Here is a 115230-nt window from a genome sequence, read left to right on the forward strand (position 1 = left end):
TTAGCGGTCTCTCAGACAGATCTTGTAATAATTTGGGTTGGCTGCGCAGTGATTCTCGCCATAATTTTTTGCCTATGGCGTTCTCTTTTAACACTCACGATAAGTAGAGATATAGCCAAGGCTGAAAAAATGAAACCAGAGCAAACGCGCTTTATATTGATGCTTCTTTTGGCTATTATTATTGCAGTTTCAATCAATATTATTGGCATATTGCTCATTACAGCTTTGCTGATTATTCCAGCTGCGACAGCAAGGCGATTTGCCTCAACACCTGAAAAAATGGCTATATTTGCCATAATTATCGGCATAATAGGCACAGTTCTTGGACTCTATTCCTCGCTTCAATTTGATTCGCGTTCTGGTCCAAGTATCGTCGTAGCGCTTTTTTTGATATTTATGATAAGCCGATTTGTGTATACGCTTAAGGAGAAAACATTCTCATGGTTGAAAAATTAACACATAATCAAGCTTTAGTGTTATCCGTCTTGCAACAAGCACAGGCTCCATTAAGTGCTTACACAATTTTAGACAAGCTGAGAGGCAAAGGATTTCGAGCGCCTTTACAAGTCTATCGTGCATTGGAAAAACTGGTTACAAACCATCATGTCCATCGATTAGAAAGTATCAATGCATTTATGGCTTGCAGCCATTTTGATCATGGTTGCCATGGTCTTGCAGCCTTTGCAATATGTGACGTATGTGGAAATGCAGCCGAGATTGAAGATCAAAATCTTAGTCATCATATTCAAAATATGAGTGAAGAAATTGATTTTACCACACGACAAACAACTATAGAAATACGTGGCTTATGCGTAAACTGCTCTAAAAAAACATAAAATATGAATATTTTTTGAAAATAATGCAGGTCACTCTATATTTCCAACCAAGTATTTAAGAGAAAATCTCAAAAACACTCATTTTAACTGTAATTTTCATATTGAAAACACCATAACACAGACTGATAGGATAAAAAATTTTGATCGCTGACTGGACATTTCCAACGCAGATTATTTTAGGTAATGGTCGTGTATCGGCACTTGAGGGCTGGCTACAAAATAATAATCTTCATTCACTTATGATCATTACGGATCATAAATTAACAACGACGACAATATTTAAAAAATTTTTACACCACATAGATAAAATGTCGATCGCATTTGGTGTCTTTTCTGATTTAAATGGAAGAGCTGATAAAGACGTACTGGCTCGCAGTGTCGGTTTGTTTCAAGATGGAGGATTTGATAGTATCATTGCTTTTGGCGGCGGCTCAGTCATTGACCTTGCAAAATTAACGGCTTTAGTTCTTGTAAAAAAAGAAGCACCGAGTTATGTTTACCATACATCCCATATTTCCCAAAAACCCCCTGTTATTGTTATACCAACGCTTGCTGGCAGTGGTACCGAGATACAAGAAACAGTCTATTTAAAATCAGACATTATTACAAATGAACAAAAAATAAGTGATGAACGGTTAAAACCTTCATTAGTCATTTATGATTCCGCCTTGACTTCAAAAGCCCCATCTTCACTTGCGGCGGGTGCGGGCATGAATGCTTTTGTAAATGCGATAGACAGTTGGTTTACTCCAGAATTTAATCCGCCTGCTGATGCTTTAGCCATCGAAACGATCCAACTTATTTTAAAGTATTTACCCATTACTATTCATGATCCTAACAATATTGAAGCACAAATGCATATACAAACAGCGTCAATTTGTGGTGCAATGGCAGCAACAAAAGGTATCGGTCCAACAGCAGCCCTCGCCTATGCTATCAGCCATTATTATGACACCCAATTTGATGTAACAGCGGCTGTTCTGTTGCCGCACGTACTCGCCTATTATCAATCGTCTAATCAGGAAAGATTAGAACTTCTAAATGAAAAACTGAGCATAAAAAAAGGTTTTAATGGATTAGCAAATATTTTGCTTGAATTGAGACAAAGCATTGGTATTCCATCAAAACTTAACCGTCTCGCTAAGGGACAAAAAATCAAACTTAAAGATAAAGCATTTATGAACAAACGCACACTTCAACTTATGAATAGTCAGGGACCTGGTATTCGTTTAACCAAAAAAGCAGTATCAGAAATTCTTCATGCAGCAATCATCGGCAAAATAAAACGCAACAATAGAACGATCACGCCACTTTCTGAATAGATTTTAGGTTTTTTTCTATCCGTTTTCCATTTGCTTTGAGAATACCGTGACAGTTTTTTAGGTAACCTTGTATAAGCTCAAAAGCTTGAAAGCGCTCTTTTTCAAAAGGACCGGGCATAGAAAATTTATCTGTTAATGATGAACAAAAACCAAAGCGTTGATAATAGGCTGGGTCCCCCACCAAAAAAATAACACCATGATGATTTGCTTTTGCTGTTAAAATGGCATGATGCATTAAAAAACGACCCACGCCTTGCCCATTCAAAGATGGATGAACAGCAAGCGGTCCCAATAAAAGCCCTTTTTCTTGCTCATGCAAACCTTTGTTAAAACGAATATGCCACAAACGTAATGTTGCAATAAGTGTCGTATTGTCATCTTTTACACTAAAGGCTAAATTTTGGGCAGGTAGGCGCCCCCGTCTTAACAATTCTGACGATTTAAGATGACGCGTGGATCCCATTGTCAAATCAAGTAAAGCCTCGCGTTGAGATTCATCATCTTTCACTTCAGGATAAAGATAATAAAATTGCCCTTGCGAATAATGTATAATGCTTTGATCATCAACCATCATAGTCAATCCTCATCACCTTTGCCCATGCATTCTATGCATGAGCAAAGGCTTGCAAATTAAAAATTTAAAAGCAGACTTTTTTAGATGACATAAGAACGTAGAGGTTCAAATCCATTAAAGGCAACAGAAGCATAAGTTGTGGTATAAGCGCCTGTTCCAAGAATAAGAAGTTCATCCCCTACACTTAAAGATATTGGTAATGGATAAGGTGTTTTTTCATACATCACATCAGCGGAGTCACATGTGGGACCAGCAAGTACACAAGGTTCCATAATATCATGATCACGCGTCGTTTCAATCGGATAACGAATAGCCTCATCCATTGTTTCAATCAGACCGTTAAATTTACCCACATCAAGATAAACCCAACGTTTCGTATCAGTGTCTGATTTTTTAGAAATTAAAATAACTTCACTGCGAATGACACCTGCATTTCCAACCATGCCACGACCAGGTTCAATAATGGTTTCAGGAAGACGATTGCCAAAATATTTGCTCAAAGATTCAAAAATCGCAACACCATAAGCCTGCGCTGTAGGCACATCTTTAAGGTATCGCGTTGGAAACCCACCGCCCATATTGACCAATTTTAATATGATACCTTCCTTAGCCAAAGTTTCAAAAACTTTTGATGAGTCACTCAAAGCTCGATCCCATGCATCAAGATTGGTCTGTTGTGAACCAACATGGAAGGAAACCCCATAAGCATGTAAACCAAGATTGTGGGCATGACGCAAAACATCGATGGCCATATCAGGAACACAACCAAACTTGCGTGATAATGGCCATTCGGCACCTTCGCCATCTGTTAAAACACGGCAAAAAACACGTGTTCCAGGAGCCGCACGTGCAACTTTTTCCACTTCTTCAATACAATCAACTGCATAAAGCGAAATCCCTAAAGCATAAGCGCGTGCAATATCACTTTCCTTTTTAATAGTATTACCAAATGAAACACGATCAGGTGTTGCACCTGCTTCAAGTGCCATTTCTATCTCTGCAACGGAAGCTGTATCAAAGGACGCCCCCATTGAAACAAGTAGCCGCAAAATTTCTGGCGCAGGATTTGCTTTTACTGCATAAAAAATACGCGATTGTGGTAGTGCTTTTTGGAAAGCGTCATAATTATCGCGCACAATATCAAGGTCCAAAATCATGCATGGACCTTCAGGACGGCGTGTTGCAAGGAAATCACGAATACGTTGTGTTGCCATTTCGATACTCCTAAGGAAACATATGTTTCCACATTCTATGGCTGCCATATTTTTATATGATCAACCAAAGGACAAAGTGCAAATCCCTATCACGCATTAACCAGTTATTGGAGTGACCGATCAATTCATGCATAAGGTCTGCGGCGAAGGAACAGCGCGATAAACGCATTGTTCGGCTTTGTCTGCCTTTTTGATTGGAAATACGAAAACCGTTTCCGCACGAAAGGCAATGAGGTGTGCCTCTTCAGTAATCTCGGCGGTTGGAAGGCCGAAAGACACCAGAAAGGCCCGCACCGTCGTTGCTTCAGGATGTTCTCACTCTTACGATTGGTCGTAAGAATGACTAGAATCACTACCAGGTACCTTACCGAATCCCTCACCATTAGAGGATCGGCGTACATCCACAGGCACGTGCGACTTTGGGCAAATGGGCATATAAGGCTAACATCGTAAAATTTCAACTTTTTTTTTACTTTTTTTTTATTTTTTTATTTCCTAAATCATTTCTTATGCGCAAAAGTCACATTTGCCATAGTATAACTTAAAATATTAATTGAGATAGGAATGTCATTTTGGGCTTATTGACAAGAATGCACGCATTTGTTGATGTTGTAGAAGCAGAAGGATTTTCAGCTGCTGGGCGAAAAACACATAAATCAAAAGCACTTTTGTCAAAACATGTAAGAGAATTGGAAGACGAACTTGGTGTTTTATTATTAAATAGAACAACGCGACAACTTTCTTTAACAGAAGCTGGACATAGCTATTATTTACGCGCTCTTGAGATTTTAAAAGAACTCGATGATCTTCAAGATAGTATCACACAATATAACGCTGTCGCACATGGTCGCATTAAAATTAGTGCATCGCGCACATTTGCCGATGCACCTATTGGCAAATCGCTTGTTGATTTTCTTGTTGCACATCCAAAAGTTCATCTTGAAATTCATCTTGATGATCGATTTGTCGACCTAGTTGATGAAGGTTTTGATTTAGGAATACGTTTTACAAGAATGGAAGATTCGTCTTTAATTGCCCGCCGATTAACCAATATTACATCAGTTGTGGTCACATCACCTGAACTTTTAAAACGAACAGGTATCCCACTTAAACCACAAGATTTGCGAGGAATGCCCTGTTTGATTGATCGTAATAATCGAAGTTATAACAACTGGACTTTTATGAACAAAGATGGAAGTATTTTTTCAATACCTATTTCTGGTCCCATGGAAGTCAATGGCCCAATCATCACAAGAACTGCCGCCATTGCAGGCATTGGTTTTGCGCGTATGCCTCATTTTGTTGCAGCTGAGGAAATTCAAAAGGGAAGACTGGTATCGGTTCTTGATGATTATACAATTAAAGATACAGGCGTTTATGCCGTTTATCCGCATCGTCGATATTTGCCCGCAAAAGTTAGATTTCTTGTCGACTACCTCGTCCAATGGTTCAAAATATATGATAAAAGGCCGGTTCAAGATCTCGCCATTGAACAATCAAAAAATTACGATTGATAACTTAATTTCAACACTGCTTTATTTCAGAATCATAGCATTTTACATATTTGGATGAATAAACGAGCGTTTAAAAACAGATTATATTAAACAGTATTATGTTTTTAAAACATTCTACTAAAAATCAATAATTTAAATAATTTTATATTTTTTACAAACAAACCAATATATTATTTTTTTCATATCACATCTATCATTACAAAATGATGGCTGAAATGATTTCAATCAACCATCATTATAAAACACTATTTTTTCATTGCTTGTTCAATGTGGTCAAGAAGATCAGCAGGCAAAGACAATTTTTGTGTTAATTGATTTAAATAATCACGCTCTTTTGGCTTATCAGGATCCAGTGCCATTCTTGATGCCACATAAAGTTCAGTCTTTTGTGTATCCGTTTGAACATCATGAACGAGCGCATCAAGATCGACAGGTTTTTCAAGCTCTGTAATAAGAAATTGGCTTGTTTGCTTATCCAAATTCATCTCAGAAATTTTTTCTTGAATGAGTTGTTGCTCACTTTCATCAACACGACCATCCGCTTTGGCCGCTTGTATCATGGCTCGAATAAGCGTTAAAGAAAACGCCTCATTTTGATTATTCCCACTTTTATCTTCGACACATGTATTTGATTGTTGTCCTGATTGTTGTTGATAATTTTTTAAAGCATCAAAAGCGACACTTGCAATCGCAGTTAACCCTCCCCCTTTTATTAAATTTTCAAAAATGTTCCCTTTGTTTTGACTGCCAAAGAAACTACCGATAAAATCACCAACCGAAAACTGGGACATAGTGCTTTGTGCCTCTTTTTTTTGATCTGAGACACCAGAATCTTGCGACTTTAAAAGATCTGAAAAAATTTTTTTTGCGTCCAACATGCCTATTCTCCTCTTTAAATTAATTCATCATTACACTTGAGAATAATAAAAATAGATCAAAAATGATATGAGGCAAATTGTAGTGAGTATTTTTAATATTTATGATGTCACATTCACGCTTACTAAGAAGCAGCATGTATTCATCAATGGCCGATATGTGGTCCTTGCCCTCGACTGCGTGCCAACTTAAGCTGCAAATTACGCTCACGAAAACGCTTGCGATCTTCATCACTGCGTTCATCATAGCATGCTTGACAAGACACACCTTCTTCAAAATGCGCTTTTTGCTTATCATCAGGTGTTAACGGACGGCGACAAGCACGGCAAAGCTCCAATCCACCTTCTTCAAGTCCATGACCGACAGAAACCCTTTCATCAAAAACAAAACATTCCCCTTTCCAAAGACTGTTTTCTTTTGGGATTTCTTCTAAATATTTTAATATACCACCTTTAAGATGATAAACCTCATCATACCCCAGTCCACGCACATAAGCTGTCGATTTTTCACAACGAATACCGCCTGTGCAAAACATAGCGATTTTACGTTTTTTCTTTAATTCACCTTCATGATCACCGATCCATTTTGGAAAATCTCTAAAGGTTTTAATATCAGGATCAACCGCGCCTTCAAATGTACCAAGCGAATACTCATAATCATTGCGCGTATCAATCACAATGGTATCGTCATCACAAATAAGCTCATTCCATTGTTGCGGTGAAACATAGGTTCCAACAACTTTTAAAGGATCAACATCCTCAACACCCATTGTAACGATCTCTTTTTTTAGACGAACTTTCAGGCGTCGAAAGGGCATTTCGGTCGCAGTTGAATATTTAAGCTCAGGATTGCTTAATTCAGGCTGTGCCAAGATAAAATCAACTAATCTAGCGATGCCATCTTTACTACCAGCAACTGTTCCATTGATTCCCTCATGGGCAAGAAGCAAAGTTCCTTTGATTTTTTCACTTATGCATAGTAAACGCAAAGGCTCTTGTAACGCGCGGTAGCGTTCCAAACGGGCAAAACAATAAAGGGCAGCAACTGTAAATTTTTGTTCCATAGCTCCAAATACCGCGCTTTGATCTTTTTTTCAAGAAGATTTCACATGGCTCTTTCATATCTGTTATGAAATGCTTATAATAAGTTACAATGGTGTATGAAGGAGATCAAGCAATGGCACAAAAAACTGAACAGCTACTCCCTATATTGGAAGGTCAAACTGTTATTCCTGTTCTTTTAGTTGATGCAGTTGAAGATGCTGTTCCTTTAGCACGTGCCTTAGCAAAAGGTGGATTAAAAGCTATTGAAGTCACTTTACGAACACCTGTAGCACTTGATGCAATTAGAGATATTGCGGAAAATGTAGAAGAAGCCATTGTTGGAGCTGGAACAGTCTTAAATATTGATCATTTTGAAGCAGCACAAATTGCTGGTGCAAAATTCATTGTAAGTCCTGGTCTCACTGGTGAATTGATTGATATTGCTGAAGACAGTCATATTCCTTTATTACCAGGCGCAATCACACCCAGTGAAATTATGGCCGCTTTAGAAGAAGGGTATAATTATCTTAAATTTTTCCCTGCAGAAGCAGCTGGAGGTATCAATTTTGTTAAATCACTTGCCTCGCCTTTCGGCCAGGTAAAATTTTGCCCTACAGGTGGCATTTCTCAAAATAATGCAAAAGAATGGCTCAATATGGATAATGTTGTTTGTGTTGGTGGGTCTTGGATTGCACCTAAAGAGCTCACTCAAACAAAAAATTGGGAAGCAATAACAAAACTGGCAAAAGAAGCGAATAGTCTTTAAATAAAGACTGAAAATCGTATAAAATCATAAAAATTTCTATCATTGAAATAATGTGAAGTTATATTCAAAATATAGGCTCAGTTGGATAAAAATAAGATAGCTTTTCGTTAAACTATCTTAAAATAATTATTATATTAAAATTATCATGACATAGTCTTATGCACATCTTATATATAAAAAGCACACGATACTTGATTTCTTTAATATTAAGTAAATCTTAAAATATGAGAAAAATTTTTGTGAAATTTACGTGTGATTAGCTTAAACTATTTTGCCCCTCTATTGGTCACACCAAATTAAGATAAAATCACAAAATATTCGCTTATAAGATTAATCGACGAATGCACGTTCTACCACATAGGTTGCTGGTGCATTATTTGCACCTTCAACTAAGCCGAATTCTTCACACATCGATGCACAATCCTTAAGCATCGCCATAGAACCACAAATCATGACCCGATCTGTCTCTGCGTTAATTTTGGGCAAGCCTGTAACTGTAAAAAAAGCACCGCTTAGCATGGCATCTGTAATACGCCCCATATGATCAGAGTGTTCACGTGTGGTCATTGGATAAAATTTTAATTGTTGCGCAAATTCGCCAATAAGTGGATCATCATTTAATGTTTGCACGAGATCTTGCGCATAATTTAACTCGTTCACATCACGTGTTGTTTGAATAAGAACAACCTCTTCAAATTTTTCATATGTTTCAGGATCACGAATAAGACTTGCAAAAGGCGCAATCCCTGTTCCTGTTGAAAGAAGATAAAGTCGTTTACCAGGAATTAAGGCATCTAAAACAAGCGTTCCTGTAGATTTTTTACGCATTAAAATCGTATCACCTGGTTTTATTTTTTGCAAATGTTCCGTTAATGGACCCCCAGGAACTTTAATAGAAAAAAATTCCAGTTCTTCATCCCAGAATGGACTTGCTATGGAATAGGCACGATAAACTGGTTTTTCAGCATTTGGTAAACCAATCATGACAAATTCACCTGAACGGAAACGAAAGCTCTCAGGACGTGTTACACGAAAACGGAAAAGACGATCCGTATAGTGTTTGACCTCAAGCACTGTTAGGGCAAAAACATTGTCAGGGATAGGAAAACTTTGTGTTTGTGTATGCATTTCAGAAGTTTTTGTTGAGTGAGACGCATTCATAAAACTTTTCCTTACCTTTTCACATTCGACTGTTATGCTGATTGAATACCTTTTCTATCTGTCGTCAGATATAAACCCATCCTATCAATCTGCCAATGATTGTTTCTACATTTATTTTATAATGAATAAAGTATCGTATTAGAGTGATATTTATTCATCAATTAATGGAAAATATTTCATAAATATCATGTAAGAAAACTTTAAATGAAGGCTAATCCATAAATATTTGATCATTTATTGATTTTCAATTTATTAATGTAAAGGTAGAAGCTTAGATTTTATTGCAGCGTTTTCAATCTCATATTATTTTCTAACTTAAATTAAAATGACTTTTTTGCATAATCCTTTCAATGATTTTAATATCTTAACAATATAACAAACTGTATTATTTTTTTAAAAAAATTTAATTGTCTTTATGGAAAGCCCTGCTCCCATACCAAAACCGTTCCCTGTTGTTGTTACGGATAGGTTACTTCTAAATTTACCACTTTCAGACGTATAGCCAGCACCCATTGCCACAGCGCTTTCACCTTTCCAATAACCAGAACCAAATGCTACACCAATAGAACCTGGTTCATCAAAGTAACGCAAGTTGGAAGCCGCAAGACCAATTGCTGCTGCTTGACGTGCTTCTTTCTTTGCTTCTTCAACACCATTGGCCAATTGATTAAACCGCATGTCTGTATAGCGATTAGACGATGCAACAGCTTCATCCATACGCTGATCAGCATAGGTTTTCGATTCATCCAATACTGTATTCATCTGCGTTTTAGCATAGCTATATAATTGGCCACCATTGATCGCTTCTTTTGAGCCTTCTTCAATACGGCCATCAGCAACATTGTTAATGGTGACACCTTTATCGCGATCACCACCCTGTAAGGTCATCGTGTTGGTTCTTTTGCCATTTTCATCTTTATCATACATCACAGCATTATCGACAACACCTTGAATACCGGTTTCTATATTATCAATACGCTGATTTGTATCCCAAAGTTGACCACCATTAACAGCATCAGTGGAACCCGCTTCAACCTTACCATTTGCAACATTGGTAATGTTTTGCGGTGAACCTGTTCCATGACTTGCATCATAAGCATTCAGATCATTGTTCCATTTTAATGAATCACCGCTGTCAATATTACCTCCGTTAACAACATCTTCAACTTTGCCAACACGATCATTCACATTTCCAAGACTTTGGTTCAAACCACCCAGGGCATCACCAACATTATTATATCTTCCTGAAGAAACAGAACCATCTGCACTAATACTGCTGACTTCATAAGTTGGACCTCTCCAAGCACCATTAGCAAAGCCGGCACCACCACCTAAAAATGAGGCTATTTGGTTATTCATGGCAAATATCTGTGCACCATTGACCGCATCAGTTGATTGTGCATCAATCGTCCCCGCTGCAAGGTTTGATCGTGTCTATGCCTCTGCAGGCTCTGCTGCACTACCACCTTTTGCTGTCAATACAATGGCATTCTTCGCAGGACTATTTGCTTGTGCAGGCGCAACACGTTGGACAATACCTGTTGTAGAATTTGTGATATTGTTAATGGTATTACCTTGATTGGTTAAGATCGTATTCACATCACCAAAAGCCTATGCAACATCACAATTTCGAAAGATATAGAACATCTTTCAAGCACTTAAAATAAACGTCTATCTTGTCTGATTGACCCACTCTAAATATTATGACCCAATAATTTGAATCGTTAAAAGTGAATAGATTTTTCTTATTAATCAATAACTTAAAAATATTCAATGCTAGACAGATTCAAAATTTATTGAAGCCATTATTTTTTGTTTTGCAATTCATTTGATTGAACACAAAATTGCTCAGCACTGTATTTTAAGAAAGAAAATATAGTGTGAATATAACCTCATTTTTATTATTTTATGAAAATACACTTGTCGAAAATAGGTCATGATCCGTATAAAAAACTTTATAATTACTCTAATACTCTTAGAGAAAATCAGTAATGTTTGATCATATCACTGTAATAAACGTCATGTTGCCTGTTAAGCACGATAATCTGAACTTACGATCAACCACGTACCCCAAAATTACATATCGTTTGCGATCAATAAAATAATCATAATCTCTGTTTTTTAGCAACAATATAGATGAGTAATTATAAAAGTACCCGTTAATAGCCACCACTTCTAACAAATGGCAAATAGCTGCTCATTACATGACACTATGACAGATGCGCCATAGTTTCTGTATTAAAATCTGCACAAGTGTTACTGTTATTTTATTCTCAATTAATACTTACTATATCTTATTTACTCAAATGAACAAAAATAAATTATGAATGTATGCACTTACCGTAAACCATAATGTCACCATCAAAGAATTTTTTTATAAAAGTTTTTTTTGCTCAATAGGTTTACATTGCCTAAACCTATTGAGCAAAGATGTGACGTCAAACGGATAATTGTAAATTAAAATAAACAAAAACTAAAACCAAAAGAAAAAATCGTTAAAATCTTAAAGATTTTATTTCCGATCAAGCCTCATTCTTTTTAAACGAACATAAATCATTCATTTCATAGTGAAAAATAATAATAAAGTGATAAGTTTACAATAGCATAGATAACTGCATAATAAGAAATAAATACACCTTCATTAAAGAATATATCATTTAAAAAGCGATATATATTTGTGGAAAATCATTATGAAAAATGATCTTAAATTTGGTACTAGTGGTTTGCGTGGACTTGTCAGTGCACTAACAGATGATGTTTGTCAAAATTATACGCTAGCCTTTCTCAATCATCTAAAAGCCAGCAAAAAACTTACCCCAGATATGGCGCTCATTGTAGGTCATGATCTGCGCGCGAGCAGTCCCCATATAAGCAAAATTATTATGGATACCGCCTCATCCTATGGTGTTCACGTTATGAATGCGGGTGCTTTACCAACTCCTGCATTAGCTCTTAGTGCGCTGAACAATCATTGTCCTGCAATTATGGTGACAGGAAGTCATATTCCCGAAGACAGAAACGGCTTAAAATTTTATACATCAGAAGGCGAAATTACCAAACAAGATGAATTGAGTATTTTATATCACTTAGAAATCGTCAAACCTATTATAAAAGATAAAAAAGAATATCCACTTAACCCTTCTATTTTAGCAGCTTATCGTAAGCGTTGCCTTGCAATCTTACCAGAAAATAGTCTTCAAAATTTACGTATTGGTGTTTATCAACATAGTTCTGTTGCGCGTGATTTGTTAATCGATATTTTAAAACAATTGGGTGCGCAAACATTCGTTTATGCGCGATCAGATCACTTCATACCTATTGATACAGAAGCTTTAAGTCAAAATGATCGTGATTTTGTTTTAAACACAGTCAAAGAAAACAGTTTGGATGCACTGATATCTACTGATGGCGACGCTGATCGACCGCTCATTGCTGGTTCGGATGGGCATTTTGTAAAGGGTGATCTTATTGGTTTGTTAACAGCACAATATTTAGGAGCTGATGCGGTTGTAACTCCCGTCACATCATCTTCCGCCATTGAATTAAGCCATTTATTTCAACGTATATATCGCTGCCGTGTTGGTTCACCTTATGTTATTGCAGAAATGGAAGAGGCTGTTACTGATGGGTATAATACCATTATTGGCTTTGAAGCCAATGGTGGTGTTTTGCTTGGTAGCGATGTCACAACAGAGCAAGGAATTTTAAAAAAATTGCCAACACGTGATGCTATTTTACCTATTTTATGTCTTCTCGGACTGGCGCATCTTCAAGGCAATAGCGTACAAGCTCTTATGGCGGAATTGCCGCATCGTTTTACTGCAAGCAATAGATTAACCAATATTGATACAGAAAAAGCGTCTCGTATACTTGATACTTTAGACGATGGCACGACACGTGTGCATTTTTTTCACTCCATGGGAAAAATTACCCATTGGGATACTATTGATGGATTACGCGTTATTTTTGATAATGGTGATATTATCCATTATCGCTTATCAGGGAATGCACCTGAAATGCGATGCTATTGTGAAGCTTCAACACAAAAAAAGGCTGATAATAATCTTACTTGGGGCTTAAATAAAATGGCACACGCAATTGATAAACTCTAATTTTATAAAAAGATCGTTGCATTTTCATAAATTACAACGATCCCATATCATTATGTTCAAAACATCAGTCTCATGACAAAGATTGATAATAAATAGTTTACAAGACTTATGATGATTCTATGTCGTCTATTCCTGTACTAAAATAAAAACAGCACCATTCTATTCATCAAGACCATATCTGTTATTCCTCAACAGATTTTTGTGTTTCTGGCAAAACCAAATTAAGCACAATCGCTGTAATGCCACCTGCTGCCAGACCAGATTTCAGAATATCTGCAAGCCATGAAGGCAAATGTGCGACAAAGTCAGGAACTTGTGGTACGCCAACACCTACAGCCAAAGCAATAGCAATGATCAATAATGCACGTCGATCCAACTGAATTGCTGATAAAATATTAATTCCTGATGCTGCTACGGACCCAAACATAATCATCGCTGCACCCCCTAAAACAGGTTCAGGCATGGCCTGTATAAGGGCTGCAATTTTTGGGAAAAGTCCCATAATAATTAAAATAACCGCAATCCACAAACCAATATAGCGACTTGCGAGACCCGTTAATTGAATAATACCGTTATTTTGCGCAAAGACAGAACTGGGAAATGTATTAAAAACACCAGCTAAAAGTGAATTGGCACCATTAACCAATACACCGCCTTTAATACGACGCATCCATAATGGTCCTGAAACAGGTTCACCTGAAATTTTACTTGTTGCTGTAATATCGCCAACGGCTTCAAGAGAGGTTACCAAATAAATAATAATTAAGGGAATAAAAAGTGACCAAGAAAAGGATAGACCAAAATGCATAGGAGATGGGAGGGCAAAAATGGCCGAGTTTTCAAATCCAGAAAAATCAAGCCGTCCCAAAAATCCCGCGATACCGTAACCTATAATCAGTGCTAAAATAATTGCACTTGAACGAACCCAAGCAATATTAACACGATTAAAGAGTATAATAAGAATAAAAACAGAGCACGATAGACTCAAATTTTCTAAACTGGCAAAACTGCCTTGTGGTCCCATGGAGGCGTATCCCCCGCCCATACTGATCAAACCTTCTTTAATGAGCGTTAACCCAATCAGCAAAACAACAATACCTGTCACAAGTGGTGTAATCATTTTTTTAATAAAAGGAAGAATCCTGGAAACTGTCATTTCTATAAAAGAGCCTGCAATGACCACACCAAAAATTGTGGCCATGACCTCATGCGCACTATGGCCGCTTGCAACCATAACAGCTGCACCTGCTGAAAGTGGCCCCACAAAATTAAAACTTGTACCTTGAACAATTAATAGTCCTGCGCCCAAAGGACCTATTTTTTTACATTGAAAAAAAGTCGCAACGCCAGAAATCACTAACGACATAGACAAAACCATTGCTGTGTCTTGTGGCGATAAACCTGCTGCACTGCAAATAATAAAACCCGGTGTAATAATTGGAACAATAATGGCTAAAAGATGCTGTAAAGCTGCCAAAAATGCAATCGGAGCAGATGGACGATCATGAATTTGATAAACCAGTTCATGAGCAAAAGGATTTTTTTTGTCTTGCGTCATAAAATTATCTCCAGCAGAATTTCTCTGCCAACTAAAAAGAAATAAAAGCTTAGTTGATCAACCATGATGAAACGTCAAGCACATTCATATCTCTCTTTTCTCTTTTTCCACTAGCAATCAAAATTTGAGCACTTAAATTTAAAAAAATTAGCTCATCATCGTAAATTTTTGTACATAACGGCCTTTTCTCTTATCCAAGCGTAGGTATAAAATTTAAAAGAATATGAAAATTAAATGGAAAGGTTGTAAAGCATGGATATTAGTGAAGCTGCAAAACAATCAGGTCTTTCAGCCAAAATGATCCGACGTTATGAAGATATTGCACTCATTGCGCCTGCTCAAAGAACACAAAGCGGATATCGTGTTTATTGCCTGCAGGATATTGTCACATTTAAATTTATTCGTCTTTCAAGATTGCTCGGCTTTTCTATTTCTGAAATTCAAAAACTTTTAGAGCTTTGGAACAATCATGATCGCGCATCGAGCAATGTCAAAACACTGACTCTTTTGCATATTGACAAATTTGAAGAAAAACAACGCATTTCCCAAAAAATGATACATACATTAAAAGAACTAGCGGATCATTACCAAGGCATTAAACATTCTGATTGCCCTATTTTAGAAAGTCTTGCAAGCTAGTTATGACACATGACTTTGAGGCATTTTAACGATAAAACTTTAAGACTTCTCGTTGATCGTTTTTGATGCAGTTAGGTTTTACCGCCATATGATGCGTTCATTTTATGCTTTCACGATCTTATACAAACAAAAGTAATATTATTGTTATTCTTCCAATAAAATGCTTTTATATTCAAACGCGCACATTAGACATAATTCCGTGTGCATTTTTGGGAGATCACTATGGCAGAAATTCTCGATATTGAAGATTTAAAAAAATTGGCAAAAAAACGTGTGCCAAAAATGTTTTTTGATTATGCAGATTCTGGTGCATGGACAGAAAGTACTTATCGCGCCAATGAAGACGATTTTCAAAAAATCAAATTGCGCCAACGTGTTCTTGTTGACATGACCAATCGCTCGCTTGCCAGCACCATGATCGGCCAAGATGTTTCCATGCCTGTCGCACTTTCTCCTACTGGTCTAACAGGCATGCAACATGCTAATGGTGAAATGCTTGCTGCCCAAGCAGCAGAAGCTTTTGGGGTGCCATTTACACTTTCTACGATGAGTATATGTTCTATTGAAGATGTTGCTTCTGTTACAAAAAAACCATTTTGGTTTCAGCTTTATGTCATGAAAGATCGAGATTTTATTGCCAATCTTATCGAAAGAGCAAAAGCTGCCAAATGTAGCGCATTGGTCTTAACCTTGGATCTGCAAATTTTAGGGCAAAGGCATAAAGATCTTAGAAATGGATTATCTGCTCCACCGAAATTCACACTCAAACATATTTGGCAAATGATGACGTGTCCGCATTGGTGCCTGCAAATGTTACAAACCAATCGACGTACGTTTCGTAATATTGCCGGTCACGCTAAAAATGTCACAGATCTTTCTTCCTTAAGCTCATGGACAGCAGAACAATTTGATCCAAAATTAAATTGGAGTGATGTTGAATGGATTAAGAAAATCTGGGGAGGTCCTCTTATTCTTAAAGGCATACTTGATAAAGAAGACGCAAAAATGGCCGCAAAAACTGGTGCTGATGCCATTATAGTTTCCAATCACGGTGGTCGACAACTCGATGGCGCTCCCTCATCAATTTCCGTCTTGCCTGAAATTGTTGATAGTGTTGGTGACAAAATAGAAATCCATATGGACGGTGGCATTCGCTCTGGACAAGATATTTTAAAGGCACTCGCGCTCGGCGCTAAAGGCACTTATATTGGCCGACCTTTTCTTTATGGTTTAGGAGCTATGGGGCAAGAGGGCGTGACAAAAGCACTTGAAATTCTTGCGCGTGAGTTGGACATTACAATGGCTTTATGTGGCAAAAGAGATGTAAATGAATTAACAAATGATGTGCTTTATTCTGATAAATAAACTATTGTAGTCAAAATAACCTATTATAGTAATGTCTCTCTCTGTCATTGAGCATTTATCAAAAAACGCAAAATTTTATAAAACTATCATTTCATTGGTTATCTTAAACTGTGTTTATGGATAGTACACTATTATCATTCATGGATTTTATAGTTGAAAAAAACGTTTTAAAGGAATGAATACGTTCTCTTATACACAATTGTCAGTCATGAACACATATCAGCTTAGTTTAATGAGATTTAAGAGGTGTGAGAACGTTGTGCTAAAACTGAACGAATAGAAAAACTTGAGTGAATGCGTGAAACGCCAGGCAATCGTGAAAGCACTTCTTTGTGAATTTTCTCATAAGCAGTTGCATTTTCTGCCTCAGCACGCAACCAATAATCCGCATCTCCAGTCATTAAATAGCATTCTTTAATTTCTGGATGACGACACACGGCCGCTTCAAACCGATCAAGATAATCTTCCGTTTGTTTTTCTAATGTAATTTGAATAATAACAACCAGACGATCATCACCTTCAGCTGCTCCTAATATAGCTGTATATTTACGGATAACGCCAGTATTTTCTAATATTTGCACACGACGCAAACAGGCTGATGGTGACAAACCAACCTCTTAGGCTAATTGTGCATTGGTCATGAGCGCTTCACGGCGCAAAGATCGTATAATATTACGATCGATAGCGCCTATTTTTTGCATAATATATGAACTTATAACTTAAAAATCGAAATCATGCGAAAAATAACAGAATATTTTAATATGAGAAACGACATTCACGCATTTTTCACCTATAATTTTAGAAACATAAAGTGGCATTTATCGATTAAAATCTTAAATCACTTAAATATAAGACATATATTTACCGAATGTCATCATACTATGATTTAAAACACATTCATTACTTCACCATATAAAATATGAGAAATGATAAAAATGCCAAACACAGAAAATGAAGATCACTTACCAATAGAAACATATGGAGCTATTGCGACCATTGATCTTGACGCTATAGCGCATAATTATCAACTGCTTTGTAAAAAAATAGCACCTGCACAATGCTCTGCTGTGGTCAAAGCAGATGCATATGGTTTGGGTGCGGCCAATGTTGCACATATCCTCTACAAGGCAGGATGTCGTATCTTTTTTGTGGCACAACTGAATGAAGGACGAGATCTCAAAAAAGTTCTTCCTCAAGATGCAATCATTGCTATTTTGAATGGATTACAACCTGGCAGTGAAAGCATCGCTGCGCAAAATCATCTTGTTCCTGTACTGAATTCTTGGGACGCCATTCTAAGATGGCAAAATCTTTGCATCAAACGTCGTAAAAATTTCGCCGCAATAATTCAAGTTGACACCGGAATGGCACGACTTGGTCTTGATGCACAAGAATGCAAATTTTTAAGTGCCAATACGTCAATATTCAACGACGCAAATATTCTTTTTTTAATGAGTCATTTAGCCAGTGGCGATGAAAAAGAAAATCCTTCCAATGCCCGACAATTGCAATGTTTGAAAGATATAAAAAGTACATTTCCAAACTGCCCTATTGCTTTATCCAATTCAGGGGGCATTTTCTTAGAAAAATCCTATTATTTTGATCTTGTTCGCGCTGGTATTGCGCTTTATGGCGTTGCTCCTAATCATAAAGAAAAACATATTAAACCTGTTTTAAAACTTGACGCACGCGTCATACAAAGTCGCCATGTTGAAAAAGGTCAAGCCATTGGATATGGGGGAGATTTCATAACGAAGCACCCAAGCACTATTACCACGATTGCAATGGGATATGCGGATGGTTGGCATCGTAGTCTGGGAAATAAAGGCTCTGCTTTTTATGCTGGACAAAGACTACCAATACTCGGTCGCATTTCAATGGATTCAATCACACTGGATACAAGCGATCTGCCGATACTCTTAAAAGCTGGTGATCTTGTCGAACTTATCGGAGAACATCAAAGCTTGGAAGAAGTGGCAAAAGATGCAGGCACTATTTCATATGAAATTCTCACATCATTAAGCAGACGTTGTGCGCGTGTTTATCTTCAAAATGGAAAGACGACCAGATTATGAAAATTCTCATATTAGGCAGTGGTGTTATCGGTGTTACATCTGCATGGTATTTAAACAAAGCAGGACATGATGTGACTGTGCTTGATCGTCAAACAGGACCCGCTCTTGAAACAAGCTTTGCCAATGCTGGTCAAGTTTCTTTTGGATATACAACACCATGGGCTTCCCCTGGCCTTGTTATCAAAGCTTTAAAATGGATGATGCGCCCAAATTCGCCACTTATCATTCGCCCGCAAGCCAATTTTCGACAAATATCATGGCTTTTATCGATGCTGACCAATTGCAATACGCAATGCTACAAAGATAATAAAGCACTCATGGTTCGTCTTTCAGATTATAGTGCTCATTGCTTAAAAGCTCTTCGAGAAGAAACACATATTCCTTATGATGAGGGTATGAAAGGCACTATACAGCTTTTTCGTGATCAAGCACAATTTGAAGCCGCACATAAAGATGTTGAGGTTTTAAAAGCCGATGGCATAGAATTTCAAATGTTGAATGCACAACAATGCGTTGAAGAAGAACCGGGCCTTTTTTCGCTTAAAAAGCAAATTACAGGTGGCTTACAAACACCGAAAGATGAAACAGGTGATTGCAAAATATTTACTGATAAACTTGCAAAAATGGCACAAGATAAGGGGGTTAAATTCCGCTATAACGTCACTATAAAAAAATTACATTATGCCGCTCAAAAAATCAGCGGCGTTGAAACCTCTTCTGGTTTTGAAACAGCTGATGCATATCTTGTCTGCATGGGCTCTTTTACGCCTTTTCTTTTATCTAATGTTGGATTACATGCCCCAATTTATCCTGTCAAAGGTTATTCTATTACCGTGCCTGTTACCAATGCTGAACATGCACCTGTTTCGACTGTCATTGATGATAGTTATAAAGTTGCTGTGACACGCCTTGGAGATCGTATTCGCGTTGGCGGAATGGCAGAAGTGTCCGATTATAAAATAAAGCTTTCAAAACAACGAATGAAAACGCTACAAGAAGCGTTAAAAATGATGTTTCCAAAAGGCTATGACCAAAATTATCAGCCAGAATTATGGTCGGGGCTTCGACCAGTTACTCCTGATAGTGTGCCAATTTTAGGAAAAACACTTTTTCCAAATCTTTATATCAATTCAGGGCATGGTACACTTGGTTGGACGATGTCAACTGGAAGCGCTCATTTTATCGCCGATATGATCAGCGGTAAAAAAACAGAAATTGATCCATCAGGACTAGATATTCAGCGTTATCAATGAGGATACTCACTTTTTTTTCATCATGAGTAATGAGCATAAATGAGGCTCAAGACCACTTGATTTTAATAAACTGGCGCAATAAATAAAAAATGATACGAGGAAGAAAGTAAAAACGGATACTATATCATCGACTGGCTTTTTGATAAAAAAGATTTAAGATATTTTTGTGTCCTTTGAATATGTGAAATCTTGTCAGTCATTTTGTTGTGCTGCCTTGAAAATATCCTTATTACCAGCAGCACCTCTCCTCGTTCTTAAAAAATCTTCCCATAGCAATTCAACAAAATAAATAGTCTTGTGCCTAGAATTCCAATCGAGCGCCATCATCTCATGCATATTATTGAATGAAACAAATTTTTTACGACTATGAAGAACACACTTAGTTTTAATAAATTTTTTATCGACACGATATTTATATTTATTAATTTTCTTCAATATTTTTTTACACAGACCATACCAAAAAAACAAAGACAAAAATTGCGCGTCTATAAGAAGCAGGATATAAGACACTAAAATTTTTAAATTTTGCCTGATAAATTTAAGTGCGTTAAGCAAAAAACTTTGGAAAGAAAATTTATGTCACGTACAGTCACAATTGCCGAGATTCCTGCATCTATTGGTCACGAAGTTGGTATTTCACAATGGCGCCTTATCACTCAGGAAATGATCAATCAATTTGCAGATGCAACAGATGATCATCAATGGATCCACACAGATGAAGAACGGGCAAAAGATACACCTTTTGGTGGGACAATCGCTCATGGTTTTTTAACATTATCACTCTTGTCCACACTCGCTTATGAGGCTTTACCAGAACTTGAAGGCGCCACAATGGGGATCAATTATGGCTTTGATAAAGTTCGTCTGATGAGTCCTGTAAAAACCAATTCAAGAGTGCGCGCTCGTTTTGTTTTAAGCGATGCAGAAATTCGTCCCTCAGGTCGCATTGTCTTTCATTATGAAGTAACACTTGAGATAGAAAATACAAAAAAACCAGCTTTAATTGCCAATTGGATAGCCATTACGATGGTCTCGCCTGAAAATATACCTTCTTAGAAGCTCACTCATAAATATTTAAACTATTAAATCTTCATTTTACATGACTTTATGAATATAAAATTATTAAAAAATGAATATTATTCATTGTTTCATTAAAGTCATCATTCATCTTATAATGATAGGAATTTGTCGATTTAAAATGATTTTTTCTGTAGTTTATAAAAATCATTATGCAGTGAAAAATACCAATGAAATGAAAATTTATCCACGTTTAAAGACTTTATGGAAATAATCACCAAGCCATTGCGTCATAATATTTAAGACAACAAGTACAATAATAACCAGTGTCATAATTTCAGTGTTATATCGCTGATAACCATAACGAATAGCCATATCACCTAAACCACCGCCGCCCAAAAAACCTGCTAGTGAGGTTGCGCTAATCACAGCAATAACCATAACTGTAAAACCAGAGATAAGGCTTGGCATTGATTCAGGGATGATCACATTCTTTATAATTTGAAACCGACTGGCGCCCATAGAACGAATGGCTTCAACCAAACCTTTGTCAACACCGCGAAAAGAAAGTTCTGCCAATCGAGCATAAAAAGGCACTGCTGATACAGTAAGAACAAAAATGACAGGTTTAATACCTACCCCTGTTCCAACAACAAAACGCGTAACTGGTAAAAGATAAAAGGCAAGAATAATAAATGGAATAGCGCGAGCAATATTAACAATCGCACTTAATAAACCATGTATCCAACAATTTGACAACATGCCATTTTTAGCGGTTGCATATAACAGTAAGCCCAAAGGAAGTCCAATTATAAGAGCCAGAAAAGACGCACTCACTGTCATAATAAGTGTGTCTAAAATTGCGTTTGGCAATTCCTGTGAAACGACATTATACATAACCTAAAACCTCAAAATATCGCCCATTTTTGGCAAGCCATTTCACAGCGAGATCAAAACATTGTTTATTTTCGGCAGAAAGGCCAATGAAAAAGCGCCCAATAGGTTCACCTTGTATCGTATCAATGCCTCCATGCAAAATACGTGGGACTAAGCCGCTTTCTTTTTCAATTAATTTTAAAAAAGGTTGACGCGCTATTTCACCAGCAATATTCAATTCAATGACGGCTTCATTGCCCACGGGTTTCAGTTTTTTTGCAAATTCTATAGGTAATTGCGGTGTCACAAGTCGCAACATAGCGATCGTCGTATCATTTTGAGGAGAGGCAAAAATATCACGAACGAGCCCTTGCTCTACGATTTTTCCTTTATTTAAAACAATCACTCGATCAGCAATTGCACGAACAACTTCCATTTCATGCGTTATTAAAACAATAGTTAAGTCAAGACGTCGATTAATATCGCCAAGAAGTTCTAGAATTGACTGGGTTGTTTCAGGATCAAGCGCAGATGTTGCTTCATCTGAAAGCAACACTTTAGGATTAGCGGCCAGCGCGCGTGCAATACCAACACGTTGCTTTTGTCCACCTGATAAAGCATTAGGAAAATGATATTCTTTACCAGATAAGCCAACAAGTTCTATCAGTTCCATAGCGCGTTCACGTCGTTTTAATTTATTGACCCCTGCAAGCTTTAAAGGAAGCGCAATATTATCAATGACACGTTTAGAGGATAAAAGATTAAAGTGTTGAAAAATCATCGCTATACGTTGTCGATAAGGTGCCCATTGTGTTTCACTGAGATGAGAAACATCTTGGCCCTCGAATAGAATTGACCCTTCATCAATCGGTTCAAGACCATTAAGACAACGAATAAGTGTAGACTTTCCTGCACCACTGCGCCCAATAATACCAAGTATCTCACCTTTATGGACATCAAGCGACAAATGATCAACGGCCGCCGTTTGTGCAAAACGGCGGCTTATATTTTTTAAAGAAAGTAAAGGTTGTGTGGCTAAGCCCATTCTTATTTTACCAGGATGTCTGAACGTTTGGACCGAAAACTTCTTTTATTTTTTCGCGCACAGGCTCTGATTGATAAGCTTTCACAAGTTTTTTTACCCATGGCTCATCCTTATCGCTTGAGCGTACAACGATAATATTATTATAAGGATTGCCTTCTGCTTTTTCCCAAGCTATCGCATCATTTTCAGAGCTTAATCCAGTTGTTAAAGCCCAATTTGTATTAACAATGGCAATATCAAAATCTTCAATAGCACGGCCAAGCATACCAGCATCAAGTTCTCTTATATCGAGATTTTTTGAATTTTCAACAATATCAAGTTTTGATGCAAGAACATCATCTGGATTTTTTAACTTAATAAAGCCGAGATTGTCTAAAAGGCGCAATGCGCGACCACCATTTGAGGGATCATTCGGAACACCAACAACAGCTCCATCACGCAAATCTTTTAATTCTTTAATTTTGCGCGAATAAACACCAATAGGATAAAGAACGGTATTGCCTACAATTGCCAAGTCATAGCCGCGTTGTTCAACTTGACTGTCAAAATATGGTTTATGCTGAAAGGAATTGGCATCAATATCACCCGCATTAACGGCTTCATTCGGTAAAGCATAATCAGAAAAATAAACCAAATCGATATCAAGACCTTCTTTTTTGGCTTGCTCAATGGCAACTTTCCAAACGTCACTTTCCTCACCTTCCATGGTGCCAAGTTTAATATGATTTTTATCAGCACTATATGAAATCGACATCTGGGTGGTGAAAGCAGCAAGAGAGACAAATAAGCCAAGAACCAACCGTCTATTCAGTTTATTTAAAACCATAATCCAAAATCCTTATTTACCACGTTCATGAATAGAGGGCATTTTTTTAAAATGCATTCATTAATTTCACCAAAAGCACCATAGTAACCTTCAATTTTTTAAAAATAAACGTGAATTTTTTAAAAATTTTTAGTCCCTCTTTCGTATGTAATCTATCCGATCTTAGAACAAAAGCGAGAAATATTTTTTAAATATTTCGCATAAATTAATCAAATATATGCGAAATATACGTATGATAACAAAATATTATTCCAAGACAAGGCTTCAACGAATATTATGATGCCGAAAGATGAATGGTATGAACCAGCAAACCAATGCTATTGCAATCAACATAAGAAGAACCACGCCTAATTGAATAAAATTAAAATTGATTGCATCAGGTGATATAAAAAAGGCGGCCACATAACCAGCACAATCAAGTATTTTTTCTGAAATTGAATACAACATTTTATCCTCCTCCTTTATCAAACGCACATTGCCATATTTGGTTTAACGTCGTTTGAAAAAAAAGATTTTATCACGTTTTTAGAAAAGTTCAAAAAGAAACAAAGAATGGAACCAATAGAAATCTCAAGATTTATGAAAGTGAACCGCCAAGAATTATCTTTTGGTATCAAAGGATAATATTTGAGGGATAAGGACCCGAAAAGGTTCACTAAAGAGGCAAATTTTAAGAATGAGTCTCTGTGATACGAAGATTTAAAGAGATGGCTTCATCTTCAGCATTTACCATGCAATATCTTTTTAAATAGTCTGAAAATAAACGAATAAACCAATGGATGTGAGATCTCTCAACAAAAATAAATAAAGAGAGCACAAAATATGAAGGGAAAAGTTATGTTAAAAAAAATGTTTCTATCATCTGTTATGGCAGTTACAAGTGTAGTATTTACGACAGGCGCAATGGCTGCATCTGGAGTTACAACAGGAAATCTCAATTTGCGTACAGGACCATCAACTGCGCATGCAGTAGCAACAACAATACCGCATGGTGGAGCTGTGGATATTAACGGATGCTTGGCCAACCGTGCATGGTGTTCTGTCAATTATAACGGCGTAAATGGCTGGTCTTCAGCGCGTTATCTTAACCCTGTGAATGTTGCCGCCGTACCAGTTGTAACAGCATCTTATAAAGTTGTACGCCCAACCCATGTGGCGATTGTTCCTCAATCAAGCGCACGTTATGTTGCAGCAACTCGCGGCGTTGTTGTAGAAGATCCGTCAACGCGACAAAATGCAGTTTTGGTCAATTCGCTTGAAAAAATAAATCCAATGCGATTGGTCGCACCTGCAGCAAATGAACAAGTCAAAGTTGTTCGTCCAACTTCAACGCCGGGCGTCGTACAAGTATCAGACGGAATTTCACATAAGGTCAATGCTTATAATCCGCTCTTTCCACAAGATGTGAATAATCATAACTTTTACCGTAACGAAACCCGTTATGACATTGTGCGTTATTGAGCCATATATAATAAGGTGACCATTATAATGAGAATAAGGGAAATTGATTTAAAAACAGCGCAATAAAAACTTTGATATAGATACTCTGATACAATGACACATTTTTTATAAAAAAATGTAAAAATTTGAATCAGTCTCAATAAAAAGTACAGATAAAATCAATAAACCACAATTTTAATAAACTTTATAGTGTGACACATCAATAAAAAATTTCAGTGACTAAGGTAAAAAAATCTTAGTCACTTTTTTTGCGATAATTTAAAAGAGTGCCCTTCTTTTTACTCCCACATTTTATCAAATGTTTAGTGTGCACTATGAGGAATAATAAGGTTACGCGCAATCAACAATTCAGCAATTTGGATGGCATTCAAAGCTGCTCCTTTACGTAAATTATCTGATACAACCCAAAACGAAAGACCATTTTCGACAGTAATATCTTCCCTAATACGGCTGATAAATGTATCGTCATCGCCAGCACATTCGTAAGGCGTCATATAGCCACCATCTTCACGTTTATCAATGACTTGGCAACCTGGTGCATTGCGTAGTATTTCACGCGCTTCATGCGCTGAAATTGGTTTTACAAATTCAACATTAACAGCTTCACCATGGCCAATAAAAACAGGAACCCTCACACATGTAGCAGAAAGCTTGATTTTAGGATCCAACATTTTTTTTGTTTCCGCCATCATTTTCCATTCTTCTTTTGTATAGCCATCTTCCATAAATGTATCGATATGGGGGATAACATTAAAAGCAATACGTTTTGTAAATTTTTTAACACTAATGGGATCAGCAACAAAAACTGCACGCGATTGCTCGAAAAGCTCATCCATGCCTTCTTTTCCAGCACCCGACACAGACTGATATGTGGAAACAACAACGCGTGAAATAGTGGCGGCGTCATGTAAAGGCTTCAATGCCAAAAGAAGCTGAGCCGTCGAACAATTTGGATTTGCTATAATGTTGCGCTTTTTAAAGCCATCAATAGCCTCTGGATTAACTTCTGGAACGATGAGCGGAATATTAGCTTCATAACGCCATGCAGAAGAATTATCAATGACGACACAACCTGCAGCACCGATTTTAGGTGCCCACTCTTTAGCGATACTGCCTCCAGCTGACATGAGGCAAATATCCGTATCAGAAAAATCATACGTATCCAAAACTTTGACTTTTAAGGTTTTGTCACCATAAGAAACTTCTGTCCCTAGTGACCGACGTGATGCCAATGGCACAACTTCATCAGCTGGAAAACCACGTTCTTCAAGAATGTTGAGCATTTCGCGCCCGACATTTCCTGTTGCGCCAACAACTGCAACCTTAAAACCCATCATTTAACTCCTGTTGCTCTCCCTTTATATCATTACCAATTTTGGTGTTTGTTTCCTGGGCCGAACCCAGGAGAGGGTAAGTTGGCCAAGAAGTCTTAACGCGTTTTTAGTGTTTTATATTTGAAGTTATCAACCTGCTTTAAATTGCCAAGCACCGAAAAAACATCTTTAAGATGATGGTATTTTCTGTGCATTTCGTTGGCATAAATATGCATGTCACACTCCTAATTAGCTCTATTTTTAATCGTTTTTATGATCAAGTCAATAAACAGAAAACGCATTTTACAATAATTCTCAAAACACTCTTTGAATAGTTAAAGAGTGATCGCATCGTTTTTCCTACATTGAAAAATAAAACGTTATTCAAAAAAAAATCAAACTATATAAACCTCCGTTAAAGAGAAATTGTTTTGAATTTTTCTAAAATCGCATCACCCATTGCACTGGTGGAGACTTTGGTCATGCCATGGGCGTAAATATCTGGCGTTCGTAAACCATCATCCAAAACACTTGCAATCGCACATTCCAAACGATCAGCTTCGGCATTCATCAAAAATGAATAACGAAGGCACATTGCCAAAGAGGCAATCATTGCAATAGGATTGGCAATACCTTGTCCTGCAATATCGGGAGCAGAACCGTGAACGGGCTCATACATCGCTTTGCGCGTCCCATTCGCTTTATTTTGTGCGCCTAAAGAGGCTGATGGCAACATGCCAAGAGAACCCGTAAGCATGGCAGCAATATCGGATAAAAGATCACCAAAAAGATTATCTGTAACGATAACATCAAATTGTTTTGGTGCGCGAACAATTTGCATGGCGCCAGAATCCGCAAGCATATGATCAAGTGTGACGTCTAAATAATCCCTTTTATGCACTTCATTCACCACATCACGCCAAAGCACCCCTGATTTCATCACATTATGTTTTTCCATCGATGTGACTTTATTTTTTCGTGTTTTGGCAAGATCAAAAGCGACCGCGGCAATGCGCTCAATTTCATAAGTATCGTAAATTTGCGTATCTATTGCTCTTTTTTGTCCATCGCCAAGATCAATGATTTCTTTTGGTTCACCAAAATAAACACCACCCGTAAGTTCACGCACAATTAAAATATCAAGACCCTCAACCAATTCGGGCTTAAGAGATGATGACGAAGCAAGAGCTTTGTAGCAAATGGCTGGACGTAAATTCGCAAAAAGTTGCAATTCTTTACGCAAACGTAAAAGACCTGCTTCAGGTCTATCTTCATAAGCAACATCATTCCATTTTGGCCCACCAACCGCACCAAATAAAACGGCATCTGCGGCCATTGCGCGCGCCATATCATCTTCTGAAATCGCCTTTTTATGGCTATCGTAAGCAGAGCCCCCAACAAGACCTTCTTCACATTCAAAATCAAGACCGAGCTCATCATTTAAATAAGAAATAATTTTTTGCACTTCTGCCATGATTTCAATGCCAATACCATCACCGGGTAGAAGAAAAAGTTTTCTGGATGCCATGAATATTTTGCCCCTTTATTAAAACATGTCAAACGCATAAAACGCGCATTCATTGCAACTATTTTGCTCAAAATTTAGGCATTGAACAAAAAGGAAAAGAACACCTATTACTACCCTTATAGCATGCTCTTTGAAAAGCGAAACCATAAGAAAGTATTAAATTTCATTTTCATTCAACTGGCGTGCTTCAGAAGCAAGCATAATGGGAATACCATCACGAATAGGAAAAGCAACACGCGCTTTTAACGATATAAGTTCCTGAGATTTGGCACTATAATGCAATGTCGTTCCTGTAATGGGACAAACCAGAAGTTCCAATAATTTTGGGTCTGTCATATGTGTCATAAAAAGTTCCAACCTTTAGTTGAGCGCTATGTCATCACCATTTTGAACCATGAGAGAACGTTCTGTTAAAGCAATCAATGTTTGCGCACGCGTTTTTACATCAGGTGCTTCTAAAAGAGCCTGTTTTTCAGCAGCTCCAAACGGTGCAATAATAGATAAAGCATTCACCAACGTTTGCGTTGGCGCTTCCGTAATACTATCCCAATCAGCATCGAGTTGATTGGCATGTAAAAATTCTTCAAAAGTGCTTAAAAGCTCTTCTCGATTAATATCATCGCCGTTTTCACGGTCAAAAAGGTCGTAGATTTCTGGTAGAATTTTGGCAATTCTATAAGATTTTTGTGTGTCTCTTTCCTTTAAAAGTTGAAATCGGCACACGCCTTGCAAGCCGATTAATAATCGCCCGTCACCGTTTTCACTATATGTTGTTATGCGTCCAATGCATCCTGTTGCAAAAAGCTGTGGTTTTTGCTCATCTATGGTGTTTTCTTCTAAAGGTTGAATAATTCCGATAAGCTTATTATGACTCATAACATCTTCAACCATTTCAAGATAACGAGGCTCAAAAACAGTTAAAGGCAAATAGCCACCCGGCAAAAGAACCACACCTTCCAGTGGAAAAAGGGCAATTTCTTCAGGTAAATCAGTTACGCTATTATAATGCGCATTTCCAGATTTCATAGCATTCCTACTCGTTCATCTCAAAAAATTATTATGGTTTATGAACCCTATCATATTTTATTATAATTTATTTTTATTCATTTCTTTTTCAAGAAAATAATAAAGAGGATAATGTCCGTCGTGCATAAATGGTTGCTGTATCCATTGGACCCCAAGCTTCAAACAGTTGCAATAACTGCTTGCGTGCGCCATCATCATTCCACTGACGATCCTTTTTAATAATCGATAAAAGCAAATCAGCAGCTTCCATACGTTCATTATGCGCTTGATGTATTAATGCAAGATCATAGAGAGCTTGATAATTATTCGGATCTTGTAAAATTTGTTTTTTCAACTCTTCTGGATCACCCAAATGTATTGTTAGTTCTTTTAAAGCAATTTTTGCTTCAACGGCACGTAAAAGTGGATCATCAGCCTTATCTTGAGGAGCTGTAGCTATGAGGTCTTGAGCCTGTTTACTTTCGCCTGTTTCAACCATAATATCAGCAAGACCCGCAATCGCACCGATCGTCTCTGGGGCTTGTTGTAATATGCGAGCAAATAAATCTGCGGCTTGTGTTTTATCACCACTTTCAACCATCTGGTTTGCTGCCTCTAATGCAGCGACAATGGCCTCTTCTTTTTCATTTCCTGCAAGTTTTGCAATAAAGGCTTTCACTTCACTTTCGGGTTTGGCGCCCATAAATCCATCAACAGCTTGACCATCAACAAAAGCAATAACAGCAGGAATCGATTGTATTCCCATCTGTCCAGCTATTGCAGGGTGGTCATCAATATTCATTTTAACTAATTTGACCGCACCTTTGGCATTTCTTACAGCCTTTTCAATAATAGGCCCCAATTGTTTGCAAGGCCCACACCATGGCGCCCAAAAATCAACCAAAACGGGTTGTTTTTTTGATTCAGCAATAACATCATTTTGAAACTGAGCCGTCGATGTTTCTTTAATAAACGTTTCATTGCTTTGTAAACTTAAAGCATCCAAGTTAACATTGCCCGTCATTTGTCCGTCTGATGGTACAAAAGGATTATCGCTCATTATTTTTCCTGTCAATTTAACCGTATCATTTTGATTGCATCTCAGCAAAATTCACACACAATAAAGTCAAAGTCGTGTTTTATAAATATTAATTCAACCCTTGATTTTGGGAAATATGAAGTATTCTTACATCGTGATGAGTTGCTTCAACAAATTTTAACAAATCATCGCGATGGATTGATGTTGTAGCTTCATTCGTTAAAGGATGACAATTAATGTAAATGTTTTGCATCAAATCCTTATCAAGAATAAGTCTCACGTGATTTTCTTTATCATTTAACAAGCCAAAAACACTAACAGCTCCAGGATATAAACCCAAATATTGCGATAATTTTTCTGCGCTACCAAAGGAAAGACGACCCGATGCACCAATAATTTTATGCAGCTGCTTAAGATCAACTAAAGCATAATCTTCTAAAATCACTAAAAAATACTGCCCTTTTTTGTCTTTTAAAAAAAATTTTTTGGTATGACCGCCAGATATTTTAGCTTTGATCTGCTCCCCCTCACTCACTTTAAACAGTGCTTCATGATAATGTGTTGTAACAACAATTTCTAACTTATTTAAAAAATCGAACAAAGGCTGTGGATCTTTTCGCATTTTATTTTCGTGCATTTTATTTCACAAAGTATTGTTTTGTCTCATATCTTCGTAAACTATACTGAAACTACTCAAAAGTGAAAACCCTAAAGAGTGACAAGAAAAGCATGATGAGATAAAAAACGCTTAGGAGATAATTATGACAGCAACATTATATGTCGCTCTTGGCGGAGCAATTGGAAGTATTGGACGATTTTGGCTTGGTCTTGCAATGGCAGGTCTCAGTAAAAACCTACCTGTAGGAACGATTGTTATCAATATTATCGGCTCCTTCATTATTGCGTTTTTTGGTGCACTCTCCATTGTTGGTGCTAAATTTCCAATGTCTGAAAATCTCCGTCTCTTTGTGCTTGTGGGACTATGCGGTGGCTTTACAACCTTTTCATCTTTCAGCCTACAAAGCATTGAACTATTGCGCGAAGGGGCCTTTATTCGAGGCATTTTGAATATTTTTCTTTCTGTTGTTTTATGCCTTTGTGCGACAACTATTGGCTTTTATTGCGCACAAAAAATCAATAAAAATCCTAGTAAGTTGGTTCAAGAACAAACAGAAAAAAATAAAAACCAATAAGAATAATTTTAAAAACACAGGTAGTTTTGCTGAAAAGATCCCGTCAAATTTTTAAGACAAAAAAAGAAACTAAAAATGGATGATATATCCTCATTCTTTGTTTTTTTGACAATGCAGCATGAAGCTGTTTATGTGTTCTTTAGATATGAGAAATTTTGTTGATAACTGTTTTGAGCCATCTTAAAAATATCCATATTTCCTGTGTCATTTCTTCTCATTATTAAAAATTGTTCTCATAGCATCTCCACAAAATGAAATGGCCTTAGTCTTGTTGTGGAGAATGCATTATTTATAGGCCTAAAGAAAAATAAAAAGATGACTTTTTTTATATCTTCGTTTAGAGATTGAAAAATGTTTGGGAAAGATTTGACTTCTTTTTCATCTTTTTGCGGGAGAGCGTGGAAACACTTCAACCGTGTTGCTGCCGCCGAAGGGGAAAACTGCCCATAATCTCTCAGGCATAAGGAACCGTAAAAAGGAAAAAACAACTCTGGAAAGTCGGGAAAAGCCCGCGCCGAAGGTGTAAGTGGATGTTGTCACGAGTCTCTCAGGCATCAGACAGAGGGGCGTTCATAGACCGCTTTAGGCGGATATAGGCGCAATTTGGGAGTTATTATGGTTGATTATCAAAAAAATTTAAAACATCTACCATTGCATGATTTACACGAAAAAGCGGGAGCGAAATTTGGTGCTTTTGCAGGCTGGAATATGCCTCTGACCTATCCACTTGGCGTCATGAAAGAACACCTACACACACGGGCACAGGCCGGTCTTTTCGATATTTCTCATATGAAATTAATTTGTGTTGAAGGGTCAGGAGCCGCTGATTTTTTAAATTATGCATTGCCTATTGATGCACATGCCCTCAAGGAAGGGCAATCGCGATACAATTATTTATTAAATGAAAATGCTGGCATAATAGATGATCTCATCGTTACGCGCCTAGGTCAAACGCGCTTTATGATTGTTGCGAATGCAGGCAACGCACAAGTTGATATTGAAGAGCTTCAAAAACGAGCAACCAATTTTGATTGTCACTTGGAGCCACTTGATCGCGTATTTTTAGCACTACAAGGCCCAGCAGCTAAAAACATTATTGCTGATCTTAACATGGCTGGCACTGATCTCACCTTCATGCAAGGTTTTGAACCACAAAAAGACTGGTTCATGACACGGTCTGGCTATACGGGTGAAGATGGTTTTGAAATAGCTTTACCAGAACAAGATGCTGTGAATTTGGCAGAAAAAATCGTCGCCGATCCGCGTGTCGAATGGATTGGTCTTGCGGCTCGTGATAGTTTAAGACTGGAAGCGGGACTTTGTTTGCATGGCAATGATATTACAGTAAACACAACGCCTATTGAAGCGAAAATCACTTGGGCTGTTTCCAAATCCGTGCGTGAAAAAGCAGCATTTGTGGGGGCCCAAGCTTTTTTAGGCACTCTGTCACACGGTACTACAACACAGCGTATAGGCTTAAAGCCTGAAACACGTCAACCTGTACGCAGTGGTGCAGATCTGTTTGATCATAGTGGGAAAAAGATTGGTCATATCACCTCTGGTGGTTTTGGTCCTTCTTACAATGCTCCTGTTGCTATGGGCTATGTTGAAACGCAATTTGTTGAAAATGGCACAAAACTTTTCACGAAAGTGCGCGGAAAAGACATTGAAATTTCTGTTCACTCTCTTCCTTTTATCGAACATCGCTATTTTAAAGGATAACATAATGGCTGATTTGTATTTTACTGAAGATCACGAATGGATCAGTGTTGATAACGGCATTGCAACCGTAGGGATCACCAATCATGCACAAGAACAATTGGGGGATCTCGTTTTTGTGGAATTACCAGAAGTTGGTCAAAAAGTGACCAAAGGTGACAGTGTGGCTGTCGTTGAATCTGTGAAGGCGGCTTCAGATGTTTATGCGCCTGTTGATGGAGACGTGAACGAAATCAACGAAGATTTAACGACAGATCCAGCACTTGTGAATCAAAAAGCTGAAAAAGAAGGGTGGCTTTGGAAGATGAAATTAAGCGATGAAACCCAATTAAATGGTCTCATGGATGCCACAGCTTATAAAACACTAATAGGATAATATAATGCAAGACCTTCCTTTTTCTTCACGCCATATTGGTCCGCGCCATGAAGACACTAAAGAAATGCTCGATAAGCTTTCGGTCTCTTCATTAGAGGAGTTGGTAGAACAAGCTGTTCCTCACTCTATTCGTTTTGACCGCGGACTTGATTTGCCAAAAGCAGCAAGCGAGGCAGAAGCATTGGAAGAATTGCGCCAAATCATGGATCACAATCACCTGCATAAAAGCTTTATAGGGCAAGGCTATCATGGAACTTTTGTTCCACCTGTTATTTTGCGTAATTTGTTTGAAAATCCTGCGTGGTACACAGCATACACGCCTTATCAAGCTGAAATTAGTCAAGGACGGCTTGAATTATTGTTTAATTTTCAAACATTGGTTGCCGAATTAACTGGATTGCCAATTGCTGCGGCCTCTCTTCTTGATGAAGCAACAGCATTGGCGGAAGCCAATAGTATTGCGGTGCGCTTTTCACGCAATAAAAAAACACAAATTTCTATGATAAGCGAAGTGCATCCACAACTCTTGGAAGTTGCGCATACACGTGCGCAAAGCCAGGGTTTTGAAATCGTAAAAAATGGCACAATTGATAAAGAGACAGCCGCAATTGTATTATCATGGCCTGATACAAAGGGGCAATTTATTGATTATAGCGAAATCATCAAACAAGCAAAGGCTGAAGGCGCATTAATTATCGTTGCGGCTGATCCATTAGCTTTAACACTTATGGAAGCTCCTGCTAAATGGGGGGCAGATATCGTTGTGGGTTCAATGCAACGTTATGGTGTTCCTATGGGCTTTGGAGGCCCCCATGCAGGTTATTTGGCCGTGAATGACGCTTTAACTCGTTTGATCCCTGGGCGTATTGTTGGTCAATCTATCGATACTAAAGGACGAACAGGATTTCGTCTGGCATTACAAACTCGTGAACAGCATATTCGTCGGGATAAAGCAACATCAAATATTTGTACAGCGCAAGCCTTGCTAGCAAATATGGCGACAGCCTATGCCATTTGGCATGGTCCTAAAGGATTACAAGCTATTGCACAACGCATCCATCATCTTACAGCACGATTTGCCGAAGGTTTGAAGGCTGCAAAGTATGAAGTGATTGGCAATGCTTTTTTTGATTGTGTAACCATACGCGTTACGGATAAAGCCGAAGAATATGTCAATAAAGCAAGGCAAAAAGGTCGCTTAATTCGATGTCTTGACAACGATCATATTGCGATTAATTTTGATGAACTTTCCAATGAAGACGATGCCAAAGCTTTGGCTGAAATGTTTGATGCTCAGCTTCCTGATAAGGCTCAAAAACATTTAATGGGTAATGAGCGAGATCGTTCCTTTTTAAGTCAGCCTTTTTTTCACGCTGTCCAATCAGAAACAGAAATGATGCGGTTTTTACGACGCTTGGCTGATAAGGATTTAGCGCTTGATCGCACGATGATACCCCTTGGTTCGTGTACAATGAAGTTGAATGCGGCCGCCGAAATGCTTCCCGTCAGCTGGGCATCAGTAGCCAGTCTTCATCCCTTTTCGCCAAAAAGCGATAGCGCAGGTTATCAAACCATGATGATGCAATTAAAAGCATGGCTTTGCGAAATTACAGGTTTTGCCGCAGTGTCCTTTCAACCCAATTCTGGAGCGCAAGGCGAATATGCCGGTCTTTTAGCTATTCGGCGTTATCATGAATCACGTGGCGAGCATCATCGTAAGATTTGTTTAATTCCAGCATCAGCACATGGCACAAATCCTGCATCAGCGCATATGGCAGGCATGGATGTGGTGGTTGTAAAATGTTTGGAAGACGGTGATGTTGATGTCACAGATCTTAGAGATAAAGCGCACAAGCACAAACAAGATCTTTCTGCCTTTATGATTACTTATCCCTCGACTCATGGTGTTTACGAAGAAAGCATTAAAGAAATCTGTACCATTATTCATGATAATGGTGGGCAGGTTTATTTTGATGGTGCAAATCTCAATGCACTTGTTGGCTTGGCACGACCTGCAGATATTGGTGCAGATGTCTGCCATATGAATTTGCACAAAACTTTCGCCATTCCACATGGCGGTGGAGGACCAGGCGTAGGTCCCATTGGGGTTGCCAAACATTTGGAAGCTTTCCTGCCAGGGCATGATCAGTGTGACAGTGATTATGCAGTTTCTGCAGCGCCCTATGGCAGTGCATCTATCTTGGTGATTACATGGATGTATATTCGCATGATGGGACCTGATGGCTTAAAGCAAGCAACCCAAATGGCTATTTTAAATGCAAATTATATTGCCTATATTGTTTCTCAAGCCTATCCTATTCTTTACAAAGGCAAACAAGGGCGTGTTGCACATGAATGTATTGTTGACACCCGTCTTTTGAAAGATCAATATGGAATAAGTGTTGACGACATTGCAAAACGTCTCATTGATTATGGCTTTCATGCACCGACTATGTCATTTCCTGTAGCTGGAACTTTAATGGTTGAACCAACAGAATCGGAACCAAAATCTGAAATTGATCGCTTATGTGATGCACTTCTTTCTATTGCGCAAGAAGCCCAAAAAGTGGGTGCTGGCGGTTGGCCAGAAAATGACAATCCACTGATCAATGCTCCTCATACATTGGCAGACACACTGGTTGATAATTGGGAGCATCCCTATTCACGACAAGTTGCAGCATTTCCTGATCAAAAGAGTGATCCTACACAAAAATATTGGCCTCCTGTTTCTCGCATTGATAATGTATCAGGTGATCGAAATTTGATCTGTTCGTGTCCACCTCTTACAAATTATTAAATTTTAAGGCTGCTTTCTTAAGAAAATGAAGCAGCCTTTTTTGAATAAAACTATAAAATAAGGGTGGTCTATTAAGCCATTCTTTAAAAAGAACATACAAGAATTTGGCTGATATTTTATTATAACCCATACCTTTTGGAAACGAGTATAGCCAAATACAAACCAATAGGCATCCATAGCATTATAGACCTCATGGTATAATATTTTTTTGAAATCTTTGATTTTTATATTGGCATAAAAATTATGCACAATAAAATCGGTCCAATAGATTTTATTGTGCATTCTAAAGCGCATAAAAAGGCTTTTTTTCATATCAGATGGTAAAGTTTTTTTTAATTTTGAAAAACCTTTTTTTATCGAATGAGACTATAATGAAATCCTTAAATGTCATATGCGCATTAAAAACGTGAAATAAATTATGCTGGAAAAATGAATAGGTTTTATATCATAAACCAATATAATGCACTTGTTGCAATTTAACGTTCGCTTCTTTAGAGCAATAATGAGCACATAATGTAGAGACATTCTATAAAATGAACTCTTTGTCTTTTGACAAAATTTAACTTCGTGGAGATTTCTATGACAAGCAATGTGGCTTTAACAGGTTTAGCGCGAGATCTCAAACGACGACAGGAAAACTGCAATCCCATTCGAATAGGCCTTGTCGGCTGTGGCGAAATGGGCACTGATTTATTATCAGGTGTTGCACAAATGGATGGGATAGAAGTTGCTGCTGTAGCAACACGCACGCCCTCACGTGTTATAAAAGCTGCTGAAACCGCTTATCAAGAAAAAGGTCATGTCAATGAAGCACACAATGCACGTGCAATGACGACTGCAATAGAAAATGGTAAAATTGCAGCAACAGATGATCTGGATCTTTTACTTCAAAATGAGCTTATTGACATTATTGTGGATGCAACAGGTTACCCAGAAGCGGGCGCAGAAATTGGTTATAAAGCACTACAAAACAATAAACATCTTGTCATGATGAATGTTGAAGCCGATGTAACAATCGGTCCTTATTTAAAATATGAAGCCGATAAAAAAGGCTTAATTTATACATTAGGTGCAGGCGATGAACCATCATCATGTATGGAGCTTATAGAATTTGTTTCAGCATTAGGTCACAAAATCATCGCGGCAGGTAAAGGTAAGAATAATCCTTTAATTTTTGATGCGACACCTGATGATTATGAAGATGAAGCTGCCCGACGTGATATGAATGTGCGCATGCTGGTAGAATTTATTGATGGCTCAAAAACAATGGTAGAAATGACAGCCATTGCAAATGCCACAGGATTGGTTCCCGATTGTGAAGGCATGCATGGGCCAAAGGCGGATATTAACTGTTTGAATAAAGTTTTAATACCAAAAGAAGATGGTGGCATTTTAAGCCGTTCAGGTGTTGTCGATTATTCCATTGGTAAAGGTGTATCTCCCGGAGTTTTTGTGGTTGCTGAAATGCGTCATCCCCGTATTCGCGAACGTATGGAAGATTTAAAAATAGGTGAAGGACCCTATTTTACCTTTCATCGACCTTATCATCTCACAGCGATGGAAGTCCCACTCACATGCGCTCGTGTTATGCTATATAATAAACCAGATATGGTTCCCTTAAAGCGCCCTGTGGCAGAGGTTTGTGCCGTTGCCAAAAAGGACCTTCAGACTGGTGAAAAACTTGATTTTATTGGTCTTTATACCTATCGTGCATGGACGATGCCTATAGATCAAGCGCGCAAAAAAGGTGCTATTCCATGTGGATTATTAGAAGGCGCGACTGTCACGGCGCCCATTAAAAAAAATGAACTTATTACACAAGACAATGTCGATATTAATGAAGAGCAATGGATAGTACGATTACGTAGAAAACAAGACAAATTGATTTACGGTTGAATTGTGAAAAACGCATTTTTAAAGTTTTTCTATAATCGCGGCTTTGTTAAAATATTCCAATAGAGCAAAACAAAGCCACAAAAGACTAAAATCCATAAAAGACCAGATATATCCAAAAGTATGACATTTCTATCGGCCAGACCACCACTTATGCGCCAACCAAACAGAAAAAAGAAACTGCCATAGACAAGAACAACAAGCCAAGAGATAGTCAACGCACAGCCTGCATGTCCAAGACTTGCACGCATTATCTAGGCAATTGTCATCATACTAATACCCACCTGCTATCTATGAATGTTGAACTGTTGCTCTTCCACCGTCTATAATATTTAATCCATTGTGAGCTGATGCAATAAAGCCTAAGGGAATAAAAAGAAACGTGACATGTAAAATCCAAACCAGTGGTTCTGTTAATGCTAACCAACCGCGTCAACGACAAAGGCGATAAAGATTAGCCAATCCAGTCTAAAAACATCACAAAGATACACTGTAAGATTGCGGAATTAAAAGCCAAAGCACTAATGTTATGGCTTTTAAAATAAGCGTGATTTTATCAAATATAAAAAGGAGCAGGAAAATTTTCCTGATTATGTTAAACCAACCAGTTTTTTGTTAAAATTGAGATAATCCGTCCACCTATGTCAGCAATAAAAAAAATGCATCAGTCAATGCCCAGCGGGCACCATAACCGTCTGCTGCAACATTACCATTCAATGCTTTATGGTCAAAAAATATATTTGCAAAAAATAACATCGAAAAAAGAACAAGAATTTTAATGTTACGCTTATTTTGTCTAGAAATAATTTCTCGTCCCATTACACATATTAAAACACATGAAAAAACTATAACAAATGTTGCAGACAATTAAAGCGATAAAACCATAACAACCCACCAGATAATTCAAAGAACAACCAATAATAGGTGTACGCCCTGTCCAATAGGAACAGCCATTAAAAAAAACAGCAATCACAGCCCATAAATAGCCAAATAAAAAACTACGAGCGTGCTAAAAAAAGGATCTATACAGCTTGCTAAAACATCATGGTCTTTTAAAAACAGCATCCAGCAAAATAAACTAAAGACAGCCCATGAAGCTGTGAGCAGAAAAAAAGGGAAATAACCGTAGCTTAACAAAGCAAATCTTTGCATATTTTGGTGCTTGCGACAGCATAGACATTCATTCTTTTGCCTGAAATACTCAATCACGTTTTATGATTTAAGGTTTCACTGTCTGCTCAATGGCGCTAGAATAGATTTTATATAAAAAAGTGCAAAAGCAACAATATGCCAAAAATGTGATCGATAATGCATCAAAAGACGAATGATCTCGCCAATTAATGGTAGGGATCCAGAAGATTTTTGCACTATCAATAATTCTTAATCTTTTTTGTCAAAACAACTGTTTTCACTTTCTCTTTGTTTAGAAAATAATGACGTATTTTTATTTTGAAAATTATTAAAAAAACCATTATTTAATGCGACTTTCAATAGAGTTTATTAGATATAAAATGGATGATTGACATTTGTTATATATTTAACGAACATAAAACATCCTTCTTTACTGTGATCACGATATATAAATGACATTAGCTTCTAAACCTCTCATTGCCCTTCCTGCCGATTGTCCTTTTTTTGATGGCTATATTTGGCATGCAGCACCCGAGCAATACATAAAAGCGGCGCAAAATGTTGCTAAAGTGACGCCTGTTATTGTTCCTTCAATTGGCAATATCGCCGATTTATCTTCAATTCTTAATTGTGTTGATGGTGTCTTAATTACAGGTGCTAAGTCCAATATAGAACCTCATCATTACGGTCAAAAATCTACCGCTCAACATGAACCTTTTGATCCTTCACGAGATAACGCTTCATTGGCTCTTATCCGTGCAACGATCGAACGTCAATTGCCTCTTTTAGCAATTTGTCGTGGACTTCAAGAGCTTAATGTCGCTCTTGGGGGAACACTATCAGCTGCACTTCAAGAGATTGAAGGCAAAATAGACCATCGTGCCACCCAAACAACAGATAATGATCAAAAATTTGCCATTCATCAAACGGTTCATATCAATCATGAAGGTTGCCTTGCCACAATTCTTGGTGAGGACACTATTTTAGTTAATTCTGTTCATCAACAAGGTATTGAGCAGCTTGCCCCACGTTTGATTGCCGAAGCAACAGCGCCAGATGGAACGATTGAGGCAGTTCGTGTCAAAAACACACAAAATTTCGCACTAGGATTACAATGGCACCCCGAATATTGGGCTGAAACAGACACCTCATCACGCAAAATATTTGAAGCCTTTGGAAAAGCCGTTTACTGCCATCACAAACTGCGTCTCAACGCTTAACTTATTTTATCTTAAAAGAATAAAGCCCAAAATAAACATTTATTTCATCTTTAAGAAAAGCCCTAAACGACAGTTCAAAAATTATCGCTCTTTCACTTTTCCTGTTGATTGGCGAATATGTAACTCGGGTTTGATAAGGTCATGTTTATTTTCAATCTCAACCCCGTTAAGCAGATCCAAAAGGGCGCGAGCTGCACGTCTGCCTACTTCTCTTTGTCCATTCCAAACCGTTGTTAAGGCAGGCGTGGCAATTGCTGCTTCTTCAAGGTCATCATAGCCTGTAACAGAAATATCTTCGCCAGTGATAAAGCCAGCTCTTGCAATACCGTTCATCATGCCTATGGCTGTCAAATCGTTAAAACAAACGGCAGCTGTCGGTTTATCAATTAAAGCTAAAAATTGCGGTACAATTTCAAATCCTGCTTGTTTTGTGCGTGGTCCTTCAATACGCCATTCTCGCGCCACCTTAAGACCCGCCCGTTGCATAGCGTGTAAATATCCTTCATATCGTTCTCTACCTGTTGATGTGTAATCTGTGCCCCCCACCATTGCTATTCGTTTATGCCCAAGAGAAATAAGATGGTTAGTGGCAAGTGAAATGCCATAAGCATCATCACCTCTAAAAACAGGTGCATCCACACCATCAACATGGCGAGCGACAAAAACCACAGGTAATCCATTATTAGATGCCATTTCTATATCTGTAGCAGGTGTTCCTATAGCTGGTGACATAATCACACCATCTGCACCCAATTGTAACAATGTTTCTATAAAGTTTTTTTGCTTATCAACTTGATCATAATGATTGGAAAGAATGAAAGTTTGGCCTGAGCGATCCAATTCTATTTCAATTGAACGTAATATTTCAGCAAAGAAAGGATTCATAATATCGTGCACAACAACACCGACAATTCCGGTGCGTGCTGTGCGCAAACTTGCTGCACGGCGGTTATATATATAGCCTATTTGACGAGCATAGTTTTGTACTTTTTCCCGCGTTGGCTCAGCAACAAAAGAACTGCCTCTCAGTGCAAGCGAAACCGTTGCGGTTGATACATCTAAGGCTTCAGCAATGGTTGAAAGTTTAATTTTTTGCGCCACGCACTTTTGCCTCTCACACTATTTTTAACATGCTTATAGACGATACTAAAGCCCTATGTGTTTCATTTATCAAGACATATCCATAATCAATGAATGCTTAAAAGTGTTTTTTTAAAGTTTCATAAATGTCTCATAAAATTTTTTATTATAAAATCAATATCTTATCACTAAAGATCCTGAATTTATGAAGGACTATCAAAACTTATACAGTCATTTGATAAATTATGACGAATGCGGATAAGAACATGTTCAATGTTTTTTTTTTCTGAATCATGAATACCGCTCAGCGCATCACGTTCAGTATCATAAAGCGCCTTTTCAATAATTTTAACAACATTGCGTCCATTTTTTGTTAAAAAAACATAAAGCAAACGCTGATCTTTATGACAATAACGCTTTATAACGAAGCCTTGTTCTTGTAATCGCGCAATGGTTTTGGTGACAGTTGGCGGTTTTATTCCCAGCCTCTTTGCCAATACACTGGGAGATTGACCATCTTGTGCTGCAAGAGCCAAAATAACCCGATCCTGCCCTGCATAAAGCCCATAATCATAAAGGCGTTGCGCTAGAGATTTTCGGATGATTCCGGCAGTCGATTGAATAAGCTCTGTTAAATCTTGTCGTTCATTTTTAGTCATATCATTTGTCTCCCCGAAGACCATGTAAGAACTTAAAGATCGTGTTCTTATCGTTTAATCAAGCAGATTCGGTGATTTCGTGCAAAAGATTGCTTTTCAACAAAGGGTTTGCAAAATAGAAAAGTTGTGAATAACCAATTTAAACTTATTTTTAAAGGATTGCCTTATGACAATGGCAAAGGAAAAAATCGGCATCATCCCACTTGGTGCCTACGAATACCACGGACAACACTTACCCTTTGAAACCGATGCGATTATTGCAGAAGCTTTCGCGCAGCATTTGGCTCAGCATTGTGATATTAAAAATAGGCTGACCGCTTTTCCTGTAGAAACAATTGGATATTCAATTGAGCATATGGATGAAGCAAAAACACAAAGTTTAAAATTTGATGACGCAATACATCAATGGATCAATCTTGGTTTAAAGCATTTTGATAATGGCTATAAAAAACTGCTTTTCTTAAATGCACATGGTGGCAATTCAGCATTATTAAATATTGTGATCACAGAATTGCGTTGCCGGCTGCCTATACTTGCTGTCGCTACAAGTTGGGGACGTTTTGGACTGCCTGATGGTCTTATTGATGACAATGAGCGCCATTTGGATATTCATGCTGGTTTTATCGAAACATCATTGATGCTTTTTCTTGCCAAAAATAAAGTTGATATGACAAAGGCCGAAAATTTTTATAATCATCAAGACGATTTTATTAAAAAATTTCATTATTTGAGCGCTTATGGCCCGCAAGCTTTTGGGTGGAAAATGTGTGATCTTAATAAAAAAGGTGCTGCAGGCAATGCTTCAAAAGCAACGTATGAGGCAGGAAAAAAAATTTTTGACCATGCTATTGAAGGTTTTCAGCTATTACTTTCAGATATGGCACAATTTGATCTTCATCACTTTGATGAGCACCACTCCATAAACTAGAAAATAATTATATAAATACTTATATCTAATTATCATTTTTTTATCAGCCATGTGAAAGACCCTATTATGAGTGAGAGCGAAACAAAAGTCACAAAAATCCCCGTCACTGTATTGACAGGCTATCTGGGTTCAGGAAAAACGACCCTTCTCAACCGTGTTTTGAGTGAAAATCATGGCAAGCGCTACGCTGTCATTGTGAATGAATTTGGAGAAATTGGTATTGATAATGATCTGATTGTTGAATCGGATGAAGAAATTTATGAAATGAATAATGGTTGCATCTGTTGCACAGTGCGAGGTGATCTTATCCGTGTTGTCGAAGGATTGATGAGACGCCCGGGTCGCTTTGATGCAATCATCGTTGAAACAACTGGACTGGCTGATCCTGTCCCTGTGGCACAAACCTTTTTCATGGACGATGATGTACGTGCAAAAACCCAACTTGATGCCGTTATTGCATTGGTGGATGCCAAACATTTGCCCTTGCGTTTAAAAGATAGCCGTGAAGCAGAAGATCAAATTGCTTTTGCCGATGTTGTTCTTTTAAATAAAACCGATCTTGTGAGTGAGAAAGAACGCCTAGATGTTGAAGCAACTATTCGTGCAATTAATCCTAGTGCAATGATTTACAAAACACAGCGTGCTGACATTGCCTTAGAAAAAATTCTTGATCAAGGCGCTTTTGATCTGCAACGTGCACTAGAAAATGACCCGCATTTTCTTGATCACGATGACGACAACCATATTTGCGGTCCTGATTGTGCACACCATCATCATGACCATAACGATCATCATCATAATCACGATCATGGTCATTCACAACACGATATTACAGTGACCTCTGTATCATTACGTACTGGTGAAATTGATCCACAAAAATTTTTCCCATGGATACAAAATCTTACACAGCAACAAGGCCCTAATATTTTACGCTTAAAAGGAATCATTGCCTTTAAAGGTGATGATGAACGCTATGTTGTGCAAGGCGTTCATATGATATTAGAAGGCGATCATCAAAAACCTTGGAAAGAGGGTGAAAAACGAGAAAGTCGTCTTGTTTTCATAGGTCGGGAACTCAATAGTGAACGGTTAAAAACTGAATTTGAAAATTGCGTATAGGTGAAGTTTCATGCCAACACTTGTTTCTCTTGAGCTTGATAGCCACTGTTTATCAGCGGGCTTTATCAATGACCTGCCATATTTTGTCACTGCAAATGGGCAAATCCAAATCATTGGTCGCGATACTATTATTTTGGCAGCACATCATGGAATTGCATCCGTCGCCTTATCCGATGATAAACAAGCCCTTTTTACAGGTGGTGAAGATGGTTATGTTTATAAAACACTCTTTGATGGCACATCATACCAGCTCGCGCAATGTGAACGAAAATGGATAACCTCAATTGCTTCTGGTTCCAACGGTTCTTATGCATTTGCATCATCGCGCAAAGCATGGGTCGATATTGGTATGGGTTTGCGTGAATATGATTTTGAACGTAGTGTTGAAGGATTAGTCTTTGCCCCTAAGGGACAGCGTGTAGCCATAGCACGTTATAACGGCGTTTCGCTCTATTGGCCAGCTTTAGAGGTTGAGCCAACTGAACTTGCATGGAAAGGGGCGCATTTTGCTGTAACTTTTTCTCCAGATAATCGCTTTGTTATTTCTGCCATGCAAGAAAACGCCCTACATGGTTGGCGCTTATCCGATAATCAACATTTACGCATGAGTGGTTATCCAACAAAAGTAAAAAGCTGGTCATGGAGTACCAAAGGAAAATGGCTCGCAACATCAGGTGCCATGGCTGCTATTGTGTGGCCTTTTCAATCGAAAGATGGCCCTATGGGCAAAGCTCCACTCGAACTTGGTAAGCGAGCCAATGCCATGGTCACATGTGTTTCCTGCCACCCAGAAGAAGAAATGGTCGCTGTCGGTTATGATGATGGAATGATTTTATTTGTTCGTTTTGCCGATGCAAAGGAAGTCTTATTGCGCCATCCAGGCAAAGGAGCCATTTCAGCATTAAATTGGGATCAAAATGGTCACCGCTTAGCCTATGGAAGCGAAGTGGGAGAAGCAGGATTTGCTGACATTACAGCTTAAGAACATGGTCATCTATAATCTATAATCTATAATCTATAATCTATAATCCAATGGCTTGTGATTTATATCAAACGCAAACCATTGGATTTTAAAAATTTATTTTAATGTCGGATAATCTGTGTAACCCTTTTCATCACCGCCATAAAGCGTTGTTTCATCAAGCTTATTAAGCGGTGCTTTTTGCTTAATACGCTCAACAAGATCAGGATTAGCTATGAAAGGTTTGCCAAATGAGACCAAATCGGCATAGCCTGATTGAACAGCGTCTTGTGCCATATCACCAGTATAGCCATTATTGACCATCCAAGCCCCCTGCCCGCCCGCATCACGATAAACCTGTTTTAAATGTTTATAATCAAAAGGATAAGAAGCCTCCTGATAATTTCTATCACCCCCCGTTGCCCCTTCAATCACGTGAATAAAAGCAAGATTATAAGCGGCCAAAGCCTCAACATAAAAATCAAATAATGGCTGTGGATCTAAATCATGCACATCACCTGCAGGGGTAACTGGTGAAATACGAATGCCAGTTTTATCTGCACCAATTGCTTCAACAATGGCTTGTACCACTTGTAAGGGAAACCGCGTTCTATTTTCAATGGAGCCACCATAGTCATCGTGTCGTTGATTGGAACTTTCGCGCAAAAATTCATCAAGCAAATAACCATTCGCAGAATGAATTTCGACACCATCAAAGCCTGCAACTTGTACGGCATTTCTTGCCGCTTTTACGTAATCTTCAATAATTGCTGGCAATTCTGAAACGTCCAAAGCACGTGGTGGTGAAACTTCACTGAAATGCCCTTTACCATCATTGTCTTTAATATAAGTACGTGCTTTTGCTTGAATTGCCGACGGAGCTACTGGTGCCGCATTATGAGGTTGCAATGATGTATGGGACATGCGTCCTGTGTGCCAAAGCTGAACAACAATTTTGCCGCCTTCTTTATGAACCGCATCGGTGACTTTACGCCACCCTTCCAACTGTTCTTTTTCAAACAAACCTGGTACGTCAATATTGCCTTGTCCTTGTTGACTGATCACTGTTCCTTCAGAAACAATAAGTCCAGCTGTTGCACGTTGGCGATAATAAAGAACATTCATATCATTTGGAACATCCCCATAGGAGCGCGCACGTGTAAGGGGTGCCATAATAATTCTATTATTAAGCGACAAAGCGCCTATTTTTATTGGATCAAAAAGTGATGTCATAGGAAAACCTCTTTATATTTTTTCTCTAAAAATGTAGGAAGTTCAAATGTCATTACAATGCGTAAATTATGAATTGAAATGGAAATTTTAAAAGTCTGTATCGTCAAATATCAAAATTATGCATATCATATCGATCTCTGAACTTTATAAATGCATCTGGTCAATATTATGAAAACAAACACATCTTCTCTTTCGCAAACCATTGCTACACAAATACAAGCAACAACAAAACAAGTCGATGCAGCCATTACTTTGATTGATAATGGCGATACCATACCTTTTATTGCACGCTATCGAAAAGAAGCAACGGGAGGACTTAATGACACGCAATTACGTCTTCTCAATGAACGTCTAAATTATTTACGCGATATGGAAGCACGCCGATTAACCATTATTCAATCAATTCGCGAACAAGGACAATTAACACCAGAATTAGAAGAAAACCTCCATCAAGCTATCACCAAATCCGCCCTTGAAGATCTTTATTTACCTTTTAAGCCGAAAAGGCGAACGCGCGCGCAAATTGCTCGAGAAAACGGACTTGAACCTCTTGCACGTGCAATAGTAGAAAATCGCTCTTTAGATCCTGAAAAAATTGCAGTCGATTATTTTTCAGATGTCGTCATTAATGTAAAAACAGCACTTGATGGAGCCCGTGATATTATTGCTGAAGAAATGGCCGAAAACGCCAATTTAATCGGTCGATTACGCAATTACATGAAAAAAAACGCTTATATTCATGCCAAATTGATTGATGGCAAAGAAGAAATGGGGGCAAAATATAGCGATTATTTTAATCATTCAGAAAAATGGGCCGATGCTCCAAGCCATCGTGTTTTAGCTATGTTAAGAGGGCGCAATGAAGACATTCTTCATGTTAGCATTGACGTGGATGAGGATGTTGTTTTGGCACAAAAGCCCATCATACAGTTTATCAAACAAGCCTACAATATTGGTGACATAAAAAAAGGTGATCTTTTTCTCAATATGGTTGCAGTATGGGCGTGGAAAATAAAATTGTCGCTTCATCTGTCACTTGATTTAATGCGTGAATTAAAAGAACGTTCAGATCAAGAAGCCATACGAATTTTTGCACGTAATCTTAAAGACCTTTTATTAGCAGCACCAGCAGGCACACGTTCAACATTGGGGCTAGATCCAGGCATCCGTACAGGTGTTAAAGTGGCAATTGTTGATGAAACTGGAAAATTACTGAAAACGGCAACGATTTATCCTTTTCAACCCCAAAATAATATTCAGGGCGCAAAAGCCACTCTTATACAACTTATCACGCATTATAAGATTGACCTTATTGCGATCGGAAATGGCACAGCCAGCCGCGAAACGGAAAAACTTGTTGAAGATATTTTGCCGCTCATAACACCCCATAAACCTACCAAAGTCGTTGTTTCAGAAGCAGGCGCATCTGTCTATTCTGCCTCACTTATTGGAGCAGCTGAATTTCCTGATATTGATGTTTCTTTACGAGGTGCAATATCCATTGCAAGGCGTCTACAGGATCCACTCGCTGAATTGGTCAAAATTGAACCAAAATCTATTGGAGTTGGACAATATCAACATGATGTTGACCAGCATCAACTTGTACAAGCACTTGATGGGGTTGTTGAAGATGCGGTTAATGCTGTAGGCGTTGACCTTAACACAGCATCAGCGTCTCTTCTTGCTCATATATCTGGATTGGGCAACTCTCTGGCTGAAGCCATTATTGCTTATAGAAACGAAAATGGACCTTTTAAAAATCGCCAAGCTTTGAAAGCTGTTCCACGTCTTGGAGCAAAAACATTTGAACAATGTGCTGGTTTTCTGCGTATTTATGATGGAAATGAACCCCTTGATTCTTCTTCGGTTCATCCAGAAGCCTATCCATTAGCGCGTAAAATAATACATATATGCGGTTGCGATATTTATACATTAATGAACAATAATACTGCTTTAAAAAAAATTGATCCTCGTCAATTCGTTGATCAACGATTCGGTCTTCCAACAATACGCGATATCTTAAGCGAATTGGAAAAACCTGGGCGGGATCCGCGTCCTGAATTTAAAACAGCACAATTTGCTGATGGCATTCATGATATAAAAGACTTAAAATCTGGTATGAAACTCGAAGGTATTGTTACCAATGTCGCAGCCTTTGGTGCCTTTGTTGATATTGGAGTGCATCAAGATGGTCTGGTGCATATTTCACAGCTTACCAACAGTTACGTTAGCGATCCACATGACATTGTGAAGGCAGGTGACATTGTGCAAGTTTATGTTGTTGAGGTTGATAGATCTCGTAAACGCATTGGTCTGTCAATGCGTCATCCCCCTTCGCAATAAGCACTCCAAAAAATATAGACGTAAAAACATAAAATCCATTCCAAAAAAAATTCTACGCAAACGACTGGATGCGTTAAAAAAAAGTCATATATTATATTCATCTATATAAGGAATTGTTGATTTCCGATATAATTGTCGCTAAACTAAATGGATTATTATGGTTTTTTTGAAACATTTTTAATAAAAATATAATGTTTAAGAAAAGCCTTCTAGACAAGACAACCCGTTATGTGATATTGCCCTCGCAATTAATGGCTTTATCTGCGGATAGAGTTAGGGAGCTTTTTCTTTCATCAAGGCGAAGCTTTAGACTTTGGAAATCTAAATATTTGTATCATCTAAATATTTAGATAGTGTATAATTGAAATATTGAAACAAAACAGGATAAAACGTGCAAGTACTCGTTCGCGATAATAATGTTGATCAGGCGCTACGTGCGCTTAAAAAGAAAATGCAACGTGAAGGCATCTTCCGTGAAATGAAGATGCGTGGTCATTATGAAAAGCCTTCTGAAAAGCGCGCCCGTGAAAAGGCTGAAGCTGTTCGTCGCGCGCGCAAATTGGCGCGCAAACGTGCTCAGCGCGAAGGTCTTGTTAGTGGACGTTAAAAACAATTCATAAAATCGTTGTAATAGTTTTATTATCAATCGAATTTTGTAAATGAAGCGATTGCGCTGAAGAAAAAAGTTTTTAATATTTCAAAAGTGGAAATACGTTGTGTATTTCCGCTTTTTTCGTTTAACTTTTAGAATTATTCCTTATTTTCTGGCCTCATAAAAGATCTTATGATGAAATGATAATCAACGTCATATCGGTTTTTTTTTAAAGGATCACAATTTTGGTACATTTCAAAATAGCACGCATAGTGCTTCTCGGTGCATTGTTTTTAACAGCATGTACAACCAATACAATGATGGTAAGCCCAGAAAATGCAGCGCAAGGCTCGCGTGAAAATATTGCCTCGCTCACAAATGTTATTAAAGCTGATCCACGTGATCCATCCGCTTATAATGTTCGTGGCGCGGCTTATGGACGTGCTGGAAAAACACGTGATGCGCTTGCTGATTTTACGACCGCTTTGCAACTTAACCCTCAATTTTACAATGCTTATGCCAATCGAGCTTTAATATATCGTCATTTAAATAATACCGATGCTGCACTGAAAGATTATAATCGCGCCTTACAGATCAAGCCTGATTATGATGTCGCTTTAATTGGGCGCGGTAATCTTTATAGATTAAATGGACAATTAGATAATGCATTGAATGATTTTACCAAAGCCATTGAAACAGGCACAACAGATGGACGTGCATGGCATAATCGCGCATTGATTGAACAAGCACAAGGACAGCATCAAGCAGCTATCAAAGACTTTGGGGCTGCAATGTCAAGACAACCTCAAGCACCCGCACCTTATAATGGCCGTGGATTATCCTATATTGCACTTTCTGATTGGGATAATGCGTTTGATGATTTTAATGCCGCCATTCGTCTTGATGCAAATATCGCAGAGAGCTGGTCCAATCAAGCGATGGTTTATGAACATCGCGGTGACTTTAAAAAAGCGCATAACTCTTATGCAAAAGCTCTATCCCTTGACCCTCAATTCAAACCAGCGCAAGACGGTTTAAAACGTCTTCCTAACCAGTAAGCACAAAGAGTTTAATTTTTTTCAATCATTCCAAATTATGACATCAATTATCATTCGCATAAAATGACCGTCACTTATCAAATTTAACAGCCACTATACTGTTTCATTTATTTTTTTGAATAAAATTATGCACATTGCATCTTCACAAAAAACCTATTAACACCCTTAGCACTCACTGATGCTTATGATGTAATAGTAAGGCGAAAGACATCATCATATTACCAGTAAGATTCTTCCTGAAAAATAGGTTCTATGGATTGATTCCAATCAGTCCGATATCGCTCTAATAAAAGATCTGACTTTGTTTTACCTTTATTTAAAAACTCTTCTAATGGTGCCAAATATTGCGTTTCATCACGACCCTCTGCATCCGTATATTGACGATTTTTTAAACCTGTTTGAGCAAGAGGAATAACCTCACGAGCCAAATCCATCAGAGTCATATTACGAAATTTTGTATTCAAACCAAACCTTGGAACACTTTGACGCATAGACTGTACTTCATCATATTGCCAGTCTTTTGTCATTGTTTCAATTTGGGCCAATGTATCCTTATCATATAAAAGACCAACCCAAAAAGCAGGAAGTGCACAAATATGATCAAAAGAACCACCATCAGCACCGCGCATTTCAAGAAATCGTTTCAAACGCACCTCAGGAAAAAGTGTTGATAGGTGATTAACCCAATCCCCAAGATTAGGAATAATGCCAGCAATATCATGCTTAAGTGCCCCATTCATAAACTGACGAAAAGTTATATGCGTACAATCATGATAATGACCATTGCGCACAACAAAATACATCGGCACATCAAGCGCCCAATTTGCATAATCCGCAAATCCAAAATTTTCATGGAAAACAAATGGCAAAATGCCTGAACGTTGATTGTCTGTATCGCTCCATATTTGTGAGCGCCAAGAAATAAAGCCATTGGGCTTAGCTTCCGTAAATGGCGAAGAAGCAAACAAAGCTGTTGCAAGAGATTGCAGTTTCATCGCAACTTGCATCTTAGTGCGCATATCGCTTTCTGAAGCAAAATCGAGATTAACTTGTATGGTTGATGTACGATACATCATATCCAAACCATATTGTCCCACTTTAGGCATATAATTTGTCATAATTGCATAACGCGATTTTGGCATTTTCGGCGTCTCATTCAAACGCCATTTCGGACTGCCACCAACACCTAAAAAGCTTATTTTTAAAGGTTCCGCAACATGTTTTAAATGTGAAAAATGGTTTTGAACTTCATAACATGTTTGGTGCACTGTTTGAAGTGGTGCGCCTGACAACTCAAATTGTCCGCCCGGTTCTAATGAAATGGCCCCTTGACCATTTGGTTCTGACAATCCAATCAGATTGTCTTCATCCATAATGGGTTCCCATCCAAGGCGTGATTGCATACCTTTTAAAAGTGCATATATGCTTTTTTCACCATCATAAGGCACAGGTTGATAACCATCGACAAGAAAAGGGAATTTTTCATGTTCTGTGCCAATCCGCCATTGAGTTTCTGGCTTTTCCCCTTCAGCCAAATAATGCACCAAATCGTCAAATTTATTGATGAGTGTATCATCTACTGTATCACGTGCCATATATCACACTATCCGATATGCTTTTTAAAATCTTAAAGTGAACTGTTTTCACTCGTCTTTCAAGGAGAGTTTTACGTTGTCCAATCACCAAGTGTTGCATTTATCACAGACAATGCAGCAATCGCGGCGGTATCAGCACGCAAAATTCGCGGTCCAAGCGGTATAGGTATAACAAATGACCATCTTTTCAAGAAACTTTGCTCTTCTTTGCTAAATCCACCTTCTGGTCCTACAAGAACTGCGATAGCACGCTTATCTAATGCTTGTAAAATCGGTAAAGGATTATTCTTTTTATCTGTTTCATCACAAAAGATTAAATAGCCATCGTTTGACCATTCATTAAGTAATTTCTCTAAAGAAATAGCAGATAAACATTGGGGAATGTCTAATATACCGCATTGCTCTGCTGCTTCTATTGCATTGGCTTTCATTCGCTCATGATTGATGCGCGTCACCTGAGTATGATCTGTGATGACTGGCTGCAAAGATGATACCCCCATTTCCACAGCCTTTTGTATCATATAATCAAAGCGGGCATGTTTTAAAGGCGCAAAACAATATTTGAGATGACTTGTTAGAGGTTGTGGGCGTACCTGTTTAATCAATTCCAAACTTAATCTTTTTTTGTGAACGCTATGAATATGAGCAAGCCATTCGCCGTCCTGTCCATTAAAAAGCAATATCGAATCAGTTTCTTTCATACGTAGAACATGAATAAGATAATGAGCTTTTTGATCTGCAAGCTGGATCGCTTCATTCAAAACAAAAGGCTGATCAATATATAATCTTTGGAGTTTGTAATAATCACGCATAAAATTTTGTGACAGGCTTGCTCGATCGCGTCAAGTGCTGTGTTTTAGTTCTCATACAAATTCACATTCAATGATCAACTAAAACAAACCATTGTATAAGATGACAAGAAGAAATGTTAGCAATTTTAATGCACTTTCGAAAAAATTTAATCTATTTTAATTTTCACTCAAGCACACGATTTTGCGTGACTCATAAACCACAAATTTAATTTTTTTTTACTTTAATGACCTAAAAAAGAACAAAAAACATAAAAGGCGGTTGTTGAAACGTTTTTATCTCTATATGAAACCTGAAAATATCCGTGTCATTCTTCGCTTATTCCTATCGGAGACTCTAATATGTCAGTTAAAAACGCCACCGTCACAACAATAGCGGCACTCATAACATTTATTCTGATTGCTATGGGTATTGGGTCAGTAGGTGCAAGAGATAATCAATACGTTTCAGAAGATGGCTATGGTATCTCCTCAACGATCGGCGAATAAAATAAGATTATATCAACACGGATAATTTTCTCAAAGTTTGCAAATTTTGTTCAAAGACTCTCCTTTTGACAATAAGTCTTTTTACTTTGCACTTCCTCATAAAAAAGTGTATTATAATTTTATAATCTCACTACAATAACGGTATCTCTTTAACCTGTAAAGCTGACTGGATCAGGACCCACGCGGCCATCCGCCCTATCAAGATGGGCAATTTGATCGTGATCGACTGCAGTTAATTGAAAATCAAAAATATTAAAATTTTCAGCCATACGAGACGGTGTCTGCGATTTTGGTATCGTAACATTGCCAATCTCTATATGCCAGCGCAAGACAATTTGAGCCGCGGTTTTTCCATGGGCTTGAGCAATGTTTAATAGAACGGGATTATTCAACAATGCTCCGCGCCCCAAAGGTGCCCATGCTTCGGTTAAAATATTATACTTCTCATGGAAAATACGCAATTCCTTTTGTTGAAATTGAGGATTAAGCTCTATTTGATTAAGAGCAGGTGCAATGCCTGTTTCTTTGATAAGTCGCTCAAGATCAGTAATTCTAAAATTACACACTCCAATAGAACGCACTTTTTTTTCATCACGCAAACGAATAAGCGCTTTCCATGTTTCAACAAAATGATCAAGCGAGGGTACAGGCCAATGTATAAGATAAAGATCAAGATAATCTGTACCCAATTTTTCGACGCTCTTATCAAACGCTTTTAACGTTTTATCAAATCCTTGATCAGTGTTCCAAACTTTTGTTGCGATAAAAATTTCTTCACGCGCCACTCCAGAGGCTTTTACGCCCTCTCTTACACCGTGCTCATTATCATAAGCTTTTGCAGTATCAATATGACGATACCCTGTTTTTATGGCTGTGCTTACGGCTGTTTTTGTGTCGTTTTCATCAATTTTCCAAACGCCATATCCCAATTGTGGAATGGTGTGACCATCATTCATTTTTAAATAAGGAACTGTCATTTTTTTCCTTCCATTATCTTAATCTGTCATGTCACAAACGCAGCACACCCCTTTTTTATTTTTATTAGTGCCCGATTGAACAATACTATTACTTTTATTCATCATCAATAAAATGAATAAATTTTATATAAGAAGTTAAGAAGAAAACGATTAAATAACAAATATGTCCTTAATTTTTAAAAGCTTAAAAAAATATTTATCTCTTTTTATAGATTTTAATACGCACTTTAAAGAATTTCATGCTCTTTAATAAAATTTTATCGTTTTTATGTTCAAAATTTTGATCTAAAATCTTTCAAAAATTTAAAAAGAAAGATTCCTTTGTAATATTTTCACACGATAATTACGCACCAATTAAGCGCTTTGACCAATCTTCAATGCTTTGGGTCTTAAGTCTTTTTTGTGCCAGATCCCACCAATGATTTGAAAGATGAGGCAATATCTCCATATTTTCAAGCTCTATTTGGCACCATTTCCCACCATAAAGCACTTGCCAAAAACGATAAATCGTTCATTTTGGGCTTTGCCATTCAATAAGATTTAAACTATCATTTCTTTCAACAAGACCTTCTTCAATAATAAGATAGACCACCCTATTCTTCCCCTATTTTGTACATTTTTTGCTATCATTTTTGATGAAAAGCGCCAATTAAGTTTATAACAAGGCTGTCATCCTTGTGAGACTTCAATAACCGCTTTTCCAAGACGAAAGCGATCTCCAACACAAAGATGCTTTTTAGTAAGACATAGATTGAAATAATTTCACCAAATGCTCCAGCTTCATTTAAAAAATCAAGGTCTTCTATTTTTTGACATCAAAATGTTTAATGGTCAAAAACATAATGATGAACAGCTTTTTCCAAACCGCTATGATGGCGATGATCGGCGACCTCATCACCATGAAAGCCATTTTTAGAAAGGTAAATTGGTTTTTTAACGGAATTTTTTGCAATTACACTTTGGTGTTTGCTAGAACTCAATGCCGCTACTTGACCAATACGCAATGAAAAAGTTTAACCATTAAAAATCCTTATAATGATCCTCGTTTGGTAATAAAGAGTTATGCTTTTCATCTAATGAATAATGAGAAATCATCACTGTAATTGGATACTATCATTTTATTCGTTTACTGCATCGTCCTTTGATGATTGCTTTTCATTGTCAAGAAGATGACCCTTGATTAAAAAACGAAATGGGCGTTGTAAACTCTCTTTTAAGCAAAGCGTATCAGGACAAAAATTTTCTGAATAGTGTGTTTTTGCTAACATAGAAGATAGCTGTACATCATAATTATTATGCACTTTTTCCTTACGTTGCCTGCTAATCGTTCCTTGACTAACAAGAGTCCACTCTCCAAAGCGCATAAGTGATTTATCAAGATTTAAGGTATCTTTCGCAAAATCAGCTTCGATATCCCAACGATCAAATTGTGTTTCAACATTTTCTGCGCGTGCAAGTGTCAAAGTTTCATCACCATCTTTTTCCTTAAAAAGTGTACTAGGATCATTAAAATAATATCCATCAAGACTTCCCTGAAGCATATTTAACGTTATATGCCCAGTGATGTTATTTTCAACAGCTGACCAACGACTAAAAGGTGCATTAAAGGTCAAGATAAGGCCTGTTTTTGCATGAATGAATGAGGTCGCCTTCATAGCTTTTGCTAATAAATCTATATCAATTCCAGCACCAGAAACACGTCCCTCTATCGCAACATTTTCACCTTGACGATTTATTTGAATATTACTTTGCAATGATCCATCAAAAGCACTGGCATTGCCAAGATCAAAAATTCCATTTCCATTTTTAATCTGTATAGAAGCAGCAATATTGTTCATATCGACAGCCCCAACCATTGCTTTTGGTGCTGAAACACGAACATCAACACTCACTTGATCAAGCAGACTTAAATCAAGATTATCTCCACCCTCATCATCAGGAAAAAAAATCATTACAAGCTTATTTAAATCCAAGCTTTCAAACGCCAAAGACCCAGTTAAAGAGGGTTTTTCTTGTTGATAATCCACATCTAATGCACCACGCGCGCTATCCTCTCCTAAATTGAAAAGCACATCATTAAACTGCGCACGCCCTGGCTGGGCGACAAAACCAGATTCCCAAACAACTGGTGCTTTTATACTTTGTCCCAGGATTTGGGATTCACCAAGCCAATCCATAGTTTTATCCCATCCTGGCGAGCGCGCCCAAATTTGTCCATCAAGATAAAAATTGTCTTTCATTGTGGCTTTTCCGCTAAAGGTGACACCTCCACGAACAGAATTCAAACTGGCACGAACATCACTTGTACCGCCTGCAAGCAATAACAGTGCCTGCGCCGCATCAAGACGCAACTCCGTCAACTGTCCACGCCAACGTGCATTAGCTTGAAAGCTTGCAGCTCTATTAGATTCTGGCCATTCAAGTGTAGCATTTAAGCCTGTTATTTTTTCTGCCATTCCGCCAACGATTTTGCGATAAAGTACATCACCATCTTGAACCGTAATTTTACCAAAGGGCTGATTTAAAAGTTTTTTGATGTCTGGATGATTGGGATCATTATCAACCAGATTTTGTGCTTCACGAACCGCTAAACCAAAAGATCCTTGTGATTGTGACATAGTATTAAAAAACTCAGCCACTGTTTTTATCGGCTCTTCCATGACAAAATGAGGACGGATAATTCGCGTTTCAGAAAAAGAAACACGGCCCAAAAGCGCATCAAAAAGTGACAAATTGACTTCAATACATTCAGCTTCCATTAAGGGAGACGCATCATTGAGCATCGGCGTTAAAGTAACACCTGAAAGAGATGCACGTGGTGTTGGAAAAAGCGTTAAATGAGGCGCTTTACGCAATTGCACATTATACCCTGTCCACGTACTTAATTCCTGAGCAAGACGCACACGAATAGCATCTGTCGAAACAAGATAAGGCAATGCTATGGCAATCGCCGTAACACTTAATAGGACGATGATAAAAAAACCTAACAGTATTTTTAAAATCAAGCGAGACACGTTTTTCCTTAATTCTTTATTAACCATAAAATGATAGAGTCAAATCACATTTCGGCATCTTGCAAAAGCTTGTTTCTGAAGTGCCCTTGTTTAAATTTTGGCCGGGTATAAACCCGGCTTTTTTTTAATTGATTTTACACAATCAAACAAGTTTTATTGCATCATTAAAACCAATGGGCTGTCAGCGCCAAAGAACTTTTGCTAAAAAATGAAAAATAGTATCGTTGCGCCTTATACTGTAGCGCGGCAATTCATAATATCCTTCACATCCTTGAGCACGACCTTTTTGTGTCGTTACGGCAAAGTCATAAGCACTTTTTTCAACAATTTTGTGGAGTTCTCTATTTTCATCACCATAGGGATAGGCAAAGGAATGTATGGAGTGGCCAAGGATATTTTCAAGCATTATTTTTGATTGCACAATTTGCTCATATGCTTGATCCGTCTTAATTTTTGTAAGATGAATATGATCAAGTGTATGACTTCCCACTTCATGCCCATGTGCTGCCCAATCACGCATTTGCTTTACTGTCATAATTTTTTCACGTTGAGCTTTTTTATCATCCCAAGAATTATCAAGGCCAAGACGGTTCACCACAAAAAAATTTGTCGCCGTAAAATGGAATCGATTTAGAATAGGCATTGCGTAGTCATAAACAGATAAAAAACCATCATCAAACGTGATCGCTGCCACTTTACCTTTTTTTTGCTTGTAAATATAAGGAATAGCTTCTTTTAATGAAAGTCCTCTAATCCCTAAACGATGCAACCAACGCATTTGTTTTTCAAAGTTTTTTATTGTGACATAATTCGAACGTGAAGGTGTTCCCGATTTTGGTGGTATGCCAATATGATGATACAGAAGTATTGGGACAGCCATATTAGTCGTCCTGCCTGCGAGATAAAGATTTAAGACGAAAGCGATAATAAGGTCGCGCGATTTCACGATAAAAACGCGTGAAGATATTTCGTTTTTGTTTCAATGTTGATCCACCAAGCCTTGCTGATATTTCTTGCACAAATGGAGGTAAAGCAACCAGCGGTCTTACGTGGGTCTGCCAATAAAGCTGAAGTGTTGTGTCCACAGGACGATCAAATTGTTGTGTCGCTTTTAACATTTTTTTGGCTGCCTCTCGTCCAATCAATTGTGCAACCTGACCAAGCCCTACTTCCATTGGTTTAATCAATGACATTTTATCAGAAACGGCAACCAATTTGCCTTCTTCTCTTTCTCGAAAAGGCAACCTTATATAGCTTGAGACGTCTGCATGTTTTTTTAAAAAGGATAATAGTAAGAAAAAATTTTCATTCAAAGCCACATCATCTTCAAAAACGAGCCCTGCATCAACATCGTCATCAACAATTTTTTGCCAAGCTTTACGATGAGATAAAAAACAAGCAATTTCATTCTGTGTCAGTTTAAAAGGATAATATGGGCGATAAAGAAACCGTTGATAATGAGTATCAAGTATTTGTTGATCAATTTGTTGTCGATCAATTGCTTTCACAATTTCTGTTTCACAGGGCAGAGCCTGCATAAGATTTTTTACATTCTCATGCCGTTCTTTTGCTTGTTCAAGATGAATGATAAATGCCTTAATATTATTCATTTCAATTCTATTGTTTTCGATTTTTTATCACTTTCAATTTTAAAGCAAAATGATAAATTGTGGCAAAAACATTTTCGCTCTTCAAATCTATAAATTGAGTTTACTTTCTACCATAGAAATAACGGATTGGGGAAGTTGTTTGCGAAATTTTTCAATAAGAATACGATGAATCTTCTTTCGTGTATCAACTTCAAAACATTCAAATCCTTGAATACAACCAAATGTTGCACAATCATTTTTGATCATATTTAAGGCCGTATCAATTTGTTTAGGCTTTACATAATCAACATAAGCGAAATCGTGAATTTTTTCTATTTTTGCATGATCATTTAGAATTTCTAAATTATTAGCAAGAGCAACCAGATTAAATTGTTCAATATCACGATAGCGATAGGAAACTTGTTTATTTAACAGGTCTGGATGATCATCAAAATATTTTTTTAAAAGGGAACGACGAAGAGGATGCGGCATGTGATGCACATTAAAATAGTCACCTTCAACACCTGCAAGAAATGCTTCTTTAGACTGTGACAATGCATGGTTTGGTCGCACATATCGATAAGGCGATATATGTTCCATAAATTTTTTACACCGATATTTAAACCGTTTTGTTTCAGATTTTTGCCATTTTCCTGATAAGACAGGTCGAGCATGATCAAAAAAAATTTCTTTTTCGATCGAAGCATTTAAAAAAAAATCGTCATTGGCATAAATAAAATATTCTGAAAGATCTTTAATCCGCCATAAGGTTGATTCAATGGCGCGCGCATTAAAACTGGGACGAATTACTGGCAAGCCATCAAATACCTCATCATGACTAATTACTTGAATGAATGAACGGTCACATAGTTTGTCATTAAAAAAATCTTCAAGATAAAGTGAGATTTGATGATCTGTAACCAAAAATACACGACGAATAAAAGGCGCATATTTTAATAATGAAGCCAGATGATAATAAATTTCACCATTATCTATATAACGTTCTGATGAAAATGATTCATAATGCGTTTTTTTGCCAAGCGCCTTATAATGTTGTCGCGCCGCAATATGGTTTGGATCACCGCCATCCACCCATGTAATGACATAATCAATGTCCACGCTCAAATAACCTTTTAATATAAAAGACTTTTCTTTAGCCTCGCTTTAAGTCTTTGGTAAGTCGTTATTTTAGACAAAATGCACAAAAATAATCACATCATTGTTATTATGAGACACCATCAATCAAAATAATTGGAATTATGCTTAACTATGATCGCGGAAAGTTTCTGACAATTTTAACCATTGTGTTGCGGCATGCGACAATTGTTTTTGATCGCGCCATATTAAAGCCATGTGCCAAGCTATATTTATATCGCTTATTTCAACCATACAGACATCATCGCTAACACGCTTTTGTGCAATCATGCGAGGCAAAAAACCAATCCCCATACCCGCTGCAATCAAACCAAAAAGAAAGTCAATCTGACTGGTACGCGCAGAGACATCTGTTTTTAATTCTTTCTTTTGAAACGCTTCTAACACTATGGGTGTTAAAGCAAATTGGCTTTCAAACAAAACAAATGGATAATGCGCAATTTCCACTGCACTTAAAGCCTTACGGCCCTTTGCCAAAGTATTCGGCATAAGAGCAACCACAGGTTCATTGCGCACATCTTGATAGCCAAATCCTTCAGCAACTGGAAAAAGAGAAGCAGCCAACTCTATTTCACCAAGCTTAACGAGTTCTTCTAATTTTTTACTGCCATGTTCAACAATTTGGATCTCAATTTTTGGATACGCTTTTGTATAACGAGCCAAAACAGGTGCAAATAATTCTGAACTGCCAATTGGAGGCAAACCTATTTTTAAAACACCTTTCTTCAACCCTTTCAATTCATCAAGATCACGCTTAATCGCTTCTTGTTCTGCAAGAATATGAAGTGCATGACAATAAACATATTCGCCTTCAGAAGTTAACTGAAGAGCCCCTTTTCCTCTATGAATAAGCCGCGCACCATAATAGCTTTCTAGCTGAGCGAGTGACTTACTTATGGTTGACTGTGTTGCATGCAAAGTTTTTGCTGCCGCAGAAAATCCATTCTGTCGCATAATCTCAACAAACGCTTGAAAGGCTCTAATTTGCATAATATGCTTATAAAGAATAGTTAGAATGAAATCAATTCATTTTACGAATTATAAAACGTCTCCTATTTAATATTTCATAGGAGTTGTTACGATGTTAAACAAATTAACCCACCAAACTCAAGCATTTCTGCATCATTATATGCTCGCACAAATGGCGGTTATTGGCGTGTTTTGGCTATTGGGTGAATCTATTTCACGTTTATTTGTCCTTCCCATTCCTGGTGGAATTATCGGAATGGGAATTGTACTTCTTCTTTTAGCGAGCGGAAAATTAAGTCTTTCAAGCATGAAGCGTGGCGCTGAATGGTTGCTGGCTGAAATGTTATTATTTTTTGTGCCTGCTGTATTAGCACTCTTAAATCATAAAGAGCTTATCGGTTTTTTAGGCATAAAAATTCTTGTTGTTATTCTTGGTGGCACATTGATCGTCATGAGTATCACGGCTTTAACGATTGATCTTTGCTACCGTTGGATGATTCACCATGATGGACAAAACTGATTTTTTTACCAATCCAATCGTGCAAACTGTTTTTTGGTCGGCCACAACAATAGGGCTTTATCTCGTTGCAAAATTTTTTTATAAGCGTTTTCCTTACTGGTGGCTCACACCACTGGCGGTGACACCCCTTTTGGTCATGATTGTTGTGATCAGTTTTCAGGGGGATTATGCACATTATATCGGTGCAACGCAATGGTTGTTAGCTATTTTAGGTCCTGTCACAGTTGCTTTTGCCATCCCGATTTGGCAACAACGTCAAACGATACGAAAACACTGGCCGCTTTTAGCTATTGGTATTATTGTTGGTTCAACCGCATCCATGCTTTCTGCATGGGGTCTTGCCACGTTATTGCACTTAGATGATACTATGCGTTTAAGTTTGCTGCCACGTTCAATAAGCACTCCCTTTGCTATGACTGTTTCAGATGAGATTGGTGGCATACCTGATTTAACTGCAATCTTTGTTGTTTTAACAGGTGTGTTTGGTGTTGCTTTAGGCGAAATGATTATGAAATATATGCCCCTTCGCTCTTCACTTGCCCGCGGTGCTCTTTTAGGTATGGGGGCGCATGGAGCAGGTGTTGCACGTGCGCACCAAATTGGCCAAGAAGAAGGCTCCATTGCTGGTCTTGTTATGGTCATGGTTGGGATTGTCAATGTTTTTATAGCACCATTGATTGGCTGGCTTTTTGCTTAATATAAACAGAGTGAAAATATTTAAGCGTCACTAAATGACCAAGTCTTTAAAAAAATTTATTTCCTTAAAAGCAGGATCCGATATTATAAAATTTTATTGACGTATTTAAATGATAAAAGTCATGTTTACAATTGATCAAAATCAAAAATTTTTCTCTTCCTCATTACGTAACATGATAGCACAAAACCCAAATTATATCCCTTCTAAACTGGCGTGTTCCTCATTATCTTGTGTATGGAGCTTATAATCCTTTTCAATAGTGTTGAAATATCGCAAAATGTTATAAAAAGAATGATCTTTGAAAAAGGAACACTCAATGGTTGATGTGATTGATGGTAAAAAAATTTCTGGCGATATTCTTGCAAAAGTAAAAAGTGAAACCGCGCTTTTAAATAAAAACCATAAAATTCAGCCGGGCATTGCTGTTATAATTGTCGGGGAAGATCCTGCAAGCCAAGTCTATGTTGCCTCAAAAGAAAAAAGAGCAAAAGAATGCGGATTTCTTTCTCTAAAACATAGTCTGTCTAGAGACACCAGCGAAAATGACTTATTAGCGCTTATCGAAACGCTTAATCAGGATAAAACCATACATGGAATTTTGGTACAACTACCTTTACCTTCCCATATGAATAGCGATCACATTATTCAAACAATTTCACCTGATAAAGATGTAGACGGTTTTCATTATATCAACGCTGGAAAACTAGCGACAGGTGCCATTGCAGATGCATTTGTGCCATGCACACCAGCAGGCGCGATGATTATGATCACTTCCCGTTTAGGGCAAGATTTATCTGGCAAAGATGCGGTCATTGTCGGTCGTTCAAATATTGTCGGCAAACCGATTGCCGCTCTTTTACTGGCAGCCAATGCAACTGTTACCATTGCTCATAGCCGCACCCGTGATATTGACGATGTATGTCGAAGTGCTGATATTTTGGTTGCAGCAGTTGGTCAACCCAAAATGATCAAAGGCGATTGGATTAAGCCTGGTGCAACAGTTATTGATGTTGGTATCAGTCGTATTCCTGCTCCTGAAAAGGGTAAAGGAAAAACTCGATTGGTGGGCGATGTCGACTATGAAGACGCTGAAAAAGTTGCGGCAAGTATTACACCTGTTCCAGGCGGCGTTGGACCAATGACCATTGCTATGCTTATGGCCAATACGCTTAAAGCGGCATGTCTCGCTCATGGTTTAGAATGTCCAAAGTTTTAAAAAACATAATTTCTATAAGAAAAGGTCGCGCTCTTAAAATATTTTATGTAAAAAAGAGTAAGCTCTCACCTTTAACGACTTGGAATATTAGCTATAATGTTTTCTTTTAAAACAATCATTTCACTTTGAATACTATAGTCAGATTCGTTTTGAATGCTGGTACTTTTTTAGATAAAGAGCGTTGATTTGATTATATCGTATAAAGACGATAGTTTATAAAACTATTTATCATTCAAATTTTTCTAACTTCGCCGATCAGTTTATTTTTCACCGATAATCGTTACATGATGATAAACACAAAAGCTTAACACTATGCTATAGTCAATTTTTACGATACAATGGATTATAGTTTCATGCTTATCTAATGTTTATGGTAAAATAAACTCGTGCTTTCGCGCCTATAATACAGATAGACTTATAATTATAAGCCTATCTCTATATTTTTTAAGAATGCCCGACAACAACACTTGCACCTTGATCAGCGCGATTCACAAATTGACGAAACGCCCGGAATAATTCACGCCCCGTACCATTCTCATTGGCAGAAAGATCAGGTTTTTCTATTTCTCGAGCATTGAATGCAACTTCATCGCCAATATAATTTAACGTTCCATTATTGGCATCAAGACGCAAAATATCACCGTCTTTTATACGTGCGATTAGTCCATTATCAAGCGCTTCTGGTGTCACATGGATAGCTGCAGGAATTTTTCCTGATGCCCCTGACATACGTCCATCCGTTACAAGTGCAACTTTTTGACCACGATCTTGTAAAACACCAAGTACTGTCGTCAGTTTATGCAACTCTGGCATACCATTTGCTTTTGGTCCTTGATAACGAATAACAGCAATAAAGTCTTTGCCATTTAATTCACCTGCTTTAAAGGCTTCTTGCAATCCCGATTGATCATTAAAAACTCGCACAGGTGCTTCAACAAGCCAACGCTCAGGCTTTACAGCAGAGACTTTAATAATCGAAGACCCTAAATTCCCTGTTAGTATACGGATACCGCCATCTGCTTGAAACGGTGCTTTCCAACCTGATAAAACTTTTTCATCCGCACTTTTTATTGGTGCGGGGTCACGTATAACAGTTCCATCACTGTTCAGTTTTGGCTCACTGGCATAAGCATGCAACCCTTCACCAAAAACAGTGCGCACATCTTCATGCACCAAGCCTGCTTCAATTAATTCTCGAATAAGAAAACCCATACCGCCAGCAGCATGAAAATGATTCACATCCGCAAGTCCATTAGGATAAACACGCGCAAGAAGTGGAACATTTGCTGAAATTTCAGCAATATCGTGCCATGTCAATTCAATGCCAGCCGCCGCCGCCATAGCAATTAAGTGAATAGTATGGTTGGTTGACCCCCCTGTTGCATTTAAACCAACAATAGCATTAACAAATGAACGCTCATCAATCATCGCGCCAGCAGGTGTATAATCATTGCCTAAAGCAGTGATTTGCAAAGCACGTTTAGCAGCTTCACGGGTTAATGCATCGCGTAAAGGTGTATTAGGGTTGATGAAAGAGGCACCTGGCATATGTAGCCCCATCATTTCCATCATCATTTGATTAGAATTCGCTGTGCCATAAAACGTGCAGGTTCCAGGCCCATGATACGAACGTGATTCAGATTCCAAAAGAGCGCGCCGATCAACTTTACCTTCTGCATAAAGTTGACGAATTTTTGCTTTTTCATCATTACCTTGTCCAGTTGTCATAGGACCTGCTGGAACAAAAATTCCTGGAAGATGCCCAAATGTTAGCGCACCAATGACAAGACCTGGAACAATTTTATCACAGATACCAAGATATAGAGCTGCATCAAACATATCATGCGACAAACCAACCGCCGTTGCCATCGCAATAACATCGCGTGAAAATAGCGATAATTCCATGCCATCATAACCTTGTGTGACACCATCACACATGGCAGGAACACCACTGGCGACTTGTGCGACGCCACCAGCCTCACGCGCTGCATCTTTAATTAATTTAGGAAATGTCTCAAAAGGTTGATGTGCTGAGAGCATATCATTATAAGCCGTAATAATGCCAATATTGCCAACAACATCTTCTTTTAAACGTTCTTTATCAACGGGTCCGCAAGCGGCAAAGCCATGGGCTTGATTGGCGCAGCCAAAAAAACTGCGTTTCGGACGATTGCTCATCGTTTTGTGAATATGGTCAAGATAAGCTTCACGTTTGGGTTTTGACCTTTCGCGAATACGTTCTGTTACTGAAGCAATTTTTTCTGAAAGAGCCATATTAAACACCTTATTTAGATTGTTATTGCATCGAAATGCGTCGTATCTCCTCGGGGTTCACTTCTATCGCCTTCCGTGGGAGACCAATACACTTGAATCGGATGGCGCGCATTGTGGAGCACAGCACGAATAGGCATTTCTGTTTCAGGGCCATCTTGCAATGCTTCTTCAAATTTTTCTCGCTTATCATGGCCTTCAATTTGCAAAGCAATAAAACGTGCATGGCAAATAATAGGCAATGTTAATGTCAAACGTGGTTCACTGACATTTTTTGCTTGAATTGGTAAAATAAGTGCACGCGAATTGGGATCAATGGCCTGACTTAAACGCGATGCACCAGGAAAAAAAGAAGCTGTATGCCCGTCAAGCCCCATCCCCAACATAACAACATCAAAAGGTTGAGGCAAACCATTAATGCGGCTTGCCGCTGAAAACGCGCCAAGTTCAGCCGTAATTGACTGATGATAAAGACCATAAAAACGCGCTTTCGCAGCATGATGTTGTAGCAAATGAGTACGGACAAGTCGCTCATTTGAACGTTCATCCGTTACAGGCACATAACGCTCATCCACCAAAGTGATAATGATATTTTTCCAATCAATATCAATTTTTGCCAGATAATGAAAAAATAATTCAGGCGTCTTACCACCAGAAACGGCTAAAACAGCTTGTTTTCGTTCTGCAATTGCTAAACTTAATTCAGCAGCGACCCTATCAGCTAATGCAGATGCTAAAGCTGCAGGAGAATCAAAATTTAAACGGTTGAGATCCATACTGCTCATTATCATTCCTTAAAGCGTATCATTCCATGTGCGTCCATCACGTTCAATAAGTGCAATGGATTTAGAAGGCCCCCATGTCCCTGCTGTATAGCCTTGAACAGACATTTTTGTTGCCTCCCAGCCTTGCAAAATAGGATCAACCCATCGCCATGCAGCCTCAACTTCATCTCGACGCATAAACAACGTTTGATTACCCCGCACAACATCTGTCAACAAACGTTCATATGCATCTGGATTGCGTCCTGAAAATGATTCAGCAAAACTCATATCAAGAGGAATATGACGCAAACGCATCCCCCCCGGCCCGGGATCTTTAATCATTAACCATTGTTTCACCCCTTCATCGGGTTGCAAACGTATCACAAGACGGTTTGGAACAATCTCACCTGCATCATCCCCAAATATATTATGGGGAATGGGCTTAAATGTGACGACAATTTCTGACATACGCGCAGACATCCGTTTACCCGTTCGCAAATAAAACGGAGAACCTGCCCAACGCCAATTATCAATATTGACTTTCAAAGCCACAAAAGTTTCTGTATTACTTTCACCTTGTCCTAAATCATCAAGATAAGAACCAACAGGCCCCGCCGTTGAAGCACCTGCAAGATATTGGCCTCGCACGGTATCTTGAAAAATGGTATTATTATCAATGGGTTGGAGTGAATGGAGAACTTTCAATTTCTCATCACGTACCGCATCAGCAGTGTTGGACTGAGGTGGCTCCATGGCAACAAGACATAATAGCTGCAACATGTGATTTTGCACCATATCACGTAAAGCGCCTGCATTATTATAATAACCTGCACGTCCTTCCAAACCAACTGATTCAGCCACCGTAATTTGAACGTGATCAATATGATTGGAATTCCATAAAGGCTCATAAAGTGCATTGGCAAACCGCAATGCCATCAAATTTTGAACAGTTTCTTTACCTAAATAATGGTCAATACGAAAAATTTGTTTTTCTGTAAAAACGCTGGCTAAAATATCATTCAACTGCGTTGCAGTTTGAAGATCGCGACCTATAGGCTTTTCAACAATAATACGTGTTTGTTTTGTAACCAAGCCATTTTGACCTAATTTTTGCGCAATATCACCAAACAAAGCAGGACTTACAGCCAAATAAAAAGCTCTTATATCCGTTGGCGCTTCAAGAATAATGTGTTTCAGATCTTTCCAACCTTCATCCGAGGTTGCATCAACGGAAACATAGCGTATGCGTTTTAAAAAAAGATCGACTTCACTCTTTTCAATATCATCATCATTCACATGTTTTTTGATCGCTTCATGCGCAAAATGACGATACTCCGCATCACTCATTTTCGTTCGTGATGAGGCAATAATCCGCGTTGGCTCGCTAAATTGGCCACTACGCTGACGATGATAGAGTGCAGGGATCAGTTTTCTCTCGGCAAGATCACCTACACCACCAAAAACGATACAATCGAATGCCGGTATCGGAATTATTTTACTGACCATAAACCTATCCAATTCTTTTATTGCGTTCTTGCAAACCCTAATGCTTTTTTATTTTATATAGAATAGAAGAGAGGTGAACAAGCACTTAACGCATTCTCTTCACTTCAAAGAAAAGTGCAACGATGATAAAATAGCCATGAAAATACAAGTCTTTCATCCTAAAAAAGGTTTATATTTCATCAACAGCTCATATGAGCATAAAATTTTCGCAGATCGTAACTTTATCCCCCTAAAACCAAAACCATCAAATCTCCCAATAGTTTAAATGTCGCAACAGATATTTTCATCATCACTTTGAAAGTGAAAAAATACTATGACTGTGTAAAATTTGAAAAGTTATTATAATTATTATCATAAATTTTTTTTGCTAAAAAAATAAAATGAAAATATTGTAGTGATCAATTTTCTCAAATACTCATCTTAAATTCAAAAAAGGCGGCACTTAAAAGCGATCCATCATGGCAAACCAGTTCATAGCAAGAAACAACAATGGACGTCGCAATGATTTTCCACCAGGAAATTTTGAAATTTTTAACTCTTTAAACTGATCAAAACGGTCTCTTTTTCCTAAAACCGCTTCGGCATAAAGCTTACCTAAAAAAGGTGCCAGCATGACACCATGGCCAGAATATCCACCACAATAGGTCACCTTGGGCATAAGTTCGCAAATATAAGGCATTCTTTCAACGGTTATGGCAACCGTCCCCCCCCAAGCATGTGTCAGAGGGAGCTGTTGCAATTGAGGATAAATTTCAATAATCTGCTTTTGTATGCGCTGACGAAGATCATGAGGAATACGGTCGTCATAACTTTCAGCACCACCAAATAATAGCCGATTATCCTTACTTTTCCTAAAATACCGTACAACAAAGCGAGAATCGTCAACAGCTTCATTGCCTTTGAGAATTGTGCTATTTTCTGGAAGCGGTGAAGTGGCTCCAATATAAGAGCGAATGGCAACAATCTGCGCATCAATAAAATGATTTAATCCCAAATTATAGGCATTAGAAGCCAATAAAACGCGATCCGCTTTTATCGTAGCTTTTTTTGTGGACACAATACATTTGCCACTTTGGTGAGATAAGGAAACAGCACATGTATTTTCAAAAATATGAGCACCTACTTTATATGCTTTTTTAGCCAAATGAATGACAAATTTCAAAGGATTAAGGTGGCCTGTTTCCAAGTCACGAATACCGCCTTGGTAAAACGATGAACCCAAGCGTTCTGAAGTTTCGTTTTGATCCATAAATCTAAGACTATGATAACCATAGCGTGCCATCGTTTCCACATGGGTTTGATGAGAACGCAATTCTCTTTTTTTATGAATAAGTGACAATTGTCCTTTTACGAAATCAACATCATTTTCAACGTCATTTTGGAAACTTATCACATCATGTTTTGCTTCTTGTGAAAGATCAAAAAGTGCTTTTGTACGCGTATAACCATAGTGTTTTTCGAGAGTGTCTACCCATTGACGAAGCCCTGTTCCTAATTGCCCGCCATTACGACCTGATGCTCCATCTCCAATCTTGGCAGCATCGATAAGAACAACGTCAAGGCCTGTCTTTGCCAAATGGTAAGCAGCTGACAAACCAGTAAAACCTGCACCTATAATTGCAATATCACATGATTTATTGTCTACCAATGAGGCATATGCTGGTTGCTTACTGATTGTATCTTCATAAAAAGACCGGCCAGGAGAAATGACATTTTGAGGTTCCATTGAACACTCCTAAACATTTAAAAGCAAATATTCGCGTTCCCAAGGACTGATCACTTCCATGAATGTTTCAAATTCCTGCCGTTTGATCGCCGCATAAGTTGTTACAAATGAATCTCCCAAAACTGAACGCAAAACATTATTTTCTTCAAATAGAGAAACTGCATCAATAAGTCCACGCGGCAATTCAATTTCATCATCATTCACTGTTTGTGTCGCGGGTTCATCAGGTTGCAACTTTTCACGCAATCCAATCAATCCACAGGCAAGAGATGCTGCAAGCGCCAAATAAGGATTAGCATCAGAAGAAGGGATACGATTTTCAACACGCCGTCCTAGTGGAAGAGAACGTGGAACACGAAAAGCAGTGGTTCTGTTATCATAACCCCAACGTAAATTAACTGGCGCTGATACATCAGGAATAAGCCGACGATACGAATTGACATAAGGCGCAAGCATGACCAAAGCACTCGCCATATGACTTTGCAATCCACCAATAAAATGATGAAACGCTTCACTTTCACTGCCATCTTCATTTGTAAAAATATTGACACCAGTTTTTTTATCAACAATGGATTGATGTATATGCATGGCAGATCCTGGCTGCCCCTGTATTGGCTTTGCCATGAAAGTTGCATACATATCATGTTTCAACGCGGCCTCGCGTATCGTACGCTTAAACATAAAAACTTGATCCGCCAATTCAATTGGATCACCATGTCGTAAGTTTATTTCTAGTTGCCCCGCTCCTTCTTCATTAATGAGTGTATCAATTTCTAATCCTTGCGCTTCAGAAAAATGGTAAATATCATCAATCAACTCGTCAAATTCATTAACTCCTGCAATAGAATAGCCTTGTCCGCTACCTATTGCCCGACCCGACCGCCCAACAGGTGGAGTAAGCGGATAATCAGGATCAGGATTTTTTTGCACAAGATAAAATTCAATTTCAGGCGCAACGACAGGTTTCAACCCCAATTCTGTGTAAGCTGCAACCACATTACGCAAAACATTGCGTGGTGTAAAATCCACTCTTCGTCCATCTTGATACACAAGATCACAAATAACTTGAGCAGTGGGATCATCTTCCCATGGAACGATGCTTAAGGTTGTTAAGTCAGGCTCAAGCCTCAAATCGCCATCATCTTCAGGATATTCAAAGCCATTGCCGTCTTCTGGATAATCACCTGAGATGGTTGCCATAAAAACGGCTGAGGGTAAAGCTAAAGAAGTATCAGACGTAAATTTTTTCGACGGCATCATTTTGCCACGCGCGACCCCTGCTTGGTCAGGCGTGATACATTCAATATCTTCAATACTGCGATAAGCAAGCCAATCAGAAACCTGTTTCCAGTTTTTTACACCTCGTTGATTTTTTAAATATGGTGCAACACTTTTCCCACGTATTCGCTTTGGTTTTTCTTTCTTTTTAGCTGCCATAAAACACCGATTTAAGACCTAAAAACATAAATTTCCCTATTTTCATAAGTACATAATAATGAGTATTTTTTAAATTTTTATGAGACAATCATTTTTTCTAAAAATAAAGTGAATAAATCATAATGATGCGATCGTTAAAAAAGATCCATATTCATTTAATAATAACAAAATTACCTTTTACAAGACAACGTTCAAAACAAATAAAGAGACAATGAAGCATGCAAATGATTGCTTGTCAGTTTAACCTTAATTTAGGGATTATTTTTAAATTAATGTTTCACTTTATATCAAACCACTTTACAAGAACATTTTTATGATAACATCTTCTATTTATCTTTTAGGATAGGGATCTGATTTTTAACATATCTTCACACAATCGCCAAGTAGCTTAAAACGCCCTTTTATTCAAAAAACTTTATGCATCTTACGCTAATAAACTATTTTTATCAAAACAAAAATTATAAATGTAATAATTCGGTAAAATAAGTTTAAAACACAATATTTTTTTTAAAAAATATAAAAAAACCTATAAATCATTATATATTTCGTTATTTTTAAAAATAAATTTTGTTAATAGTAAAAATTTATTATATAAATCTTATAAAATATTTGAATATAGCGTTTCTGAATTGATTTAAGGGGTAAATTGTGACGAAAAGACAACCTGTGAGAGCGGCTACAGCAGCCTTTATTGGCACAGCTATCGATTGGTATGACTTTTATATTTATGGAACTGCGGCTGCACTTATTTTTGGTGAGATTTTTTTCACCTCTCAAAGCAAGTTTGTCGGCACGCTTGCCGCTTTAGGCACTTTCGCTGTTGGATTTATTGCACGTCCTATAGGGGCAATCATTTTTGGTCACTTAGGTGACAAAATTGGCCGTAAAAAAAGTCTGGTAATTACATTACTGATGATGGGAAGTGCGACAGTTCTCATCGGGTTGTTACCAACTTACCATACAATTGGTATGACAGCAGGTATTCTTTTAATCATATTACGAGTTGTCCAAGGTATTGCTGTTGGTGGAGAATGGGGCGGTGCCGTTTTAATCGCTGCTGAACATGCCCCTCCAAAATGGCGAACTTTTTTATCATCCGCCCCTCAATATGGAAGCCCGATCGGGCTGATCTTGGCATCCCTTGCATTTCGTTTTATTATGGATTTGACCAATGAACAACTTTACAGTTGGGGCTGGAGAATCCCATTCCTTTTAAGCAGTATCTTGTTAATTTTTGCATTCATCATTCGCATTGGCGTAGAAGAAAGCCCCGAAATGCTGAATGAAATGAAAAATAAAAAAAATTCCGATAACATGCCTTTAAAAGAGGTTTTTGCTAAGAAAAAACAAACATTATTTTACGGAATAGGTTCATGTATTTTTGCGGTCGCGGGTTTTTACTTTATCACAACCTTGATGATGAATTATACAACCAACTATATTGGCATTGAAAAAAGCATTATACTTGACATTATCGCATGGGTTGGCGTGACGGAATTGATCTTCTTTCCAATTGGTGCTTATTTTGCAACCCGATATACAGAAAAATCATTACTGCTTGTGACAACAGCCCTGGGTGTTGTTTGGGCTTTCCCAATGATGCTATTAATAAAAACAGGTGATGTTACTTATATTATGACCGCTATTTTAGTAGCAGCAGCAATTTTTTCAGCTTATTACGCCGTTATTGCACCTTATATAACACGCGCTTTTCCTGTTCATATGCGTTATACAGGCATTTCACTAAGTTACATGCTGTCTGGTGCGATTTTTGGTGGCATCACCCCTATGTTGGGTATTTGGATGGCCGAAAAATATGATCCAAACTGGTTACCCTTAGCTTTTTTATTCGCTGCAATTTCGTTATTAACTTTTTTAAGTTTATGTTTTTTACCCACTGATCAAAAAAATTAATACGTTTTGAGTGATGATTATTTATGTTCCTGAACTTGGCAAAGCAAAACAGTAAAAAACGTCTCTTTGTCTCAACAAAGGAAGTATTTTGATGAATTTAAAACCACTGCAAAAAGTGAGCTCTATTCAAAATATCTTTAATTATTTTGGATTAAGATTGAAGAAATAATTTAATAACCGCATCTTCCATAATTAATAATATCCAAAATAAAGTTCCCTTTATGCGTTCATTTATAGACAAAATTAACATTATATCATATATAAAAATCAATTCGTTGATATGTGTGTATGCAGTTTGAGCAAATTATTTTAAATAATGTGCCTTATTACAGATATTATTTGTTGAAACGCATCTTTAAACCGTCAAGATGTTGGCGATGATGTGCTGCAAATGTACTATTAGGTTGTTATGCTTTAATAGAATCAACCAATGGATGGTCAACATTTGTACGATAAGCCGATAAAACTTATATAGTTACAAGGCCACAAAAAGGTACATAAAATTCAGAATACCCGCCTTCATGTACTAAAACCAGTTTGTTGTCACATAATTCTTCTGCAATATCTCTGACAAGCTTTGTCATTTGTCTATATGTGTCGCTATATAATAAAATTCGTGCCAAGGGATCATAAGCATTTGCATCATAACCAGAGGCAACGATATTTAATTCTGGTTTAAATTGACGGATAGCTGGTACAAAAATTTCACTTAATGCCGACAACCATTCATTATGACCAGAACCAGCAAAAAGTTAAATAATCATATTATAGCCTTTGCCTTTTTCCAAGCCTTGGTCATCTTCACCACTATAGCCAACGGGAAAGCAGCCTAGCTGAAGTATTGACATCGTGAAAACAGCCCCATGCTTTTCAAAAAGCGTGTGTTCCATTGCCATGATGAACATCCCAATCAAGCACAACAACGCGCCTTAAGTTTTGATCACTTTTTGCTTTTTCAATAGCAATTGCTATTTTATTCAAAAAGCAAAAATCCCATAGATTGGTCTGAAAAGCAATGATGTCCTGGTGGACGAGATAAAGCATAAGCATTTTTAAAATCACCATTTAATACGGCTTTGACAGCAGCAACGACAAGTCCAGCTGATAATTTTGCAATTTCATAACTATTGGGGCCGATAGGTGCATTGTCACCCATCAAACCACATCTAGCATCACTTACTTTTTTAAAAGTATTTAAATAGGTTCATGTATGAACCAAAAGAGCATCATCTTCACGAATAAGAGTTGCCATTGTACGACTAATTCTTTCGTGAGACCGGAAAAATTCATCTAGTTTTTTAGTCGGCGTTTCGTGTCAGAGGATTATGCATGACCAGCGGATGAAGGAGGTTGAACCCAGCCTCTAACTTCAAAAATTCCAGAATGTAATCCAGTTGAACGCCACAGACACTATTCATCAAAATATGTCTTGAATAAACCAGTAAAATACTACTAGAAGGCAGAACAAATCTTTATAAATTTCAAAACAAAGGATACTCCCTGTTTTTTTCCCCATAAAACCTTTAGGCAAAATTTTAAAAATAATATTATCATAGAGTAGATGTATAATAAAGAAAAGATGAATCTTATTAAATTCTTTGAAAAGACGATTGGTACAAAGTAAAAAATAAACACAGTTTTATTTTAGCAAACCTTTTTGGCGAATTTGTTTTTTTGCCCTGCAATGAGAAAATAACGTTTTGTGCAGCATAGCCTTTATAAGCTTGCCTTTAGACAATTACGAAAAAAATCCTTTGCCATAAGTTTCGCTATAAATCTGAAAATAATCGCCACAATCATCACGATCAAAAAGAATATAATACTCTTTCATTTAATCAAAAATGCAGGGGCTAATCCGAACCGTCATTCTGTATCATCGTTATAATTTAGTGAAATATGCAATGATTAAAAACCTAATTTACGCAAATTTTGAGCCGTTTGTAAAATATTTTTTGTTCGGAAAGCAATTTGCTGAACACCTGGTCAATGTTTGTCAGTAATAAAGTGACTAGCTAAAGTGTACTTATTATCTGCACCATTTTTGGTAATACGAAAAGATCCATCATTATTTTCAACCGCTTGTGAACGTACAATACCGGTAGGATCAATAATATCTATCAACGGTATTCGAACATTTTCAAAAATACTATTATAAAATATTAAACCATGTTAGCATTTCATCAAGATTAACACTTTGCTCAATATGATCAAAGTCAACCAATCCAGCTTCTATCGATAAATTATTGTTTTCCACGATCCCAATGGTATCAAAATCAATCGTTTAAAAATCCATATTTTCATTTTTTTTCAATGAAATAAATAATGCTGCACCCAACGCTTCTGACTTTTGGAATGACCACTTGGCCCACCCTCGATACATTGATCGAAAACAACAGCATCTAAAGCGATTGCTCTTTTAACTGTAGCTTTCGCACCATTCATACGAAGAGCGATCGCATATGCCATTGTTCCATGAAGCACAAATGACTAATTAGAGAAACCTTTTTGATCATGCGTAATGATCCATTTAATCTGTGTTTGAGTATATAAATCAACATTCTTTGTTTTATGTCGACCGACATGAGAAAAACCTAATGTTGCAATCAAATGAACCAATGTGTCAATTTCATCTTCATCCGTTGAAAACTCTATAAAGCCAATGCCCTGTACTTTCACAGGTACAGGCATTTCAACTAAATTCAGTGTTTTTACATGATAGTGGCGAAGTACTTCATCAGCAAGATTAAGAAGAGATTGTTTATCATCGCGAGCTATGACAAGATGTGATCCAGAACGGAAATGATCGTTATAAATCTCAAGAGAAAATCTTGATCATATCCTGTGTTTGCGATTGCAGCCATAAAACCAGAAACGCCAAGATCTCCCTCACTGGGCATGTTGCAAAAATGTCGACTCCGAGTCAATAAATCCATCGTCAATAAAGGGACGTCCGCAAGCTGAACAATAATAATTTTTCTTTAGGAGTTGAAAACACATCTATATTGCGAGACAAGGTATGGAAACTATCAAGAATTAAGGCCAATATTGGGATGATAAGCCAATTGAACAATTTTCCACGCTTGACGATGATCATTCATATGCTTTCCCCAAGCTAAAGCTTCATATCCCGTTTTTATGTTATAATTTTTGCGCTCTCTCCAAGTTCAAAAAAATCTTTTGCTGCTTGTTCAATTCCCGACTGACATACTGACGAAAGATAAGAGAATACCAGCACCATATCGGCGCCAAGTTTTTCCATATATCAAATTTTTTAGCACGCTCAAACGTTCTATATCTATAAGGTTCTGGTATGCCTTCAAAATCGCGCAATGATTGGAAAAGTGTTCTCCATACCATAAGCACGCACCATATCTCCCACCTCTTTAGGTGTAGCATCATATGTAAGAAAATCATTTCAAATATTTCAGCACCATCAAAACCTGCTTTAGATATTGCCTCTAACTGTTCTGGCACTGTTCCTGCAATTGATACGGTTGCTATTGAGGTTTTCATCACGCTTCCATCAAAAGATCACATATTCGCTGCTTAAAAATCAGTTGGCTTTCTAATGATCTCAAGACCTCTCAAGAGTAATAGCAATACCTTGCTCAATTCCAAAACACATCGTTGCTAATGCCTTTTTATTATTATTTAGTGACAATTCAAGTGCTGCTGAACCTGTTATACGCGCACCCGACATTCCAAGACGATGACCAAGTACAATCGCACCACCACTAGGAGTAATATGAAGCACCTTTTCATCTAAACCTAATTGGCGCAATATACAATTGCTTGACTTGCAAATGCTTAATTTAATTCAATTACATCAAAATCATCGATTGATTTGGCATATTCAACGTTTCTATAAAAACACGCCTACTCTTTATGCAAAGGGATATGTCTATATTATAAATATGAAATTTGATGCAAAATCTCATAATTTTAAATGATAAAATAGATCAGTAAAAGCAAGTAAAATAAATGGTACGGTTGGTAGGAGTTGAACCTACGACCTCTGGTGCCACAAACCAGCGCTCTAACCAACTGAGCTACAACCGCATCGAAAAAAATCTTTCGATCGGTGACATACGGAAGAACGAAAGATTTTGCAAGTGCCTTCGTCAAATTCACTCAATTTTTATAATGTTTATCACATAATCATAGAGGAATTGAACGCTTTGCCCATTCATCTAAAGAGTGATCGCGATAATCAGCGATTCTCTTAACACCATCTTCTTTCATCTTTTGTTCAATCGACTTTAAAATCATACTGGCAAGTAATGGTCCTTGATAAACCATTGCGCTATAAAGTTGAACCAAGTCAGCACCTGCTTTAATTTTTTCAAGTGCAGTATCGGCATCATGAACGCCGCCCACACCTATAATTGGCATGGTTTTACCTAAAATTTTGCGCATTTTTGCAAGGATAATTGTTGAGCGTTCAAAAAGAGGTTTTCCAGAAAGACCACCTGTTTCATGAGCCAAATTTTGATTCTTCAAGCCTTTTCGTGATAAAGTTGTATTGGATACGATCACACCATCAAAATCAGATGAGAGCAATTCTTGAGCAATATCATCTAACGCTTGTTGCGTTAAATCAGGTGCAATTTTTAAAAAAATTGGAATCTGCTTTCGAAATTTTTCTTTTTCTAAAAGACGTGCCGTACTTATTGCTGTTAAAAGCTCTTTAAGACTATCGCGGGCCTGCAAATCTCTAAGACCAGGAGTATTTGGTGAAGAAATATTCACTGTAAAATAATCAGCAACATCATAAAATTTATGAATTCCACAAACATAATCTGCGACACGGTCATGACTATCTTTATTTGCACCAATATTTACACCGATAATATGGTGTCTTTTATGAGACATAAGACGCTGATAAATAATATCATGTCCATCATTATTAAAACCCATACGATTAATAACGCCTTCGTCTTCATTTAAACGAAAAAGTCTTGGCTTTGCATTTCCTGCCTGCGCTTTAGGCGTAAGCGTTCCAACTTCTACAAAACCAAAGCCCAAATTTAAAAGTGCATTGGCCACTTCTCCGTTTTTATCAAATCCCGCACCTAGTCCTAAAAAATTAGGAAATGTAAGTCCTGCAATATTAACAGATAGATCAGGCAGATGATTATTCTGTTTAAATCCAATACCGACTTTTAATGCTGAAATCGCTAATTTATGGGCACGTTCTGCATCAAGTGAAAACAAAAACGGGCGTAAAATTTTTTTAAAAAAGCTCAATCGTCTCTCTCCTTAAAAGAAAAATATCCATTTTCATCAGACAAAAATTCTTGTATTTTAACGATACTCTTTAAAGGTAATACACCGTAAAGATGCGGGAAGAGCGCCCCACCTCTTGAAATTTCATATTTTAATACATTCTGATCAAGAGCATGCGTATCAACACAGATAAGTAAGAGATCTTTTTGATTACGAAAATGTTTATTGGCTGTATCCGCCACTTGTTCCTCTTGCGAAAAATGAATAAATCCATCTTGAGCATCAATGTCAGATCCATTGTATAAACCAAGCTTTTCAGCTTCAACCCATTCATTACGAGGAACAATTTTATAAATATACGCCATTTCAAATGCCTTTTACGAACAGGTTTCCAATTTCCAATAAAAAAACTATAATCATGAGGTTTATATAAATTCATATAAGGTGAAAAGGATAGATATGAAAATCTCTTTTTTATTTAAATCAATTGGTATCATCGGTTTTATAATTTTGCTTTATCCTTTTAATGCCATAGCCAACGAAAACCGTTTTCATTTCGAAAAAAGAAATAATAGCTTCATTCGCTTTGACGGCAAAACGGGGGCTATCGACATGTGCTCAGAAGAAAAGGGTACAATTCAATGCATCGTGTCAGACGATCAACGTTCTCTATATGAAAGAGAAATAGAGGATTTGAAACAAAAAATTTCTGATCTTAAAAAAAATAATGAAAATACTTCTCATCGCTTACCAAACAGAGAAGAGCTTGATCAAGCTTATGATACTATGAAGTATTTTTTCAATAGATTCCAAAACGATTTAAGCGGTGAAAATTTTAAAAAGTGAAATAAAAAAGTATTGAAATCTGTATCTAAAAGTGCTGATTCAAAAATTGGGGTTTTCTTTTTATTTTTGTGTTCTAAATTTTAAAAAGCCGATTAATAAACTTAGAAGATTTTTTCACAACTGACTGGGGATTTTATGTTAAAAGAATTTAAAGAATTTGCACTTAAAGGCAATGTCGTTGATTTGGCTGTCGGTGTTATCATTGGTGGTGCATTTACAGGATTAGTCAACTCCATCGTCAATGATATTTTAATGCCCGTTATCGGTTGGATCACTGGCGGTATAGACTTTTCTAATATGTTTATTCAACTTTCAGGGGAACAACAATCCACTTTAGCTGCAGCCAAAGAAGTTGGCGCGACAATTGCCTATGGTAATTTCATTACCTTATTGATTAATTTTCTTATTGTCGCATGGGTTCTATTCTTTGTTATTAAAGGAATAAATGCTTTAAGACGTAAAGCGGAAGAAAATTTTGAAACACCTGGAGCTGAAACAACACCGGAACCAGCACCTGTGCCTCGCGATGAACAATTATTAGCAGAAATTCGCGATCTTTTAGCAGCTCAAAAATAAGAAAAAATAAAAGATTCAATCTTTAAAAAAGAGCAAACACTTTGATAGGTTCATTTGTTTGCTTTTTTATCTTTAAAGCATGAATCCCTCAATTTAAAAGATCATTATTTAACCCAATCACGCATGTTGCGTAAATTAATGACTTAAATGTGTCATGTCACGTGTGATTTTGTTTTCAAAAAGAAGATGAATTTCGATAACATTAATTCTTATGAACGGTAGGAAAAAACATTTCTATTGTTGTCCCTCTATAGGGCTTTGAAAGCAATAAAAAGCGACCACCATTGTTCTCAACCAGAGACTTTGATGTTGGAAGACCAAGGCCCGTGCCGATAAAAACATCATCGCCTGTGCGCCCATCTTTTCGCGCCACTTGCATAAAAGGTTGGAGTGCTTTTGTCATTTCTTCTGCTGTCATGCCAATCCCGTTATCAGAAACTGAAATCTTCACCTCATGATTGCTGGTTAGAGCAGCATGGATAACAATGCGTCCACCAGACGGAGTAAAACGAATAGCGTTTGATAATAAATTTAATAAAATTTGTCGAAGCTCTTGTGCATCAATGACAAAACTTGGCAATGTCTTAGGTGCGATAATACGTATTGTAATTCCATTATCATTGGCTTGTTGTTCTAAAAATGCAACTGATTTCCGCAATTGTTCAACTACATCAAAAGAAACATCTGGCTTTCGTTTTTGTGAACGAATATAATCATTATGTCCAATTTTAGCTTGTTCAAGAAAACGGTTAACCAAAGTCAAAATATGACTTCCTGAAGAAACAATATCATGCACGTATCCACGATAACGCTTGTTTCCAATGGCTCCAAAACGTTCTTCATACATCATTTGCGCAAAACCAATCATTGCATTAAGTGGTGTACGAATTTCATGCATGGTTTGGTTAAATGCCAGATTATTTATGTCGGGATCATGGGATGCGGCAAGCGTTGTCATATCTCGCAAGAGAGCTGCATAACCCTGTGAGGGCGCCAAAGGAACGACTGTCACAAAAACATCAATCAAGCGTTGATCTTTACACAAAATTTCTGCCTTTTCTCCACGGTTAAAGAAGTGATGGTTTTGCGTCTTTAAAAGTGCATGAATGTAAGTTTTCAATGTGTCTTTGGTAGAGAGGCTAAAAACCACGGATAAGTCTTTCCCAACAAGATCATCTGTTTCATATCCAGATAAAGCAGATGCTGCTGCACTAAGAGATTCGATCACACCTTCTTCATTTAAAAGAACCACGCCATCACTTGCCGTATCAAGAAGATTCAACAAGGTCTCACGATCAAAAAGTGAGGAAACATCTCCCTGACTTTTAAGACCAGAAACTGCTTGTGTCTCGATTGTTTCTTCCTGCTTAGAAGTAATTGTTTCAAAGAAACGATCCCCCATCAGAGGTGTGTCCAAAATTTTCTGCTTATTAGTTTCAGACTTAACTGTTTCTTGAGCGATAGTTTTATCGCTGTCTGAAACTTGGCTATGATGCAGATCATGACGTAAACGTTCCGCAATTTCGCGAAAAGCAGACCGTTCTGAATAGGAAAGGCCACTTTGTTTTTCGCTATGATGATCTCCGTCTTCAGCACCATTTTTCACTTCAAAATTACTGGTTAAATCTTGATTGTGAATATTTTGAATACTCAAAATTTTTCCTACACCACGAAAGCCCGCAAACGTTCCATCGTTTAAGAATATAGGAACACCCGATAAGAAGACGCGCATTTTTGCGCCATTAAATGTGCCTTTAACATTCAAAGCAATATTTTCCCATGACAAATGCTGATCTATACTATCAGCCAATTGATCCAAATCTTTTCGTTCAAATATTGCGGTTAAATAAGAAAAATCTTGCCCAATTAAGTCTATTGTACGACAGTCATCATTCAAATTAACAGGGAGTGATATAGCCGTAAAACGTCCAGACTGATCCATCGTCCATGTAATTTTTTTTGAATGATTTTTGACATCTTTATAAGCGTTATCTTGATGCTTATTATAGTTAAGCATATTTTTTTCAGCATGAGAAACACGCACAAAAAGCGCCAAGTATAATGAAGGTGCATTTTGTAAACGTATTAAACTAAGCTGTATCTTTTCATTTTTTTGCGACAAAAGAGTTTTTATTGGTGAATCATGATCTAGCGATTGTACCAATATAGCAAGAGAGGAATTATCGCTTATAAAATGATTTGTAGAAGCGATTACTTCTCCATCACTCTTTAATATTGCGGCAGACAATCCTTCATCTTCAAACCCTTGTATAAGAGCCTCAGGTGCTTTTAGCACAGATTTCTTTTTTGCCTGCGCTAAAATAACTCGACCATAATTTGGAGCATCAATATAAGATAATAAGAATATAGCAGATTTATGAAGACCGCGTAAACTTACAGGAAAATGCGACTTGGCACCATTTTCAATTTGACGACTTGTAATGCGATCAAAAAAGGAAGAGCGTTCAAGAGCAGAAGTGAGTTTTTTAAACCCAAAAAACTCTGCAGCTTCACCGTCAAGCCATAACAATTCACGTCCGCTTACATCACAAACAAAAGCGGCCCCTTCATGCATAAAAGCATCTTTAATTTCAACAGACTGTAAAAAATCAAGAAATGCCAACTGGCTCTCCCATATTTATTTTTCGCTTTTACTTTATACTATATAGAAAATTTATTGAAAAACAAAAAGAGATTATGGTTGACGTAAAAAATGCCTCATAAAATTGTTTTGAATGCATATGTGAAAATGCGCACGAAATTGTGCGCATTTTGAAACTATACACAAAAGAAAAAAACGTTAACCTTCAAGTTCATGACGACCATTGATCAAAATTTCTCGCTTGCCGACATGATTTGCAGCACCAACGATCCCCTCTTCTTCCATACGTTCGACAAGTGATGCAGCCTTATTATAACCAATTGAAAGGCGTCGCTGAATGTAAGATGTTGAACATTTTTTATCACGCATAACAATTTTAACCGCTTGCAAATAAAGCTCTTCTCCATCTTCACCGCTATTGTTTGCTGCAACAATATCGGCAATTGAACCTGCCTCATCAATCGTGTCTTCACCATCATCCCCATCAGTTACTGTCGCCAAATAATCTGGTGTTCCTTGAGTTTTAAGATGTGCAACAACTTGCTCCACTTCCTCATCAGAAACAAATGGCCCATGAACACGTACAATGCGTCCACCACCTACCATATGCAACATATCACCTTGACCAAGCAAAGTTTCTGCGCCCTGCTCTCCCAATATCGTACGACTATCAATTTTTGACGTGACTTGAAATGAAATTCGTGTAGGAAAATTCGCTTTAATCGTCCCAGTAATCACATCAACTGAAGGGCGTTGCGTTGCCATAATTAAGTGGATACCCGCAGCACGCGCCATTTGCGCCAAACGCTGAATAGCCCCCTCAATTTCCTTACCAGCAACCATCATAAGGTCTGCCATTTCATCAACAATGACAACAATATAAGGCAATTTTGCAAGATCCATTGCCTCTTCATGATAAAGCATCTCACCTGTCTCTTTGTCAAAACCCGATTGAACCGTACACATAATGGTTTCACCTTTTTCGGCTGCAGCAGCAACGCGACTATTAAAACCATCAATATTACGCACACCAAGTTTCGCCATTTTACGATAGCGATCTTCCATCTCACGTACAGCCCATTTGAGCGCTGTAACAGCTTTTTTAGGATCCGTGACCACTGGTGTTAAAAGATGAGGAATTCCATCGTAAATCGAAAGCTCTAACATTTTCGGGTCTACCATAATCAATCGGCATTGATCTGGGCTCATTCGATAAAGTAAGGACAAGATCATCGTATTTATGGCAACCGATTTACCCGATCCTGTAGTTCCAGCAACAAGAAGATGAGGCATTTTTGCAAGTTCTGCAATGACTGGTTCACCGCCAATGCTTTTGCCTAAAGCAAGGGCAAGCTTATAATTGCTCTCTTGAAAAGCCTTTGATTGGATAAGTTCACGCAGATAAACCGTATCACGTACACTGTTTGGCAATTCAATACCGATGACATTGCGTCCTGGTATGACAGCAACACGCGCCGAGATTGCAGACATAGAGCGTGCAATATCATCAGAAAGTCCTATAACTCTAGAAGACTTCACACCCGCAGCTGGTTCAAATTCATACATTGTGACGACTGGCCCCGGGCGCACATGAATAATTTCGCCTTTCACACCAAAATCTTCCAAAACACTTTCTAATAGTCCTGCACTGCGCTCAAGCGTTTCTTGAGATATAATGGCTCCATCATTATAAACAGGTTTTTGCAGTAATTCGATTGATGGAAATTGATAGGGTCCATATGTTTTTGCTGTTGGGCTTGCCATAAATGCAGGGTTTAATGATCGAAATGGTGCACCAGCTGCAGATTTTGTCACAGCACAAGCAGTATGATTTTGTACATCCGCATGTTTGTTTTCAACAACCGGCGTGTCGTCGATTGCATTTTCGATAGATTGTTCTTCTAAGTTTTGATCTTCGACTTTTGAAGATAGAGAAAATTTTTTCACAGAATGATCCTCTTCACAATCATTGCCAGGCTTACAATCAATATCACACTTTTCTTCAAACGCTTGATCTGTCAGTTTATTTTTTTCTTGAGAACCATCTGTTTCTTGTATCTTATCAGATAAATCACTTTTGCTATTTTCTTGAACTGATATTTCACCCACACTTTGTTCTGGCATTCTATGTGCAGTTGATCTTTCTTCCGATAAAACAATGGGGTTTTCATCTAAAGCCACTTGGCTCTTTGATGGTGCCACAACGTCAAGATTATCAATAACATTATGAACAGTTTGTTCTGTTATACTCACCTCATTCTTATCATCAGAGGATTCCATTTTGTGATGATCATTTTTTTCATCTGTTATAATAGAGTCGAGATGAGTTTTTAAGGGGAAACGACATTCAAGAACACGATATAAATCAGTGATTGATGGGTCTTGCTGAATGTTGTCTTGCGTCACTGTTTTTGAATGCATTCTTTGACAAGACATACCTTCAGATGTTGCTATCTGTGCTGTTTTCTTCAAACTCGTTTTACTATGATCTTTTCTTTCAACAGAATGATCAAAAGCTTTTTCAACACTGTCATCTATATAAGAAAAACCAAGCTCAAAAAATGCTGAATCAGAAAGATAGGCTGAGATCATTAAAGTAGATGTTGACTTTTTATCCTTTTCACCTTTCTCAGATATATAAAAAGCCCCAGTCATGCTATGATCTTCATTTTCATCAAATTTTAAATCATTTTTATCTTTAAAACGTGTAGTTTCCTTTATCATTACGGTTGTTTGTAAAGTTTCCTCAAAGGTGTGTTGTTGCGTTTCCAGCGCAAGATTGTTAGAAAAAGACTCATCATTTTTAATGACATTTTGTCTAGTATTTTCATTCTGTTTAGATGATTTTTCCCTTTTATCTTCATCATAGTGATGCGATGATGTCATGCTTATTGCATTCAAACATTCATCACCATTTGTGGCTTTGACCTGTTGTGGTTCTATCACTTCTATATGGGATGAAGACGCTTTTTGTGCTGCGTCTTTTTTTGCTTCTTCAAACGCTTTGTATTTTTGCGCAAAAGCGGGATCATTTTCGATTCGTCGGCGCAAAAGCTCGACTTCTGGTGTCCGTGTAAAACGAACATTATCCGTTAATGCAAAAGCTTTTTTCCAAACGGTTGGATAGGCAAGCTCTGCCGATTTATCAGAGGTGATGACGCTATTATTATCATCTTTCGTTTCTTTAATCTTTGGACAGGCTTCGTTCGATAATGAATTTATTTTTAAATTACGCATGATACTCAAACTAACTTTAGGGCAATGATCAACATTGCCATCTGACATTTTCAAATGCTGATGTTAGAGTGTGAAGGTTAATAAGTTTTTGCCAAATCAAATTTATTGATAGAAAAGAAGCAAAAAAATTAAATTTAAAATTTTGCTTCTTTTTCTTCATTGGTTAAACAACACTTTTGCTTTAAGTGCAAAACCTAATCACTTATGGCCATTAAACTGGCGTTGCCACCAGCGACCGTTGTGTTTATTAAAATAACCACTTCTTCACCCAATAAATTCAACTGATAGAGCATATTGGATTGGGAAAGCGGACTGCTCTCATGGCTTTTGTTAAAGCATGTTTGCGTTAAAATAAGTTGATCGGTAAGGCGAGAAATCCTCATTTGAATATCTTAAATCCGTTCATTATTGCCTTCAATCAAACAACCGGCATAGGGCCTGTGGGCTTCATAGTTGTCTGTCCAAATCATTCTTGATAAAAGAGCTTCAGGAAGGGTTTCAAAAAACGGACTGAGCTTTGTTAATGAATTAATGACAAGATGATTGCCCATGCAAAGCGCGCTGCATCATTGTTCTATAAGACCTTTTTCTGTTTGAGGAAACAGTAAAATTTTAACTCTTGGTTTAATGCGATAGCGGTTTTCTTCCTCAACAGGCACTGGCAAGTCAAGCTCCATGCCTAAAAATGATTGGCTTTTTAAAAACCGCATTGCAGCGGCATCTTTAAGCCTTTTTCTTTCAACCACGCAATGAAAGCTGTCAATCCTTCATCAGTGCTTTGTCCTAAAGGCATATCAAGTGTCGGCGCTGTCTCAACCAGACGATTTAAATAAAAGGAACCGCCCGCTTTGGGTCCTGTTCTTGAAAGGAACGCGTCCACCAAATGGCTGCAGCCCCACAACCGCACCAACAACATTGCGATTAATATAGATATTACCAACACGAATTTGGTGTAATACTTGATCGATTGTTTCATCAATACGTGTATGAAGACTAAAGGTTAGTCCATATCCTGTAGCGTGAATACCATCAATAATATGTGCCATTTCATCAAGTTTGAAACGAAGAACATGCAAAACAGGACCAAAAACTTCTCATTTTAAACTGTTTACGGAAGAAATTTCAATTAATGTTGGTCTGATAAAAGTGCCGTTATTTATTGCATCACCATGGTCAATTTGTTCAAAAGCACAACCCGAAGCACGCATTATCTTTATATATTGTGCAAGATTATTGTGTGCTTCATCACTAATGACAGGTCCAACATCAATTCCGATATTGTCTGTTGAAACAACGCGCAATTCTTACATTGCACCTTTAAGCATTGTTAAAATATTGTCAGCAACATCGTCTTGCAAACAAAGCAGCCGCAATGCAGAACATCGCTGTCCTCCACTATCAAAAGCCGAAGCAATTACATCATCAACCAATTGTTCCGCTAAAGCTGAAGAATCAACAATCATGGCATTTCGTCCCCCTGTTTCAGCAATTAAAGGAACAAATTTTCCTGATGGCGCAAATCGTGAGGCCAATTCTTTTTGAATAGAACGAACAACCTGCGTTGATCCTGTAAATAAAACGGCAGCAATTTGATCACAACCTACCAATGCTGCACCAATATTTCCATCATCTGGCACCAATTGCAAAGCGTATTCTGGACAACCTGCCTCATAAAGAAGCTTAACTGCTTGTGCTGCAATTAACGGACTTTCTTCTGCAGGTTTTGCCAACACAATATTGCCTGTAACAAGTGCAGCAATAATTTGACCCATGAAAATTGCCAATGGAAAAGTCCAAGGACTTATGCACACAACCACACCGAAAGCTTGATGAGACGTGGTGAGGGTGCGACGCGCTTGCGAGGCATAAAAGCGCAAGAAGTCGATTGCCTCTCTTACTTCTGAAAGTGCATTGGGTAAAAATTTTCCAGCTTGACGCATGATTAAGGGTAAAAGAGTAGACATTCTTGATTAAAGAAGATCGGCCGTCTTCTCTAAAATATCAGCGCGTTTTTCAGCAGACAAACTGGCCCATTTGAAAGCATAAGTTGCCGCTTTTTTAGCCATTATACGCGCTTGATTTTCATCAACCTCAAAAATTCGCCCAACACAAGCATCTTTATAACCAGGATTAATAATGAGACGTCCCTCATGCGTTATTTTTATAGAGGTTAAACAGGCTTGCCATTTTTCATCAACACTCTTTCGAAATGCTTTACTTAAAATCGAGTGTCATTTCATTTGAAAGGTCAAATCCTTGTGATTTTTTTCGCTCACTGCCAAAAATCTGCTCAGGCAATAAAATCTCAGAATGAGAAGCACCACGATCAACCAAAGCACGCGCATGATCAACAGTATCTTCAATTAAATCCATAATGCTTACATTTGGATCACCAATACGATTGGCAAAAGAGGCATTCGCACCATTTTCCAGTAAACGTCTCACCAAATACGCTAGCAAAGTTTCATGTGTGCCAACGGGGGCATAAATACATGCCGGCCGTGCTAATTTGTCTTGACCGACAACTTCTTTATAAAGTGCTTCACCCATTCCATGAAGACATTGAAATTCATATTGATCTTCTTGAAAATGTTTAGGCTCTCAAATGATAAATCGTGGCCACTGTTTGTGCATTATTTGTTGCAAATTGTGCAAAAACAGCATGGGCACTGCTAATAATTTTTTTGAGCAAGCAATATAGGAAATATCCGTTTAAGCTTTACGCGTAAAAACAGAAAAATCTTTTAACCCTTCTACTTGCGTTTCTTTAATTTCTGCATCCCAAAAAGCCGTTTGTTCTGAAATTGGCGGCGCAAAATTTGAAAAGGATTTCATTGCTGTTGTCATTCATCATCCTCCACATAAACACTATCAAACTTTGTCAGTTATAGGTGTTGTATTTTTGAGCGTGACTATAGCAAAGACAAAAATTTACTTATTGCATAAATAATGCTTAATACTAGTAAAATAAGCTGTATATTTTATAAAGTATTGGCAATTATCTTACAATGACAAAGAAAAATAGTGAAATCGACAAAATGATAATCGTATCATTGATCTTTTGGTTGAAAATGGGCGTATATCTATAACTGAGCTTGCTAAAAAGTAGGATTATCGAAAACGCCAATTTAATTGCGCCTTAAACGACTGATTGATGTAGGGTATATAACAGATTTTTATGCAGCACTAAATCTTGAAATAATGTGGCTTGATCATATCGCTTTTGCAGAAGTGAAGTTATCTAATACGTGTGAACGGGCCTGGAACGCCTTTAATGATGCGGTGCAAAAATACGAACAAGTAATATTCGACGATATCGTATTGCTTTAGGAGAAAAATTTAGGCTTTGCCGTTTGTGGCCAATATATCAACATTTTTTATCGTGCAAAGTGTCATTGATGCAGGTTTCAGGCGCTGAACAAACAGCGCCTGAAATTTTATCTAATTCAGTTTTGGATGTTGATCGACTAAGTTTTGTCGTTGTTCTTCAAGGTCAGAAATCTTTTCCTCAAGAACACTAACCTGATCTTCAATATTATCAAAATGTTCTTTTAAGACTTCTTTTGCTTCTGACTTAGAAGAGGCAATTGGTGGCGCATCCATTAAAGGTCGATTAGCGGTCTCCGGAACACTCACTGCTGTAATAAAACCAAATACAGCAACAACCATCAAATAATATGCCGGCATATAAAGAGAACCCGTTGATTCAACCAACCAAGCAGCAACAGGCGGTGTAATACCAGCTATAAATACGGCAATGTTAAAGCAAATAGCGAGTGTCCTAAATCTGACATCTGTTGGAAAAAGTGCTGGTAAAATAGAAGCCATAATACCAATAAAACAGGATAAAATGACGGCTAAAATACCAATACCCAAACTAATATAGATCACATCCTCATGTTGAATCATCCAAAAACAAGGATAGGCAGAAAAGAGCAGTGCCACTGAGCCAAAATAGAGAAATGGTTTGCGACCAATTTTATCACTAACAAAACCAATGATAGGCTGAAGACAAAGCATGAAAACCATTACAATAATAACAATTCGCACACCGTGCTCATCACTATATCCAAGATTAACAGAAAGATAATTTGGCAAATATGTAAGTAGCATATAGTAAATCGTATTTGTAGAAATAACCAAGCAGCAGCTTATAGCAATACCGCCCAAATTATTTCGAAAAATTTCACCGATTGAGGTCGTATTATCCTCACCTGCTTCCTGTGCTTCAAATGCTGGTGATTCATCAAGAGATTTACGCAAATAAAGACCGATCAAACCTAAAGGTAATGAAAGAAGAAATGGAATGCGCCATCCCCACTCATTCATTCCTGCATCTCCAATAATCGAATAGATAACCGAAACAACAAGTGCACCAACAAGAAACCCAGCGGTTGATCCAAAATCAAGCCAACTTGCCATAAAACCGCGCTTTCTATCAGGTGAATATTCACCGACAAAAACAACCGCTCCCGCATATTCTCCACCAACGGAAAGACCTTGGATCACTTTCGCTAAAATTAACAAAATAGGCGCAATGATACCAATTGTTTGATAAGAGGGAATAATCCCTATACAAAAGGTACTTGCCGACATCAAAATAATGGTGAATGATAAAATGTTTTTGCGTCCATATTTATCACCCAAATAACCAAATATAGCGCCACCTAAGGGGCGAAAGAGAAATGGTACAGAAAATGTTGCTAGTGATGCAATTAACTGTATTGATGGGGGTGCGGCCGCAAAAAAGGTACGGCCAATAATAACGGCAAGAAAACCGTAAACACTAAAATCAAACCATTCAACTGCATTGCCAAGACCTGAAGCGGTAATAACTTTACGCAATTCCTTATTTTCAACAATCGGTATATCTTTCACCGTTAGCGGTTGTTGTGTCGTTTCTGACATATGTTCTTCCTTACATTTCAACACGCCCGACTTCAGCGCGTTTTACAATGCTTAAAAATAAGCACTCTTCCATGACGATTTTCATGCATAATGGTCTTATAATGAGACAGCTTTGCTAGAGCGCGCCAAAAACGCGCTTTTTTGCGAATTTTCAATATCGACATTTACTGCTTCATCTCGCTAAATTAAAATACACTGGGAACGGGCAATAATGCCCCAGTGGTAAACCGTAAAGCACGGCAATCATCACTCAAAGTGGGGTATGATATCCTATTATTGTTGTCGCTACCCCAATACATCGCGTATTATAAGGAGAACCAAGACAATGGCAAGCTTTTTTGCTAAAAAGTGCAAAAATTTAGCATAATAAAAGGTTGAAAAACAGTTTTTAATCTTTAAAATAAAACCCATAAAGGTCATCAAATTTTTTAAAAAAAAATAATAAATTCAAAAGTTTAAAAAATATTTTTTTAAAAAAAAACAAAATTTATCAACAAAAGAGATATTTTGATCATTTTTGTTCAAATAATAATCAAAAAAAGGCTATTTTTATTTCTCAATGACGTTTAAACATATCGCTTTTTAATCATTTTCTTTCATGAATAAGGCTACATATAAGAGTCTCCATTTCAGCCTATTTTGATCTAAAGAGCGTATTCTTATTGGTCAAAAGCATAAGCTGCTATATACTCTTTGAAAAAAGAAATCATTGAAGGAGAGAATAAGATGTTAGAAAAACGTGAATTTTACATTGACGGACAATGGATTGCCCCCCTCGAAAAAAATGATTTAACTGTTATTGATCCTTCGACCGAAGAGGTTTGCGCTATCATCAGTAATGGAAGTTCCAAAGATACCGATAAGGCTGTTAGCGCTGCAAAAGGCTCATTTGACCAATGGAAAAATACGCCAAGAGATGAGCGTCTTTCTTATGTTAAAAAAATATTGGACATTTATAATCGCCGTAAAGATGAAATGGCAAAAGCAATTTCATTAGAAATGGGCGCGCCAATTGATATGGCTCTTCAATCACAAGCAGAAGCTGGTGCAAAACATATTGAAACATTTATTAAAAATTTTGATCAATTCAAATTTGAGCAAGAACTAAATAAAGGGCAATCAGATAGCCGTCTTACCTATGAAGCTATCGGCGTTGTCGCATTGATAACTCCATGGAATTGGCCAATGAACCAGGTCACATTAAAAGTTATTCCTGCTTTATTGGCTGGATGCACCATGGTTTTGAAACCGTCAGAAATCGCCCCTCTTTCCTCAATGCTTTTGGCTGAAATTATCGATGAGGCTGGCGTTCCTGCTGGTGTTTTTAATCTGGTCAATGGTGATGGAGAAGGTGTTGGAAGCCATCTTTCAAGTCACCCAGATATCGAAATGATTAGTTTTACAGGCTCCACGCGTGCAGGAAAAGCAATATCTAAAAATGCGGCTGAAACCTTAAAGCGCGTTTGTCTTGAATTGGGAGGAAAAGGCGCAAACATCATTTTTTCTGATGCTGATAAACAAGCGGTCGAACGTGGTGTTCGCCATTGTTTTAATAATAGCGGCCAAAGCTGTAATGCACCAACGCGTATGATGGTTGAACGTTCAATTTATGAACAAACGGTCGAAAACGCCAAATTGATTGCAGAACAAATACAGGTTGCATCTGCCCATAATAAGGGAAATCATATCGGCCCTGTCGTCTCAAAAACGCAATATGACAAAATTCAAGATCTTATCCAATCTGGTATTGACGAAGGCGCTGTTCTTATTACAGGCGGCACAGGACTACCTGCGGATATGAATCGTGGCTATTTCGTACGACCTACTGTATTTGCTCATGTCAAACCAGATATGCGCATTTTCAAAGAAGAAATTTTTGGTCCTGTCTTGTCTATCATGCCTTTTGATAGCGAAGAAGAAGTAATTGCCTTAGCCAATGATACGCAATATGGTCTGACGAATTATATTCAAACACAAAATCAAGAAAAATATCAACATATTGCGCGAAATTTGCGTTCTGGCATGGTGGAAATTAACGGAAAAAGTTTGCCAAGTGGCAGTTTTTTTGGTGGTGTAAAATATTCAGGCAGAGCAAGAGAAGGTGGCATTTGGGGCATTGAGGAATTTCTTGACAGTAAAGCGATATCGCTATGGTAAAAGGCGCATACATTTCAACATTTCGAAACACTTACAATTTGCTCTCTCCATAGCAAAGATAATTTGCTGTCATCAAACACAAAAATTGCGCAGTTATGAAAAATTTATTGCGCAATAATTCAAGACAGGTAAGACAAATCAATATTCGTTCTTAAGTATATTATAATAATGAGTTTAGGGAAATATTTGTGCCGAATACTGTAACAAGCAATATCACTTATCTCTTAAGTGATGAAAGCGCTAAGGGTCAACGTATTGATCAATGGCTTTCTAAACAATTACAAGCAGATTATTCACGTTCACGCTTACAAGCACTTATTCGGCAAGGACAAATAAAAATTGACAATGTTGTCGTGCTTGAACCGAAAATAAAATTACGTGGAGGTGAAAATATTCAACTGAATTTGCCACCACTTCTTGATGCTGAACCACAAGGGGAAAACATCCCTCTCGACATTCTTTATGAAGATAATGATATTATTGTTGTGAATAAGCCAGCAGGTCTTGTCGTCCATCCAGGTAATGGAAACACCACAGGCACCATGGTCAACGCACTTATTTTTCATTGCGGTCATTCACTCTCTGGCATTGGTGGCGTTAAACGTCCAGGCATTGTCCATCGGCTTGATAAAGATACCAGCGGCGTCATGGTTGTCGCCAAAAATGATAATGCACATAAAAATTTAAGTGAACAATTTGCCGATCATGGGCGCAGTGGCGCATTAAAACGTCAATATCACGCACTAATCTGGGGCACACTTGAGCGTGGACGTGGACGCATAGAAACGCATTTAGGACGCTCACAAAGTGATAGAACACGCCAAGCTGTTGTGTCATCAACAAGATCTGATGCACGCTATGCCGTAACACATTTTCATATATTAGAAAAATTTGGCACTAAAAACGATGCAACAGCCGTAGCTAGTCTTGTAGAATGTCAACTGGAAACGGGGCGAACTCATCAAATTCGTGTTCATATGGCTCATATAGGGCATCCGCTGATTGGCGACATGGATTATGGTCGTGCCTACAAAACAAAAACCAACAAGCTAGATGAAGCAATTCGCAATCGTGTTGAATGTTTCTCAAGACAAGCACTTCATGCTGCAAGTCTGACATTTACGCATCCATCAAATGGAGATATTATGCACTTTCAAAGCGATATTCCAAAAGATATGGCGGCTTTAATTGAGGTTTTTCGTTTGATCGAATGAAACTATTTTTAATCTCGCGATTTTGTGTTAGATTAAACCAGAAAATGACAAAAATTTTAGAAAATTTTGTCACAATGTCGATGTAATTCGATGTCACATTTCCTATATAGAATTAAAACTGCGTTTTTGCCTCAATTTAAGGGAATACGCATTATAAGGAGGGTGCACTATGGCCCAAACACATTTACCATCTATTACTGCAGGTGATGGCGGTCTTACACGCTATCTAGATGAAATACGTCATTTTCCAATGCTTCAGCCACAAGAAGAATATATGTTGGCAAAGCGTTTTCATGAACATGATGATCCCAAAGCGGCGCACCGATTGGTGACAAGTCATTTACGTCTGGTGGCAAAAATTGCCATGGGCTATCGTGGCTATGGTCTTCCGATTGGTGAAGTGATTTCAGAAGGCAATGTTGGCTTAATGCAAGCTGTCAAAAGGTTCGAACCAGAACGCGGTTTTCGCCTTGCAACATATGCGATGTGGTGGATTAAAGCTTCCATTCAGGAATATGTTTTGCGCTCATGGAGCCTTGTCAAAATGGGAACAACCGCAAATCAAAAACGTCTATTTTTTAATTTACGTAAAGTAAAAAGTAAAATTCAGGCTCTTGATGATGGTGATTTAAAGCCGGAACAAATCAAAGAAATTGCAACGCGTCTTAATGTAAGTGAAGAGGAAGTCGTTTCAATGAATAGACGCCTTTCTGGTGATACTTCGCTTAATGCACCTATACGCGCAAGTGAAGGTGAAAGCGGCGAGTGGCAGGACTGGCTCGTTGATGAATCCAATAGTCAAGAACAAATTTTGATTGACCAAGACGAATTAGAAAATCGTCGTTCTATGTTAGAACATGCGATGGCTGGATTAAATGATCGTGAAAAACGCATTTTTAAAGCACGACGGTTAAGCGATGATCCAATCACCCTGGATGATCTTTCTGGTGAATTTGGCATTAGTCGTGAACGTGTGCGTCAAATTGAAGTCCGTGCATTCGAAAAAGTGCAAAATGCCGTTAAAGCATCTGCAATTGCCCAAAGACAGGCATTGGTTCAAACGTCAGCATCTTAAATCTCAGGTGAGAAAAATCTCTGATTTTACAAATTAATAAACATTAAAACTCGTCATGTACCACATGGCGAGTTTTTCTTTGCAAAAGACGATTAAACTTTTTAAAGTGCACTGATAGTTTTATATTGTACATTGAATTATCAATGAAAAACTTCAAATATACATCTGTCGTCATTATGATAATATATATCCCACTTCATAAGTAAACTATATTTATCGGTAAAAGAAACATAAGCGAAATCAAATTTATACAATTTGACTCCTTTTACATAATTATGTAAACCTCAAGTTTTATTTAATTTAGGGAAAGAATGATGAAAATCGCAGGTGGTATTATTGGAATTATAGCTGGAATATTTGGATTTTTGGCTGCTATTACAACATTATTTATTGGAGGCATCGGAAGCGCGTCAGAAGCAGAAGGGGCTGATATGGTTATTGGTCTTGGATGGGGCGGCATTTTATTTTCTTTTCTTTGCATTATTTTTGCAGCTGTTGCAATTGCTGCAAAAGGTAAAGTGCCTGGCATCCTTCTTATTCTATCATCTCTTTTGGGCGCTTTCTTAGGTGGAACATTGGTTGCTATTTGCATGGTTCTTGCATTAATTGGCGGAATTATGGCGCTTTTTGGCAATAAAAAACAAGTCGCAACAACAGTACAAGGATAATTTTACATGCAAAAAAATTATATTAATGATTGCATTATTATTTTCTATTCCTGCATGGGCTCAAGAGTTACCAAAGTTTGATCCTGCAAAACATTGCAAAACAGTTTCGGAATTTGCAGGACAAGGCAGTTCAAACATGATTTACAATGGATGTATTGACATGGAACAAAGAGCTTATAATGGTCTTAAAGACAGTTGGGAAAATGTCGATACTAAAACTAGAAGCCACTGTATAAGTATCGCTCAAGTTGGTGGCAGCAGTTATTCAACACTAAAAGGCTGTGTTGATATGGAAAGCAAGGCTGGAAGCGATAAGTCTGAATTTGAGTTTTGATGCACGATACTCTTGTAATCTAAACTTCAGTGACTTATTCTAATTTGAACTGCAACACTCTGATTTTTTATGATATTGTCAATTTTGCAAAATCAGTGTGTTGCATTTTATTCTAATAATTTTTAAGTATTGATCAAAAATTTTTCATGAGAACGTTGCAAAACATAGTATCTCATTCCTAGTGATCCAAGTTGGGTATGATCAGAATTCCCTTTACGCTATATTTTAACAAAATAATATTAGCACATTTTTTAAGCATTATAATTATATTTACTAGAATGATAATCATATCATGACTTTATAAGCTTTAAGCTTCTGGCTTTTCAAAAACTCAGTCGGTAAATTATACATACGCATTATAACCGTTTCATTGGAAACGATAAAAATAGTCCACAACTTATCAAACTTGGATATATGAAAATGCCTAAAAAAAGAGATGATTTTTCAAAATCTACTAAAGTAGAGCTTGCTAAACGTGTCGCTTATCGTTGTTCAAATCCTGATTGTGATAGAATAACTATTGGCCCTGATAAGTTTGAAAAAACCAAAAGTCAGTCAGTTGGAGTTGCTTGTCATATTCGTGCTGCTTCAAAAGGGGGCACGCGATTTGATCCATCACAAACGCCAGAACAGAGATCCTCTTTCGAAAATGGTATTTGGTTATGTCTTGATTGCGCGCGTATTATTGATGCAAATGATGGTACTGGTTATCCTATAGAACTTTTAATAAAATGGAAGGAAGAAGCTGAGTTAAGGGCTCTTAAGGCTCGTGATGAGAAGCGGGAGGCAATAAATCTCCCAACATTCTTTAAAGATTTTACTTATTTTCAATATGTCAATTATATTCGCTTGGCTTGTTATGTATCCAATGATGCGGATAAAGATTTTCTTAGGAATTTACGTAATGGCTATCCAGTATTCGCTTGGTCAAATGAAGATTGTCGTTTAGATAAAATAATACAAAAATTAAATTGTCGATCTACCGAATATAATAAAAATATATCATTTGATTCTGATTTAATTGGTAAGATGTTTTCTATGAATGAAACTTTTTATACTAAAAATGGTTCTAAATCTCGATATAACTTTGATGCCTCGATAGTTGAAAATTTTAATGAAAAAAATAGTCCTCATATTTATATAAACCATCATGAATTTAAAATAATTTGTCCATATGATCCCCAATATATAAAAGGAAGTACAGCATATTCTGATTTTAATGGTGGTAGAAGAAAATTTAAGGGTTTATTTTTGATGAAACATTACGATGGCAAAAATAAAGTTATTATAATGTCGCCTATCATATTAGGTATTTAGAATGAAAGTGAAATGGGCGTTTTTAATAGCATTAGTACATGTTAGTTTTTATAAGAAATACCATCATAGTCTGCTTTAATTAGATTTTTTTTAAAGTTAATGAATTATCAAAGCTCCATATTTAGCGTTGATAATTTATAATCTTATAAATATTCACAACGGGCGTATGATTCTTGTATAAATGCCATACGCCTAAATGTTATGGATTTTTATGATTTTCAAAGCCTATTTAAACGTATGCTAAAAGGTGGGCTCAAAAGTGGATTGTTAAAAAAAATGTTTCTTGAGTATTCGATTTTTTTGTTTTTTTAAAAATGGTGCCCAGACGCGGATTCGAACCACGGACACGCGGATTTTCAGTCCGCTGCTCTACCAACTGAGCTATCTGGGCATGTTCAGTAATTTTACTGAAGCGGTTGGTTTATAGCATTAAAATCGACGCTGTCCAGTCATCTTATAAAAAATATTTATTTTTCACATTTATTTTTAAACGACTTGCGCTTTTTTTCAACCGCGCGTATACGCCCTAACATTACGCGCCCATCGTCTAGCGGTCAGGACGCCGCCCTCTCACGGCGGAAACAGGGGTTCGATTCCCCTTGGGCGTACCAAAAACGTTTCTAATTCGAACATAATTCGTTTTGCTCATTTTCTAAATCAAAACCAAAAATTTAATCTTAAGCTCATTCAATAAAAATCGAATGAGCCACTCTTCAATAACTTACAAAAGAGCAAGATATTATCAGTTTAACAGTGAATAAAACAGCTTTTGATTCTATACTATTACCGTCAATATTATCAAAACATACATAAATTACCCCATAAATCTTATCTTTTAACAATTAAAACCAATTTATCATCCTTTTATTATGAATGTGATTGTCTAATCGCACATCAACAGTTTGATATAAAATAAAAGTATCATTTTATTGAAGAAAAATTTTCACTGCAAAAGTGATCTATATTTATATAAGTATTTTATATTAAATAAGAAAATATAAATATAATTTTATAGATAACTCCCAAAAAAAATAAAATAATCATAAAGTTTTATTTTTTATTTGAATATTTTTTTGTTTTCAGATAACCAAATAAGTGGGCCACCTCTTCCCAACGAGAGGCGTGCTATCTGAAAGGGTAGAATATTATGATAAAAGTAAATGAACCGGGTCAACGCCCGGATAATCCACGTTTTTCTTCAGGACCTTGTGCAAAACGGCCTGGTTGGACAGTTTCCGTTTTAAATGATGCACCGCTTGGTCGTTCGCATAGAGCAAAAATTGGCAAAAAAAAACTTGCTGAAGCTATTGATCTCACGCGTGAAGTTCTAGAAGTTCCTGACAATTATCGCATTGCTATTGTTCCTGCTTCTGATACAGGAGCCGTTGAAATGGCACTATGGTCGCTTCTTGGCGAACGTGGTGTTGACATGCTTTCATGGGAAAGCTTTGGTGCTGGTTGGGTTACAGATGTCGTTAAACAATTGAAAATTGCCGATATACGCAAGTTGGAAGCGCCATATGGTGAATTGCCTGATTTAACCAGCATTGACTTTAACCGCGACGTTGTTTTCACATGGAATGGAACAACTTCTGGCGTTTGTGTTCCTAATGGCGACTTTATTCCTCATGAGCGTCAAGGTTTAACAATTTGTGATGCCACTTCAGCAGCTTTTGCACAAAAACTTGATTTTTCGAAATTAGATGTTGTCACATTTTCGTGGCAAAAGGTTTTGGGCGGTGAAGGTGGTCATGGTATTCTCATACTCGGACCACGTGCGGTCAAGCGTCTAGAAAATTACACACCGGATTGGCCACTTCCTAAAATCTTCCGTATGACAAAATCGGGTCGATTGATTGAAGGTTTGTTTCAAGGTGAGACGATCAATACACCTTCAATGTTATGCGTGGAAGATTATTTGGATGCGTTAAAATGGGCAAAATCGATTGGTGGTTTAAAGACTCTTCATAAGCGTGCAAATGAAAATTTTCGTATTCTTGATAAATTTGTACAAAAAACACCTTGGATTGACAATCTGGCTAAACGTCCCGAAACGCGTTCCAATACATCTGTATGTTTAACGATTGTTGATCCTGACATTCTTTCACTAACTAGTGAAAAACAGGCCGCTTTTGCAAAGGCCATAGTCACACGGCTTGATGAAGCAGGTGTCGCTTATGATATAGGCGCTTATCGTGACGCACCATCTGGCTTGCGCATATGGACAGGAGCCACAGTTGAATCTTCCGATTTACAAATTTTAACTGAGTGGCTGGAATGGGCTTTCCAAAGCGAAAAAGCGGCTCTTTAAGTATTCTTCAAATGGTAAAAACCATTTCATAATTATTTTCTAGGAGGCCATTATGGCACCACGTGTCCTTGTATCTGATAAATTATCGCCAACTGCTGTTCAAATTTTTAAAGATCGCGGTGTTGATGTTGATTACTTGCCTGACCTTGGTAAGGATAATGAAAAACTTGCTGAAATTATTAACAAATATGACGGATTGGCGATTCGTTCTGCAACAAAAGTAACCGAAAAACTTCTTAATAATGCCACCAAACTCAAAGTTGTCGGGCGCGCAGGCATTGGTGTCGACAATGTTGATATTCCAGCCGCTTCAAAACGCGGCATTATCGTCATGAATACACCATTTGGAAATTCTATTACAACAGCCGAACATGCTATAGCCTTGATGTTTGCCGTTGCACGCGAAATTCCATTGGCCAATGCGTCGACGAAAGTTGGAAAATGGGAAAAAAATCGTTTTATGGGGGTAGAAATAACAGGAAAAACACTTGGCATTATTGGTTGTGGCAATATTGGTGCCATTATCGCATCTCGAGCGATTGGTTTGAAAATGAAGGTTTTGGCTTTTGATCCGTTTCTTTCTCAAGCGCGCGCAGAAGAATTGGGCGTTGAAAAAATTGATCTTGATCTTCTTTTTGAACGGGCTGATTTTATTACACTGCATACACCTTTAACGGATAAAACACGCAATATTATCGATGCAAGTGCCATTGCTAAAATGAAACAAGGTGTTCGTATTATTAATTGCGCGCGTGGTGGTTTAATTGTTGAAAAAGATTTGATCGATGGATTAAATTCAGGAAAAATAGCTGGCGCTGGTATTGATGTTTTTGAGACAGAACCACCTGCATCAGAAAATCCTCTTTTTACAATGGACAATGTGGTTTGCACGCCTCATTTGGGAGCTTCAACTGCAGAAGCACAAGAAAATGTCGCTATACAAGTTGCAGAACAAATGGCTGATTATCTTGTCAATGGTGCAGTGAGCAATGCAATAAATATGCCCTCAATTACAGCAGAAGAAGCACCACGTTTAAAGCCATTTGTAAAGCTTGCTGAAGTTCTAGGGGCGTTTGTTGGACAATCCACAGAAGAAGATATCAACGAAGTTGAAATTGTTTTTGATGGTGCAACAGCACAAATGAATACACGTGCTTTAATGAGTGCGGCTCTTTCAGGACTTATTCGTCCGCAAATGGCAGATGTCAATATGGTTTCCGCTCCCGTGATGGTCAAAGAACGAGGAATCATTCTTTCTGAGGTCAAGCGTGATAAATCAGGTATTTTTGATGGGTACATCAAATTAACTGTAAAAACATCACAACGGACACGGTCTATCGCAGGAACCTGTTTTGTTGATGGAAAACCACGGTTTATTCAAATTAAAGGTATTAATATGGATGCTGAAGTTGGACAACATATGCTCTATATAACCAATAATGATACTCCTGGTATTATTGGTACGATCGGCTCCATTTGTGGGAAACATGGTGTGAACATTGCAAATTTCTCACTTGGACGAAATACACTTGGAGGTGATGCTATTGCGCTTCTTTATCTTGACGAACAAGTGTCTCAATCCGCCGTTTCTGAATTGAAAAAAATAGATGATATTCACCATGTACAACCGCTTGAGTTTGATGCAATAAAGAGTTGAATATGATAAATTTTTGGCGAGAAATAAAAAAAAACGATCTGGCAGATATTTGCCAGATTGCTTCTTTATGTCATCCAAATTTTCCTGAAGACACAGACGTGTTAGAGGAAAAAATTAGACTATCACCACAGACATGTTTTGTTTATCAAACAAAAACAAACATCGCGGGTTATATTCTTGCTCATCCCTATAAATATGGTGAAATCCCCGCATTGAACGTTTTTTTAAATAAACTTCCAGATGATGCTGATAGTCTTTACATACATGATCTTGCCATCATGCCAGAAGCGCGTATAACCGGTCTTGGTTATCAAGCTGCTCAAATCATGGTCGACAGTGCACGTCAAAAAAAATTATTATCTTTATCACTTGTGGCTGTGAATGGCTCTGAAGGATTTTGGAAAAAACAAAATTTTTCTGTTGTGGAACCATCGGAACAATTAAAAGAAAAACTTCGCACTTATGGCAATGATGCGCTTTATATGCAGCGTTCCTTGCATCACGATAAAGCATAAATTAATTGGCTTCATAGCATGTATTTTGAAAGTGTATCAAACGGTAAAAATAACGTTTTGAGAGTGTGAGTTTAAAAATGTTTTGGAATAATGTTCGTTTAGCTGTGTTAATTTTATGCGCAGTAATTGCTGCAATTGTTGGTGGATATTTGGCTACACATTAAAATAATTTACGATATGTAAAGATATGTATAGTCCCAAACCAAATGAACTATGTGCAACAAGACTTTTAAATCGGCTTATCCACGGATTGGGCGTTTTTGAAACCGCAATTCCTATGCTAAAAGCGGGTTGCATAATAAAAAACAGAAAAATGACACTTCCAATCCCTTATAATCATTGAAGGTAAAAAATGCGTTTTCTGATACCAGTCTGGACCCAAAAAGATAAGAAGTATTCCAGCGATGATGACACCAATTGCATAATGTGCAAACCATCTTAAAGAACGCTCAAAAGATAAGACTGGTGCTTGAAAAAAATTTTCGTGTTTTATCAGTCCTTTTAAGAAATATTTTAAGCAGCAGCCTACAAATACATAATTGAGTGATGGTACATAAAAAAACTTCAACTGAATCCAAGCCCTAATATCCATTACAAGCGTGATACCAACACCACCAGAAAATGCTTACAACAAAATGCAATAAATCATTATTCATTATCTGAAACCTGCCAACTTTATCCAATAAGGCGATCAAACGGATAATATTATATATGAATATATTGCATTCAATAATTTATGACCAGTTGTGTGCTACAGTATACTATAATTATGGAATATAATATTTTTTACTATTTTGCGTTCATTCTACTCAACATGAAATCTTAAAATCTAGCGATCATGAAACAAAAAAGTTCCCTCAAATTATTGGTATAATTTGAGCTATTTTTACGCGATATTGCAAGTTAAGCATAAAATTTTACCATTAAAAAAGACATTGTATTGCGTTTTTTTAAAAAAAATTTAAACGCTCAATTTTAGAATAAAGCGGACAATACTCCATAAGTTTTTAAAGTGATAAATATATATCTCTAAACTGTCGATGAAATGATTTGAAATTTTTATAATTAAAAGCGGCATGTCACTTTGGAAAACAGTGTCATCAAAAGTGTCTGAATAATTATCAAATAAATCTTTTCTTTATTTACCAAGTAATTAGATTCGTAGTTTAGAACAATTCTCACATTATCGTTAGTTGACGTTTTGTATGAGAACGTTATATCCCATGATAATGTTTTGGCTGATTGTGTCTGCCAGCAAAAGTTGATGACATCCAAAATAGGAGCTGAATCCAGATGAAAAAGAAAATTCTCCTTATTATAGGGCTTCTGGTCATTATTGGCGTAGCCTTTGTTGGATATCGCAATTTCAGTACTGGGCGAGACGGCATAGCCCCTTCTTCGTCTGGAATGGTTGGTGAAAATGTTGTTGAACGTGGACGTTATTTGGCAACAGCGGCTGATTGTGTAGCATGTCATAGTCAAGAAGGCAGTGAGCCATTTTCTGGTGGTCATGCCTTAGAAACACCTTTTGGAAAAATAACAGGTGGCAATATAACACCCGATGTTGAAACAGGCATTGGTGGATGGTCTGATCAAGATTTTTTAAATGCAGTAAAACATGGTCGCGCAAAGGGTGGAAAATTTCTTTATCCTGCAATGCCTTATCCAAATTTTGCTAAGGCCAGTGATGAGGATATTCTCGCCATTAAAGCCTATCTTGATACACTCCCCCCTGTTAAAAAAGACTCAGCTAAAAACGAATTAACGTTTCCATTTAATATTCGTCCCCTTGTGATGGGATGGAACACGCTTTTCTTGGATAAAAATGGATTTACACCAGATACGGATCAATCAAACGAATGGAATCGTGGCGCCTATCTTGTAGAAGGACTTGCACATTGTGGCATGTGCCACACACCAAAAAACATTTTGGGTGCAGATAAAAAAGAACAAGCCTTTCAGGGAGAAATTCTTCAAGGGTGGTATGCACCTGAAATAACCGGCAATACTTATAGTGGTCTAGGTGGCTGGGATAAAGATGATGTCGTCGAATATTTAAAAACAGGGGGAAGCAAACATGCTTTTGCAGCTGGCCCCATGGGTGAAGCCATTGAAAAATCATTGCAACATTTAAATCATGAAGATTTAAGAGCAATGGTAACCTATTTACAAGATCAAAAAGGCTCATCACACAAAGAACCCGTTACTAAAATAGATAAGAATCATGCGATGATGCATGAGGGTGAAAAAATATACAGTGCTCATTGTAGCGCATGCCACGGTGTGGAAGGTGAAGGGACTTATGGTATTGCCCCGTCATTTGAAGCAAGTTCAGCAATTCGCGCCCCAGAAGTCATCAATCTTGTAAGCGCAGTTTTAAACGGAACACGCGCCATAGACACCGATCAAAAGCCGACAGCGCCGGCAATGCCTAGTTTTCGCCACACACTTTCTGACGACGAAATTGCAGCAACATTAACGTATATTCGTAACAGTTGGGGTAATCATGCTGTGGCAGTTAATGCCGAAGATATCGCGCATTTACGTAAAAACAGTGAGAATGAATGGCTAAAAACCCAAAAAATGAACACTCAATAGAGGATATGCGCATGGAAAATAAAAAATTACAGTTTTCCCGTAGAAACTTTTTAATGGCGGGTGCGGCTTTTTTGGCTTTCACATCATCTGCACCAAGTTTTGCACGTGTTCTTAATCATATACCAACATGGTTACCCGGTGATATTAATTTGCCAGAGTTTTTCCCAGGCGGAAAATGGTATTTCCTTAATCCTGAAGAAGTGGAAATTTTAGGTGCTATTGCCGAGCGTCTTATTCCAGCAGATGAATTAAGTATCAGCGGTAAAGATGCAGGCTGTGTAGAATTTATTGATCGCCAATTGGCAGGGCATTACGGCACATTTGAACGGCGCTATATGCAAGGTCCATTTCATCAAGGCACACCGTCACAAGGCGATCAGTCTTCTTTAGTACCGCGTGAACGCTACCGTATTGGGCTAAAAGCCTTGTCCGAATATTGCCAAAGTCAATATGATCAGTCATTTGTAGAATTAGAACCACTGGTCCAAGACAATGTTTTATCTGGCCTTGAAAATGGTGATATTACACTTGAAGGCATTGATGCAAAAATTTTCTTTTCCATTGTATTACAGAATACGATGGAAGGCTTTTTTGCTGATCCCATTTATGGTGGTAATAAAGACATGGTCAGTTGGAAGATGCTTGGTTTTCCCGGTGCGCGTTATGATTATCGTGCTTATGTCAAAAAACACAATCAAAAACTGGATATAGAGCCAGTAAGCATTGCTGGTTTTTTAAACCAGAACGAGAAAGGTTGAAACCATGGCACGTAAATTACCTCACGTCGATGCGGTCGTTGTAGGATTAGGTTGGGCTGGATCAATCATTGCGCATGAATTGGCTGATGAAGGTTTATCCGTTGTTGGTTTGGAGCGCGGTCCTTGGCGCGATACTGCACGTGATTTTAATATTACGACCGTTGCTGATGAATTGCGCTATGCGGTGCGTGAAGAATTAATGGTCCCACCCAAATTAGGTGGAATTACAGTAAGAAATAATAGCTCAGAAACGGCATTACCTATGCGCATATGGGGTTCATTTCACCCCGGGCATGGTATTGGTGGTGCTGGCAATCACTGGGCAGGAATCACCTTTCGTTTCCAACCAGAAGAGTTTCGTCTGAAAAGCCATTTAATGGAACGCTATGGTGCCGACTCCATTCCTGATTTTCTTTCTCTTCAAGATTGGGGGACTGATTGGGACGAAATGGAACCCTTTTATGATAAGTTTGAAAAACTTGCAGGAACATCTGGCAAAGCAGGAAATCTAAATGGCCGCAAAATACGCGGTGGAAACATGTTTGAAGGTCCACGTTCTAGTGAATATCCAACGCGTGCAATGGATCAGCCATATTCACCAACTTTTTTTGCAAAAACAGCTGAAAATATGGGCTATAATGCTTTTCCCGTCCCCTCCTCCGTGCTTTCAGAAGCGTATACCAATTCGCTTGGCATCAGCATGGCACCATGCACTTACTGTGGATTTTGTACTAATTATGGTTGCGCCAATTATTCAAAGGCAAGTGCGATTACATGCGTGATTCCTGCTTTAATGCGCAAGAAAAATTTTACCGCTATAACCAATGCTGATGTTTTACGTATTGTTACAGACAATGAAAAAAAACGCGCAACGGGTGTCATCTTTATTGATGAAAATGGTGAAGAAGTCGAACAGACAGCAGATATTGTTGTAGTGGCCGCATTTACGTTTGAAAATGTTCGTCTTATGTTGCTCTCAGAGATTGGGCAGGCCTATGATCCAAAAACCCAAAAGGGCAATACGGGACGTAATTATGCTTATCAAACCGCAAACAATGTTCAATTGTTTTTCGATGATAAGAATTTTAATAGTTTCGTTGGTGCAGGTTCGGTTGGAATGGGCATTGATGATTTTAACAATGATAATTTTGATCATTCAGGGCTTGGTTTTTTTGGTGGTGGCTCCATTCGTGTCAATCCTATCGGTGCGGCACCAATTTCTGCAAGACCAGTTCCTCCTGGTACTCCAAAATGGGGATCACAATGGAAAGCCGCTACAGTAAAAAATTATCTTTCCACCATGTCGATTGGTTGTGAGGCGTCAAACTATTCATCGCCTGCAAATTATCTCTCACTTGATCCCACTTATAAAGATCCTCATGGCCGCCCTCTTTTACGCGTAACGTATGATTTTACTGATAATGAGCGCAAAATGGCACTTTATTGCACAGGTAAAGTTGCAGAAATTGCCAAAGCGATGAACCCCGTTCAAATCGTTGAAAATCCGACAAAAGGACATTGGAACACAGTTCCTTATCAGTCTTCACACGTCGTTGGTGGCTTTATAATGGGTGCTGATCCAATCAATAGCAGTGTCAATAAATATTTACAAAGCTGGGATGTCCATAATTTATTTGTAGTTGGTGCATCTGCATTTCCGCAAAATCCTGGTTATAACCCAACAGGGACTGTTGGTGCGCTTGCTTTTAAAGCCGCTGATGCAATTCGCAGACATTATATTAAAAATCCCCGTCCATTAATTTAAATAAACTTTAAAAAAAGAGCGATCTTTCTTTTTCGTCTACAAGCGAAAAGAAGAGTCGCTCTTTTAATAAGATTTGGCTATAAGAAATCGTTTGTTTTAACTTAAGGTTTCTATAACCTTTCCAAATGCATGGAGAAAATAATGGCCAATGTCGTGGTTGTGGGTGCGCAATGGGGTGATGAAGGCAAGGGCAAAATTGTCGATTGGCTATCTGAGCGTGCTGATATTGTTGTGCGTTATCAAGGGGGGCATAATGCAGGCCATACATTGGTTATTGATGGCGTAAGCTATAAGCTATCTCTCTTACCTTCAGGGCTTGTTAGAGGAAAATTATCAGTGATTGGTAATGGTGTTGTGGTTGACCCTCATCACTTTGCACAAGAATTAAAACAATTACGCGATCAGGGTGTGACTATTACGCCAGAAAATTTACGCGTTGCGGAAAATGCTCCTTTAATTCTATCGCTACATCGCGATCTTGATGCCGCACGTGAAAATGCCACATCAGGTTTAAAAATTGGCACAACAAAACGCGGTATTGGACCTGCTTATGAAGATAAGGTCGGACGCCGTTCAATTCGAGTCGTTGATTTAGCAGAGCCTTCAACATTAATGGCAAAAATAGAGCGTCTTTTAACGCATCATAATGCATTGCGTCGTGGTATGGGTGAAGCAGAAATCAATGCACAATCCCTTTATGATGAACTGATGGAAGTTGCAGATCAAATTTTACCCTTTATGGATCAAACATGGCGTCTTTTAGATGCCCGTAGACGGAGTGGGCAACGTATTTTATTTGAAGGCGCGCAAGGCGCACTTTTAGATAATGATTTTGGCACTTATCCTTTTGTGACCTCTTCAAATACAATTGCAGGTCAAGCGGCAACAGGTACGGGGACAGGTCCAAGCACAATTGGTTACGTTTTGGGTATTGCCAAAGCCTATACAACACGTGTGGGAGAAGGACCGTTTCCAACAGAACAAATGAATGAGGTTGGAGAGTTTTTAGGCACTCGCGGCCATGAATTTGGCGTTGTAACGGGTCGCAAACGGCGCTGTGGTTGGTTTGATGCAGTTTTGGTTCGTCAAATGATTGCCGTATGCGGCATTCACGGTATTGCACTCACAAAACTTGACGTTTTAGATGGTATGGACGAAATTAAAGTTTGCGTTGGTTACGAGTTGGATGGAAAAACGATTGACTATCTGCCCGCTTCTATGGGTGCTCAAGCCAATGTTAAGCCAATTTATGAAACATTGGAAGGCTGGAAAGAAACGACTGCTGGCGCGCGCAAATGGGCTGATTTACCGGCACAAGCCATCAAATATGTTCGTCACATTGAAGAACTTATCGGTGCGCCTGTTGCACTTTTATCAACGAGTCCAGAACGTGAAGACACTATTCTTGTGACAGATCCTTTTGGTGATTAATAATATATCTTTACTCAGCTTTATTTGTTGAAAAGTTGACGTTTCCATCTGGAAAATATAGTGATATTCCTGAACTTAAGGCTATTTTAAGAATATGTATGATTTAAATATACATACAAATGCAACTAAAGTGGTGATATTTGCCTTGTAACGTGTGTTTACGCATTTGAAGGAGACGGCTAGGACGAATGGCTGATTTCGTAGGATTATTAAAAAAAACGATTGATGCGCAAGCCAATCCGACACCGCAATTGCGTCAGCGGGTTTATGAACGCGCGCGCGAAACTGTAGGGCGTAAATTAGTCACTGCAAAAATACCAGAGCATGCAGCAAATTTACAGCTTCAGGCTTTATCGGCAGCTATTGAAAAAGTAGAATCAGAATATCAAGCTGCTGAGCGCTCTCTTCATTCTGCAGGAATTGAAAAGAAACGTGATGTCGAATTTTCTGAAAATCAATCATCACAAGAAACTATTTCCAATAAACCACTATCAGATGAAACCAAATCATTTGATACGCAAAAATTAGATAGTACACATTCACAAACACAACCAACATCAAATTTTACGTCTTCATCGTCAATTGTTTCAAATGATTTATCGCAAAATAAAAGACAAGATGAATCTGTTGATAGTGTGACTTCAAAATCAAATGATGAGGTAAAACAGCCAGCATCTCATAATTATCAACATGCATACTCATTTGCAAATTTTTCACAAAATACTGTCAATGCAAATGATATTATTGAAAAAAAACCTGTCGATGCACTTACAAAACACGAGCCTATTTTTAAAGAAACGCAAGAGGCAGGTGAAGAGAACACAACACATGATATTTCTCATGCATCGCCTTTAAACATAAATTCTGATTCTGGCGCCATTCTTAACGATAAAACAGAAGTGAAAGATCACATCCTTATCGATAAGACATCACAATTTAAAGCTGATAAGAACACAATTTCTGAAACTGAAATAATAAATAGTGGTGTTAATAAAGATTTAAAAACAGGTATCAATAACAACGAAAAAAATGTTGCAGATCAAAAAGCACAAACAGGTGATTTTGATATCGTTTCTGATATTTTTTCTCAAGCAGCACGTCGCAATGAACGAAAAGCCGCGAAAAAGCGTCATATGATTATTGGTGGTTCAGTCGCTGTCTTGTTACTTATTGTTTTTGGTGTCCTTTATATTGGATGGGGTTTTCTCTCCGATAAAAAACCGTCTCATCCTACAACTGCTTCAAGAGTAGAAGAACCATTAAGTGGGGCACAATCCAATCAAAAATTAACTCAACGTCTGTTACCAGATGGCTCTGAAGTTGATCCAGGTCCTGCCCAAGATACACCAACACCTGGGGAAGGAACATCAAACACAGCCGCAAGGACCACCCAACAAACCTCACAAATGGGTGAGGCTGTCTTTTATCAAGCGCGAACTGATAATGTTGCCGAAAAAATTGAAACGGGTCATGTTGAGTGGTCAATTGTTCGAGAAGCTGCGCAAAATAATGGACCAGAAGAGCCAGCCATTCGTGGTAACCTAACAATTCCTGATGAAAACCTTACTTTACGCATGACATTACGTCGTAATACAGATTCTTCCATACCTGCTGCTTATTTATTGGAACTTATCTTTATCGTTCCCAATAATTTTGCAGGAGGTGCGATTGATAATATTCATGAATTCACATTTAAAGCCAGTGAACAGTCAATTGGGCAGCCATTGCGTGGAGCTATTGTATCAAAAATTGATGATGATTTTTTCCTTTTGGCTTTGAGTGGAGCACGACCTTTTGTTGATGGTAATTTACAACTCATGCGCCAATTGGGATGGATGCGCTTAGTCATCACAGATAAAAATGGTCGTATATCAGAATTGACTTTCTCAAAAGGATCAAAGGGTGAAGAAGTTTTTGGCCAAGTGATTGATCAATGGTTACAAAACGAAAATAATAATGCTCAATAATTTTTAATGTCTTGTCGATATTGAATATTGATATCATGTGTTTCAACCATCACAGTCTTATTGTATTTTTGTAATCATGACTATTCGATAAAACAGTGAAGCTTTTATTGTCTTGAGTTTTTATGCTGTTTATCAATTGTATATACGTAAACGGCATTATTGTTTGAAACATAAAATCTGAAATATTTGTTATGACATTAAATTTTTCTAAACAATTGAATTAAAAATATATAGTTTTAACTTGATAAGAATTATGTAATAGCCGCAATGCATACACAACACGATGATTAAGCATAGTGCTTTTATAATGAAGCAAAAAATGATGTTAAAATATAATTTAACTTTTTTTACTAGGAGTAATCACTACGAATAACCTTATAAAAGTAAAATTTATTTTTTGACTTAGATAAAAATTATAAGCTATATTTAGCGCAGGAAGGGTAATATCGGACACAAAGCTACGCACCGTTTATTAAGTAGATTCGTTCAAATACATATTATTTTGTATTTTTAATACCTTATCAATATTCCATTTTATAAGCTACTACGATTTCAATACGATATGATCACTATGTTTTTAACTGATAAAATCCATTATTTTATTAAAAATATGCTGGAATAAAACACTCAATCACTAAGCCAGTCCGCCGACAAATGGACTGGATTTACGGTCTTGAACCAACAATAATGTAACAGCTCCATGACAACCACGAGCATGACAAATTTCTTGTGCTTCAATTTCATCAAGGTATAAAAACTCGCGCTCAGGCGCACTGCACATGATTTTTTTCGTGAGATAATATACATATCCACATTGAGAACAGGTGCATTCAAGTTTCATATTATTTTCTAAATCACGAACTTGTAAATCTGTTTTCCAACTCATTTAATCACCAAAAATCCTTAGCTGACGGAATACGTGTATATGATATTTTCCCTCCTGCATGACCGCCCTGTGGTGGTTCCCAAGTTCCAAGATGAACAACCGTCCCCGAATATTGATGATTAAGATTATCAATAGCATCATTGATTTTTTCCCACCTTTTTCGTGTTTCATCATCATTTAAAAGCATATCAAGCTGTCTTTGATCTGACGGACTTATATCCCCAAGTGTAACGGAAATTTTAAAAATCTTTGTTCTTTTAGGAAGTGTATGTTCTGCTTTTTCCCAAATATCAGACAAAGCATGAAGAAGCGCTTGATCATCATTGACGATCGGCAAACGAAAGTGATCTCCCCAATAACTATTGTCTAATGAGAAAGAAACCCATAAAGATGAACAATAATAATCTTCATTTCTTAATCTTCGTGCAGCTTTAACAAGCAACAATCGTGCGATTTCATAAGCATTTTTGAGTGATCGACATTCAGGCGGCAAAACACGACTGTGACCAAACATACCACGTTCAGATGGCCCTGCTTCAATATCATATCCATGAAGCGCATACCAAAGCCGTTCTCCCGTAACAGATCGCCAAATTTTACGCATATGCTTAGGTTCAATCTGCATAAGCAATTGTGTTGTAACAATATTGGCTTTTAAAAGACGAAATTTCATCCTTTTACCAACGCCCGGTATGTCTTCAAGGGGAATATTAAAAAGCGGTTCAGGCATCATTTCAGGTGTCCAAATCATCAAACCATTGCCATATGCAAAACCATTGTTTTTCTTTCCAGCCTTACAAGCCATTTTTGCAAGATGGCGGTTGGCCGCAATTCCAATTGAGCAAGTTATTGTCTTGCTAACATTCTCAAACAATCGCTTTTTAATCTTTCTTGCGATAACCTCAGGATGGTCTTTCATTGTTTTATCAAGCCGACATGTCAATTCATCAATACTTTTAACGGCTTCAATAGGAAGCACTGATGAAATTTCAGCCAATAAACGCAAATGCGCTCGCCTATATAAATCTGGCTTTTGGGGCACAAGAATAAGATCAGGACAAATATTTTTTGCTTCTCGAACATGCATGATATTTTTAACACCTTGCATTTTTGCTTCACGCGAACAGGCGATCACTGAGGTTCTATCTGTTCCATTAAATGGTACGACACCAATGGGTCTACCTTGCAGGCTTTTATCATTATGCTGTTCAACGCTAGCAAAAAAACCATCAAAATCCAAATATAAGCGTTCAACTGTTTCGGGTTTACGCATTCACTTTACCAAAAAAGACTCATTTGTTCACTTTATGTTCTTTTTTTTAAATTTAGTCAATCAACCAGCGGTTTCATAATTTATGTTTTAAAAACGTAAAATAAAAGTTCAATGGCGCACAATACAGGCCAATGATTTAATATTTCAGCATCGAATAATATTTATTGAATTTATAATATCCGTGCTGATTGTGTCCCAAAGTTGACTACCAAAAACGGCATCAGTTGAACCCGCTTCGACCTTAGCATTAGCAACATTGACAATGTTTTCTGGTGAACCTATTCCATGGCTTGCGTCATATGCACCAAGTTCACTATTCCATTGTAACGCATCTTGAACAATATAGGCATACATGGACCAATCGCAGTTGAATAGTTGCCGACAACTTAAGAACTTCAGCCAATTGTGATAGAATGAGCTGAATCCGTAACAGAAATCGCATTATTGCAACTCATGATACCAACAATTATTACTGAAACAATACTACAATTTTGACTAGAAATATATGTATTAGAATAATTTAATAGTACTATACCCTAATGTCTGCGCATTTACAGTATTCACACCCCATAAAAATTTAACTTAGTGCAAATCATTAATTTTTATATAAAGAAAAATTATTGGATGAATGATACAATCATTGATTTTTCGATAAAGCAGTAATCCTATTAAATACATCATTCTGAATTCAAAAAAACTGTGCAAAATTTTATATAATAATCCATTTAAATTTAAACTTGAAAGAGGATGCAAATCTGCTAAAAAATTATCTAGGCAATATTATCTTACTGGGGAATAGTTTAATGGTAGAACTGCGGACTCTGACTCCGTCAGTCTTGGTTCGAATCCAAGTTCCCCAGCCACTTTTTTAACATTAAATTTCATTTGTGTATGATTTTAAAATACAATAAAATTGGCTAAAAGAAATTTATACAATTTAGTCAAAAAATTTGAGTTTAGTTTTCTACCTTTTTAACGATCTTATCCATATCATCAATGACAAGATTTTAATTTTAATATTCATCATTATCAGGCAAAATAACATTAAATTCAAATTTTTCTTCAAAAGCAACACCCCCTTCAATAAGAGTGAAATCCATCATATGTCCTCCTTCATGTCCATTTTCTGCTATAAAATGGACATGAAATCCTGAAACATTAATTTTTTCAAATAAGCGTGGCGTCCAAAACCCCATTAATGTTCCTTTTTAATTGTGTAATTTTAAAACCATCTGCTCTTCAAACACATCAAGTACAGATTTATATGGCTTATTTTGCTCATGTGGTTTACGAATGGTCAACTTTGAAAAGAGCTCCTCCAATCGAATAGCCAAAAAATATTATCTAGCTTTGTATGATTTGAATGAAACTAAAAAAGATTTTCTTTCCGAATTTCCTTGGCATCTAATTAGTTATCAGCGTGAAAAGTCGTAATTTGAGCAAAAGGAGGCTTTTCATTATCACCTATTCGCCTTAAGGCAACATCAGAACGTGCTTCTAAAATGTCGCCATTTCATTTGGTAAATTCACCACCCAAAGCATGAAAGCACTCTAAGCCAAAATCTCCAAATTTTTGTATGTGTGAAATAGGAAACACACCATCATATAATCCTGACATTAAAGCATTGACTGTAGAGAATTGTTGAATTGATTTTTATTCATTGTATACTTCTTCAAATTTTTATAAAATAAAAGCTTTACGATAAAATTCTCGATTATTCATTGATAATATATTTAATAATGAACAAGTTCCTATCAATATTATATTTGCCTCAATTGACATTATTGACAAAGATTTTCACCCTAAAACGGAAATAATGTTTTCTTTACAGAGACATAACACTGATTGACCGCATGTATCAGTCGGCTAAAATGATGCCAATTGTATAAACATCCTACTAAGATCTCTTATAATATTGCTAAGTTTTAGTTTTAACAGTTACGCTTTGCTATGTGCTGACAAAAGGAAATTAACTATTAATTTTGCACGTTCAAGATAGAAGTTTGAGTAAAGCAAATTGATATTTTAAGAGTGGACAGTTTTTTGAAAGAGAGTTTTTTCAGTCAGGAATTAGGCGCAAAGAAAACGACATTGAAAGCGCGCATGGAACAGTTTGATAAGAAAATGCAGTGACTGTTCGATTATATAGCTAAAAGCGTAGGTACGGCGGATGCATTGGGTAAGTATACAGCACGGATATGAGACGGCCAAGGCGGCGTTTTATGCCGATCCAGACTTGCCCAATGTGGAAAAATTGGAATCCGAAATGATTGTCTCTTATATAAAGGACATCAACCAACTAGTGCGCCTGAAACCGCAGCTCCAAAATCATCTCCGAAGACTATTTAGGCGCATTTTAATGATATCGTGGTCAATAAAAGCACGAACACTCGCCCCCTACTTAGCATCTACGATAATTTCTTCCCGTTGACTGATGACAAGGTTGCCTCAAACGGTCAAATTTATCTTAGTCAATATTTAGTCACGAGGCCGAGACTGATATAAGAAGTATGATTTAATTTATTCATGCCACATTGTTT

Annotated in this window: 104 protein-coding genes, 4 tRNA genes, 6 pseudogenes and 1 riboswitch (1 of these 115 running past the window's edge); of the genes and pseudogenes, 49 read left to right on the forward strand and 65 right to left on the reverse strand. The window is 37.6% G+C overall.

Going from position 1 to position 115230, the window contains the following annotated elements; genetic code table 11:
* The 3 genes from ME5_RS09555 to ME5_RS09565 all read left to right on the forward strand — a co-directional run.
* A protein-coding gene (locus ME5_RS09555) for an iron chelate uptake ABC transporter family permease subunit (RefSeq protein WP_008040573.1) crosses the window boundary here: on the forward strand, positions 1–456 show its 3' portion. The gene continues 360 nt to the left of window position 1, outside the view; only the last 456 of its 816 coding nucleotides appear in the window; the start codon falls outside the window, past its left edge; its stop codon occupies positions 454–456.
* Complete coding sequence (locus ME5_RS09560) at positions 441–836, forward strand: Fur family transcriptional regulator (protein WP_008040574.1); 396 nt, start codon at positions 441–443, stop codon at positions 834–836. Before ME5_RS09555 ends, ME5_RS09560 begins: the two co-directional genes overlap by 16 nt.
* 140 nt (positions 837–976) lie before the next feature.
* Positions 977–2158: an iron-containing alcohol dehydrogenase gene (locus ME5_RS09565; protein ID WP_008040575.1), complete on the forward strand. Its 1182-nt coding sequence runs from the start codon at positions 977–979 to the stop codon at positions 2156–2158.
* Here the strand turns inward: ME5_RS09565 and ME5_RS09570 are convergent.
* Both ME5_RS09570 and ME5_RS09575 read right to left on the reverse strand, forming a co-directional pair.
* Positions 2139–2729, reverse strand: coding sequence for a GNAT family N-acetyltransferase (locus ME5_RS09570; RefSeq protein ID WP_008040576.1), 591 nt, complete (start codon positions 2727–2729; stop codon positions 2139–2141). The two genes, ME5_RS09565 and ME5_RS09570, sit on opposite strands and share 20 nt — an antisense overlap.
* Positions 2730–2812: 83 nt before the next feature.
* The gene (locus tag ME5_RS09575) at positions 2813–3946 is read right to left on the reverse strand and encodes a type III PLP-dependent enzyme (RefSeq protein WP_008040577.1); all 1134 of its coding nucleotides are present in this window, start codon (positions 3944–3946) and stop codon (positions 2813–2815) included.
* 590 nt (positions 3947–4536) lie between these two features.
* Between ME5_RS09575 and ME5_RS09580 the strand changes: the two genes are divergently transcribed.
* Positions 4537–5460, forward strand: coding sequence for a LysR family transcriptional regulator (locus ME5_RS09580; RefSeq protein ID WP_425338842.1), 924 nt, complete (start codon positions 4537–4539; stop codon positions 5458–5460).
* A 245-nt stretch (positions 5461–5705) separates the two neighbouring features.
* Here ME5_RS09580 and ME5_RS09585 read toward each other — a convergent pair whose 3' ends face one another.
* Positions 5706–6338, reverse strand: coding sequence for a tellurite resistance TerB family protein (locus ME5_RS09585; RefSeq protein WP_008040579.1), 633 nt, complete (start codon positions 6336–6338; stop codon positions 5706–5708).
* A gap of 143 nt (positions 6339–6481) precedes the next feature.
* Complete coding sequence (trhO, locus tag ME5_RS09590) at positions 6482–7399, reverse strand: oxygen-dependent tRNA uridine(34) hydroxylase TrhO (RefSeq protein ID WP_008040580.1); 918 nt, start codon at positions 7397–7399, stop codon at positions 6482–6484.
* Positions 7400–7512: 113 nt separating this feature from the next.
* On the opposite strand from trhO, the gene ME5_RS09595 reads away from it, so the two are divergent.
* A complete protein-coding gene (locus tag ME5_RS09595) occupies positions 7513–8145 on the forward strand; it encodes a 2-dehydro-3-deoxy-phosphogluconate aldolase (protein WP_008040581.1) in 633 nt (210 codons plus the stop codon).
* 330 nt (positions 8146–8475) lie between these two features.
* Here the strand turns inward: ME5_RS09595 and ME5_RS09600 are convergent, their stop codons facing one another.
* Both ME5_RS09600 and ME5_RS09605 read right to left on the reverse strand, forming a co-directional pair.
* Positions 8476–9306, reverse strand: a complete 831-nt coding sequence (locus tag ME5_RS09600; protein ID WP_008040582.1) for a ferredoxin--NADP reductase — start codon at positions 9304–9306, stop codon at positions 8476–8478.
* Positions 9307–9699: 393 nt separating this feature from the next.
* Positions 9700–10713 (reverse strand): YadA-like family protein, encoded by a 1014-nt coding sequence (locus ME5_RS09605; RefSeq protein WP_425338867.1) that lies wholly within the window; start codon positions 10711–10713, stop codon positions 9700–9702.
* Between ME5_RS09605 and ME5_RS10815 the strand changes: the two genes are divergently transcribed.
* Together ME5_RS10815 and ME5_RS09615 are read left to right on the forward strand one after the other, a co-directional pair.
* Complete coding sequence (locus ME5_RS10815) at positions 10664–10885, forward strand: hypothetical protein (protein WP_039964510.1); 222 nt, start codon at positions 10664–10666, stop codon at positions 10883–10885. The genes ME5_RS09605 and ME5_RS10815 overlap by 50 nt on opposite strands.
* Positions 10886–11996: 1111 nt before the next feature.
* Positions 11997–13418: a phosphomannomutase gene (locus ME5_RS09615; protein ID WP_008040585.1), complete on the forward strand. Its 1422-nt coding sequence runs from the start codon at positions 11997–11999 to the stop codon at positions 13416–13418.
* Between the two features lie 181 nt (positions 13419–13599).
* Here ME5_RS09615 and ME5_RS09620 read toward each other — a convergent pair whose 3' ends face one another.
* Positions 13600–14976, reverse strand: coding sequence for a uracil-xanthine permease family protein (locus ME5_RS09620; protein ID WP_008040586.1), 1377 nt, complete (start codon positions 14974–14976; stop codon positions 13600–13602).
* Positions 14977–15228: 252 nt separating this feature from the next.
* Here ME5_RS09620 and ME5_RS09625 point away from each other — a divergent pair, with 252 nt between their 5' ends.
* Positions 15229–15615 carry a MerR family DNA-binding transcriptional regulator gene (locus tag ME5_RS09625; protein WP_008040587.1) on the forward strand — a complete coding sequence of 129 codons (387 nt, stop codon included), beginning with the start codon at positions 15229–15231 and terminating at the stop codon, positions 15613–15615.
* Positions 15616–15837: 222 nt separating this feature from the next.
* Positions 15838–16980 (forward strand): alpha-hydroxy acid oxidase, encoded by a 1143-nt coding sequence (locus tag ME5_RS09630; RefSeq protein WP_008040588.1) that lies wholly within the window; start codon positions 15838–15840, stop codon positions 16978–16980.
* 239 nt (positions 16981–17219) lie between these two features.
* Here the strand turns inward: ME5_RS09630 and ME5_RS09635 are convergent.
* Positions 17220–17681 (reverse strand): annotated as a pseudogene (locus ME5_RS09635) (Lrp/AsnC family transcriptional regulator).
* A gap of 234 nt (positions 17682–17915) precedes the next feature.
* Here ME5_RS09635 and alr point away from each other — a divergent pair.
* The 3 genes from alr to ME5_RS09655 all read left to right on the forward strand — a co-directional run bounded on the left by alr (position 17916) and on the right by ME5_RS09655 (position 21364).
* Entirely contained in the window at positions 17916–19055 is a 1140-nt protein-coding gene (alr, locus tag ME5_RS09640; RefSeq protein WP_008040590.1) for an alanine racemase, read from the forward strand.
* Entirely contained in the window at positions 19052–20308 is a 1257-nt protein-coding gene (locus ME5_RS09645; RefSeq protein WP_008040591.1) for a D-amino acid dehydrogenase, read from the forward strand. Before alr ends, ME5_RS09645 begins: the two co-directional genes overlap by 4 nt.
* Positions 20309–20884: 576 nt before the next feature.
* Positions 20885–21364: a MaoC family dehydratase gene (locus ME5_RS09655; protein WP_008040592.1), complete on the forward strand. Its 480-nt coding sequence runs from the start codon at positions 20885–20887 to the stop codon at positions 21362–21364.
* 204 nt (positions 21365–21568) lie between these two features.
* On the opposite strand, the gene ME5_RS09660 is transcribed toward ME5_RS09655, so the two are convergent.
* From ME5_RS09660 to ME5_RS09675, 4 genes are all read right to left on the reverse strand, one after another.
* A complete protein-coding gene (locus ME5_RS09660; protein WP_008040600.1) occupies positions 21569–22222 on the reverse strand; it encodes a methionine ABC transporter permease in 654 nt (217 codons plus the stop codon).
* Positions 22215–23246 carry a methionine ABC transporter ATP-binding protein gene (locus ME5_RS09665; RefSeq protein ID WP_008040602.1) on the reverse strand — a complete coding sequence of 344 codons (1032 nt, stop codon included), beginning with the start codon at positions 23244–23246 and terminating at the stop codon, positions 22215–22217. The genes ME5_RS09660 and ME5_RS09665 overlap by 8 nt, the downstream gene beginning before the upstream one ends.
* Before the next feature lie 7 nt (positions 23247–23253).
* Entirely contained in the window at positions 23254–24072 is an 819-nt protein-coding gene (locus tag ME5_RS09670) for a MetQ/NlpA family ABC transporter substrate-binding protein (RefSeq protein ID WP_008040604.1), read from the reverse strand.
* Between the two features lie 264 nt (positions 24073–24336).
* Positions 24337–24519, reverse strand: coding sequence for a hypothetical protein (locus ME5_RS09675; RefSeq protein WP_008040605.1), 183 nt, complete (start codon positions 24517–24519; stop codon positions 24337–24339).
* A 390-nt stretch (positions 24520–24909) separates the two neighbouring features.
* On the opposite strand from ME5_RS09675, the gene ME5_RS09680 reads away from it, so the two are divergent.
* The gene (locus ME5_RS09680; protein ID WP_245256531.1) at positions 24910–25533 is read left to right on the forward strand and encodes an SH3 domain-containing protein; all 624 of its coding nucleotides are present in this window, start codon (positions 24910–24912) and stop codon (positions 25531–25533) included.
* Between the two features lie 302 nt (positions 25534–25835).
* Here the strand turns inward: ME5_RS09680 and ME5_RS09685 are convergent, their stop codons facing one another.
* The 6 genes from ME5_RS09685 to ME5_RS09710 form a co-directional block, all read right to left on the reverse strand.
* Positions 25836–26867 carry an aspartate-semialdehyde dehydrogenase gene (locus tag ME5_RS09685; protein WP_008040613.1) on the reverse strand — a complete coding sequence of 344 codons (1032 nt, stop codon included), beginning with the start codon at positions 26865–26867 and terminating at the stop codon, positions 25836–25838.
* 394 nt (positions 26868–27261) lie between these two features.
* Positions 27262–28374, reverse strand: coding sequence for a 3-isopropylmalate dehydrogenase (gene leuB / locus ME5_RS09690; protein WP_008040615.1), 1113 nt, complete (start codon positions 28372–28374; stop codon positions 27262–27264).
* A 156-nt stretch (positions 28375–28530) separates the two neighbouring features.
* A complete protein-coding gene (locus tag ME5_RS09695) occupies positions 28531–28719 on the reverse strand; it encodes a Trm112 family protein (RefSeq protein ID WP_008040616.1) in 189 nt (62 codons plus the stop codon).
* 15 nt (positions 28720–28734) lie between these two features.
* On the reverse strand, positions 28735–29400 hold the full coding sequence (locus ME5_RS09700) for an LON peptidase substrate-binding domain-containing protein (protein ID WP_008040617.1): 666 nt from the start codon (positions 29398–29400) through the stop codon (positions 28735–28737).
* An 88-nt stretch (positions 29401–29488) separates the two neighbouring features.
* On the reverse strand, positions 29489–30439 hold the full coding sequence (gene trxA / locus ME5_RS09705) for a thioredoxin (protein WP_008040618.1): 951 nt from the start codon (positions 30437–30439) through the stop codon (positions 29489–29491).
* A gap of 88 nt (positions 30440–30527) precedes the next feature.
* Positions 30528–31040: a prolyl-tRNA synthetase associated domain-containing protein gene (locus tag ME5_RS09710; protein WP_035000426.1), complete on the reverse strand. Its 513-nt coding sequence runs from the start codon at positions 31038–31040 to the stop codon at positions 30528–30530.
* 139 nt (positions 31041–31179) lie between these two features.
* Between ME5_RS09710 and crcB the strand changes: the two genes are divergently transcribed.
* From crcB to ME5_RS09740, 5 genes are all read left to right on the forward strand, one after another.
* Complete coding sequence (gene crcB / locus ME5_RS09715; protein ID WP_008040622.1) at positions 31180–31611, forward strand: fluoride efflux transporter CrcB; 432 nt, start codon at positions 31180–31182, stop codon at positions 31609–31611.
* A 480-nt stretch (positions 31612–32091) separates the two neighbouring features.
* Positions 32092–32183: riboswitch (glycine riboswitch) on the forward strand.
* Positions 32184–32226: 43 nt separating this feature from the next.
* Positions 32227–33333 carry a glycine cleavage system aminomethyltransferase GcvT gene (gene gcvT, locus ME5_RS09720; RefSeq protein ID WP_008040624.1) on the forward strand — a complete coding sequence of 369 codons (1107 nt, stop codon included), beginning with the start codon at positions 32227–32229 and terminating at the stop codon, positions 33331–33333.
* A 4-nt stretch (positions 33334–33337) separates the two neighbouring features.
* The gene (gene gcvH / locus ME5_RS09725) at positions 33338–33706 is read left to right on the forward strand and encodes a glycine cleavage system protein GcvH (RefSeq protein WP_008040626.1); all 369 of its coding nucleotides are present in this window, start codon (positions 33338–33340) and stop codon (positions 33704–33706) included.
* A 4-nt stretch (positions 33707–33710) separates the two neighbouring features.
* Entirely contained in the window at positions 33711–36503 is a 2793-nt protein-coding gene (gene gcvP / locus ME5_RS09730; protein ID WP_008040644.1) for an aminomethyl-transferring glycine dehydrogenase, read from the forward strand.
* A 579-nt stretch (positions 36504–37082) separates the two neighbouring features.
* Positions 37083–38399 carry an NAD(P)H-dependent oxidoreductase gene (locus ME5_RS09740; RefSeq protein WP_008040646.1) on the forward strand — a complete coding sequence of 439 codons (1317 nt, stop codon included), beginning with the start codon at positions 37083–37085 and terminating at the stop codon, positions 38397–38399.
* 29 nt (positions 38400–38428) lie between these two features.
* Here the strand turns inward: ME5_RS09740 and ME5_RS09745 are convergent, their stop codons facing one another.
* Together ME5_RS09745 and ME5_RS09750 are read right to left on the reverse strand one after the other, a co-directional pair.
* Entirely contained in the window at positions 38429–38647 is a 219-nt protein-coding gene (locus ME5_RS09745; protein WP_008040649.1) for an NnrS family protein, read from the reverse strand.
* A gap of 388 nt (positions 38648–39035) precedes the next feature.
* The gene (locus ME5_RS09750; protein WP_280641515.1) at positions 39036–39263 is read right to left on the reverse strand and encodes an NnrS family protein; all 228 of its coding nucleotides are present in this window, start codon (positions 39261–39263) and stop codon (positions 39036–39038) included.
* Positions 39264–39979: 716 nt separating this feature from the next.
* On the opposite strand from ME5_RS09750, the gene ME5_RS09755 reads away from it, so the two are divergent.
* The gene (locus tag ME5_RS09755; RefSeq protein ID WP_008040652.1) at positions 39980–40747 is read left to right on the forward strand and encodes a gamma-glutamyl-gamma-aminobutyrate hydrolase family protein; all 768 of its coding nucleotides are present in this window, start codon (positions 39980–39982) and stop codon (positions 40745–40747) included.
* 81 nt (positions 40748–40828) lie between these two features.
* On the opposite strand, the gene ME5_RS09760 is transcribed toward ME5_RS09755, so the two are convergent.
* Both ME5_RS09760 and ME5_RS09765 read right to left on the reverse strand, forming a co-directional pair.
* Positions 40829–41848: a LacI family DNA-binding transcriptional regulator gene (locus tag ME5_RS09760; protein ID WP_008040653.1), complete on the reverse strand. Its 1020-nt coding sequence runs from the start codon at positions 41846–41848 to the stop codon at positions 40829–40831.
* Between the two features lie 182 nt (positions 41849–42030).
* Positions 42031–42486, reverse strand: coding sequence for a MarR family winged helix-turn-helix transcriptional regulator (locus tag ME5_RS09765; protein WP_008040654.1), 456 nt, complete (start codon positions 42484–42486; stop codon positions 42031–42033).
* Between the two features lie 166 nt (positions 42487–42652).
* Between ME5_RS09765 and ME5_RS09770 the strand changes: the two genes are divergently transcribed.
* The 3 genes from ME5_RS09770 to ME5_RS09780 all read left to right on the forward strand — a co-directional run bounded on the left by ME5_RS09770 (position 42653) and on the right by ME5_RS09780 (position 45515).
* Positions 42653–43414: a creatininase family protein gene (locus tag ME5_RS09770; RefSeq protein WP_008040657.1), complete on the forward strand. Its 762-nt coding sequence runs from the start codon at positions 42653–42655 to the stop codon at positions 43412–43414.
* A 66-nt stretch (positions 43415–43480) separates the two neighbouring features.
* Positions 43481–44533: a CobW family GTP-binding protein gene (locus tag ME5_RS09775; RefSeq protein WP_008040658.1), complete on the forward strand. Its 1053-nt coding sequence runs from the start codon at positions 43481–43483 to the stop codon at positions 44531–44533.
* A 10-nt stretch (positions 44534–44543) separates the two neighbouring features.
* On the forward strand, positions 44544–45515 hold the full coding sequence (locus ME5_RS09780; protein ID WP_008040659.1) for a WD40 repeat domain-containing protein: 972 nt from the start codon (positions 44544–44546) through the stop codon (positions 45513–45515).
* 96 nt (positions 45516–45611) lie between these two features.
* Here the strand turns inward: ME5_RS09780 and ME5_RS09785 are convergent, their stop codons facing one another.
* Entirely contained in the window at positions 45612–46727 is a 1116-nt protein-coding gene (locus tag ME5_RS09785) for an alkene reductase (RefSeq protein WP_008040660.1), read from the reverse strand.
* 168 nt (positions 46728–46895) lie between these two features.
* Between ME5_RS09785 and ME5_RS09790 the strand changes: the two genes are divergently transcribed.
* The 3 genes from ME5_RS09790 (at position 46896) to ME5_RS09800 (ending at position 50720) form a co-directional block, all read left to right on the forward strand.
* Positions 46896–49070, forward strand: a complete 2175-nt coding sequence (locus ME5_RS09790; protein WP_245256532.1) for a Tex family protein — start codon at positions 46896–46898, stop codon at positions 49068–49070.
* A 391-nt stretch (positions 49071–49461) separates the two neighbouring features.
* Positions 49462–49677: a 30S ribosomal protein S21 gene (gene rpsU, locus ME5_RS09795; RefSeq protein ID WP_008040665.1), complete on the forward strand. Its 216-nt coding sequence runs from the start codon at positions 49462–49464 to the stop codon at positions 49675–49677.
* A gap of 302 nt (positions 49678–49979) precedes the next feature.
* The gene (locus ME5_RS09800) at positions 49980–50720 is read left to right on the forward strand and encodes a tetratricopeptide repeat protein (RefSeq protein WP_245256562.1); all 741 of its coding nucleotides are present in this window, start codon (positions 49980–49982) and stop codon (positions 50718–50720) included.
* 218 nt (positions 50721–50938) lie between these two features.
* On the opposite strand, the gene ME5_RS09805 is transcribed toward ME5_RS09800, so the two are convergent.
* Both ME5_RS09805 and ME5_RS09810 read right to left on the reverse strand, forming a co-directional pair.
* Positions 50939–52315 carry a glutamate--cysteine ligase gene (locus ME5_RS09805; protein WP_008040667.1) on the reverse strand — a complete coding sequence of 459 codons (1377 nt, stop codon included), beginning with the start codon at positions 52313–52315 and terminating at the stop codon, positions 50939–50941.
* Positions 52316–52386: 71 nt separating this feature from the next.
* Positions 52387–53127 (reverse strand): 16S rRNA (uracil(1498)-N(3))-methyltransferase, encoded by a 741-nt coding sequence (locus tag ME5_RS09810; protein WP_008040668.1) that lies wholly within the window; start codon positions 53125–53127, stop codon positions 52387–52389.
* 339 nt (positions 53128–53466) lie between these two features.
* Here ME5_RS09810 and ME5_RS10685 point away from each other — a divergent pair, with 339 nt between their 5' ends.
* Positions 53467–53613, forward strand: coding sequence for a hypothetical protein (locus ME5_RS10685; RefSeq protein WP_008040669.1), 147 nt, complete (start codon positions 53467–53469; stop codon positions 53611–53613).
* Positions 53614–53762: 149 nt separating this feature from the next.
* On the opposite strand, the gene ME5_RS09815 is transcribed toward ME5_RS10685, so the two are convergent.
* From ME5_RS09815 to ME5_RS09845, 7 genes are all read right to left on the reverse strand, one after another.
* Positions 53763–54590 carry an aldo/keto reductase gene (locus ME5_RS09815; RefSeq protein WP_008040670.1) on the reverse strand — a complete coding sequence of 276 codons (828 nt, stop codon included), beginning with the start codon at positions 54588–54590 and terminating at the stop codon, positions 53763–53765.
* A gap of 824 nt (positions 54591–55414) precedes the next feature.
* Positions 55415–55594 (reverse strand): MOSC domain-containing protein, encoded by a 180-nt coding sequence (locus ME5_RS10205; protein ID WP_051016473.1) that lies wholly within the window; start codon positions 55592–55594, stop codon positions 55415–55417.
* Positions 55595–55708: 114 nt separating this feature from the next.
* On the reverse strand, positions 55709–57604 hold the full coding sequence (locus tag ME5_RS09825; RefSeq protein ID WP_008040672.1) for an AsmA family protein: 1896 nt from the start codon (positions 57602–57604) through the stop codon (positions 55709–55711).
* A gap of 181 nt (positions 57605–57785) precedes the next feature.
* Complete coding sequence (locus ME5_RS09830; RefSeq protein WP_008040679.1) at positions 57786–58484, reverse strand: polysaccharide deacetylase family protein; 699 nt, start codon at positions 58482–58484, stop codon at positions 57786–57788.
* A 1-nt stretch (position 58485) separates the two neighbouring features.
* On the reverse strand, positions 58486–59214 hold the full coding sequence (locus tag ME5_RS09835) for a glycosyltransferase family 25 protein (protein ID WP_008040680.1): 729 nt from the start codon (positions 59212–59214) through the stop codon (positions 58486–58488).
* 87 nt (positions 59215–59301) lie between these two features.
* Entirely contained in the window at positions 59302–60312 is a 1011-nt protein-coding gene (locus tag ME5_RS09840; protein ID WP_008040681.1) for a Stealth CR1 domain-containing protein, read from the reverse strand.
* A gap of 144 nt (positions 60313–60456) precedes the next feature.
* On the reverse strand, positions 60457–61338 hold the full coding sequence (locus ME5_RS09845) for a LysR family transcriptional regulator (protein ID WP_008040682.1): 882 nt from the start codon (positions 61336–61338) through the stop codon (positions 60457–60459).
* 91 nt (positions 61339–61429) lie between these two features.
* On the opposite strand from ME5_RS09845, the gene ME5_RS09850 reads away from it, so the two are divergent.
* The 3 genes from ME5_RS09850 to folD all read left to right on the forward strand — a co-directional run bounded on the left by ME5_RS09850 (position 61430) and on the right by folD (position 63750).
* The gene (locus ME5_RS09850; protein ID WP_008040683.1) at positions 61430–61837 is read left to right on the forward strand and encodes a CidA/LrgA family protein; all 408 of its coding nucleotides are present in this window, start codon (positions 61430–61432) and stop codon (positions 61835–61837) included.
* Positions 61821–62534 (forward strand): LrgB family protein, encoded by a 714-nt coding sequence (locus tag ME5_RS09855; RefSeq protein ID WP_008040684.1) that lies wholly within the window; start codon positions 61821–61823, stop codon positions 62532–62534. The genes ME5_RS09850 and ME5_RS09855 overlap by 17 nt, the downstream gene beginning before the upstream one ends.
* A 316-nt stretch (positions 62535–62850) precedes the next feature.
* Positions 62851–63750: a bifunctional methylenetetrahydrofolate dehydrogenase/methenyltetrahydrofolate cyclohydrolase FolD gene (gene folD, locus ME5_RS09860; RefSeq protein ID WP_008040688.1), complete on the forward strand. Its 900-nt coding sequence runs from the start codon at positions 62851–62853 to the stop codon at positions 63748–63750.
* Between the two features lie 444 nt (positions 63751–64194).
* Here folD and edd read toward each other — a convergent pair whose 3' ends face one another.
* From edd to ME5_RS09885, 5 genes are all read right to left on the reverse strand, one after another.
* The gene (gene edd, locus ME5_RS09865) at positions 64195–66024 is read right to left on the reverse strand and encodes a phosphogluconate dehydratase (protein ID WP_008040690.1); all 1830 of its coding nucleotides are present in this window, start codon (positions 66022–66024) and stop codon (positions 64195–64197) included.
* Positions 66025–66038: 14 nt separating this feature from the next.
* Complete coding sequence (gene pgl / locus ME5_RS09870; RefSeq protein ID WP_008040692.1) at positions 66039–66806, reverse strand: 6-phosphogluconolactonase; 768 nt, start codon at positions 66804–66806, stop codon at positions 66039–66041.
* A 9-nt stretch (positions 66807–66815) separates the two neighbouring features.
* The gene (zwf, locus tag ME5_RS09875; RefSeq protein WP_008040693.1) at positions 66816–68291 is read right to left on the reverse strand and encodes a glucose-6-phosphate dehydrogenase; all 1476 of its coding nucleotides are present in this window, start codon (positions 68289–68291) and stop codon (positions 66816–66818) included.
* A 442-nt stretch (positions 68292–68733) separates the two neighbouring features.
* Complete coding sequence (locus ME5_RS09880; RefSeq protein WP_008040695.1) at positions 68734–70017, reverse strand: NAD(P)/FAD-dependent oxidoreductase; 1284 nt, start codon at positions 70015–70017, stop codon at positions 68734–68736.
* Between the two features lie 9 nt (positions 70018–70026).
* Positions 70027–71454, reverse strand: coding sequence for a glutamine synthetase family protein (locus ME5_RS09885; protein WP_008040696.1), 1428 nt, complete (start codon positions 71452–71454; stop codon positions 70027–70029).
* Positions 71455–72102: 648 nt separating this feature from the next.
* Here ME5_RS09885 and ME5_RS09890 point away from each other — a divergent pair.
* Positions 72103–73368 carry an MFS transporter gene (locus ME5_RS09890; RefSeq protein WP_008040697.1) on the forward strand — a complete coding sequence of 422 codons (1266 nt, stop codon included), beginning with the start codon at positions 72103–72105 and terminating at the stop codon, positions 73366–73368.
* A 467-nt stretch (positions 73369–73835) separates the two neighbouring features.
* On the opposite strand, the pseudogene ME5_RS09895 reads toward ME5_RS09890, so the two are convergent.
* The 9 genes and pseudogenes from ME5_RS09895 to ME5_RS09930 all read right to left on the reverse strand — a co-directional run.
* Positions 73836–74102 (reverse strand): annotated as a pseudogene (locus tag ME5_RS09895) (class II histone deacetylase); the annotation flags it as partial.
* A gap of 18 nt (positions 74103–74120) precedes the next feature.
* The gene (locus tag ME5_RS10690) at positions 74121–74264 is read right to left on the reverse strand and encodes a hypothetical protein (protein WP_008040700.1); all 144 of its coding nucleotides are present in this window, start codon (positions 74262–74264) and stop codon (positions 74121–74123) included.
* Positions 74239–74349 carry a hypothetical protein gene (locus tag ME5_RS10695; protein WP_196793530.1) on the reverse strand — a complete coding sequence of 37 codons (111 nt, stop codon included), beginning with the start codon at positions 74347–74349 and terminating at the stop codon, positions 74239–74241. The genes ME5_RS10690 and ME5_RS10695 overlap by 26 nt, the downstream gene beginning before the upstream one ends.
* Positions 74342–74524, reverse strand: a complete 183-nt coding sequence (locus ME5_RS09900; RefSeq protein WP_008040707.1) for a hypothetical protein — start codon at positions 74522–74524, stop codon at positions 74342–74344. The genes ME5_RS10695 and ME5_RS09900 overlap by 8 nt, the downstream gene beginning before the upstream one ends.
* A gap of 483 nt (positions 74525–75007) precedes the next feature.
* Positions 75008–76881, reverse strand: a pseudogene (locus ME5_RS10820) (bifunctional sugar phosphate isomerase/epimerase/4-hydroxyphenylpyruvate dioxygenase family protein).
* A gap of 61 nt (positions 76882–76942) precedes the next feature.
* Positions 76943–77205: pseudogene (locus ME5_RS09915) on the reverse strand (3-oxoadipyl-CoA thiolase); the annotation flags it as partial.
* 145 nt (positions 77206–77350) lie between these two features.
* Positions 77351–77427 (reverse strand) — tRNA-His (locus ME5_RS09920).
* Between the two features lie 99 nt (positions 77428–77526).
* On the reverse strand, positions 77527–78615 hold the full coding sequence (locus ME5_RS09925; protein ID WP_008040711.1) for a quinone-dependent dihydroorotate dehydrogenase: 1089 nt from the start codon (positions 78613–78615) through the stop codon (positions 77527–77529).
* Positions 78612–78959, reverse strand: a complete 348-nt coding sequence (locus ME5_RS09930; protein WP_008040712.1) for a DUF952 domain-containing protein — start codon at positions 78957–78959, stop codon at positions 78612–78614. Before ME5_RS09930 ends, ME5_RS09925 begins: the two co-directional genes overlap by 4 nt.
* Positions 78960–79053: 94 nt before the next feature.
* On the opposite strand from ME5_RS09930, the gene ME5_RS09935 reads away from it, so the two are divergent.
* Both ME5_RS09935 and mscL read left to right on the forward strand, forming a co-directional pair.
* Positions 79054–79440 (forward strand): hypothetical protein, encoded by a 387-nt coding sequence (locus ME5_RS09935; RefSeq protein ID WP_008040713.1) that lies wholly within the window; start codon positions 79054–79056, stop codon positions 79438–79440.
* 135 nt (positions 79441–79575) lie between these two features.
* Positions 79576–80016: a large conductance mechanosensitive channel protein MscL gene (gene mscL / locus ME5_RS09940; protein ID WP_008040715.1), complete on the forward strand. Its 441-nt coding sequence runs from the start codon at positions 79576–79578 to the stop codon at positions 80014–80016.
* Positions 80017–80218: 202 nt separating this feature from the next.
* Here the strand turns inward: mscL and ME5_RS09945 are convergent, their stop codons facing one another.
* The 10 genes and pseudogenes from ME5_RS09945 to ME5_RS10920 form a co-directional block, all read right to left on the reverse strand.
* On the reverse strand, positions 80219–82639 hold the full coding sequence (locus tag ME5_RS09945) for a PAS domain-containing sensor histidine kinase (RefSeq protein WP_008040717.1): 2421 nt from the start codon (positions 82637–82639) through the stop codon (positions 80219–80221).
* A 177-nt stretch (positions 82640–82816) separates the two neighbouring features.
* On the reverse strand, positions 82817–85903 hold the full coding sequence (locus ME5_RS09950) for a DNA translocase FtsK (RefSeq protein WP_008040719.1): 3087 nt from the start codon (positions 85901–85903) through the stop codon (positions 82817–82819).
* 146 nt (positions 85904–86049) lie between these two features.
* Positions 86050–86238 carry a hypothetical protein gene (locus ME5_RS09955; protein WP_035000365.1) on the reverse strand — a complete coding sequence of 63 codons (189 nt, stop codon included), beginning with the start codon at positions 86236–86238 and terminating at the stop codon, positions 86050–86052.
* A 9-nt stretch (positions 86239–86247) separates the two neighbouring features.
* Positions 86248–86406, reverse strand: a complete 159-nt coding sequence (locus ME5_RS10700; RefSeq protein ID WP_196793581.1) for a hypothetical protein — start codon at positions 86404–86406, stop codon at positions 86248–86250.
* Positions 86407–86421: 15 nt separating this feature from the next.
* Positions 86422–86601: a hypothetical protein gene (locus ME5_RS09960; RefSeq protein ID WP_035000364.1), complete on the reverse strand. Its 180-nt coding sequence runs from the start codon at positions 86599–86601 to the stop codon at positions 86422–86424.
* A 66-nt stretch (positions 86602–86667) separates the two neighbouring features.
* Entirely contained in the window at positions 86668–86931 is a 264-nt protein-coding gene (locus ME5_RS09965; RefSeq protein ID WP_008040721.1) for an aldehyde dehydrogenase family protein, read from the reverse strand.
* A gap of 18 nt (positions 86932–86949) precedes the next feature.
* On the reverse strand, positions 86950–87156 hold the full coding sequence (locus ME5_RS09970) for a hypothetical protein (protein WP_008040723.1): 207 nt from the start codon (positions 87154–87156) through the stop codon (positions 86950–86952).
* Between the two features lie 3 nt (positions 87157–87159).
* Positions 87160–87819 carry an aldehyde dehydrogenase family protein gene (locus tag ME5_RS09975; protein WP_008040724.1) on the reverse strand — a complete coding sequence of 220 codons (660 nt, stop codon included), beginning with the start codon at positions 87817–87819 and terminating at the stop codon, positions 87160–87162.
* Positions 87820–88069: 250 nt separating this feature from the next.
* Positions 88070–88429 (reverse strand): annotated as a pseudogene (locus ME5_RS09980) (proline dehydrogenase family protein); the annotation flags it as partial.
* A 138-nt stretch (positions 88430–88567) separates the two neighbouring features.
* A complete protein-coding gene (locus ME5_RS10920; protein ID WP_008040726.1) occupies positions 88568–88702 on the reverse strand; it encodes a hypothetical protein in 135 nt (44 codons plus the stop codon).
* Positions 88703–88898: 196 nt separating this feature from the next.
* Between ME5_RS10920 and ME5_RS10995 the strand changes: the two are divergent.
* Positions 88899–88964: pseudogene (locus tag ME5_RS10995) on the forward strand (winged helix-turn-helix transcriptional regulator); the annotation flags it as partial.
* Positions 88965–89296: 332 nt separating this feature from the next.
* Here the strand turns inward: ME5_RS10995 and proP are convergent.
* Entirely contained in the window at positions 89297–90763 is a 1467-nt protein-coding gene (gene proP / locus ME5_RS09990) for a glycine betaine/L-proline transporter ProP (protein ID WP_008040727.1), read from the reverse strand.
* Positions 90764–91489: 726 nt separating this feature from the next.
* Between proP and ME5_RS09995 the strand changes: the two genes are divergently transcribed.
* The 6 genes from ME5_RS09995 (at position 91490) to ME5_RS10020 (ending at position 97528) form a co-directional block, all read left to right on the forward strand.
* Positions 91490–92920 carry an aldehyde dehydrogenase family protein gene (locus ME5_RS09995; RefSeq protein WP_008040728.1) on the forward strand — a complete coding sequence of 477 codons (1431 nt, stop codon included), beginning with the start codon at positions 91490–91492 and terminating at the stop codon, positions 92918–92920.
* Between the two features lie 212 nt (positions 92921–93132).
* On the forward strand, positions 93133–94134 hold the full coding sequence (locus ME5_RS10000; protein WP_196793575.1) for an RluA family pseudouridine synthase: 1002 nt from the start codon (positions 93133–93135) through the stop codon (positions 94132–94134).
* A gap of 169 nt (positions 94135–94303) precedes the next feature.
* The gene (rpoH, locus tag ME5_RS10005) at positions 94304–95209 is read left to right on the forward strand and encodes an RNA polymerase sigma factor RpoH (RefSeq protein WP_008040730.1); all 906 of its coding nucleotides are present in this window, start codon (positions 94304–94306) and stop codon (positions 95207–95209) included.
* 311 nt (positions 95210–95520) lie between these two features.
* On the forward strand, positions 95521–95877 hold the full coding sequence (locus ME5_RS10010) for a hypothetical protein (protein ID WP_245256533.1): 357 nt from the start codon (positions 95521–95523) through the stop codon (positions 95875–95877).
* Between the two features lie 25 nt (positions 95878–95902).
* Entirely contained in the window at positions 95903–96211 is a 309-nt protein-coding gene (locus tag ME5_RS10015) for a hypothetical protein (RefSeq protein WP_008040732.1), read from the forward strand.
* Between the two features lie 420 nt (positions 96212–96631).
* Positions 96632–97528, forward strand: coding sequence for a hypothetical protein (locus ME5_RS10020; RefSeq protein ID WP_008040733.1), 897 nt, complete (start codon positions 96632–96634; stop codon positions 97526–97528).
* Between the two features lie 315 nt (positions 97529–97843).
* Here the strand turns inward: ME5_RS10020 and ME5_RS10025 are convergent.
* A tRNA-Phe gene (locus ME5_RS10025) sits at positions 97844–97919 on the reverse strand.
* 145 nt (positions 97920–98064) lie between these two features.
* Between ME5_RS10025 and ME5_RS10030 the strand changes: the two genes are divergently transcribed.
* The 4 genes from ME5_RS10030 to ME5_RS10045 all read left to right on the forward strand — a co-directional run bounded on the left by ME5_RS10030 (position 98065) and on the right by ME5_RS10045 (position 102011).
* A tRNA-Glu gene (locus tag ME5_RS10030) sits at positions 98065–98139 on the forward strand.
* Between the two features lie 536 nt (positions 98140–98675).
* The gene (locus ME5_RS10035) at positions 98676–99839 is read left to right on the forward strand and encodes a phosphoserine transaminase (RefSeq protein ID WP_008040734.1); all 1164 of its coding nucleotides are present in this window, start codon (positions 98676–98678) and stop codon (positions 99837–99839) included.
* Between the two features lie 52 nt (positions 99840–99891).
* Positions 99892–101496, forward strand: coding sequence for a phosphoglycerate dehydrogenase (serA, locus tag ME5_RS10040; RefSeq protein WP_008040735.1), 1605 nt, complete (start codon positions 99892–99894; stop codon positions 101494–101496).
* 2 nt (positions 101497–101498) lie between these two features.
* On the forward strand, positions 101499–102011 hold the full coding sequence (locus tag ME5_RS10045) for a GNAT family N-acetyltransferase (protein WP_008040736.1): 513 nt from the start codon (positions 101499–101501) through the stop codon (positions 102009–102011).
* 153 nt (positions 102012–102164) lie between these two features.
* Here the strand turns inward: ME5_RS10045 and ME5_RS11000 are convergent, their stop codons facing one another.
* Both ME5_RS11000 and ME5_RS11005 read right to left on the reverse strand, forming a co-directional pair.
* Positions 102165–102338, reverse strand: a complete 174-nt coding sequence (locus ME5_RS11000) for a DUF2938 family protein (RefSeq protein ID WP_425338840.1) — start codon at positions 102336–102338, stop codon at positions 102165–102167.
* On the reverse strand, positions 102292–102615 hold the full coding sequence (locus ME5_RS11005) for a DUF2938 family protein (protein ID WP_425338839.1): 324 nt from the start codon (positions 102613–102615) through the stop codon (positions 102292–102294). The genes ME5_RS11000 and ME5_RS11005 overlap by 47 nt, the downstream gene beginning before the upstream one ends.
* A 689-nt stretch (positions 102616–103304) precedes the next feature.
* Between ME5_RS11005 and ME5_RS10055 the strand changes: the two genes are divergently transcribed.
* The 5 genes from ME5_RS10055 to ME5_RS10075 all read left to right on the forward strand — a co-directional run bounded on the left by ME5_RS10055 (position 103305) and on the right by ME5_RS10075 (position 110530).
* On the forward strand, positions 103305–104609 hold the full coding sequence (locus ME5_RS10055; protein ID WP_008040738.1) for a cytochrome c: 1305 nt from the start codon (positions 103305–103307) through the stop codon (positions 104607–104609).
* A gap of 11 nt (positions 104610–104620) precedes the next feature.
* Positions 104621–105367, forward strand: a complete 747-nt coding sequence (locus ME5_RS10060; protein ID WP_245256534.1) for a gluconate 2-dehydrogenase subunit 3 family protein — start codon at positions 104621–104623, stop codon at positions 105365–105367.
* Between the two features lie 4 nt (positions 105368–105371).
* A complete protein-coding gene (locus ME5_RS10065) occupies positions 105372–107132 on the forward strand; it encodes a GMC family oxidoreductase (protein ID WP_008040742.1) in 1761 nt (586 codons plus the stop codon).
* A 141-nt stretch (positions 107133–107273) separates the two neighbouring features.
* Entirely contained in the window at positions 107274–108563 is a 1290-nt protein-coding gene (locus tag ME5_RS10070; protein WP_008040743.1) for an adenylosuccinate synthase, read from the forward strand.
* Positions 108564–108751: 188 nt separating this feature from the next.
* A complete protein-coding gene (locus ME5_RS10075; protein WP_008040744.1) occupies positions 108752–110530 on the forward strand; it encodes a hypothetical protein in 1779 nt (592 codons plus the stop codon).
* A 634-nt stretch (positions 110531–111164) separates the two neighbouring features.
* Here the strand turns inward: ME5_RS10075 and ME5_RS10080 are convergent.
* The 3 genes from ME5_RS10080 to ME5_RS10090 all read right to left on the reverse strand — a co-directional run bounded on the left by ME5_RS10080 (position 111165) and on the right by ME5_RS10090 (position 113043).
* Positions 111165–111416, reverse strand: a complete 252-nt coding sequence (locus ME5_RS10080; RefSeq protein ID WP_008040747.1) for a hypothetical protein — start codon at positions 111414–111416, stop codon at positions 111165–111167.
* Between the two features lie 4 nt (positions 111417–111420).
* Entirely contained in the window at positions 111421–112689 is a 1269-nt protein-coding gene (locus tag ME5_RS10085) for a Y-family DNA polymerase (protein ID WP_008040748.1), read from the reverse strand.
* A 144-nt stretch (positions 112690–112833) separates the two neighbouring features.
* Positions 112834–113043, reverse strand: a complete 210-nt coding sequence (locus ME5_RS10090; protein WP_008040749.1) for a hypothetical protein — start codon at positions 113041–113043, stop codon at positions 112834–112836.
* A gap of 435 nt (positions 113044–113478) precedes the next feature.
* On the opposite strand from ME5_RS10090, the gene ME5_RS10095 reads away from it, so the two are divergent.
* Positions 113479–113552: transfer RNA gene (locus ME5_RS10095), tRNA-Gln, on the forward strand.
* 150 nt (positions 113553–113702) lie between these two features.
* Here the strand turns inward: ME5_RS10095 and ME5_RS10100 are convergent.
* Both ME5_RS10100 and ME5_RS11010 read right to left on the reverse strand, forming a co-directional pair.
* A complete protein-coding gene (locus tag ME5_RS10100) occupies positions 113703–113885 on the reverse strand; it encodes an acetolactate decarboxylase (RefSeq protein WP_008040750.1) in 183 nt (60 codons plus the stop codon).
* 317 nt (positions 113886–114202) lie between these two features.
* Positions 114203–114337 (reverse strand): acetolactate decarboxylase, encoded by a 135-nt coding sequence (locus ME5_RS11010; RefSeq protein WP_425338838.1) that lies wholly within the window; start codon positions 114335–114337, stop codon positions 114203–114205.
* Positions 114338–115230: the final 893 nt, after the last annotated feature.

The organism is Bartonella tamiae Th239, assembly GCF_000278275.1.
Classification (GTDB): Bacteria; Pseudomonadota; Alphaproteobacteria; order Rhizobiales; family Rhizobiaceae; genus Bartonella; species Bartonella tamiae.

What these genes read in the sequence shown, in the direction of transcription:
- ME5_RS09560 (WP_008040574.1), top strand. Translation starts at nt 441, where the DNA reads ATGGTTGAAAAATTAACACATAATCAAGCTTTAGTGTTATCCGTCTTG.
- ME5_RS09570 (WP_008040576.1), bottom strand. Translation starts at nt 2,729, where the DNA reads ATGGTTGATGATCAAAGCATTATACATTATTCGCAAGGGCAATTTTAT.
- ME5_RS09575 (WP_008040577.1), bottom strand. Translation starts at nt 3,946, where the DNA reads ATGGCAACACAACGTATTCGTGATTTCCTTGCAACACGCCGTCCTGAA.
- ME5_RS09580 (WP_425338842.1), top strand. Translation starts at nt 4,537, where the DNA reads ATGCACGCATTTGTTGATGTTGTAGAAGCAGAAGGATTTTCAGCTGCT.
- ME5_RS09585 (WP_008040579.1), bottom strand. Translation starts at nt 6,338, where the DNA reads ATGTTGGACGCAAAAAAAATTTTTTCAGATCTTTTAAAGTCGCAAGAT.
- trhO (WP_008040580.1), bottom strand. Translation starts at nt 7,399, where the DNA reads ATGGAACAAAAATTTACAGTTGCTGCCCTTTATTGTTTTGCCCGTTTG.
- ME5_RS09595 (WP_008040581.1), top strand. Translation starts at nt 7,513, where the DNA reads ATGGCACAAAAAACTGAACAGCTACTCCCTATATTGGAAGGTCAAACT.
- ME5_RS09600 (WP_008040582.1), bottom strand. Translation starts at nt 9,306, where the DNA reads ATGAATGCGTCTCACTCAACAAAAACTTCTGAAATGCATACACAAACA.
- ME5_RS10815 (WP_039964510.1), top strand. Translation starts at nt 10,664, where the DNA reads ATGGCAAATATCTGTGCACCATTGACCGCATCAGTTGATTGTGCATCA.
- ME5_RS09615 (WP_008040585.1), top strand. Translation starts at nt 11,997, where the DNA reads ATGAAAAATGATCTTAAATTTGGTACTAGTGGTTTGCGTGGACTTGTC.
- ME5_RS09620 (WP_008040586.1), bottom strand. Translation starts at nt 14,976, where the DNA reads ATGACGCAAGACAAAAAAAATCCTTTTGCTCATGAACTGGTTTATCAA.
- ME5_RS09625 (WP_008040587.1), top strand. Translation starts at nt 15,229, where the DNA reads ATGGATATTAGTGAAGCTGCAAAACAATCAGGTCTTTCAGCCAAAATG.
- ME5_RS09630 (WP_008040588.1), top strand. Translation starts at nt 15,838, where the DNA reads ATGGCAGAAATTCTCGATATTGAAGATTTAAAAAAATTGGCAAAAAAA.
- alr (WP_008040590.1), top strand. Translation starts at nt 17,916, where the DNA reads ATGCCAAACACAGAAAATGAAGATCACTTACCAATAGAAACATATGGA.
- ME5_RS09645 (WP_008040591.1), top strand. Translation starts at nt 19,052, where the DNA reads ATGAAAATTCTCATATTAGGCAGTGGTGTTATCGGTGTTACATCTGCA.
- ME5_RS09655 (WP_008040592.1), top strand. Translation starts at nt 20,885, where the DNA reads ATGTCACGTACAGTCACAATTGCCGAGATTCCTGCATCTATTGGTCAC.
- ME5_RS09660 (WP_008040600.1), bottom strand. Translation starts at nt 22,222, where the DNA reads ATGTATAATGTCGTTTCACAGGAATTGCCAAACGCAATTTTAGACACA.
- ME5_RS09665 (WP_008040602.1), bottom strand. Translation starts at nt 23,246, where the DNA reads ATGGGCTTAGCCACACAACCTTTACTTTCTTTAAAAAATATAAGCCGC.
- ME5_RS09670 (WP_008040604.1), bottom strand. Translation starts at nt 24,072, where the DNA reads ATGGTTTTAAATAAACTGAATAGACGGTTGGTTCTTGGCTTATTTGTC.
- ME5_RS09675 (WP_008040605.1), bottom strand. Translation starts at nt 24,519, where the DNA reads ATGTTGTATTCAATTTCAGAAAAAATACTTGATTGTGCTGGTTATGTG.
- ME5_RS09680 (WP_245256531.1), top strand. Translation starts at nt 24,910, where the DNA reads ATGTTAAAAAAAATGTTTCTATCATCTGTTATGGCAGTTACAAGTGTA.
- ME5_RS09685 (WP_008040613.1), bottom strand. Translation starts at nt 26,867, where the DNA reads ATGGGTTTTAAGGTTGCAGTTGTTGGCGCAACAGGAAATGTCGGGCGC.
- leuB (WP_008040615.1), bottom strand. Translation starts at nt 28,374, where the DNA reads ATGGCATCCAGAAAACTTTTTCTTCTACCCGGTGATGGTATTGGCATT.
- ME5_RS09695 (WP_008040616.1), bottom strand. Translation starts at nt 28,719, where the DNA reads ATGACACATATGACAGACCCAAAATTATTGGAACTTCTGGTTTGTCCC.
- ME5_RS09700 (WP_008040617.1), bottom strand. Translation starts at nt 29,400, where the DNA reads ATGAAATCTGGAAATGCGCATTATAATAGCGTAACTGATTTACCTGAA.
- trxA (WP_008040618.1), bottom strand. Translation starts at nt 30,439, where the DNA reads ATGAGCGATAATCCTTTTGTACCATCAGACGGACAAATGACGGGCAAT.
- ME5_RS09710 (WP_035000426.1), bottom strand. Translation starts at nt 31,040, where the DNA reads ATGCGAAAAGATCCACAGCCTTTGTTCGATTTTTTAAATAAGTTAGAA.
- crcB (WP_008040622.1), top strand. Translation starts at nt 31,180, where the DNA reads ATGACAGCAACATTATATGTCGCTCTTGGCGGAGCAATTGGAAGTATT.
- gcvT (WP_008040624.1), top strand. Translation starts at nt 32,227, where the DNA reads ATGGTTGATTATCAAAAAAATTTAAAACATCTACCATTGCATGATTTA.
- gcvH (WP_008040626.1), top strand. Translation starts at nt 33,338, where the DNA reads ATGGCTGATTTGTATTTTACTGAAGATCACGAATGGATCAGTGTTGAT.
- gcvP (WP_008040644.1), top strand. Translation starts at nt 33,711, where the DNA reads ATGCAAGACCTTCCTTTTTCTTCACGCCATATTGGTCCGCGCCATGAA.
- ME5_RS09740 (WP_008040646.1), top strand. Translation starts at nt 37,083, where the DNA reads ATGACAAGCAATGTGGCTTTAACAGGTTTAGCGCGAGATCTCAAACGA.
- ME5_RS09745 (WP_008040649.1), bottom strand. Translation starts at nt 38,647, where the DNA reads ATGCGTGCAAGTCTTGGACATGCAGGCTGTGCGTTGACTATCTCTTGG.
- ME5_RS09755 (WP_008040652.1), top strand. Translation starts at nt 39,980, where the DNA reads ATGACATTAGCTTCTAAACCTCTCATTGCCCTTCCTGCCGATTGTCCT.
- ME5_RS09765 (WP_008040654.1), bottom strand. Translation starts at nt 42,486, where the DNA reads ATGACTAAAAATGAACGACAAGATTTAACAGAGCTTATTCAATCGACT.
- ME5_RS09770 (WP_008040657.1), top strand. Translation starts at nt 42,653, where the DNA reads ATGACAATGGCAAAGGAAAAAATCGGCATCATCCCACTTGGTGCCTAC.
- ME5_RS09775 (WP_008040658.1), top strand. Translation starts at nt 43,481, where the DNA reads ATGAGTGAGAGCGAAACAAAAGTCACAAAAATCCCCGTCACTGTATTG.
- ME5_RS09780 (WP_008040659.1), top strand. Translation starts at nt 44,544, where the DNA reads ATGCCAACACTTGTTTCTCTTGAGCTTGATAGCCACTGTTTATCAGCG.
- ME5_RS09785 (WP_008040660.1), bottom strand. Translation starts at nt 46,727, where the DNA reads ATGACATCACTTTTTGATCCAATAAAAATAGGCGCTTTGTCGCTTAAT.
- ME5_RS09790 (WP_245256532.1), top strand. Translation starts at nt 46,896, where the DNA reads ATGAAAACAAACACATCTTCTCTTTCGCAAACCATTGCTACACAAATA.
- ME5_RS09800 (WP_245256562.1), top strand. Translation starts at nt 49,980, where the DNA reads ATGATGGTAAGCCCAGAAAATGCAGCGCAAGGCTCGCGTGAAAATATT.
- ME5_RS09805 (WP_008040667.1), bottom strand. Translation starts at nt 52,315, where the DNA reads ATGGCACGTGATACAGTAGATGATACACTCATCAATAAATTTGACGAT.
- ME5_RS09810 (WP_008040668.1), bottom strand. Translation starts at nt 53,127, where the DNA reads ATGCGTGATTATTACAAACTCCAAAGATTATATATTGATCAGCCTTTT.
- ME5_RS10685 (WP_008040669.1), top strand. Translation starts at nt 53,467, where the DNA reads ATGTCAGTTAAAAACGCCACCGTCACAACAATAGCGGCACTCATAACA.
- ME5_RS09815 (WP_008040670.1), bottom strand. Translation starts at nt 54,590, where the DNA reads ATGACAGTTCCTTATTTAAAAATGAATGATGGTCACACCATTCCACAA.
- ME5_RS09830 (WP_008040679.1), bottom strand. Translation starts at nt 58,484, where the DNA reads ATGGCTGTCCCAATACTTCTGTATCATCATATTGGCATACCACCAAAA.
- ME5_RS09835 (WP_008040680.1), bottom strand. Translation starts at nt 59,214, where the DNA reads ATGAATAATATTAAGGCATTTATCATTCATCTTGAACAAGCAAAAGAA.
- ME5_RS09845 (WP_008040682.1), bottom strand. Translation starts at nt 61,338, where the DNA reads ATGCAAATTAGAGCCTTTCAAGCGTTTGTTGAGATTATGCGACAGAAT.
- ME5_RS09850 (WP_008040683.1), top strand. Translation starts at nt 61,430, where the DNA reads ATGTTAAACAAATTAACCCACCAAACTCAAGCATTTCTGCATCATTAT.
- ME5_RS09855 (WP_008040684.1), top strand. Translation starts at nt 61,821, where the DNA reads ATGATGGACAAAACTGATTTTTTTACCAATCCAATCGTGCAAACTGTT.
- folD (WP_008040688.1), top strand. Translation starts at nt 62,851, where the DNA reads ATGGTTGATGTGATTGATGGTAAAAAAATTTCTGGCGATATTCTTGCA.
- edd (WP_008040690.1), bottom strand. Translation starts at nt 66,024, where the DNA reads ATGGCTCTTTCAGAAAAAATTGCTTCAGTAACAGAACGTATTCGCGAA.
- pgl (WP_008040692.1), bottom strand. Translation starts at nt 66,806, where the DNA reads ATGAGCAGTATGGATCTCAACCGTTTAAATTTTGATTCTCCTGCAGCT.
- zwf (WP_008040693.1), bottom strand. Translation starts at nt 68,291, where the DNA reads ATGGTCAGTAAAATAATTCCGATACCGGCATTCGATTGTATCGTTTTT.
- ME5_RS09880 (WP_008040695.1), bottom strand. Translation starts at nt 70,017, where the DNA reads ATGGAACCTCAAAATGTCATTTCTCCTGGCCGGTCTTTTTATGAAGAT.
- ME5_RS09885 (WP_008040696.1), bottom strand. Translation starts at nt 71,454, where the DNA reads ATGGCAGCTAAAAAGAAAGAAAAACCAAAGCGAATACGTGGGAAAAGT.
- ME5_RS10690 (WP_008040700.1), bottom strand. Translation starts at nt 74,264, where the DNA reads ATGGCAATGGAACACACGCTTTTTGAAAAGCATGGGGCTGTTTTCACG.
- ME5_RS09900 (WP_008040707.1), bottom strand. Translation starts at nt 74,524, where the DNA reads ATGGGTGACAATGCACCTATCGGCCCCAATAGTTATGAAATTGCAAAA.
- ME5_RS09930 (WP_008040712.1), bottom strand. Translation starts at nt 78,959, where the DNA reads ATGGCGTATATTTATAAAATTGTTCCTCGTAATGAATGGGTTGAAGCT.
- ME5_RS09935 (WP_008040713.1), top strand. Translation starts at nt 79,054, where the DNA reads ATGAAAATCTCTTTTTTATTTAAATCAATTGGTATCATCGGTTTTATA.
- mscL (WP_008040715.1), top strand. Translation starts at nt 79,576, where the DNA reads ATGTTAAAAGAATTTAAAGAATTTGCACTTAAAGGCAATGTCGTTGAT.
- ME5_RS09950 (WP_008040719.1), bottom strand. Translation starts at nt 85,903, where the DNA reads ATGTCAGATGGCAATGTTGATCATTGCCCTAAAGTTAGTTTGAGTATC.
- ME5_RS09955 (WP_035000365.1), bottom strand. Translation starts at nt 86,238, where the DNA reads ATGAGGATTTCTCGCCTTACCGATCAACTTATTTTAACGCAAACATGC.
- ME5_RS10700 (WP_196793581.1), bottom strand. Translation starts at nt 86,406, where the DNA reads ATGGGCAATCATCTTGTCATTAATTCATTAACAAAGCTCAGTCCGTTT.
- ME5_RS09975 (WP_008040724.1), bottom strand. Translation starts at nt 87,819, where the DNA reads ATGTCTACTCTTTTACCCTTAATCATGCGTCAAGCTGGAAAATTTTTA.
- ME5_RS10920 (WP_008040726.1), bottom strand. Translation starts at nt 88,702, where the DNA reads ATGACAACAGCAATGAAATCCTTTTCAAATTTTGCGCCGCCAATTTCA.
- proP (WP_008040727.1), bottom strand. Translation starts at nt 90,763, where the DNA reads ATGTCAGAAACGACACAACAACCGCTAACGGTGAAAGATATACCGATT.
- ME5_RS09995 (WP_008040728.1), top strand. Translation starts at nt 91,490, where the DNA reads ATGTTAGAAAAACGTGAATTTTACATTGACGGACAATGGATTGCCCCC.
- rpoH (WP_008040730.1), top strand. Translation starts at nt 94,304, where the DNA reads ATGGCCCAAACACATTTACCATCTATTACTGCAGGTGATGGCGGTCTT.
- ME5_RS10010 (WP_245256533.1), top strand. Translation starts at nt 95,521, where the DNA reads ATGATGAAAATCGCAGGTGGTATTATTGGAATTATAGCTGGAATATTT.
- ME5_RS10015 (WP_008040732.1), top strand. Translation starts at nt 95,903, where the DNA reads ATGATTGCATTATTATTTTCTATTCCTGCATGGGCTCAAGAGTTACCA.
- ME5_RS10020 (WP_008040733.1), top strand. Translation starts at nt 96,632, where the DNA reads ATGCCTAAAAAAAGAGATGATTTTTCAAAATCTACTAAAGTAGAGCTT.
- ME5_RS10035 (WP_008040734.1), top strand. Translation starts at nt 98,676, where the DNA reads ATGATAAAAGTAAATGAACCGGGTCAACGCCCGGATAATCCACGTTTT.
- serA (WP_008040735.1), top strand. Translation starts at nt 99,892, where the DNA reads ATGGCACCACGTGTCCTTGTATCTGATAAATTATCGCCAACTGCTGTT.
- ME5_RS10045 (WP_008040736.1), top strand. Translation starts at nt 101,499, where the DNA reads ATGATAAATTTTTGGCGAGAAATAAAAAAAAACGATCTGGCAGATATT.
- ME5_RS10055 (WP_008040738.1), top strand. Translation starts at nt 103,305, where the DNA reads ATGAAAAAGAAAATTCTCCTTATTATAGGGCTTCTGGTCATTATTGGC.
- ME5_RS10060 (WP_245256534.1), top strand. Translation starts at nt 104,621, where the DNA reads ATGGAAAATAAAAAATTACAGTTTTCCCGTAGAAACTTTTTAATGGCG.
- ME5_RS10065 (WP_008040742.1), top strand. Translation starts at nt 105,372, where the DNA reads ATGGCACGTAAATTACCTCACGTCGATGCGGTCGTTGTAGGATTAGGT.
- ME5_RS10070 (WP_008040743.1), top strand. Translation starts at nt 107,274, where the DNA reads ATGGCCAATGTCGTGGTTGTGGGTGCGCAATGGGGTGATGAAGGCAAG.
- ME5_RS10075 (WP_008040744.1), top strand. Translation starts at nt 108,752, where the DNA reads ATGGCTGATTTCGTAGGATTATTAAAAAAAACGATTGATGCGCAAGCC.
- ME5_RS10080 (WP_008040747.1), bottom strand. Translation starts at nt 111,416, where the DNA reads ATGAGTTGGAAAACAGATTTACAAGTTCGTGATTTAGAAAATAATATG.
- ME5_RS10085 (WP_008040748.1), bottom strand. Translation starts at nt 112,689, where the DNA reads ATGCGTAAACCCGAAACAGTTGAACGCTTATATTTGGATTTTGATGGT.
- ME5_RS10090 (WP_008040749.1), bottom strand. Translation starts at nt 113,043, where the DNA reads ATGTATGCCTATATTGTTCAAGATGCGTTACAATGGAATAGTGAACTT.
- ME5_RS10100 (WP_008040750.1), bottom strand. Translation starts at nt 113,885, where the DNA reads ATGGGGTTTTGGACGCCACGCTTATTTGAAAAAATTAATGTTTCAGGA.